This is a genomic window from Williamsia sterculiae (assembly GCF_900156495.1).
Classification (GTDB): Bacteria; Actinomycetota; Actinomycetes; order Mycobacteriales; family Mycobacteriaceae; genus Williamsia_B; species Williamsia_B sterculiae.
On the sequence record NZ_FTNT01000005.1, the window covers coordinates 179,490 to 269,125 of the forward strand.

The following is an 89,636-nucleotide window of genomic DNA, read 5'->3' on the forward strand; positions in this document are numbered from 1 at the left end:
CGACGGGTGGCCGGAACAGGCGAGTGAATGCGCGGGGCGACGATGCATGAGGCGTATCCGTGCTGGTCAATGCCGGTGATGGCAAGGGAATCAGAGTGGCCCGCTATGTTGGAGCCCCGAGACGTGACCTGACCGGACGTTCGCGGGCACCTGGAGTCGCGCGGCGGTCGGGTGAGACGGAGAGGTACCTGTGAGTTACGGCCCCGGTGGATCGAGTGGATCCGAACGGACCGACAGCGGTCGGCGGCGAGTGAGTGACGGACCGATGCGAGCGGTCGCCTGGGTGGTGGGCATCCTGGGTAGCCTGATCCCCGTCGGGGTGATCGTGATGGGCGCCATCTTCCTGTTCACCTACGCCAGCGCGTCGGTGCCCCGCCCCGACGACATCAAGCAGAACCAGGTGGCGACCATCGTCGACACCAAGGGTGGGGAGATCGCCCGGGTGGTTCCGCCCGAGGGCAACCGCACCCTGGTACCGATCGGCGACATCCCCAAGACGGTGCAGGACGCCGTCATCGCCGCCGAGGATCGCGAGTTCGCGAGCAACTCCGGGTTCTCCGTCTCCGGCCTGAGCCGCGCGGTGTGGGGCAAGGTCACCGGCAACGAGGACGCGGGTGGTGGCTCGACCATCACCCAGCAGTACGTGAAGAACGCGTTGGTGGGCGACGAACGCACCTACACGCGCAAGTTCAAGGAACTCGCGATCGCCACCAAGATGTCCAACGAGTGGTCCAAGGACGACATCATGGGCGCCTACCTGAACACCATCTACTTCGGTCGGGGTGCGTACGGGGTCGCGGCCGCGGCGCGAACCTATTTCAACAAGGACATCAAGGACATCAACACCGCGCAGGCCGCGGTGCTGGCCTCCTCCATCCGGTCGCCTTCGTACTACGACCCCGCCACCAATCTCGAGGCCGCGCAGGCCCGCTGGCACTACGTACTCGACGGCATGGTGAGCACCGGTGCGCTCACCGCCGCCGACGAGCAGAAACAGCGCTACCCCAAGGTCGCGGCGCCGACCGACAACCAGAGTGGTGCGTCGACCTCCGGCCCCAACGGCCTGATCAAACAGCAGGTTCTCGCCGAGCTGAACTCGCTCAACATCTCCGAGCAGCAGGTGCAGACCGAGGGACTGAAGATCACCACCACCATCGACCCCACGGTGCAGAAAGCGGTGGTCGGTGAGTCCAACGACAAGCTCGAGGGCGAGCCGAGCAAGCTGCGTACCGCGGCGGTGTCGGTGGAGCCCAAGACCGGTGCCATCCGCGGCTACTTCGGCGGCAACGACGGCAACGGTTACGACTACGCGCAGGCCGGACTGCAGACAGGGTCGTCGTTCAAGACCTTCGCCCTGGTCGCCGCACTCGAGCAGGGTGTGCCGCTGTCCAAGGTGTACAGCTCGGCGCCGTTCGACGCGCCCGGTGGGTTGACCGTGACCAACTCCGACGGCGAGAGCTGCGGTAGTTGCAACCTGGCCACCGCACTGAAGATGTCACTGAACACCGTGTACTACCGACTGATGACCGACCTCAACGGTCAGGCCCGCGCGGTCGCCGACGCGGCACATCAGGCAGGCATCCCGGAGAGCTTCGGCTCGGTGAAGAAGACGCTGCAGAACGCCGACGGCAACGTCGAGGGCGGCGTGGTCCTCGGGCAGTACCCCTCCCGCGTGCTGGACATGGCGTCTGCCTACGCCACGCTCGCGGCGTCGGGTGTCTACCACGCCCCGCATTTCGTGCAGAAGGTCGAGACCGCCGACGGCACGGTGCTCTATGAGCGCAAGGCCGACAAGGGTGAGCGACGGTTCGACGCCAAGGTCGCCGACAACGTGACCGCGGCGATGGAGCCGATCGCGGCCTACTCCAACGGACACGCGCTCGACGGCGGTTCGCGCCCGTCGGCCGCGAAGACCGGCACCACCCAGCTCGGTGACACCGGTTCCAACAAGGACGCCTGGATGGTCGGTTACACCCCGCAGCTGTCCACCGCGGTGTGGGTCGGTACCGACAACAGTTCCGCGCTGACCAACTACGCGGGCAACATCGTCTACGGTTCGGGTCTGCCGTCGCAGATCTGGCAGGCGATCATGGACGATGCGCTGGAGAACCAGTCGATCGAGGACTTCCCGGAACCCGGTGCCATCGGCGGTGTCGCCGGCGTCCCCTATGAGGCACCCGCCACCACCGAGGAAGAGCAGCAGACCACTCGCGACTACAGCACCCGCACGCCCACACAGCAGGCGCCGACCCGGACCCAGACGACGCAACCGCAGCTGACCCTCGCCCCCGGGTTCACCATCCCACTGCCCGGCGGCAATCAGGAGACCGGTGACGGCGACTCCGGCCAGGGCAACAGCGACAACAACGGCACCGGCAACACCGGCGGCACCGGAAACGGTGGTGTTCGAGGCAACTCCGGCACCGGCCGTGGCAACACCGGGAACTGACGACCGCCGGTGAGCAGTGATCCCGGTTCGGGGGACGTCGGCGGGTCGGACGACCCCGGAGTTCCCGATGACGGTGTGGGCGATCCCGAGGACGCCTCCCGTCGCGACCACGACGACGCGGTACGACCCGACGTCGAGTGGGCCGGTCGACCCGCTCCCGATCAGCGGCGCGACGACCGCCGGGAACTGCCGTCGTCGACCGACCCCGCCGTCCGGGAGGCGAGCACCGTCGTGGGTGGTCCGATCGGTGCGCACGCGGTGGTGGGGCGCAGCCGGCACGTCACACCGCTGCGGGTGATCTTCCTGCTGGCTCTGCTGTTCCTGGCGCTGGGCTGGTTCACCAAGGCCGGTTGTCTGCAGCAACACCGGGTCGACGGTGGTGGTCTGCAGCTCGACTGGAGCAACAACCGCCAGTTCATCGGGCTCTGTTACAACGACACCGTGCCGTTGTACGGGACCGAACTGCTCAGCAAGGGCGAGCTGCCGTACAAGGCGTCGTGGACCCAGCCGCTGGCGGGTGGCGGCCAACAGGTCCGGTACATGGAGTACCCGGTGGTCACCGGCATGTACATGTACGGGTCGATGGTCGTCGCGAAGGGTTGGGCGTTCGCGCACGACCACTGGGGTGTGCCGGGCGCGCTCGACGTGGTGCTGTTCTTCAATGTCGTCGCACTCGGTCTGGCCCTGTTCTGGCTGGTCACCATCTGGGCGACCACCCGCTTAGCGGGGGTGCGGGTGTGGTCGGTGGCGGTGGCCGCGGTCTCCCCGCTGGTCGCTGTGCACATCTTCACCAATTTCGACGCCATCGCGACGGCCATGCTCGCGCTGGGCATGGTGGCCTGGGCTCGACGTCACCCGGCGTGGGCCGGTCTCTTCATCGGGCTCGGGTTGTCGGCCAAGCTGTACCCGGTGCTGCTGCTGATCCCCTTGTTCGTGCTGTGTCTGCGGGCGGGACGGCTGCGGGACTTCCTGGTCACCGCGGCAGCCACCGTCGGCACCGCGGTGGTGGTGAACCTGCCGATCCTGCTGTTGTACCCGGCCGGCTGGCGTGAGTTCTTCCGGCTGAACTCCACCCGACACCCGGACGCCACGTCGCTGTTCCGGGTGATCGGCGAGGCCACCGGGTACGACTGGGGTGTGGTCACCGGCCAGGCTCCCACGCTGGTCAACACGGTGTCGCTGGCGGCCTTCGCGGTGGTCTGTGCGGGTGTGGTGGTCATCGGACTACGTGCACCCACCCGTCCGCGGCTGGCGCAGCTGCTGTTCCTCACGTTGGCCGGATTCCTGTTGGTGAACAAGGTGTGGAGCCCGCAGTACTCGCTGTGGCTGGTGCCCATCGCCGTGCTCGCGATCCCGCACACCCGTGTGCTCTGGGGCTGGATGGCCCTCGACGCCCTGGTGTGGGTGCCGTTGGTCGGGATCTTCATGGGTCCGGAGACACGGTGGCTGCCGGACGGTTGGGCCTATACCGCCCTCGCCGTCCGCGACCTGGTGGTGCTGGGACTGTGCGTGCTGGTGATCACCCAGATCTACCGGCCCGCCACCGATCTGGTGCGCAACCCGTCGTCAGGGGACGACGTCGACGATCCCATCGGTGGCGTGCTCGACCATGCACCCGACGTGATCGGCGGTCGCCGTCGGGACCACCGTGACCCGGAACGGCAGTCCGTACTCGCCGGCTGAGGTGTGGCGTCGGCGCCGGAATCGAACCGTCAGACCCCGCGGACCCGTTCGATGAGCCGGGCCTTCGCCACGGGCCAGTCGTCGTCGGTCATCGAGTACTGGGCGGTGGTGCGCCACCCGTCGTGCACGGTGCTGCGCTTCTGTTTGCGCAGCAGGCCCTCGAAGGTGGTGCCGAGTTTGGCGATCCCCGCCCGTGAGCGAGCGTTGAGCTCGTCGGTGTGCCACACCACCCGCACCGCTGCGCACCGTTCGAATGCGTGTTGTAGCAGTAACAGTTTCGCGTCGGGGTTCACCGTGGTGCCCAGGACGTGCACCGCGTAGAAGGTGTGCCCAATGGCCAGCGATCGGTCGGCGGCGCGGATGTCGTAGAAGCTTGTGCTGCCGACGATCGACCCGTCGGCGTTGTCGATGACGGCGAACGCGGTGCGATCCGGGGTGTCCAATGCGGTCTGGATCGTGGTCGTCGCCGACGCGGTGTCGGTGGGCACCCGGGTCCACCGGTACACCTCGGGGTCGTCGGCAACCGCGCCGAGCTCGGACGCGTCGTCGAGGGTCAGCGGACGCAACATCACCCGCGTGCCGATCAGCGTCGGCGCGCCCAACCAGTCGCTCATGCCGATATCGCCTCTCGGTCGGGGGCGGTGGGTCGCCTGCCCACCGAGGCCAGCGGTTCGCGCAACGGACTCCGCACGAACACGACGATGAGCATCGCGAGCAACGCGACCTGGATCCACACCCCCACGTTGACCCCGGTGATCACCCACCACTTCATGGGGGAGTGCGACACGTAGATACCGAACAGCCGGAAGATGGTGCTGTCCAGTATCAGGTCGCCGATCAGGTACGCCGCGATGACCGGCCACCGCACTCGCAGCAGGACGAAGAACGGCAGGATCCACAGGGTGTACTGCGGGGAGTGCACCTTGTGGAACAGGATGAACGCGGCCAGCATCGACGCACTCACACCGATCCACGGATACGCGCCGCCGGCACGGTGGACGCGGTAACCCAGGTAGACGGCCAGCGCGAACGCGGCCAGGATCATGATCGGCGACAACACCCCCACCGCGCTGTTGTACGCCGGGGTCTGGCCGCCGAAGAAGTGCCGCAGACCCCAGTACCAGATCGAGTTGGTGTCCACATCCGACTTGCGTTTGCCCTGAAAGCTCAGCGACGCCTTCCAGCCGTCGAAACCGGCCACCATGAACGGCACCTGGATCGCGACCACGGTGAGGGTGCCCACCGCGAGCACCGCGAATCCACCCCGCCAGTCGCGACGGGCTCGGTCGTGCAGCAGCACGTACACCGCCAGCGGCAGGATGAACAGCCCCGGATACAGCTTCAGGCAGAACCCGACGGCCAGGATCACACTGGTCAGCGACGCGGTGGGCAGCAACGGGATTCGCCGCTCCCCGGTGCGTGGACTGATCGACGACCCCCAGGCCATCACGGCGACGGCGAGTACCACGGTGAACGCGACCGGCAGTTCCCAGTTGTGGAACGAGTACAGGATCAGCGGAGGCGTTGCCGCCCACCACAGCACATGCCACCGGGCCACCACCGCCAGCAGCACGGTGATGGCCAGCCCGAAGGGCGCCAACAGGATCGCCGAGTGCAGCAGGAAGTCGCTGTCGGTGTGCGCCCCACTGGCGCCGAAATACATCAGCAGCCCGGAGAGCACCGGATACTCCACGACGCCGCCGAAGAGTTTGCCGTCTGCGCCGATCCCCCCGTGGATGTACGGGAACACGTGGTTGTTGATGTCGCGCCCGACCCACAGGTACATGATGTCGGAGTAACAGGGCATCCACTGGGTGCCGCCGTGACCCACCGGGAAGTGCGCGCTGCGGCCGAACCGGTCGAACGGTGGACCCCCGCACTCGGCCTTCCCGAGGTAGCTCACCACCATGGTGGCCAGCGTCGCGAGCAGGGACACCGGCAGCACCACCGCCAGTCGGGCCCGGCCGGCCGCGGCGCGCAGCCGTCGGCTGTCGGTGGTGGTGGACGGCGCGGACATGACCCACAGGTTAGGGCTTGAGTGTCCGGGTACCGCAGTCCGCCATGGCGGACCGGGCGTCGGTGCGACGATTTCGCTGGTCAGGGGTGGCTCGTGTACCTTTGAACGGTTGCCGACGCAGGCGACCCTCCTGCCACGGAACGTCCGTGGCCGATCCAGTCCACAGGAGGTGATGTGGTCTCATGCGTCATTACGAATTGATGGTCATCCTCGATCCGAATCTGGACGAGCGCACCGTCGCCCCATCGCTCGACACCTTTCTCAACGTGATCCGCCAGGACGGCGGCAAGGTTGCCGGTGTCGACATCTGGGGCAAGCGGCGTCTCGCCTACGAGATCCTCAAGCACAACGAGGGGATCTACGCGGTCATCGCACTCGATGCCGAGCCGAAGACGGTGACCGAGCTCGACCGTCAGCTGAAGCTGAACGAGTCGGTGCTGCGCACCAAGGTCCTCCGGAAGTGAACCGGACGGACTTCACCAACGTCTGAAGTATGTCGGTGCCGGATCATAGGGTCGAGACCGAACTCGTCCCACCCGGCACGCATCGACCACGAGTGCCCGACCACCGCTTGAGGGGAAACACATGGCAGGCGACACGATCATCACCGTCATCGGGAACCTGACCGCCGACCCGGAACTGCGTTTCACGCCGTCCGGTGCCGCGGTCGCGAACTTCACGGTGGCCTCCACCCCGCGCACCTTCGACCGTCAGACCAATGAATGGAAAGACGGTGAGGCGCTCTTCCTGCGCTGCAACATCTGGCGCGATGCCGCAGAGAACGTGGCGGAGAGCCTCACCAAGGGTGCCCGGGTGATCGTGTCCGGCCGGCTCAAGCAGCGCTCCTTCGAGACCCGTGAGGGCGAGAAGCGCACGGTCGTGGAACTCGAGGTCGACGAGATCGGCCCCTCGCTGCGGTACGCGACCGCGAAGGTCAACAAGGCCTCGCGCGGTGGCGGTGGCGGCGGATTCGGATCCTCCTCTTCCGGCGGCGGCGGTGGCAGCCGCGGCGGGAGCAGTGGATCCAGCCAGCAGAACGACGACCCGTGGGGCAGTGCCCCGGCGAGCGGTTCGTTCTCCGGCGGGGACGACGAACCACCTTTCTAGGCAACTCACGCGGTTGCCGATCCGAGAAACAGCGGAGCAAGAACACACATGGCTAAGAAGCAGAGCGGACGCAAGACCCGCGTCGAGAAGGTGACCAAGGCCAAGGCCTGTTCCTTCTGCAAAGAGAAGAACCTGACCATCGACTACAAGGACACTGCGCTGTTGCGTCGGTTCCTGTCGGACCGTGGCAAGATCCGATCGCGCCGCGTCACCGGCAACTGCGTGCAGCACCAGCGTGACGTCGCCGTGGCGGTCAAGAACTCACGTGAGGTGGCCTTGCTGCCCTTCACCTCGACGGCGCGCTGAGCGGAAGGACTGACATCATGAAACTCATCCTCACCGCAGAGATCGACAACCTCGGCGTCGCAGGCGACACCGTGGAGGTCAAGAACGGTTACGGCCGCAACTTCCTGCTGCCGCGGGGCTTGGCCATCCCGGCCACCCGCGGTGCGCAGAAGCAGGTCGAGACCATTCGCCGCACCCAGGAGGTGCGCGCGATCCGTGGACTCGAACACGCCAACGAGATCAAGCAGGCCCTCGAGGCGCTCACCGAGGTCTCCCTCGGTGTGAAGACCCACGATTCCGGCAAACTGTTCGGCTCGGTCAACGCCGGCGACGTCGCCGGTGCGATCAAGTCGGCGGGTGGCCCCGTGGTCGACAAGCGCAGCGTGGAGCTGCCGAAGGGGCACATCAAGTCGACGGGCACGTTCCCGGTCGTCGTGAAGCTGCACCCCGAGGTGTCGGCCGAGGTGGAGCTCACGGTCACCGCGGCAGGTTGAATCAACGGTCGCTGACGACCTGATGGACGCCGATGCCGGGCGGGACGACGTTCCCGCCCGGCATCGGCGTTCCGGTCTCCGGGGCGTTACCGCGACGGCACGATTCAGCCCGCGTTGACCGTCCGGGCCGCGGCGGTCGCCAGACGGTCCGCGATCTCGTTGTAGTGATCACCCGCGTGGCCTTTGACCCACCGCCACTCCACGTCGTGGCGCTCGCACGCTGCAACCAGTTCACGCCACAGTTCGGCGTTCTTCACGGGTTTGCGGTCCTTGGTCATCCATCCGTTGGACTGCCACCCGGTCACCCACTTGGTGATGCCGTTGCGGACATAGGTCGAATCGGTGTACAGGATCACCGTTGACGGTGCGGTCACCGCTTCCAACCCGCGGATGGCCGCGGTCAGTTCCATCCGGTTGTTGGTGGTGTTCGGCTCGGCACCGGAGATCTCCTTCTCGTGCCGCTTGTAGCGCAGTACCGCACCCCAACCGCCGGGCCCCGGGTTCCCGAGGCAGGCTCCGTCCGTGGAGATCTCGACGGGTGTGCGGTCATCGGCGGTGTCGGGCATGGTTCGCAGGATATCCGGAACGCACCACGACACCGGGCGCAGGTCGCACCCGGTGTCGTACCGCGGTCGCGGGTCACTCGGGTGCGCGGGCCAGCCCGGCACCCACGTCACCGGCCGGTAGGTCGAGCCGCTGGGCCTGACGCAGCAGCCGTGCCCACAGCTGTCGTCCCCGTTCACCGGTCTGCTGTGCCCACAGTGCCGCGATCCCGGCGACATGCGGCGTCGCCATCGACGTCCCGCTGATGGTGTTGTACTGCCGCGGGGCGGGCCAGCTGGAGTAGACGTTCACCCCGGGCGCGGTGATGTCGACCTGACCTCCGTCGAGTCGGCTGCTGCGCGCCGAGAACGGCGCCACCGTCATGTCCGAGGCGACCGCACCGACCGCGAGGATCGTCGTGGCGTTGGCCGGGCTCCCCACGAATCCGGGGTCGTCGGGCCGGTGGGCGTTGTTACCCGCGGCGGCGACGATGACGGTGCCCGCGTCCAGGGCGCGGCGACCGACCTCCTCGTAGGCCTGCAGCTGTTGGTCGATGTCGGCGCCCAACGACATCGAGATCACCGCGCAACCCTGCGAGATGGCCCATTCGATGCCGGCCAGGATCTGACTGTCGTTGCCGGACCCCCTGTTGCTCAGCACCTTCCCCACGAAGATGTCTACCGCGGGTGCCACACCGTAGCGCCGCGTGTCGGTGGGATGCCGTGGCCCGCTGGAGGTGCCGACGCAGTGGGTGCCGTGACCGTGCCCGTCCTGGGTGGATTCGCCGACGACGAACGACCGCGCGATGACGGTACGGCCGCCGAAGTCGGGGTGGTCCTGGTCGAATCCTGTGTCCAGCACCGCGATGCGGATGCCGCGACCGTCGGCCGACGAGGTGTCGGCGCCAGTGGCCTGCAGTCCCCAGGTCGAGTTGGCGGTGTCGGCGTAATGGCCCACCGGGGCCACCGCGGGTATGGGGAGGGCGCGCACCACACGTTCGGGTTCCACTGTGACCACCGCGGGATCGGCCACCAGGTCGGCGGTGTGCACCGCTGGCAGGGCCGCGACACCGACGCCGATGCGGCTGAACACGACCGCATCGGAGTTGGCCAGGGCGTCGGCGTCCATCGGGCCGATGCCGCCGGTGGACGCGACGCTATCGATACCGCTGATGGCGCGCAACGCCTCCTCACGTTGCTCGTCGGTGCTGCCGTCGGTGAAGGTGACGATCTGTCGCCCGGTGGTGTGCGGATCGGCGGCGGGGTTGTCGTTGCTCATCGTTCTCTCGTTTCAGGTTGTCGTAGTGGTTGGTCGGTGATGACGGCTGCGAATGATCAGGCGGGCCAGGTGTTCTGGCCGTAGGTGACGAGGTCCACCAGGCCGCGGCCGGCTGCGTACACCAGGCGGCGCGGGTCGAGGCCGTCGGTCTCCTCGCCGCTGAGCACTCCGGCGACCGCTGGTCCCTCGTTGGGGAGCCAGAGCGGGCCGCCCGACCAACCTGGCCCGAGGTCGGCACGTCGGGCGAATTCGACCTCCAGGCCGGGGTTGTCGTTGTCGATGTCGCGCACACCCATGTCGAGTTCCACCGCGGGTCGCTCGCCGTAGGAACCGGGGTAACCGGACGAGACGAAGCGGCGCGCGTAGTAGGCGTCGTCGTCACCGAACGACACCGAGCCCATCCAGCCGAGGGCCCGGCCGAGCGGTTGGTAGAGCTTGCAGATCACGTAGTCGTATCCGGTGACCGACCCGTTGGCGTTGTAACCGTGATAGGTCTGCACGAAGGAGCTGCCGAACGGACGGTTGCCGTTGCGATAGGCGGGGATGAACTCCATGCTCCAGTTGGCACTGCCCCACGGCGCCACATGACCGGCGGTCAGCAGCAGGTTGGGGCCCACCAGCACACCGCTGCCGCGCCGGTTGTTGCTGTTGAACACGATGCCGACGGTGCACATCGGATAGACCAGCGGGTTCGGCTCCTCGTGGACCAGCGGTTCGTAGAAGGTCTCGGTCCCGGACTCGGCGGTCTCCACCTCGAACGGGACGGCAGCGGCCGGGTCGGCGACCCTGGCCCACGGTGGGCACCAGCCCTCCGTGCTCGCGGCGGTGTCACCGGTGGTGATGGTCGCCGGGTCGAGGGCGACGCTCTCCTGTCCGGGGACGGTGTCGAGCAGAGCGCGGATGTCCGCGGGGATCGCGGTGGCGGGTACCCCGGTGACGGTGTCGGTCATGATGGCTCCTGGTGGCGTGTCGGGACCCCGATGTCGGGGTGAGGTCGAGACTCCGCCGGAGACGGGTGATGGGCGCGAGTAGCGACCTACCCGAATACCTGCTGGCCGACAGTCGTCGGACAGGTAGTCGTGGCGGAGTCGATGAGCTGGGAGGACACCTGACCCGATGCGGTGAATGTTCATCCAGTCAGCCGACAGCGTTGGTTGACACGCCGAACACGCCGAACGGAGGCGTGTCAGCGACACGCCGTGTGAGCGGAATTCCACACATCACCAACAGGTGAATTGGCGGATGACCTGGGCTGACGCGTGTGATCCGGGGCGACCTCCACAGTTTGCCCACAGGTGGTCAACACGATTACCCGGCCCGTCCACAATCTGTTCACACTTTCGTCCACAACCGCGTTTGATGACACGTCGGCAACGCCCTACTGTCACTCGGGTGTCTCGGGTCGGGTGAGGCGGTCAGCGGATCGCTGTCGGTGCCCTCCGGTACGAAGGTCGAGAGTTCCCGGTGATGTCCCCCCGCACGCGCGGAGGCCGAATGGTGCGAGGAGGGGTGAACGTTGGCCGTGGTCGACGATCGTGGGCATGCGCCCCGCGAAGAACCCCAGGAGGACTTCGGGCGGCAACCACCCCAGGACATGGCCGCCGAGATGTCGGTGCTGGGCGGCATGCTGTTGTCGAAGGACGCGATCGCCGACGTGCTCGAGAAGCTGCGGCCCGGTGACTTCTACCGGCCCGCGCATCAGGCCGTGTACGACGCCGTCCTGGACCTCTACGGCCGCGGTGAACCGGCCGACGCGGTCACCGTGTCCGCCGAACTCGACCGCATGGGTGAGTTGCGCCGGGTGGGTGGGGCGCCGTATCTGCACACCCTGATCTCAACGGTCCCCACCGCGGCCAACGCGGGCTACTACGCGGAGATCGTCGCCGAGAAGGCGATCCTGCGCAGGTTGGTGGAGGCGGGCACCCGCATCGTGCAGTTCGGTTACTCCGGATCCGACGGCCAGGACGTGGCCGAGGTGGTCGACCGGGCGCAGGCGGAGGTGTACGAGGTCACCGAGCGTCGCACCGCCGAGGACTACGTCCCGCTCGAGGAACTGTTGCAGCCGACTATGGACGAGATCGACTCCATCGCCTCGCGTGGCGGCCTGTCGCTCGGTGTGCCCACGGGTTTCGTCGATCTGGACAAGCTGACCAACGGGCTGCATCCCGGCCAGCTGATCATCGTCGCCGCCCGCCCGGGTGTCGGTAAGGCGTTGTCGTTGGACACCCCGCTACCCACTCCCGCCGGCTGGACGACGATGGGTTCGGTCCGCGTCGGCGATCGGTTGCTGGATGCGGATGGTCGACCGACCCGGGTGGTCGCGGCGACCGAAGTAATGACGGACAGGCCGTGTTTCGACGTCGAGTTCTCTGACGGTGCGGTGGTGCGCGCGGACGGCCGGCATCAGTGGGCGGTCGAGGTGGACGGGGACGTCGGCACGCTCGTCACCGAGGAGTTGCGTGAGGTGGCCGGGCGGGCGTCGATTGCCAACACCGCGCCGTTGGAGTTGCCCCGGCGCAACTTCGGCTACGGCCCGTACACCGTTGCAGCGCTGGCCGGTATGGCCTTCGATGACCCGGAGATCGCGATGCGAATCGACGCCGAGGGTCCGGTGGACGTGATGGCGTTGATGGCCGATCTCGGTGGCCGAATTCCGCATGAGTACCTGCGTGGGTCGATCGCACAACGGCGGTCGTTGTTGGCGGGCATCCTCGACGCCCGCGGCATCGTCGACGTCGACGGCACCATCATCGTGCCGGCGGCCACCCGACACATGACGTTCGTGATATCTGATCTGGTTGTCGGACTTGGGTATTCGTGCACGCGGTTGAACACTGGGTGGCTGCGGGTGGATGCCGACGACGACGTCTTCACCGTGCACCGCAAGGTGATCCGCCACAAGGAACTGCGTCGTCCGTCGGGCCGCCGGACGGTGATCGCGGTGCGTCCGGTGCGGAGTGTGCCGGTTCGTTGTGTGCAGGTGGACAATCCGCGGCATCTGTACCTGGCCGGCGAGGCGATGATCCCCACGCACAATTCCACGCTGGCGATGGACTTCCTGCGGTCGTGTTCCATCGGGAACCACATGACCGGTGCCATGTTCTCCTTGGAGATGAGCAAGACCGAGATCGTGATGCGACTGCTCAGTGCCGAGGCGAAGATCAAACTGGGCGACATGCGCTCGGGCAACATGAGCGATGACGACTGGACCCGGTTGGCTCGACGGATGGGAGAGATCTCCGACGCGCCCCTGTACATCGACGACTCGCCGAACCTGACGATGATGGAGATCCGGGCCAAGGCGCGACGACTCAAGCAGCGCAACGATCTCAAGCTCGTGGTGGTCGACTACCTCCAGCTCATGTCGTCGGGCAAGAAGGTCGAGTCGCGACAGCAGGAGGTCTCCGACTTCTCGCGGAGCATGAAGCTGCTCGCCAAGGAACTCGAGGTCCCGGTGGTCGCGATCAGCCAGCTGAACCGTGGTCCCGAGCAGCGCACAGACAAGCGCCCGCAGGTCTCTGACCTCCGCGAATCCGGCAGCCTGGAGCAGGATGCGGACATGGTCATCCTGTTGCACCGCCCCGACGCGTTCGAGCGTGACGACCCGCGTGCGGGCGAGGCTGACATCATCGTCGGCAAACACCGTAACGGTCCGACCGCGACAATCACTGTGGCACACCAGCTTCACTTGAGTAAGTTCGTGGACATGGCGCGCGGCTGACCAGGCTGCTGCTGTGTTTGCGTCAACCGGTATTTGGCAGTGGGCGACCGAGCCGGCGCCCCGTGCTCAGGCCGGTAGCGGCAGCAAGGGGGACGATCGACGATGCGTGGCGTCGAATCGCTCCTGCACCGAGCACGTGAGGGCTACCGTGAATCCGGGGTCACTCGACGATGAGGTGGTGTGGTCATGAGACAGACGAGCACGGGGCGTCGTGTCGGCGTCGCGGTCGGATCGGTGGCGTGCGTGGTGGCCGCGGTATGGGCGGCGACGCCGATGGCGCAAGCCGCTGACGGTGACAGTGTCGTCGCGAGGGGGAGCTTGCGCCTCGCCCCGAACTTCGGCGTGTTGAACATCGACGCCAAGGCGTCCACCACAGCAGGGAAGACAGAGGGGTCGTATACGGCCACTGTCACGGCCGGCACCGCACCATTACCACTGCAGGTGCGCGGTCCCATCACCTGTCTGGATGTCACCGGTGATACCGCGTCGTTCGTCTATCCCATCCAGGGATCCACCCCCGACGTCCTACCCGGTGCGCTACGCGGCGCGGTGGCCATCCAGATCACTCTCACCAAGGGTGGTCAGGGTCAACCCGACCGTGTGGGGGTGTTCGGACCCGTGCCGAGGCAGGCGCTGTCGACGTGTGCCCCGCGGCCCACGCAATTCGACTTCGTGGGAACGCTCGATATCCACGCCGGCTGAGGATTCACGCACAGCAAGAGCCCGAACCACCCCCGACCACGCGGGATGCCGGATCAATAGATGCTGATCTCGACCTGGTCGGCGTAGAAGGCGACATGGTCGGCGATGTCGGAGACCGAGTCGTGAGGCGCGTGGTACGTCCACACCGCGTTCGCTGCGCGGTCGCCTCCGTCGACGATCGAGTAATAGCTCGCGTCACCCTTGTACGGGCAGTACGTCGAGTGATCTGTGGGCTCGAGGAGCGCGGGATCAACGTCGTCGAGGGGTATGTACTGCACGGCCGGGATCGTGGCCTCGCGGAGCGTGAGCGCGCGATTGCTGTCGGCCACCACGCGGCCGTTTCGCGAGACCACCACTCGCGCATTGGTCGGGGCGATGTCTATCGGGTGGGACGCGTCAGGGATCAGCTTCTGTCGCTCGGTCATGAGGTGTCCAACGCGCCGTGGGCGGATGTGATTCCGCGTGACCTTCCGACGTGGTGACGCGAGCGGGCGTCCGACGTCAGCGAGAGTTCCCGGTGCCAACGGGACGCTTCCTCACCGAGGGAGCTGTAGATCCGGATCGGACCAACTCGCGATGGGCAGAAGCAACCTCGATCGCGTCTGCTCCGAGTGGTGGGCAATGGGCTCTATCTCGATCCGACTTGTCGCTGTTGACCGGACCACGGAACGAGGTCGACCATGAATGCATCCCGTGACTCCACTCGACCCCACGACTCAGTCTGATGGCCATTCCCGATTTCCTTGCCGAACTCCGCTTGTACGTGGGTTCAGAGCGTCTGTGGCTGACATCGGCGCACGCGGTCGTCACCTCCGACGACCAGCGACTGGCTCTCGTCAGGCGCGCCGACGATGGCGCGTGGAGTATCCCGGGGGGCATCGTTGAGCCGGGCGAACATCCGGCTGACACCGTGGTCCGGGAGTGTCGCGAAGAAATCGGGATAGCTGTGGAGCCGGTCTCCTTGGTGCTGGTCGATGTGTCTCCCACGTTCACCTACCCGAACGGCGACAAGGCGCATTACCTCGACTTGGTCTTCCGCGGGCGACATCGTGGTGGCGTCCTCCGTGTGATGGACGACGAGTCAACGGAAGTGGGTTGGTTCTCGCCTGACACATTGCCGGAACTCGATGGATATCAGCGCAGACAAATCGATACCGCGCTGTCTGGTGACGTCGCGGCGGCGTTCACGCTCAGCCGCCGGGACGAGGCGGCGACGTCTCATCCACCACCGCAGCCATAGCCCAGGAGATCTCACCGCAGGATGATGGGAATGGTGGACGCCGAGAAGTGCAGGTACGGCACAGACCACGTGTCGCGGTGTTCAGTGGTGACCGATCGCGACCACAGCCTGACTGATCACGACAAACGTGAGGAACAGCATTGACATCGAACGAACGCGCACTGGTCGCCACCCTGGCGGCCCTGGGTGCGCTGCCGGTTGCGTCCGGGCTGAGGGGCATCATGGCCGGACCCTCGGCCGTTCCCGGCGGGAGCACAGCGAATGCCAGCGTCGACAGCGAATACCGATTCGTGAACACCTTCTGGCTCGCCGCGGGCATGGGTCTGTGGTGGTCGCTGTTGGCACCTGCTGAACGGGCGACGACGACGCGATCGGTGCTGGCGTTGGCGGGGGCGGGTGGAGTTCCGCGATTGCTCTCGTGGCGCAGCACCGGGCGCCCGCACCCCGTTTTCCAGGCGGCCACCGTGCTCGAACTCGTGGGGATGCCCGCAACGCTGGCGTGGCACAACTCCGTGTTCCCCGTCGGAGGTCGCCGACTCCGCTCCCGATGACCACTGCGGGCGTGGGCGCATCACCATGAGCACCCGCGCATCGCCTCACGTCGTGTGGGGGACGCGACAAGGACGGCTGCGATATAGTTACATACACAAGTAACTATCTGGAGGCTGCCTGTGCCCGTCGCATACACGGCTATGACGAGACGACCGATCGCACCCAGCGCGGGGCCGCGGAGGTGACCCGCGTCGTGGTGGCGGCCCCACCGGTGCACGGGGAGACCGCGCCCGTGCTGCAGATGGGCGCCGAGCTGGTGACGCGCGGGCACGACGTGACCGCTCTGGTCGGCACCGCGTTCGCCGATGCTGCGCGGCACACCGGTGCGCACGTCGTCACCCTGACCGGCGCGGCCGACTTCGATGTCCGTGAGCTGGCCGCGAGGCCCGACAGAGTGGCGCTGAAACCCGGCCCGGTGCAGATGAACTGGGACTTCATTCACGGCTTCGCGGCAGGCATCGTCGAGCAGCACGAGGCGATACAACGGATGCTCGACGACGATCCGGATCTGGTCGTGCTGTCGAACCTCCTGTTCATGGGCTGTTGGCCGGTTGCGCTGGGTGCATCCGGTCACCGTCCTCGACGCTGGGTCGCCGTTGCCGCCAATCCTCTGCTGATAGGCGATTCCGCCACCACTGTCATGGGACCGGTGCCGGGTCTCGCCGGCGACGAACTGGCCCGGGCGAACAGCACGGCCAACGAGCAGTTCGAGGCGATGTTCACGCCGACCCGGGACGCCGTACAGCGCGCGGTGGGGCAGCTGGGAGCCACCGACCAGGTTCCAGGTCTGCCCGGAGCGTTCTACTCACTACCGGACGCGGTCGCCGCTCTCACAGTGCACGAGTTCGACTTTCCCCGGGTAGCGCCGCCCGACTCGCTGCACTACGCGGGGATTCTGCCCCCGCGCACCCCGACGGGTGCGATCACGCCGTCATGGTGGGCCGATCTCGACACCGACACGCCCGTCGTGGTGGTCACTCAGGGAACGGTCGCAAACGAGGATCTCAACGAACTCGTCGTGCCCACGTTGGCGTCCCTCGCCGAGGAAGAGGTCGTCGTCGTCGCGGCACTCGGACGCGATCCGGCGTCACTCGGCATCGATCCGCCGGCCAATGCTCGCGTGGCGGACTACCTTCCGTTCGACGAACTCCTTCCGCGGGCGAGCGTGTTGGTGACCAACGGCGGCTTCGGAGCGACTCAGCATGCGCTCGCCTGCGGTGTCCCTGTGGTCGTGGCGGGCGCGACCGAGGACAAGGCGATGGTCGCGGCGCACGTCGCTCACCATGCGGTGGGGATCGACCTGGGCACGCAGACACCGACCCGGGAGCAACTGGCCACGGCAGTCCGGGATGTGCTTCGCGACGGGTCGTATCACCGTGCTGCGCAACGACTCCGTGTCGCGTACTCCGATGCTGATGCCGCGGCCACGGTCGAGTCGCTCGTGCTGCCGCAGCCGTGAGTACGATTGCCCCGCTCGCGTCGCCTATCGTCGGGTCGGCGACGGTGCCGGCAGGCGCACCGCCGCATCTCATCGACAGGCGCCAGGATGGGTACATGACCGAGCCGTTGACCGCACAGCAGGAACAGGTGTGGCGGGCTCTCGCCCGGCTGATCGTGACCCTGCCGCGCGCCCTCAGCTCCGACCTGCACGACAGCGTCGGCTTGAGCCTGACGCAGTACACAGTGCTGATGTTCCTGTCGGAGGCCCCTGACCAGCGCCTGCGGATCAGTGAGCTGGCCGACAAGGTCGCGGTCTCCCAAGCTCAGACGTCACGGCTGGTCGACTCGATGACCCGAGGCGGCCTGATCAACCGACTTCAGTCGGACTTGGACCGGCGCAGCCGAATTGCCGAGTTGACCGATCGGGGTCGCGATCTGCTGGCGGAGGCATGGCCGGTACACCTGGCCAGCACCCGCCGACTGGTGGTGGACCATCTCGACCCTGCCGTCCTCGACGACTTCGGACGCGTCGTGGAGTCCATGGCCCAGGCATCCGAGGCCGCCGCGCGTGCCGCTGGATCCTGACGGATGTCGTGGGACGGAGCCGCGATCGTCGGGCTTTGTACGTACTAGTTGTTACACTGTCGGCATGGGTTCACGCGACCAACTGACCGACGCGATGGCGGAGCTGCTGTGGGAGCGGGGGTATGCCGCGACGAGTCCGCGCGACGTGATGGCGCGCGCGGGTGTAGGGCAGGGAAGCATGTACCACCACTTCGGCGGTAAGCACGACCTCGCGGTCGAGGCGCTGTCGGGGGTTGCCGAGGGCATGCTGGCCCAGGCGTCGCCCCTGGAGGGGGAGGGGTCGCCACTGGAGCGGATGAAGGCGTACCTGGCATCGCCTCGCCCGGGAACCCAGGGGTGCCGAGTCGGGCGAATGACCCAGGACCCGCAGGTCGTCACCGATCCCGGGTTGAGTGCGATCGTGGCCGGAGCGTTCAGCACGATGCTGCAACGGTGGGAGCAGGCGATCGCCGATGCGGTTGCCGTGGGCGAACTGCCATCGTCCACCGTTCCGGGTGAGCTGGCGAGGACTCTGGCCGCGGTCATCCAGGGCGGCTACGTCCTCGCCCGGGCCGAGAACGACCAGGCGCCCATGGACGCCGCGATCCGCGGCGCGCTCGCTCTGCTCGACGCCGCACAGACCGCGGCCCACGCCGACGCCACATCCTCCCGGAGTCAGGAGACAACCACATGACCGTTCGCATCGGCATCAACGGATTCGGTCGAATCGGCCGCAGTGTTTTGCGCGCCTGTCTGCGGGGCGATGCGGACGTGGAGGTGGTGGCGGTGAACGACATCGCCGATGCCGAGACACTCGCCGCACTGCTCGAATGGGACTCGATCTACGGACATCTCGATGACGTGCACGCCGACGATCGTGGGCTCGTGTGTGGCGAGAAACGTATTCGGGTCACCTCCGAACGTGAACCGAGGTCCATTCCGTGGGGTGACGCACAGGTGGACGTGGTGATCGAGTCGACGGGCCGTTTCGCCGACTCCGACAGCGCGCGAGGGCATCTCATCGCCGGCGCGCGGAAGGTCATCATCTCGGCTCCATCGGATGACACGGTGCCCGCCGTGGTTCTGGGTGTGAACGACGATGACGTCATCGACGGGGAGACCGCGGTGCTGTCCAACGGATCCTGCACCACCAATTGTCTCGCTCCGATGGTGAAGGTCCTGCACGATGCCTTCGGCGTCGAGTCGGGATTGATGACAACCGTGCACGCCTACACCAGCGACCAGCGTCTACACGATGCACCCCACAAGGATCTGCGGCGAGCGCGGGCGGCAGCGTTGTCCACCATCCCGACGTCGTCCGGTGCAGGCGGCACCATCGGCCGCATCATCCCCGAACTCGACGGCAAGCTCACCGCGGCCTCGCTCCGGGTTCCGGTGCCCGTGGGATCGATCACCGACCTCACCGCGACCCTGTCACGTCCGGTGACGGTGGACGACGTCAACGCGGCGTTCCGGGCCGCGGCGGAGTCCGGTCCGCTGTCGCCCTACGTCGCCTATTCCGAAGCGCCGCTGGTGTCCTCCGACATCGTGGGCAACCCGCACTCCGCGGTCTTCGATGCGCCGCTCACCCAGGTGGTCGACAACCAGGTGAAGGTGTTCGCCTGGTACGACAACGAATGGGGATTCTCCAACCGGCTCGTGGAACTGTCCGCGCGCATCGCCGGGTAGGAGAACAGATGACGCCCGGAGACGTTGCCGAGGTCCGCACGTTCATCGATGACGAACCGGTGTCCCGCGCGTCGGTCGACGGATGGGAACGTCGTCGAGTCCGCGCTGTGCTCACCAAGCTCGGTACGCGTCTCGGTCGGCGGGCCGTCGACGAACTCCTGGACGGCCGATCGGTGGACGAATTGCGCGGCGCTGATCTCGATGACCAGCGAGCCGCTCTCTCGGACATGAAGGCTCGACTCGGTCACGCCGGAACATATGCGTTGATCCGCAACGACCTGAAGGTCTCTGAGGCCATGACTCGGATGGCGCTGACGGTCAGCCGCGGACGCAGGACGTATGCGGTCGCACGTCTGCAGGCGCCCGACCGGTCGGCCCAGCAGTTCGCCGCGTGGTTCACCGAGCTGACCACTCTGGATCGCGAAGCGGAGATGATGCAGGCCTGCCCCGACCACTATCTGCTGCGGGGACTTGTCGACGGGCGGCAGGAAGTCGTCGAGACCACCGGCGGAGCGCCCACCGCTTCACGGTTCATCGTCGACTACAACCGAACCGACGACCTCACCGTGCCGGTCGATCCGGGCTACCCCGTTCAGGTGGCCGGCCAGGCTCTCCTCGACGACGGCACGTGTATCGGTGGTGTGCGACACCAGTTTCGCGACCACGACGGTGTGCTGGAGGCGCTGCTCACCGTGGAGTTCCCGAGAGCGGTGCCGGGCTGGATGGTCCGTCAGCACCAGTGGCACCTCGCGGTCGAGTTCGGCAACTGGATCAGGGCAGGCGCGCTCCCGGTCCGCAATCACGGCTGAGTGACCGACGGCACCGCAGCCGATCAGAGGACGAGGTGGGGAGTCGCCGAGGTGTTCACCACCCGCCGGTCCCACAGACACAGCCCGACGACCACCGCGGCGACGAGAGCCGCCAGCGTGAGCACGCTGACCCAGGAGCTCACGACGGCAAGGACGCCGACACCCACCAGGGCCACCAGATGGCCGACGGGGATCCTCCCTCGGACGATGCCCAGGTACAGGGCGTGCCCGGTGATGAACAATGCCGTGCCGCCGAGGATGGTCCACGTCGCGGCGGGCACTCCCTGTGCCGTCGGCTCGTGGAACACGAGTTCGTCGGCCGCCGCCGTGACGATGATCCCGGCGACGATGATCGGGTGGATCCAGTGGTAGGCGACGGTCGAGATGCGGCCGGGGTCATCGGTGGTCGCCGCGACCCGCGAGCCTTGTTCGCCTGCACGATCGAAGTACAGCCACCACAACGCCGCCGCACCGACGAAGGTCAGGCCGAAGGCACCCACCACCGAGAAGTCCAGATGCCCTTCGTCGAGGTCGGTGGCCAACGATGATCCGGTGATGACGATGGACTCACCCAGCGCGATCAGGACGAACGCCTGGCACCGTTCGGCGAAGTGATGCCCGTCGATCGTCACCCAGTCACCCTGACTGGTCGAGCGACCGAGGAACGGAACGTAGAAGCCGACCACACCACCCAGGAAGTCGATGACCACCGCCGCGGTCCACAACCCGATCCGCCACCACCCGTCGGCGAACCCGCCGATCACGGCGAGGCAGCCGGTCAGGGTGCACCACGTCAGGATCCGGATGTAGTTGGCCTGCAGCGCCTCGCCTCGCAGCAACGCCACCGCGACCGCGGCGCGGCCGATGTGCATCACCGCGTAGGCGATGCCGACGACGTGACCCCATTTGTCGAACGCGTGCGGTATCGCCGCGGCGACCACCAGGCTGCACATCATGGAACCGATGAGCATGAACCGCAGCGGGTCCCGATCGGGATCGAGCCAGTTGGTGATCCAGGTGGTGTACACCCATGCGGTCCACAGCATGGCCAACAGCAACGCCGACTGTCCGGCGGATCCCCAGGTGGGGTGCTCGTCGCCGAGCAGGTGATGTGACACCTGCGTCACGGCGAACACGAAGATCAGGTCGAAGAACAACTCGATGTTCGTGACGGACGATTCCGAGTCGCGAGTGCGAAGCCATCCCACCGTGAGTCCTCTTCAGTAGTAGCTGCGGTGTGCGATTCCGGGCTCTGACAGTATCCGGTGCCCCGGTGATCGCGGCCGAATCAGCGGGTGGTGTAACCGCCGTTCGCGAAGATGGTCTGGCCGGTGATCCACCACCCCGGGTCGGCGAGGAAGGCCACGATGGGGGCGATGTCCTCGATCTTGGTGAGCTGATCACCCATGGCCTGACTCTTGTGGAAGGCGACTCGTTCGTCGGTTTCCTGTCCGTAGAAGAACGGGGTGTCCATGGGACCGGGTGCGATGTTGTTCACGGAGATCCCGCGATCGGCGAACTCCTTCGCCGCGGCCCTGGTGAAGTGCTCCACGGGGGATTTGCCGCCCGCGTAGGTGGAGTACCCGTCGGTGAACGCGGCCAGCAATGCGGTCACGATGGTGATGATCTTCCCGCCGTCGCCGAGGTGGAGCCCCGCTTCTTTGATGAAGAAGTAGGCGGCCTTGGCGTTGATGGCCAACATCGAGTCGTACTCGTCCTCGGTGGTCTCGACGATCGGTTTGCGCAGTACCTTGCCGGCCGTGTTCACCGCGATGTCGAGTCCGCCGAGACCGTCGGTCGCGGCGTCGAAGACCTCGGTCACCGTCTGCGCCCTCGTGAGATCGCCCTGGATGCTCAGCGCGTTCACGCCCCGCTCGCGCACGGCGGCCACGGTCTCCGCGGCGGCATCGGCGGTGGCGTCGCTGTTGTAATGCACGGCGATGTTGGCACCCTGATCGGCGAGTGTGCGGCTGATGAGCGCACCGAGATTCTTGGCCCCTCCCGCAATGATGACGTTCTTACCCTGTAGCGACATGTGTTCGTCTCCTTCTCGCGTGAACTTCCGTGACCGACGGTATGCATGCCGATGACAAAGTGAAAGCAAGACTTTGCTGTCGAATGACAAGCATCGCTTGTGAAGCTGGTGCGGAGGGTTCAGGGTGGAGGAGTGACCGCACCGCTCAATCTGACGCGTCTGGCGCACTTCGTGGCCGTGGCCGACGCAGGTGGGATGACCCAGGCCGCCAGTGAACTGCTGCTCACCCAGCAGGCGGTGAGCAGCTCCATTCGACAGCTCGAGAGAGAACTGGGGGTGGATCTGTTCCACCGTTCGGGGCGCCGTCTGGAGTTGACACGGGCAGGACGCGAGCTCCGCGAGGGCTCGACGACGCTGTTGTCAGCGGCACGGAGACTGGTCGAGACGACCGTCGGCGCGAGCCGGAACGCGCCCCGTACCTACCGCGTGGGACATACGCCTGCGATCACCTCCGACGAGGTCTTCCTGCTGTTGGAACCCATCCGGGAGGCGATGAGCGACACGCCGATCGAGGTCCATGAGACGTTCCCCTCCGATCTGACCCTGAGCCTGCTCGACGCGCGTCTCGACCTCGGGTTGCGCAGGGGAGTGGTCCCGCCGACGCAGCTCGCCGGGACGGTGATCTCGCACGACACCTTGAATGCGGCCGTCGTGTCCGATCACCCGTTGGCGGGCCACGGATCGGTGCCCATGTCCGATCTCGCACGGTTCCCGCTGATGGTCTGGGCGCCGCCCGGGGCGTCCTTCTACACTGATCACCTGACGTCGGTGTGCCGCCGAGCGGGATTCGAACCGACGGTGCGCGTGAGTCGGACGCAGGGTACGACGCCGGCCACGGCGGTGGTCGGCTCGGACTGTTTCGCCTTCGTCACGCAGGCTCCGGGGACTGCACTGGGCGGTCGCGTCACCATCATGCCCATCGACGACGCCCCCAGTTCACCTGTCCAGGCGATCTGGCTCCCGCACACCGTGTCCCGGCCGCGTGAGGTGTTGATCGGAGAAGGGGCCGCGGACCTCGCATGACGGACTCGGGGATCCACCGCCGGCTCGCCGCCCTCCGGCGATGGTGACCGTCAGACGTACTCGCAGATGACCACCGGGATGTCGCGAGTGGTGCGCTTCTGATAGTTGGCATACCCCTTGTACGCCTGCACGATGCGCGGCCACAGGTCGGCCTTCTCTGCGGGGTCCGCCACCCGAGCGCGCACCGATCGACGCGTGCCGTCCATCACCAGTTCGGCATCGGGCCGTGCCACCAGGTTGTGATACCAGTCCGGGTGCCGGTCGTCACCGCCCTTCGACGCGACCAGCACGACGCGGTGGTCGTCGTGGACGGGCGAGGTGAGGTAGCACGACCGTGGCTTCCCGGATTTGCGGCCCACCGTGTGCAGCTCGACCACCGGCATTCCGTATGGCTTCGTCAGCAGTCGACGACCGCTCACTCGCAGAACCACCGCGTGCGCGGCGTTCATCAACTTCATGGAACTGTCCGTCACACGGTTCTGCACGCTCATGCGGTCCTCGCTTCTGGTCACCCGCTGCCGGCGGTGATCGTCGTTCCCGGGGCTGTGTACCGACGACGCTAACGGGGTATGTGAACACTGTCAACGTGGTCGAATCCACGTCGACCGCCGCCGTATGGCAACGATCGACGGGTCGAGGCATCGACGACCTGCACGCTTGAGCAGTGCTAGCGTATTCGCGATGTCGGTTAGCGAATCGAATGCTGCTGCGCCACGCGGGCCTCAGCGCGTCGAGGAGTTGTCGTACGGCCATGTTCTGGCCGTGATGTCGGCGATGGATGTCGCCGCGGTGCTGCATGGCCCCCGCGCCGTCGCAGAGTACGTCAACGACGACTTCGCGCGTCTCCTCGGCTACGAGAGCACGACCGCGGTGGTGGGCAAGCCCGTACACGAGATCGTCCATCTCGCATCGATGGCATCCCGCAACCGAGACGCCCGCATGCTCGTCGACGGCGAGGTACGCACCCTGCACGTACGTCGGACACTGGTACATCGGACGGGTCGACCGGTGTTCGCCTGGGTGGTCAAACGGCAGGTGTCGGTGGAGGGACGGCTGCTGACGTTGACCATGGTGACAGAGTCCGCGGATACGCCCGAGGCGCTCACCGGAGAGCGGGAGCGGTGGTTGTCGGAACACGACGAACTGACCGGTCTGCTCAACAGGCGTGGCTTGAGCAATTTCGTACGGTCCGGCGCCATGCAGTTTCCCGTGGCGGTGGTGGTCATCGACATCGATGGGCTCAAGTCTCTCAACGACCGATACGGTCACGCGGCCGGCGATGCCGCCATCTGTGCGTACGCGAGCCTGCTCACCGCCGCCGCGGTGCCACTGGGTGGTGCGGCGAGCCGATTCGGCGGCGATGAGTTCGTGGTGGTCCTGCCGACCGATGTCGCATCCCCGGAGTGGGTCGACTCGGACGTGTGTACCGCCGCCATGGAGATCGGGGGCGGTCGCGTGGAACTCTCGGCCACCGTCGGCCGTGCCGAAGCCCGCGACCTCGACGGTATCGACGAAGCCCGCGCAGTCGCCGATCTCCTCATGTACGAGGCGCGATCCGTACGCAACGTGACCCGCGAGTAGCGTCGATCACCCAGATGCCGACGGTGTCGCCGTGACTCCGACCGTGTCTCCGTCGGTCAAGGTCACCGGCTGTCCCCAGACCCGGATGATCTCGGGTGGGCCCACACCGACCAGACGGAACTCGGCGTCGGTGTGTCCGAGATCGGCGTGCACCCGACGTCCGCGCCACTGCACGGTGAAGCGCAGCCGATCCCAACTGGAGGGCAGAGCCGGCGCGAACCGGAGCTGACCGCCCGTCGCGAGCAGACCGCCGAACCCGTGGGTGGCGATCTGCCAGGTACCGCCGGCCGAGGCGATGTGCATTCCTTCCTCGGTGTTGCCCTGGTTGTTGTCGAGGTCGACGTACGCCGAGCGAGCAAAGTAACGTTCCGCCTTCTCCGGGTCACCCACCTGCAGACCGACGATGGCGTGAATCGACGGGCTCAACGATGACTTGTGTACCGTTCGTGGCTCGTAGAACTCGTAATTCGCTCGTCGGGTCGGCAGTGAGTACAGATCGGGCATCATGAACATCAACATGACCACGTCCGGTTGCTTGAGCAACGACGTGTCCTCACAGGTGAAGTGGTCACGGCCGACCGGATACCGCGGCATGTCGTTGTGGTCGAACTCGGTGATCGGGACCACCTGGAGATCGAAGTAGCCGTCGAACTGTTCGATCACGCCCGCATCCGGATCGACCGGCGCCACCAGCACCTGCGCTGTCCGTTCCCAACGCCGGACCTCGTCGGCGGTGACGCCGATCGTGTCGGCCAGCTCCACCTGACGGGCGGGGTCCAGGGTCACGATCTCCTTGTACGTCTTCACCGCTTGTTCCAGATGCCACCGGACCATGCGGTTGGTGAAGGCGTTGTTGTCGACGTGAGAATGGAATTCGTCCGGGCCCATCACCGTCAGCAGACTGACGTGATCGCCGCCTGGAGTGCAACGGTCCACCCAGAACCGCGCGGTCTCGAACAGGACCTGTGCCCCTTCGCCGTAGAGGTAGCCGGTCTCACCCGTGACCTCCGCGTAGCGCACGATCGCGTAGGCCACGTCGGCCGTCACGTGGAGTTCTTCGTCTCGGGTGTAGAAGCGGTTCTTTCCGTCCGGGGTGAACTGCGGGCATTCCTCGAGTCCGGTGTCCGCCGACTCCCACGGGTATCGGGCGCCGGTGGTGCCGTTCTCCGCAGACACCGCCCGAGCGCCCGGCAGCGTGTGGAACCGGTAGCCGAGGAGCGCACGCGCGGTCCGTGGTTGGGTCAACAGGAAGAAGGGCAACATCATGATCTCGGTGTCCCAGAAGACGTGCCCCCGGTATCCCTCTCCCGACAACGACTTCGCCCCGATGTTGACGGTCGCGTCGTCGGGGTTCGCCGCGATCAGCAGGTGGTAGATGGCGAAACGTAGTGCCAGTGCGGCCCGATCGTCACCGACGACCTCACAGTCGGAGGCCTCCCACAGCTCGGACCAGGCCGCCTCCGAGGCTGTCAGTGCGGCGGTGAACGACTCGACCCGTTCGACCGTCGTGACGGCCCGATTGCGCGGTCGACCGTCGGCATGCGGATCCCGACTGGTGGCGACCCCGATAATCTTGTCGACGGTGATCGAGCATTCGGCCGGGACGTGATCGAAGTCGACCTCGCAACCGATGTACTCGTGGTGCTGGTGCAACCGACGTCGGCTCGGTGGGGTGTCCTCGTCGATGCGTTGCGCGTAGGCGATGTCGACGGCCGAGTCGATGGTGTGGCACTCGATGTACCCGATGTCACCGACGAAGCCGTGATCGGTGGCCCGCAGATGGGTCGATCGAGCCCACTTGTCCCACTTGCGCCGGTGATCGAAGACGGTGCCGTCGGGATAGACGGGCAGCCCCTCCAGGTTGCGGCAGTGGGCGTCGACACCGGTACCGATCGTGACGGAGCCATCGTGGTCGAGGAGGGTGACGACGATCCGGAGTCCACAGAGGTCGCGATCGGTCATGCTCGCGAACCGCAGGGTCTGCAGGCGCACCCGGTGGCCTGTGGGCAGGACGAACACGGTGTCGCGATGCAACACCCCGGTACGCAGATCGAGCGAACGATGGTGCTCGACGGTCCGCAGGGAGTCGTGGTCGAGTCGATGGCCGCCGACGGACACCTCGGTGGTCAACCAGTCCGGGGCATTGACCAGGTCGGTCACCGGCGCGTCGTAGGCGTCGTAGACCCCGGCCAGGAATGTGCCGGGGAGCGCGCCGATGTGACGTTCCTCCATCGATCCCCTGGTGCCCAGACGACCGTTACCGACGGTGAACACCGTCTCGAAGTAGTTCGCCTGCCGTGGATCCCACTCGTTCTCGCTGACGGTCCAGGTGGATCGATCGGCCAGGACCCCGGTCACGACGCACTCACGTGGTCGAGACCGTAGGCACGCTGGATCTGCGAGTCGGTCTCGGGTAGCGAAAGGTAGACCGCGAGCTCTTTGCCCGCACAGCGTTGCGCACCCATCGCGTTGCCGTACCGCGCGGCCGTGACCAGATCTCGTGACTGTAGATACCCGAACGCCATTCCGGCGGCAAAGGAGTCGCCGCAGCCGGTGGTGTCGATGACGTCGTCGACCGGGATCCGCGGAACGATCTCCTCGCGCAGGCTGCCGTCCTCGTCGAGGAAGTACAACGCGCACCCCTCCTCGTCGAGGGTGATGCAGACCGCGGTGACGCCGCGCGTCAGACAATGCATGGCGAACTCACCGAGTTGTGCCGTGGGCAGCGGTGCACCGAGATCGTTCGGATCACCGCCCGGCGGCGGGAACCACGCACAGCCGGCTTCCTCGAGGTTCATCTTCATGATGTCGATGGTGGGCAGCCAGGCGTCGCGGTCGATCCAGAGGCGACTCACCCGATGACCCGCGGCCGTCAGGGCGACGGTCGGGCCGTGACAGTCCAGCAGGATGACACCGTCGCTGTTCTGGCGGATGTAGGCCAACGTCGGTTGAGCCACCTCGTAATCGGTGATGGGTACGCAGACGAAGGCGTCGGAGTCGAGCGCGAACTCCACATCGTCGGGAGAGATCGGGTGCATGAACCCGGTCTGTCGCTCATCGCGAAAGTTCTGATCCCGGAAGGTGAGTTCGACGACGTCACCGCGGTCGCTGTCGGCACGGATCCCGGTGAGGTCGACGTTGGGGAACGACGCCAGGTGTTCGCGGATGGGATCCAGGTCGGCCTGGCGGACGTGGACGATCGGGCGCACGCTGTCTCCGGGTCCGAGCAGGGACGCCAATGCGGCCACCGTGTAGAGCACGCACCCGTACTTGTCGAACACCTCGCCGCGGTGGGTGATCACGTGATCACGGGGGATCGGGCCGAGAACGGCGATCTTGCGCGCCGTGTTGCTGATGGTCATGTCAGATGCCTCTGGTTCTCAACGTCTCTCGGCGCTCACGCCGTGGTGTGCGGACGGGGTTCGATACCGGCTGCGGCGTCCATGTCCTCCAGCGACATGCCCTTGGTCTCGCGAACGAACCGGGCCACGAACAGCAGCGACAACACGGCGAACAGGGCGTACATGCCGTAGGCGAATCCCAACGAGAAGGACTTCAGGCTCGGGAAGCTGACCGTGATGGCCCAGTTGGCCGCCCACTGACCGGCCGCGGCGAGGGACAAGGCGGCTCCGCGGATACGGTTCGGGAAGATCTCACCGAGCAGCACCCAGACCACGGGACCCCAACTGAGGGCGAAGAACACCACGAACAGGTTGGCGGCGATGAGCGCGATCGGCCCCGCCGCCCCGGTCAGATGAGGCTCCATCACGCCATCGGCGTTCGGCTGCTGGGCCGCGGTGCCGAAGCAGATCGCCATCACCCCCAGGGTGACCGCCATACCCGCCGAACCGATGAGCAGCAGTGGCTTGCGACCGATCTTGTCGACCAGGGCGATCGCCACGAAGGTGGCCACGATGTTGACCAAGGAGGTGAACACACTGGTCTGGAACGCCTGGTTCTCCTTGAAGCCGACGGCTTCCCAGAGGATGTTCGAGTAGTAGAAGATCACGTTGATGCCGACCGCCTGCTGGAACACCGAGAGCAACAGGCCGACCCAGACGATCGGGTAGATGCCACCCCCGCCGGGCCGGGCGAGATCCTTCCACGATGGTTTGGTGTCGCCGGCGAGGCTGTCCTGGATTCGGGTGATGGTCAGTTCGAGGTTCTTCTCGCCGAACAACAGCGTCAGCACTCGTCGGGCCTCGGGCAGGCGTTGTGTGGCAACCAGGTACCGGGGTGATTCCGGGATGGTCGACGCCAGCAGCCCGTAGACGACAGCGGGGATGGCCATGGCGAGGAACATCCACCGCCAGGCGTCGAGTCCCAGGGCGAGTTTCTCGTTCGCACCACCGGCGATGTGGGCCAGCAGGTAGTCGACCAGTAGCGAGAGGAAGATACCGAGCACGATGGCGAGTTGCTGCAGCGATCCGAGACGACCACGCACCCGGGGCGGCGATGTCTCGGCGATGTAGGCGGGGGCGATCACCGAGGCCACACCGACGCCGATGCCGCCCACGACGCGGAACAGCACCAGCGTCCAGATCTCCGGGGCGAAGGCGGTACCGATGGCGCTGATGAAGAACAGGACCGCACCGATCTTCATCACCTTCAGGCGACCGATGCGGTCGGCGAGCCGGCCGGCGCTGAACGCGCCCGCCGCGGCGCCGAGCAACGCCGACGCGACCGCGAATCCGAGTGTGCTGTCGGCGACGTGGAAGTCGTCCTGGATGGAGGACACCGCGCCGTTGATGACCGCGCTGTCGTAGCCGAATAGCAGGCCACCCAGCGCGGCCACCGATGCGATCCGCACGACGCGGTTTCCGGAGACCTCCTCGTTGTCGCCGAAGACGGCCGGTTCGTCGATGAATCCTCCACCCTCACTCATGTGTTGCGCCCTTCGATGAGTCCAGGGCCGCCCATTGCCGCCACTGTGATGTGGATCACATTATGATCGGGACGCCGAAGCGACACAAGAAATCAACGACAAGGCGGAAACAACATTCAGGAGTTGAACACTCGGGGAGCTTCCCTCATGGCCATCGCCACGGTGCCCATGAGCTGCGTGCGCGGCCCGAGCCCCGCCGGCCGGATCTGCACCGCCTCACCCGCCGCGGGAACACCGCAGCGCGCGATCACCGCCTGCATCTGAGTCGTCATCTGAGCGGTGGCCTGCGCGAGTTCACCCCCGATGAGGATGAGCTGGGGATTGAGCAGGCTGCACAGGTCGGCGAGGCTGCGTCCCACCTGTTTACCCACATCGGCGAGAACGCGGGCGCAGGCGCGATCACCGTCGTCGGCCAGTCGCACGATCTCGGCGATCGGCAGGTCGTTGCCGACGATCGGGGCCAACAGCGAGGACACCTTACTTGCGGACACGAAAGTCTCGAGGCAACCACGGTTTCCGCAACGGCACACGTCGCCGTACTCGTCGATGGTCATGTGCCCGATCTCGCCCGCGGTACCCGAGACGCCGGAGTACAAGGTGGAGTTGATGATCAGTCCGGCGCCGACGCCATCCGACAGTTTGAGGTAGACGACGTCGGAGTACCCCGCACCGGCTCCCCACCACCACTCGGCCAGCGCCCCGAGATTGGCGTCGTTGTCGACGTGCACTCGCACCGGCAGATCGAGTGTCGAGGACGCCACCTCCTCGGCGTCGAGGCCGACCCAGCCGGGCAGGATGGTCGGTGAGCCCACCTTGCGGGTGGTCCGGTCGATCGGTGCAGGCAACCCCATCGCGGCGGAGATGATCTCCGATCTGTCCACCCCCGCGGCACGCAGCACCTTCTCCGTCAGTCGAGCGGTCTCGGCCATACCGTCGGCGGCCGAGACCTCCGGGTCCAGCGCGACACGTTCCTCGACGAAGAGGTCATGGTCGAGATCGGCCAGCACGACCGCCACATGGCGGTGACCGAGGTCGACACCGAGAACGAAACCCGCCCCCGGCGCCAGCCGGACCGTGCGGCGTCGACCGGCACCGTGCGAGACGACCACGTCGCCGGTGGTCTTCAGCTGCTGAACGATGTTCGACACCGTGGCCGGAGCGAGCCCGGTGCGTCGCGACAGTTGCGCCTGGGTCAGGTCACCGTATTCGCGAAGACCCTCCAACACGCGGCGGCGATTGAGATCGCGGAGTGCTCGGGGTGAACCAGGAGCAGCCTCGCTCTCGATACCGGCCATGGAACCCTCCGTTCGCGGACGACCACCGTGTCGCCCGTCGCGTCGCATCAAGTGTTGTATCGACGGGCCGGTCGAGTGGACGTTTCGCGAGATGTCGATTGATGGTCGACAGGAGCGACCCGACCGACGGTCAGCACTCGAGGCGGTCGGCGGTGCTGTCCGGTACACCCAGCGCGCGGCACCGGAAGCCGGTCCCGCGGGTGACGGCTTGCCACGCTTCACCGCTGTACCGGAACAGCGCCCGCTCCCCCTGATAGGCATCGCTGTCGGCGGTCACCGAGGCGATGGCCCAGTCACCGTCACAGTCGCGCACCCGGAAGGTGAAGGGCGGCGCGATCGCATCACCGAAGTGCGCCTCGTAGACGGCTTGCAGCGTGGCGTTGTCACCGGTGCCGCACGGTGCGGGGTCGGTCACCGTCGTGGTGGTGTCGGCGGGTGTGGTGGGGTCGGTGGTGCCACCAGTGGCCCCACCGCCGCCGAAGACCTCGGCAGGAACGTCGCGGTCGGCGACCACGGTGCCGTTCTTCAGGCTGTAGCGGACCACGACGGGCCCGCCGGTCGGATTGGCGGTGACGTCACCGTTGTCGAGCCACTTGTACTGCACCGCCACGCCGTTGGCGCCGGTGTCGACAACCGAGGTGAACGCGGTGTCGCGGTCGGTGGCGGGGCCCAGGTAGCCGTTGGCGCCGAAGAACAGCACCCGCTGAGGTGAGCTACCGGTTCCACCCGCGAGGTCGGCTACGACCCATGTCAGCTGCGGGCACGACCCGATCCGGCTGTCCAGGGAGTCGCCCGCGACGAATCCGTGGCCCTGGAAGGAGGGAAGTGACGCGAGCGCGTTCTGCACGACCGAGGACTGCGGATCCACACAGCGACCCCCACCCGACGCAGCCGCCGATCCCCCGCTCGATCCCGCGTCGTCGACGGGTTGACCGGTGACGCCGCTTCCCGATCCCGCGCTCCCGGTCGACGTGGTCGCCGGTCGGGTCACCGTGGAGGTGTCGGACGGAGAGGATCCGGTCTGATTCGCGCAACCGGCCATCAACCCGGTCACCAATACGATCCACGCGGCGTGCTTGCTGAATTTCATGGTCATCCATTCGGGTGGTGGCGAGGCGGTGTGCCCAGTCGCGTCACCCATCCCGTCGAGACACCGAACGCCGTCGTTAACCAGAAGCCGTTGCTGTGACCCGACTGTGAGAATGCTGTTATGCAGGCGAACCGTCATCGAGTCCGGTGTCGTCCACCCGGACGACACGAACACTCAACCGAGGGAGGCCGTGTGTTCGACGTCGAGTTCGACCCGTGCGGCGGCGAAACGAGTCACGTTGTACAGCAGCGGACTCCCAGAGGGCAGCGTGTTCAGCGCCCGGACCACGAGCACGATCGAACCGGTCGGCAGGTCGAGATCCCGCGCCTCCGCGGCGGTGGCCGCTCGGCCGGCGACGGTGGTGGAGGTCCGTACGTAGTCGTCGATCCCGATGGCTCGCAACGCGGCGGTGATCGACCCCTCGGGACCGAAGTGGTCGACCAGGCGCGGTACCCGTTCGGCATCGAACCAGGCGGTCGCACGCGCGAGCGGCAGTCCGTCGACGCGACGCACGTAATCGAGTCGGAGCGCCGGACGGTCGCCGAGGCGTAACCGGTCGACCACCTCGGCGGGCGGTGCGGACTCCTGCGCCGATTCGAGGAGGTGACCCGACGCCGAGCCCCCTCGCGGCCCCAGACTCTCGGTGAACCGTGTCCGGACACCGATCCGGTGGACCAGCACGGTGTGTTCGGCGACGAAGGTGCCGCTGCCGCGGCGTGGCACCACCAGTTCGTCTGCGGCCAGCGCGGCCACCGCGTGTCGGACGGTGTGGCGGTGGACATCGAACCGCTCCGCCAGCGCGGCCTCCGACGGCAGCTTCGAGCCGGCCGGAATCGATCCGCCGACGATCTCACCACGCAACTCGTCGGCGATGAGGCGCCAGGCCGAATGCCCGCTCGGCGACCTGTTCTGGTTGCCCATGACGCAGAACCCTACCGGGGGTGAACGTCTCTCCGGCCGCGTCACATCGTTCACCTGGTGTCGAACTGTTGGTCACGGATTGGTCCTCGTGGGGGATGGGCAACTCTGCTAGCGTCGAGTTGTCTAAATAACTGTACAACTTCTGGAGGACATGGTGACCGCCTCGACGCCCACCGATCCCGTGGTCCCACCCGACGTCGCGGCGCGGCAACAGTGGATGCGCACCCTCGCGGAGGCAGGATCCGCCGAACTGATCGGTGCCTGGGAGCGATGGGAACCCAAACCCGAGGTGCGTCACATCCGTGGACCCGAAGCCGGTCTGGTCATGGTCCGCGGCCGGGCAGATGCCGGTGGGGTGCGTTTCAACCTCGGTGAGGCCACGGTCACCCGGGCCACGGTCCGGCTGCACGGGGCACCGGTCGGATCCGACGTGATCGGCAGCTCCTACGTCCTCGGAACCGATCTCGACCACGCTGAGCTCGCGGCGATCTTCGACGGGATGCTCGCCGACCCCGTTGTGCGTGAACGAGTTCTCGACGAGGTGGTGACGCCGCTGGAGCGTCGACAGCGGCAGCACGACGAGAGCAGACAAGCGGAGGCCCGCAGCACTCTCGTCGACTTCTTCACCGTCGCCAGGGAGCACGAATGATCACCCGCGGTGGTGCCGACGCACACACGGCGCCCGGTTTCGCCGATCCCACCCGGGACGCTCAGCAGGTGTTCCGGGCGGTGCTCGACGCGATGGCCCATCCCGCGCGCCCGTATCCGGTATCAGCACACACCCTTGCCCCGGAACCGTTGGGGGACACGATGGGTGCAGTCGCCCTGACCCTGCTCGACGAGGAGACCCGGGTGTGGTTGGGCGGCCCGCTGGCCGGCGAACCCGCGGTCGCGGCCTGGTTGGCTTTCCACACGGGCGCGCGCCGACGCGATGATCCGGACGAGGGGGCGTTCGTCCTGACCACCCCCGCCGGGATCCCCGACCTCGATGCGCTCGCACAGGGAACCGAGGAGGCCCCGCACACATCGGCCACGGTCGTGCTCGATGTGCGCGGGTGCACGGGCGCGGTGCGTCTCCGAGCGACCGGACCCGGCATCGACGGCGCCGTCGAGATGGACGCCCCCTGGGCCGATGACACCTTGGTCGGCCGGTGGCGGGCGAACACCCACCTGTTCCCCCGCGGGGTCGACATCGTGGTGGTCGACGACGGCGGTGTGCTCGGGCTACCGCGCACCACCACGCTGACCGCCATCGACGCCGAGGGGTACTGACATGTACGTCGCCGTGAAAGGCGGGGAGAGGGCGATCGCCAACGCCCACGCGCTGCTCGCCAAGCAGGGACGGGGAGACACCGATGCGGCCGCCATCACCGCGGATCAGGTGTTCGGCCAGATGGGTGTGCTGGTGTCGCGGGTGATGACCGAAGGTTCCCTCTACGACCCGGTGCTCGCCGCGCGAGCGCTACTACAGGCGCAGGGTGACGTCCTCGAGGCGGTGACACTGATGCGGTCCTACCGCACGACGCTGCCGCGCTTCGGATACACCGAACCGGTCGACACCGCGGATCTGCCGCCGCAGCGCCGGATCTCGGCCACGTTCAAGGACCTGCCGGGTGGACAGCAGCTCGGGGCCACCTTCGACTACACCCACCGGTTGTTCTTCGACGCCGGCACCGACGGCCCCGATCCGCGCACGGCGTCGTCCGACGAATCGACCGCCATGCCCCGGGTCGCGGACCTGCTCGGTGCCTCCGCGTTGATCGAGCCGGATGCCCGACCCGGGCAGGACGCCGCCGAACCCGGAGACCTCACCCGTGAACCGGCGGAGTTCCCGATGGACCGCGCGCAGCGGTTGCAGGCTCTCGCCCGGGGTGACGAGGGATTCCTGCTCGGACTGGCGTATTCGAGCCAGCGAGGCTTCGGGTCCACCCACCCCTTCGCGGGTGAGATCCGGGTGGGTGAGGTGGAGGTGGAGCTCGACGCACCCGAACTCGGATTCACCGTACCGCTGGGCCGGATCGAGGTCACCGAGTGCCAGATGGTGAACCAGTTCACCGGGAGCTCCACCGCCCCGGCGCAGTTCACCCGCGGATACGGTCTGGCTTTCGGGCGTAGCGAACGCAAGGCGATGTCGATGTCGGTGGTGGACCGCGCGCTGCGATCCGCGGAGTTCGACGAAAGGGTCGTGTCCCCGGTACAGGACGAGGAATTCGTCGTCGGTCACAGCGACAACGTGCAGGCGACAGGGTTCATCGAACATCTCAAACTGCCGCACTATGTGGACTTCCAGGCCGAGCTGGTGTTGGTTCGGCGGCTCAACCGTGAATTCGCCGAACGGCGGCAAGCGGTGGATCGTGACGACCCCGATGGGGAGGTTCCGGCGTGAGTGTGAACGGGATCGAGTACAACATCGGGTACCTCGATGAGCAGACGAAGCGGATGATCCGCCGGGCGCTTCTCAAAGCCGTTGCCATTCCTGGCTTTCAGGTGCCGTTCGCGAGTCGTGAGGTGCCCATGCCGCGCGGTTGGGGTACCGGCGGGGTGCAGGTGACGGCGGCGATCATCGGTGAGTCCGATGTCCTCAAGGTCATCGATCAGGGTGCCGACGACACCACCAACGCCGTCTCGATCCGGTCGTTCTTCGCGTCGGTGGCCCATGCGGAGACCACCACCCGGACCGATGCGGCCACCATCATCCAGACGCGTCACCGCATCCCGGAGACCCCACTGTCCGACGGACAGACCATCGTCTACCAGGTGCCGTTGCCGGAGCCACTGGTCTCGCTCGAGCCACGGTCCACCGAGACCCGACGTCTGCATGCACTCGAGGAGTACGGCCTGATGTACGTCAAGCTCTACGAGGACATCGCCCGGTTCGGCCACATCGCCAAGACCTACGATTATCCGGTCATGGTCGGCGGGCGCTATCTCATGGCACCGTCACCGATCCCCAGCTTCGACAATCCGAAGATGCACATGAGCCCGGCGCTGCAGTTGTTCGGCGCCGGCCGCGAGAAGCGCATATACGCGGTGCCACCGTTCACCAGCGTGGAGAGCCTGGGATTCGAGGACTTCCCCTTCGAGCCGCAGTATTTTGACGAGCCCTGCTCGATCTGCGGATCCACGGGCAGTTATCTCGACGAGATCGTCACCGACGATGCGGGCTGCACCGTGTTCATCTGCTCTGACACCGATCACTGCGACCGTGCGGTCAGCGCGCAGGGCACAGCCCGATCCGACGAACCCGAGGAGGGTGCCCGGTGAACCACGTCGAACCGTTGCTCAGGGTCCGCGACGCCGGACATCGCTACGGTGACCGTTTCGGTTGTCGCGGTGTTGATTTCGATCTGTGGCCGGGTGAGGTGATCGCCGTGGTCGGGGAGTCCGGATCCGGGAAGTCGACTCTGCTGGGGACACTCGCGCAGCGGTTGGACCTGTCCGAGGGTTCCATCCGATACGGCAGGACCGACGGTGAGTCGGTCGACCTCGGACACCTCGGAGAGAGCGCGGTCCGGCGTCTGTGGCGCAGCGAGTGGGGTTTCGTGCACCAGGACCCGGCCGACGGGCTGCGGATGCATGTCAGCGCCGGTGGGAACGTCGGCGAGCCGCTGATGGCCGACGGATGGCGTCACTACGGACGCATACGGGAGGTCGCGGCGCACTGGTTGCAGCGCGTCGAGATCCCGGTCGACCGTATCGACGATCATCCGACGACGTTCTCCGGCGGTATGCGGCAACGGTTGCAGATCGCACGTAACCTGGTGATCTCGCCGCGCCTGGTGTTCATGGACGAGCCGACGAGCGGTCTCGACGTGTCGGTACAGGCCAGGTTGCTCGATCTGATCCGCGGGCTGGTCTCGGAATTCGGTTTGTCGGTGGTGATCGTCACCCATGACCTGGCGGTCGCCCGGTTGATCTCGCACCGGACCCTCGTGATGAAGGACGGCAGGGTCATCGAATCCGGTCTCACGGATCGTGTGCTGGACGACCCGCATGCCGCGTACACCCAGTTGCTCGTCTCCTCGATCTTGCAAGGATGAACCGCCGATGACCGTTCCCACCTCCCCCGTGCTGAGCGTCTCGGGGGTCGACAAGTCGTTCACCATGCATCTGCAAGGGGGTCAACGACTCACCGTGCTGCGGGACCTGGCGCTGGCTGTGGCGCCCGGTGAATGCGTGGTGCTCGCAGGCGCATCCGGAGTGGGCAAGAGCACGATCCTCAAACTGGTCTACGGCAACTATGCCGCCGACCGCGGACGGATCGTGGTGCGGATGGCCGGCACCGACGTCGACCTGGTCGACGCGGACCCGCGCGTGGTGTTGGCCGCTCGCCGCGACGTGATGGGGTACGTCAGCCAGTTCCTGCGCTGTGTCCCACGCGTGCCGACCATCGACGTGGTGGCCGAGCCGCTGATCGTGCGGGGGGTGAAGGCAGAGGAGGCAACACAGCGCGCGGCGGACATGCTCACCCGGCTGTCCATCCCGTCCCGACTGTGGTCGCTGCCACCGGCGACCTTCTCGGGCGGTGAGCAACAGCGGGTCAACATCGCCCGAGGCTTCCTCCCGGAGTTGCCCCTGTTGCTTCTCGACGAGCCGACGGCGTCGCTCGATGCCCGCAACCGGGAAGCGGTGGCCGAGTTGATCGCCGAGAAGCGCGCCAAACGGGTGGGCATGCTGGGCATCTTCCACGACGCGGACATCCGCGATGCCGTGGCCGACCGTCTGGTCGACGTGGAAGCCTTCGCGCCGCAGCCGGGGGTCGCGGCATGACCGGTCGCGTCGCGATCTACGCGGCACCGGGGGTGCGTGACGGCGACCCCGACGCGACGCGACTACGGGCACGGGCCGAATCGTGGCTGGGACGATCGGTGGACGGGGGCAGCCCGGATCCCGTATTGCCATCGGGATGGACCCGTGGCGACGTCGACGAGATCACCGTGGATGCCCGTAGATACGGATTCCACGGCACACTGAAGCCCCCCTTCCGCCCGGCCGCGGGCACGACGCTCGCCGAACTCGAGCGGGAGATCGAGCGGTTCGCGGCGGGGAGGGATGCGGTGACCGTCCCCGAGCTCACCTGCATCCGTCTCGGACGCTTCTTCGCTCTGGTGCCCGGCGCGGACGCCCCGGACCTGCATCGATTGGCCGATGAGGTGGTGACCCGATTCGACCGATTCCGGTCACCCGCCACCGACACCGAGATCGCCCGACGCCGACCCGACACCCTCTCGCCGCGGCAGCGCGAGCTGCTGGCGACCTGGGGCTACCCGTACGTGTTGGACGAGTTCCGTTTCCACCTGACGCTGACCGATCGCATCCCACCCGAGCGGCAGCGCGCGGTGGGCGAGACCCTCGAGGGGTGGTTCGCCGACTCGATCGGACGAACCATTCCCGTCGACGCGCTGGCCTTGTTCACCGAGGCAGCACCGGGGGCGCCGTTCCGCCTGCACTCCGTGCACCCGCTGCGACCCGCCAACCACCGTGCCGCAGGCACCGAAGACGACCGTGCCGCAGGCACCGACACCGAAGGAATCCGATGAGTTCCGAGACCGTGCTCACCCATGCCCGGATCGTCACCGACGACGAGGTCGTCACGGGCTCGATCCTGATCCGTGACGGACGCATCGCCGACATCAGCAACAATCAGCTCGCATGGGGTGAGGACGTCGGCGGGGATCTGTTACTACCCGGCCTGGTCGAATTGCACACCGACCACCTGGAATCCCACGCACGCCCACGCCCCGGGACCAACTGGGATCCGGTGCCCGCCGTGCTCTCCCACGACGTGCAGCTCGTCGGCTCCGGGGTGACCAGTGTGTTCGACGCCATCCGGATAGGGGTACTCGAAGGGCGCGACGACGCCACCGCGCAGGCCCGCTCACTGGCCGACGCCATCGAACACGTCTGCGCGCACGGCATCGCCCGCGCCGACCATTTCGTCCACCTGCGCTGTGAGGTGGCCGCACCCGGGACCGTCGCCGAATTCGAGGCTTTCGATGACGTCAGGTCGGTGCGGCTGGCGTCGTTGATGGACCACACCCCGGGACAACGGCAGTATGCCGACGTCGAAGCCTTCCGTCGATACATGGTGGGTAAGGGCCGGGTCACCAACGACGAGTTCGAGCCGCTGATCATCACCCTCAAAGAGGTCGCCGCCCAGTACTCCGTGCCGAACAGCAAGGCCATCGCCGCGCTCGCCGCCGATCGGGGCATCACGCTGGCCGCACACGACGACGCCACCGACGAGCACGTCGCCGAATCCGTGGCGCTGGGTGTACGCATCTCGGAGTTCCCCACCACCGTGGTGGCGGCCCGTGCGGCCAGGGCGGCCGACCAGCTCATCGTGATGGGTGCGCCGAACATCGTACGCGGCGGGAGTCAGTCGGGGAACGTCGCCGCGACCGAACTCCTCTCGTCGGACCTTCTGGACATCCTCTCGTCGGACTACGTGCCCGCGAGCCCGCTGCAGGCGATCGTGCAACTCCACGCCGACGGGATCCTCTCCCTGATCGACGGTGTGAAGCTCGTCAGTGGCAACCCGGCCCGCGCGGTCGGGCTGGACGATCGCGGATCGATTACCCGCGGCAAGCGCGCGGATCTGGTTCGGGTGCAGGTCCATTCGCTGTCCGCGAACGAGCGTCATCCGCAGGGTCGGGCGGTCCCGGTGGTGCGCGCCGTGTACCGCGAGGGTGCCCGCGTCTCATGACAGACCGCATCGGCCCGGGGTACTTCGTCGCGGTGACCGGGGCGAGCGGGGTCGGTAAGGACGCTCTGCTGGACGCGGCGCGGTGGCGGTGTCCCTCCGCCGTGGTGTTCCCACAGCGGACGATCACCCGGCCGACGGGTCCCGGCGAGGATTACCGATCGGTTGATGAGGCCGAGTTCGTCACCGCTCGTGCGCGGGGCGAATTCGCCGTCAGCTGGCAAGCACACGGACTGCACTACGGCATACCTGCGTCCATCGACCAACCGGTTCGCGCCGGAGGTGTGGTGGTGGCCAACGTGTCCCGCGGTGCCATCGATGATCTGCGGGACCGGTACGAGAACGTCGTCGAGGTGCGGATCACCGTCTCGGAGGAGACCCGGGAACGTCGGCTGCGGGAACGACGGAGGGAATCCGCCGACGACGTGGCCGGTCGCCTGGCGCGCACCGATCCCGGCCTGGGTCGACAGGTGGATCATCAGATTCACAACGACGGAGTCGTCGAGGCGGGAGCGGCACAACTGGTGGACATCGTCACCCGTCGCGTCAGAGCAGCGGAGGTCGGCTCCCCGCGGTCAGCGGAAGACGTGACGTAACCAGGTGGCGACACCCTCGAGGACCAGCACGGTGGCGATCACCATGAACACCAGCGTGGTCACCTGACCGTGCAGCGTCAACACGGTGGACGCGTTGGTCAGGTAGTACCCGATGCCGCTACCACCGACGATGCCCAGCAGGGTGGCCGCGCGGATGTTGGTGTCGACGAGGTACAGCGTGTTGCTGATGACCGGCGGGAGACCGCGCGGCCAGGTGGCGGCCAGATAGCGTTGTGAGCGCGTGGCGCCGACGGCGGTGAGTGCCCGCTCCGGGCCGTGGGGGAGCTCCTCCAGCGAATCGGCGATCAGCTTGCCCAACAGGCCGATTCCGCCGAACGCCAACGCCACTACCCCGGCTTGGTTACCCAACCCGGTCACCATGATCAGGAAGATGGCCAACACCAGTTCCGGCACGCCACGGAAGACCACGAGAAGCACCCGCAAAGCGTTGCGGACCTTGCCGTTGGGGGCGACGTTGCGTGCCGCGAGCGATCCGCAGACGAGCGCGAGCACAAGAGAGATGAGTGCGGCCGCGAAGGCGACTTTGACGGTCACCAACAGCGCCGTGCCGAATTCACCGGCGGTGTGGCTCCCGAAGTTCGGCGGCCAGAAGCTCTGCAGGGTGGGGATGACGTATTTCCAGCTGATCTGCGAGAAGTCGACGTCGGCCATCCAATAACTGGCGATGAGGATCACCACCGCGATGATCACCCAACCCAGGTTGCCTACCCGGTCCCGGGTCCAGGGGCGGGTGAGCATCGAGTCCGGTGAGACCGCCGGGACGTCACCGCGGTCGCGTTGCGGTACCGGTCGATTGCGGGTCGCCGCGCGCACCACTCGGTCGCCGATTCCCTTACCGGTCGGGGTGACGCCGAGGAGGTTGCGACGGATGGTCGACGACACGACCTCCAACACGACGCAGAGGACGAAGATCACACCGGCGATCCCGAGTCCGCGACCGTAACCGGTGGGGAAGTCGGCGAAGGCGTTGCGCATCGCGTATCCGAGGCCGCCGACCCCCGCGTACCCCAGGATGGCGGAGCCGCGCAGGTTGATGTCGAAGCGGTGGAGCATCGTCGCGATCCACGAGGGCAGCACCTGTGGGAAGACCGCGGACCAGAACTCCTGCGCCTTGCCCGCACCCGTCGCGCGCACCGCGAGTTGCGGACCGTGGTCGATCTGTTCGATGGCGTCGGCGAACAGTTTCGAGATCATCCCGATCGAGTGGATGCCGATGGCGAACACGCCCGGCAGCGGACTGCCCAGGGCGAAAGTGAGGGAGAACGCCAGCGCGAGTACGACGTCCGGCACCGCACGGGTGACCACGGCGATGGTCCGACCGACAACCTGTAACCAGCGGGCCGGACTGGTGTTGGCCGCGGTGACGTAGGCGACCGGCACCGAGATGATCGTGGCGAGAGCGGTGCCCAGTACGACTATGCCCAGGGTGAGTCCGATCAGGTATGCGAGGTCGGCGGGACCCGGCACACTGATGGGGTCCATGAGGCGGAAGACCTTGGTCGCGTTCTCCACCGACGACAGCAGGTTGTCAACCGTGAACCCCAGGGTGGCGATCGAGTACGCACCGAAAGCGATCATGGCCGCGATGACGACCGTCCCGCAGATTCTGGCGATGTCCACCGGACGGTGTGGAATCGGACCCCGGGGACCGTCGACCGCTGTCGATCGAGTGTCGACGTCGGTGGCGGTCACGAGTGTGGTGATCCGCGAAGGATGTCGACGACGGCCGAGTCGGTGACGTCGATCGACCCGAGTTCGGTCTCTATCGCGGTGAGTTCGGCGGTGGAGGATGCGACCCGTCCGTAGATCTCCATCACCTGGGACTTGTCGAGATCGACCGTCGAGGTGTTGAGGACCACCTCACCGTGACGGAGTCCGATCACCCGGTCCGACCACGTCAACGCGAGGTCGACCTGATGCAGACTGCAGATGACGGTGAGGCCCTCGTCGGCGGCGATCTCCCGGATCAAGCGCATCACCTGGTCACTGGAATCCGGGTCCAGGCTGGCAACGGGCTCGTCGGCGAGCAGGATCTCCGGGTTCTGCATCAACGCCCGGGCGATCGCGACCCGCTGCTGCTGGCCGCCGGACAACTGGTCGGCACGGTTGTACGCCTTCTCCAACAGGCCGACGCGTTCGAGATGGCCGAGCGCGGTCAGCCGCGACGACCGTGGATATGACCACAGGCCCAGACGCGGACCGCGCAGGGTCGACAGGGTTCCCGTCAGGACATTCTCCAGCACGGTGAGCGACCCGACGAGTTCGAACTGTTGGAAGATGATGCCGACTCGACGGCGCAGCGCACGTAAAGCTTTGGGGCGCAGCGTGGTGACGTTCTCGCCCAGCACGGTGATCGCACCGGAGGTGGGTCTCTCCAGGCCGTTGAGGTGGCGTAGCAGGGTGGACTTCCCGGATCCGGACCGGCCGAGCAACGCGACGACCTCCCCCGGTTGCACGGTGACGCTCACCTCGCGCAACGCGCGCATACGGCCGAAGTCCTTGGTGACGTCCGTGGTGGAGATGACGGGTGTGGAGGTGTTCGGGGTGGTCGTCGCGCTGGTCACGGGTGAGCCCTTCGGTGGTCTACTTGGCGCACTTGGCGGCGGCGATGGTCGAGCAGAGGTCGTTGATGCCCTGGTAGTACGACTCGTCCTCCTTCTGCACCCCGAAGTAGTTCTCCGTGAAGCCGTCGCTGATCGGTACACCGGAGCCCTTGATGGCATCGAGCGTGGCACCCTGCAGCGCGGTGGAGAGTTTCTGTTGCACGGCGTCGGCCAGGTTTGCCGAGATGGTCAGCGGTGACCCCGGTACGTACTCCTTGCCGATCGCGGTGAGCTCGCCCTTCGCGACGGCGGGGGTGACCACGGTGTCCTCGGCGAAGCCGACGTCGCACTGCTTGCTGGCGACGGACTGTGCCGACTTGTCGTGGGCGCCTGCGAAGTACGGCGTGAAGTCGCTGAACTGCGGGTCACCGTTGGCGTCGGTGCCGGTGCTGTCGACGTTGAGTCCGGCCTTCTTCAACTGGTAGAGCCCGTACAGGAAACCGGATGTCGAACTGGGGTCGACGAAGCAGACTTTCTTGCCCTTGGCGCCGGACAGGGACGTGATGGTCGATCCCTTCGGCACGATGGCCTCCGAGTAGTAGCCAGGGTCCTTGACCTCCGGCGACGTCAACGTGGCGGCGACCGGTGTGAGCTCGGCCCCCTTGTTCTTTGCCTTCACGTACTGCAGCGCACCGGAACTCATCAGGTCGACCTTGCCGGCGACCGCTGCCGCGATGAGGGCGGTGTAATCGGCTGTGGGGTAGTACTCCACCTTGTATCCGGTGGTCTTGGCGATGTAGTCCTCGAGCGGTTTGATGTTCGAATCGGATCCGGCCTTGTCGGGGACGGCGCCGAAGACCAGGGTCCCCTCAGCCTTTGCCCACTTTCCCTGTGACGGTGACCCGGACGCGGAGGAATCGCTGGAACACCCCGTCACGGTCATGGCCGCCGCCAGGGCGGCAGCGGCGAGCACTCCGGGAACGGTCTTTCGTAGCGAGAGCATGGTGGGGCCTTCCGGGCAGCGGTGTGTGCGGCGGGCGCGCCATCTCGGGCGCCGGTGACATGAGAACGCTAGGGAGCCAAAGTGGAATGACCACCGTCGATGGATGGCCGGGGGGTTAATTGGTCTGTAAATCTAGACAACTTCACAGCTTGGCTAACGATGTGACCAAACCTGCCGGTGGACGTGGCGGCCGGGTGTCATCCGTGGGGTGTCTGGATCCGAAGCTGGTCGACCACCAGTCGAACGGTCGCCTCGTTCGGCGAGATGTCGATCACGGCAAAGGTGTTGGTGGCGGCGAGGGTGCAGAGGCCGTGGATGGAGACCCAGGCGGCGAGAGCGGCCTCGGTGGAACCGGTGACCCCGACCAGCGCCGTGAACCAGTCGCGGGTGACCTCGCGGAGGTTGCCACCGGCATCGGCGAGAAGGTCATGGCGGAAGATCAGTGCGAACATGTGCGGACGGTCGCGGGAGAACCGCCAGTAGGCGACGGCAGCATCGGACAGGCTCTGTTCCAGCGCCGATCGCAGGCGCTCGTTCAGGTCGTCGATGCCCACGCGGGCGACGGCGGCCTGCAGCGAGTTCAGGGTGGGAAAGTATCGCCGAGGGGCGCCGTGGGAGACGCCGGTGGCTGCCGCGACCGCCCGAATTCCCAGGGCGCCCAATCCGTCACGATCAACGATCTGGACACCCGCGTCGACGAGACTGTCGCGGGTGTCGGTCATGTTGACAGAGCCTACTCGGGGGAGGCAGCGTGCGTAGACACTGTCTACTTGCGTCGGAAGGTCGCGCCCATGTGGTACCTGCTGTTCAAGCACGTGCTGATCGGACCGCCGCTACGTCGATGGGTTCAGGTCTCGCGATCCGGGGCGCAGCTCCCCACCGGTCCGGTGATCCTTGCGAGCAATCACCTCGCCGAGATCGATTCGTTGATCGTGCCGTTGGTCGTCTCGCGTCGGGTCACGTTCTTGGCGAAGTCCGAGTACTTCACCGGGCGGGGCATACGCGGACATTGTGTGCGTTGGTTCTTCACGGCGGTCGGACAGATTCCGGTCGACCGGTGCGGTGGCGACGACGGACCGTTGGACGCCGCGTGCGCGGTGTTGCGCGGGGGCGGGGTGTGGGCCGTGTACCCGGAGGGGACGCGTTCGCCCGATGGGCGCATGCACCGCGGACACACCGGAGTCATGCGCGTCGCGGCACGGTGCCCGGACGCAGCGCTGATCCCGATTGCGGTGATGGGTACGGATGAGCTGAACCCTCCGCAGGGCAGGCGGATTCGTCGTGGGCGCTGTCGGGTGGTCATCGGTGAGCCCGTCGCGGCGCAGCGGTGGATCGCGGAGTCGGGGATCCGCGGTGCCACCGACCGGCTCATGACAGCCATCGCGGAGCTGTCCGGCCAGGAGCGCGCCGATGGGTACGCGAGGTGACGGCTCACCCGATGCACGGTGAGATGATTCAGTGGGTCAAGGCCGCCGCGAGCTGGTCGTCGGTCAGCTGACGATCCGCGTACACGAGCCGTATTGCGGACGGATCTGCCACCGCCGGGTCGGGGCCGCGGTGCTGATGTCTCATTCCGAGCTTTTCGGCGACCCGTTGGGACGCGGCATTGTGTTCCAGGAGGTAGGCCACGACGGGCAGATCCCCACGTAGTTCGCGAGCACGGGACATTGCGGCTCGCGACACTGCGGTCGCGTACCCGTTGCCCTGCGCTTCGGGAGCGAAACGGTACCCCAGGTTCCAGTACGTGCCGATCTTCATGTCACAACCACACTGACCCAGCATCGCACCCTCGGGAGAGCGGACGATCCAGGGTCCCAGTCCATCCCGCGCCCACGCCGCGATCCAGGACCGCAGCATCGTTTCCGTGGTCTTTGTGTCGGCGTGGCGCCACGTTGGAAGGTGTGTCCACACGCGAGCGTCGCGATAGATCGCGTGTAGCTCGGTCAGATCGGCCGGCTTGGGTCGATCAAGACGGATACCCGGTTCAGAAGGCGTCGAATCTGTCGGCATCCGCCCACGGTGTCATGTGCGTGCGCGCCCGTCGAGACTCAGGCGACCAGGGGTTGGTCGTGGGGTGGTTTGTCGAGGGGGATGAGGTGGAGGTCGTGTTCCCAGCGTCGGCCTTCGGTGGCGTCGGCACGTGTGAGTGTCATTTGGTTCTGGAGTGTGTCGCGGAATCGTTGGGCGGTGCGGGCCTGACCGGATTCCGACATCAAGCGTTGGCGATTGGCTGACGCGCGGGCAGCGATGGTGCGGTCCTGGCGCAGGACGGGGTTCGGCATCGGGGGTTGGTTGGTGCCGCGTTGTTTCCAGCCGATGCGGCCGACCCAGTGGGGTGGTCCGGTGTCGGGGGTGATGATCTCGGTGATCCACCCGTGTTCGCTGTCGTTGATCTGGGCGTGGTCGGCGTCGCACGCCAACGCCAGCACGGTCACATCGGTGAGCCCACCGTTTTTCCATTCGGTGACGTGGTGGACGGCGACGCGGGTGGCGGGTTGATCACACCCGGGTCGGGTGCACCCCCGTTGGGAGGCGATCAACGCCATCCGCTGATCGGCCGACGCCAGGCGTCGTTGCCGACCAAAGAACAGGGGCCGGTCTGCATCGTCCAGCAGGGCGAGGAACGGGCGGCTGGTCCCGGCCAACGCGAGTGCGTCGCGGACGGGCAGGGTGCCGCCGGAGGCGGTGGTCGCTATCCCGGTTTCGGCTTCGAGTTCTTCCAGTGTCATGGTGACGATGACTTGCGCGGGTAGCCCTCGGTGCTGACCGAGCACCCCGGACTCGGTGATGGTCCTGAGCATCAGGGTGAACGCGTCATGGTTGCGTTGCGCCGCAGTGCGGGTGTCACGTTTCGCCGCCGCGGCGAGAACATCGGCGTGGACCTTGTCCGCATCACCAACCGGCGACTCCGGGTCGTCGGGGTTGTTCATGCCCGGTCGGGCCCATTTCTCTGCGAGCACATCCCACAACGCCCTGGTCACCGGATCCAACTCACCACGGATGCCGGACATGTGGTCCACACCCTGACGCCCCAGGGTCAGACTCCGCCGCCGCTTCCGGTCGCGGTCGTCGTCATCCACCCCGTCGGGATCGAGGTAGGCCAGCAAACGTTGCACCGCTTTGGTCAACTGATCCGGATCCAACATCGCCGCCAACTCACCCAGTTGTTGTTCGGCGGCTTCCCACACCGACCGGTCGTCCCGGACCGCGGACGGGAACTTGGCGATCACCGACCGCATCACCCGCAGATGCGCCGCCCCGACCACCCCGTCGCGTACCAGCGTGGCCATGGTCGGTGCGTACGGGGGCAGGGTCTCCCCGGTCAACCCCACCAACGGGGCACAAAGCTCAGTGTTCGCAACGCGCGCCGCTGCTTCGGAACCACTCAACCCCAACACCTCACGCAAGAACCCGTGACGCCGCAACCCTCGTTTCGCCGGTAGCCCCCGCTCCAACATCTGCGTGGTCAACGCCACCTGCACCGCCTCATCCCGGCGGGTCTGCCGCTGCAACCGCCGCGCCGCAGCCACCACCTGAACGTCATCCACCTCCACAAACGACGAATCGACCAACCTGTCGGACAGCGCTTCCCGCACCGTGAGCAACTCGTCGGTGTCAAAATCCCCCAATGCAGCCAACACCGACGACAAGTCGCGTGTGCGACCCGCGCCGGGGTCGGAGGCCAGGGTGGGGAACATACGTTCTATGGTACTCGCAAAAAGATTGTGCCGCAATCGTTCAAGTCGCGAGATCGCGTGGTCTTGTAGTGACGGCACGGCCAATATTTTGCTCTGTGAATTGGTCAGCAATTCCTGGTCGGATATCGCCGGAGGTCGTCCCGCGACTTCACCCCGGGGTCATCGTTTGATAAACGCGTCATCGGTGACCACGTACAGACCCGCACAGGTCGGTACCATCGGACACCGCACACCGTTGGACGTACACAGTGAGGGGTCGACAGTCATGCCGTACAGCCCGATCGATGCCGCCATCGAACAATTGGTCGCCGGAAATCCCTGGGTGATCGAGATCGCCAACTTCTTCGTCAGCGGACTTCCCTGATCGGAGTCCGTCGGCGCCGAGAACCGTTCACGACGACCCCGTCCACCGGATGGGGTCGTCGTGTCCTCGTCTCGGGCAGAAATCGTGGGACGGGGTAGTAACGTCACGGAATGACGTTCCTGGACGGTCTGACGACACCCGGCAGATTGCCGATGTCGCTGGCGTTCCTCGCCTTTCTCCTGACCTTTCTCATCACCCGCACCATCACGCGCATGATCCGGGCGGGAAAGGGCCCTTTCCACGACAACGTGGTCGGTGGCGTACACATCCATCACGCCATCCCGGGGATCATCCTGACCATCACCGGCGCGTTCGGCTCCGTGGCCGTGGTCGGCCGCGCACCCGGTGCCGAGGTCTTCGCGGTGATGATCGGCATCGGATCGTCACTTGTCCTGGACGAGTTCGCGATGCTCCTACATCTGAGCGACGTCTACTGGACCAAGCAGGGACAACTGTCGGTACAGGTGGTTCTGCTGACGGTGGCCCTCTTGGGTCTGGTACTGCTCGGAGTCGACCCGCTGAGTACCGCACCCGGCATCTGGGACGGTCACATCGCGATCTTCGCGGTGCTGCCGATCCACATCGTGCTGCTGCTCGTATGTGTGCAGAAGGGGAAGTACTCCACTGCCGCCATCGGAGCCTTCATCCCACCGGTGAGCTGGTACGGCGCCCTGCGACTCGCTCGTCCCGGATCACGCTGGGCGCGACGCTTCTACCGAGACCGCCGGTTGGAGCGAGCGCGACGACACGATGAGGCCTTCAACCGGCAATTCGGTCGGTGGCGCCTCACCCTCGAGGATCTGGTCGCCGGCCGGCCGACACAGCCCGACCTCCCGGCCGGGCAGTCCACGGGCGCGACGACCGGGTCCTCACCGGTGACCACGCCGTCACCGTCCGACGACCCCGCGTAGTCTCGCGGCCATGTCGTCGTCCGCTGCCGTCACTGACCCGCCCACCGCTGCGGTCGCCGCCGCTGGACTGGTCGGCGGGTACGCCACCGCCCGGTACACCGGACGTCGTGAACTGGGTGGCGTGGTGTTGGCGGCCGCAGGCGCATGGTGTGCTTCGCGGTGGTATCCCGCCTCCGGCCCGGTGGTCGCGGGCGCGTTGCTGGCCGAATACGTGCTCGCCTTCGGTGCCTCCCACCCGCTGGCGAAGAAGATCGGCGCCTGGCCCGCGGTGTTCACGGTCGCCGCGGCCACTGCTGCCATCGCGTACGCGGTGTCCGACCGGACCTGATCCGCGCACGCCCGGGCCGTGTGATCGCGATCGACGTCAATCGGTCACCCGCCACACGTTCTCGGTGACGAGTTCGGACAGGGGTCGTCGGCGTGCCCACTGCTCGATCTCCAGGACCGGTCGGTCGGGGAACGCGGGTACCGGGCCCAGACACAGCACCGCGACAGGTTCCGCGCCCTCGGGCATGTCGAGCAGGACGGCCAGGCGTACCGGATCGAAGATCGACACCCACCCCATGCCCAATCCCTCGGCGCGGGCTGCGATCCACATGTTCTCGATGGCGCACGCCACCGAGGCCAGGTCCATCTGGGGCATGGTCCGCCGACCGAAGACGAAGCGTTCACGGTTCTCGCACAGCGCCACCACCAGCAGCTCGGCGCAGTCGAGGACGCCGTCGACCTTCAACGACAAGAACTCGTCCTCGCGTTCGCCGAGGGCTGCTCCGGTGCGTCGTCGTTCGTCGTCGACGAGCCCATGGATCGAGTGCCGCAGCGTCGGATCGGTGATGCGGATGAATCGCCATGGTTGCGAGAGCCCGACATTGGGCGCGGCGTGGGCCGCGGCGAGCAGCCGACGCAGGGTCTCCTCGGGCACCACCGCGTCGCGCACGAAGGAGCGCATGTCGCGCCGCTCCTCGATGACCCGGTAGACCGCCCGACGCTCCGACGGACCGAATGCGTGGTCGCTCACGCAGGCGTGAGCCGGAAGATGGGGAATCGCCGCCCCTGCGCGCTCTTGGTGTACTCGACGAAGCCCTGGGATTTGTCGGTGAACTTCTTCCAGTTGCCGTCCCACTCCTCGTCGGGGATCTCGGAGACCTCCATCGACACCGTGCGGACCTCGTCAGCACCGGGGACCTCCACATCGATGCGGGGGTTCGCCCGCAGGTTGTGAACCCACGCCGGATTCCTCGGAGAACCGGCCGCCGAACCGATCACCAACCAGCCACCGCTGTCGGGAATGCCCAACACCGGGTTGATGCGGGTCTCACCGCTCTTCGCGCCGATGGAGTGCAGCAGAACCAGGTTGTCGCCGAACCCCGCCGTGGTCACGGTGCCGTTGTTCGACCGGAACTCGTTGATGACGGTGTCGTTGAAGTCACTCATGCCCCGATTGTGCCGTCCTGGCGGCCTCGGAAGCCAGCAGCGGCGAGATGACATCGGTCGGGTCAGGCGAGTCGGGGGAGCCGCGGAGCCTCGTGCACCACGCGCCCGGGACGCAACGACTCGCCGTGACTGATGACCTGTGCGAGCAACGCGCACCGTGGGTCGGACGGCGTGCGGGGGATGACCTTGCGGTCTTCGTCCAGAGCCTGCAGCAGCGACGCGGCGTCGTCGAGAAACGTGTCGGAGGCCTCCGGCCAGAGCGACGCCGCGAGTCGGCGGATCTCGGGCGCGGGGGTGGTGGCGTGCGACGTGGTCCACCGCACCACCGCGGGCACCCCGGAGGGCGGGTTCATCGCTTCGGTCCCCCTCGCCATCGGCTCGATCCCACGGAGCCGCCGCTGCGACTCCTTCGCCCCGCAGACGACTGTAGCGCCGAGAGACGAGGAATGCGTTCGCCATGCCACGTGAGGTCAACGATGAGACCATCGAGCCGTGACAGAACTCACGGAGTCTCGCGGTGACAGGGAGAAGCACGAAGACGTGGTCCCCCACGTGGTGGTCCTCTTCGGTGCGACCGGCGATCTGGCACGCCGCAAGCTGTTGCCAGGTATGTTCCACCTGTCGATTTCCAAACTCGCCCCCGACATCAGAGTCGTCGGCACCTCGCTCGACGACATCGATACCGAGCAATTCCGGACGATCGCCAAGAAGGCGTGTCAGGAGTTCTCCAGCCGAAACCCTTCCGAGGCGGCGATCGACGAGTTCGTCGAGACCCTCACCTACGTCCAGACCGAACAGGGGCCCGACGCGCTCCGCGAGGCCGTGGTCGCCGCCTCCGACAGCCTGGGCGGGCACGCGCGGCTGTTGCACTATCTGAGTGTGCCGCCCAAGGCGGCGATGGCGGTCCTGAAGTCGCTGCACGAGGCCGACCTGGTCAAACGGTCCCGGGTGATCATGGAGAAGCCCTTCGGTACCGATCTCGAATCCGCCCGCGAACTGAACGCCTCCATCCACCGTTGGTTCAACGAGGACCAGATCTATCGGATCGACCACTTCCTGGGGAAGGAGTCCGCGCAGAACATCCTCGCCTTCCGCTTCGCCAACGGTCTCTTCGAGCCGATCTGGAACCGCAATTTCATCAACTACGTGCAGATCGATGTGCCGGAGAAGCTCACGCTCGAGGGCCGCGCGCAGTTCTACGAATCCACCGGCGCCTTCCGCGACATGGTGGTCACCCACCTGTTCCAGATCTTGGCGTTCGTCGCGATGGAGCCGCCCACGGCGCTGGCACCGGACCCGATCAGCGAGGAGAAGAACAAGGTCTTCCGCTCCATGAAGCCGCTGGACCCGCATCAGGTGGTGCGTGGGCAGTACATCGGTTACCGCGACGAGCCCGGGGTCGCCGCGGAGTCGCAGACCGAGACCTTCATCGCGTTGGAGTGTGGCATCGACAACTGGCGCTGGGCCGGCGTGCCGTTCTACCTCCGCACCGGCAAGAATCTGGAAGAGGGTCAGCGGATCATCTCGATCGCCTTCCGTGAGCCACCGAAGAGCATGTTCCCACCGGGCTCGGACGTCGGGCAGCACGGGCCCGACCACCTGACCTTCGACCTGGCCGACGTGTTCAAGGTGTCGTTGTCGTTCTACGGCAAGCGGCCGGGGCCCGGGATGAAGCTGGACAAGTTGAGCCTGCAGTTCGGGATGAGCGAGCACGAGCACGCCGGTATGGTCCTCGAGGCCTACGAACGGCTGATCCTCGACGCGATGCGCGGCGATCGCACGCTTTTCACCACCTCGGATGGCATCGAACGGTTGTGGGAGGTGTCGGCGCCGCTGCTGGACGATCCACCCCCGGTACGGCCGTACAGCCGGGGATCGTGGGGTCCGAATTCCATTCATCAGCTGATCGCCCCGCACGCCTGGCGGCTGCCCTTCGAGCGCAGCTGGCGCGAGAAGGAGAAGTAGGGGGAGCCCGCGGTCCGGTGGTATGCGCGTCACCACGTCGGTCGGTATGGCCGCCCGTAGTGTCGACTCCGTGGTGGACACGACGCATCGGCCGGTGACGATCTTCGGTCCCGACTTCCCGTTCGCCTACGACGAGTGGTTGGCCCATCCGTCCGGCATCGGGACCGTCCCCGCATCCGCGTACGGCACCGAAGTCGCGGTCATCGGCGCGGGGATGGCGGGAATGACCGCGGCCTACGAATTGATGCGCATGGGCCTACGCCCCGTGGTCTATGAACCGGACCGGATCGGTGGCCGGCTCAGGTCGGAACCGTTCGTGCCCGGCGAACCGGAGGTCGCTGAGCTGGGCGGCATGCGCTTCCCGGCCTCGTCGAGCACGTTCTTCCGGTACGTCGACCAGTTCGGTCTGCGCACCCGGCCGTTCCCGAACCCGCTCACAGCCGCCGCGGGCAGCACTGTGCTCGACCTCAACGGCGAGACGCTGTACGCGGAAACACTCGATGATCTGCCGCCGATCTACCGACAGATATCCGACGCCTGGGATTCCGCGCTGGACCGCATCGCGGGGTTCGGTGCCCTGCAGGACGCGATTCGTCACCGGGACGTCGGCGAACTGAAGAACCGGTGGAACCAGTTGGTCACCGAATGGGACGACCGCAGCTTCTACGACTTCCTGGCGACCTCGAAAGAGTTCGGGGAACTGACGTTTCGGCACCGTGAACTATTCGGACAGGTCGGTTTCGGCACCGGTGGCTGGGATTCGGATTTCGGCAACTCCATGCTGGAGATCCTGCGGGTGGTGCTCACCAACTGTGACACCGACCAGCACCTGATCGTCGGAGGCTGTGAACAGGTGCCCCGGAGTCTGTGGACCGACACCCCGGCTCGCATCACGCATTGGCCTGTCGGTACCAGTCTGATGTCGCTGCACCATGGCGCGACCAAGGCCGGTGTCGCGGCCATCCGGCGCATCGACGACGATCGCATCGAGGTGGTCGATCGCTACGGTGACAGCCGCGAGTTCCGTGCGGTCATCGCCACGTGCCAGGCGTGGTTGTTGACCACCGAGATCGACTGCGACGAATCGTTGTTCTCGCAGGAGCTCTGGATGGCGCTGGACCGTACGCGATACATGCAGTCGTCCAAGACCTTCGTCATGGTCGACCGGCCGTTCTGGCGCGACCGCGATCCCGACACCGGACACGAGACCCTGAGCATGACATTGACGGACCGACTCACCCGGGGCACGTATCTGTTCGACAACGGGCCCAACCGTCCGGGGGTGATCTGCCTGAGCTACAGCTGGATGAGCGACTCGCTCAAGATGTTGCCGCACTCGGTGGACCGCCGGGTGGACCTCGCCCTCGCGGCGCTGCGGAAGATCTATCCGGACGTCGACATCGCAGGTCATATCGTGGGGAAGCCGATCACGGTCTCGTGGGAGGACGACCCACACTTCCTGGGTGCGTTCAAAGGTGCGCTGCCAGGACACTATCGGTACAACACTCGCATGTACGGGCACTTTGTACAGGACTCACTGCCACCCGCGGAGCGGGGGATCTTCATCGCCGGTGACGATGTGTCGTTCATGCCCGCCTGGGTGGAAGGGGCCGTGCAGACCGGACTGAACGCCGTCTGGGGAGTGATGCGCCATGTCGGTGGCGCCACCCATCCCGACAACCCAGGCCCCGGCGACCGCTATCCGGACATCGGCCCCCTCGACATCGGATTGTGAGCATGCCGATGGATGCGATGCAGCAGCTCCGGATCGCGCTGTGGCAGTGCCAACCGCGCACCGATGACGTCCCGCGCGCGATCGCGGACCTCGCCGACCGGGCGAGCGTCGCAGCGGCCGAGGGTGCCCGCCTGCTGATCTGTCCGGAGATGTATCTGTCCGGCTACCACATCGACTCAGCGACGGCTCGTCGCCTGGCCCAGCCGGCCGACGGTGAGTGGGCGCGGCAAATCGGTGCCGTCGCCCGGGATACGAACATCGCGCTGCTGTACGGATTCCCGGAGCTCGCCGGGGACGGGACGGTGTACAACGCCGTGCGGTTGGTCGGCAACAACGGCGTCACGGTGGCGGTGCACCGCAAGACCCACCTGTTCGGTGAGATCGACAGGGCGGCGGTCACCGCATCCGACCGGCGCCCCACGGTGTTCCACTTCGAGGGGTGGCGATTGGCGCTGCTGATCTGTTACGAGGTGGAGTTCCCGGAGGTGGTGCGTCGGCTGGCGGTCGCAGGCGCCGACCTCGTCTGTGTACCGACGGCCAACATGCCGGACTATGACGCGGTCCAGCGGGTGTTGATCCCCGCGAGGGCGTTCGAGAACCAGGTGTACGTCGCCTATGCGAACTTCTGCGGCACCGAGCGAGGACTGGACTACGGCGGCCTGAGCCTGATCGCCGGGCCGTCGGGTGCGACGGTGGTGGAGGCGGGCACCGCCGAAGGCATGATCGTCGGCGACCTGGACAAGGCGGCGCTGCGGCGATCGCGACACATGAATCCCTATCTCGCCGAACGGCGCCCGGAACTCTACGACTGAGTTCCGCTCACGGTTGACTGTTCAGGCGAGCGACGACCTGGTCGATTCCGTACGGGATGCTGATGATCGAATTGAAGGCCAACGCCGCACCGATCGGCGGTTCGGCCTCGAAGGGCAGGAAAGTCGCGCAGTTGGTCCGGGCCACCTTCAGGGTCCGGAACAGAGTGTTCTCCCGGACCTGTTGCTCCGTCTGGTCACCGGTGTCGATCAGGAAGATCACGCGATCGGCGTCGATGGTGTCGAGTCGCTCGGTGCTGACGTTCTTGACGTCGCCCCCGGGATTGAACGCACGCACCGCGGGGAAGACGGTGAAGCCGAGTCCCTCGGTGAACTGCAACTTGGGGTCACCCGCCCCGAAGACCGCCCACTCGTCGACCTTGGCCGGTTCGACCACTGCGACCGTCTGTCCCTTCCACTGCGGATGCGCGTCCCGTGCGGTGGTGAACTCTGCCTGCACGGCGGCGATCGCCCTGTCGGCCTGCGCCCGCCGACCGAGGGCATCACCGGCCAACTGGGTGATCACCGTCCACGGTGCGGCGAAGTCCGCGTGTCCTACGGGTTGCGCCACCGTGGCGGCGATGCCGGACAGCTTGTCGTAGTCGGCCTTCGTCATCCCCGAGTACATGCCGAGGATCAGGTCGGGTTCGAGCGAGGCGATCTTGCCGAAGTTGTACGTGTCGCGCTCGCCGACAATGGTCGGCTGCTGACCAGCCCAGATCGATGCCTCCCATGGCCACTTGCCGTACGGCCGCTCGCCGAAGAAGTCGACGACTCCGACAGGTTTGACGCCGAGACCCAGTACCGGTTCCTGATCGGTGTACCCCAGCGTGACCACGCGCCGCGGATTCGCGGGGACCTCGGTGCTGCCGTACTTGTGGGTGACCCTTGCCGGTGCCACCGATGACGAGGCGGGTGACGAGGAGTCGGCGCGGCCGCAACCGGCCACACCCAGCGCCCCGAGGCTTCCGAGCCCGGCCAGCAGGAAGTGTCGACGGGTCAGGCCGGGGAGGTGAGGCACGGGAGAACTCCGATCACGTGTGGGTCAGGTATGGCTAACCATAGTCATGAGGGCGGTGTGCGTCCTCGACTCGGGGATCCCACAAAAATCACGACGACACCACCCGCGACGAGTTGTTACCGTCACCCGGTGACCATCGAATGTTGACCCACCTGCTGCGGTCGTACCTGGGGCGTCACCGTCGGCAGCTGGCCGCGGTGATCGTTCTGCAGTTCGTTGCCACGTTGGCCATGTTGTTCCTGCCAACTCTGAACGCGGACATCATCGACCGCGGGGTGGCCCGCGGTGACACACACCGCATCCTCACCACGGGCGGCTGGATGCTGGCGGTGAGCGTGGTTCAGGTGGTCTGCACCATCGCGTCGCTGTACTTCGGTTCCCGGGCGGCGATGGGGACGGGCCGCGACATCCGACACGATCTGCTGCACCGAGTCGACTCGTTCTCGGCGCGCGAGGTCGGAACCTTCGGCGCCGCATCGCTGATCACCCGCACCACCAACGACGTGCAGCAGGTGCAGATGCTGGGTGTGATGGCGGCGACCATCCTGGTGGCCGCACCGATCATGTGTATCGGCGGGGTGGTGATGGGTGTCTATGTCGGCGCGGGTCTGGCCTGGGTGCTGGTGATCGCGGTACCCGTCCTCGCCGGGACGATGGCGCTGATCATCGCGCGGATGATCCCGGGATTCCGCGCGATGCAGGTACGCATCGACACGGTGAACCGCATCATGCGCGAGCAGATCACCGGTATCCGCGTGGTCCGCGCCTTTGTCCGAGAGCGCTACGAGCGCAGTCGCTTCGCCGCTGCGAACGACGACCTCACCGCCGCGTCGCTGCGGGTGGGTCGAATGGTCGCGCTGATGTTCCCGGCGGTCATGTTGATCAGCAACCTGACCATCGCCGCCATCGTCTGGTTCGGCGGACACCGGATCGACCAGGGAAATCTGGAGATCGGCGTTCTCACGGCGATGATCTCCTACGTCATGCAGATCCTGATGGCGGTGATGATGGCGTCGTTCCTGGCCATGATGGCGCCGCGGGCCAGCGTGTGCGCCGAGCGCATCTGTCAGGTGCTCGACACCGAGACCTCGGTGGGCGCGCCGGAACAACCCAGGAGTTTCGTCAGCGATCCGGGCACCGTCGAGCTACGGGCGGCGGAGTTCCGGTATCCGGGTGCTGATCGGCCGGTGCTCTGCGACGTCACCTTCGACACCCGACCTGGGACCACCACCGCGATCGTCGGCTCCACGGGCGCGGGGAAGACCACGCTGCTCAGCCTGATCCCACGATTGATCGACACCACCTCGGGATCGGTGCTGGTGGGGGGCACCGACGTCCGCGACCTCGATCCCGACGACCTGCGCGGGGTGATCGGGCTGGTCCCGCAGAAGCCGTACCTGTTCTCCGGCACCATCGCGACCAACATGCGCTTCGGTCGTTCGGATGCGACCGATGACGACATCTGGGCCGCATTGACCATCGCCCAGGCGGCCGACTTCGTCCGGGCGATGCCAGACGGTCTGAACACCGCGGTGTCGCAGGGCGGGACCACCGTCTCCGGTGGACAGCGGCAGCGGCTCGCCATCGCCCGCGCGTTGATCAGACGACCGAAGGTGTATCTGTTCGACGACTCGTTCTCCGCGCTCGACCTCGGCACCGACGCCCGGTTGCGGGCGGCGTTGCGACCCGCCACCCGAGACGCCTGCGTGATCATCGTCGCTCAGCGCATCTCGACCATCGTCGACGCCGACCAGATCGTGGTGCTGGATCAGGGTCGGGTGGTCGACGTGGGCACCCACGAGGAACTGCTCGACACCTGTCCCACCTACACCGAGATCGCCCGGTCGCAGCTCTCGGCGGAGGTGCCGTCATGACCCGACCCGGCGCGATTCCGGGCGGACCGGACCAGAAGCCGAAGGACTTCGGACCCGCGCTGCGCAGACTGTTGGCCATTCTCGGTCGCCGACGATGGGTGCTCGGCGGGGTGCTGCTCTCGGCGGTGGGGTCGGTGGTGCTCAATGCGCTGGCCCCGCGGATCCTGGGGCACGCCACCGATCTGATCTTCGCCGGCGTCATCGGCTCCCGGCTGCCCGCGGGCATCAGCCGAGCCGACGCCGCGGCAGGGTTACGAGCGCGTGGGGACAGCACCTACGCCGATCTGGTGGGGTCGATGACGCATCTGACCCCGGGTCGAGGTGTGGACTTCGCCGCGGTCGGCAATGTGCTGATGACGGTGGTGCTGCTGTATGCGGGGTCGTCGGCGTTGGCCTGGTTGATGGGTTTCCTCCTCAACACGCTGACCCAGCGCACGGTGCAGTCGCTGCGCACCGACGTGGAGGCGAAGGTGCACCGTCTGCCGCTCAGCTACTTCGACGGTTCGCAGCGCGGTGACCTGCTGTCGCGGGTCACCAACGACCTCGACAACGTGTCGCAGAGCATGCAGCAGACGGTCAACCAGTTCCTCAACTCGGTGCTCATGGTGATCGCCATTCTCGCCGTGATGCTGTGGATATCGCCGCTTCTGTCGTTGGTGGCGGTGGCCACCGTACCGCTGGCGTTCCTGGCGACCGCATTCATCGCCAAACGGTCCAAGCCGCACTTCATCTCCCAGTGGTCGTCCACCGGCTCGCTGAATGCTCAGGTGGAGGAGGCGTTCACCGGACACGAGTTGATCAAGGTGTACGGCCGCAGAGACGAAGTGGAGGCGCGGTTTGACGAACGCAACGCCGCACTCTTCGAATCCAGTTGGCGCGCACAGTTCATCTCCGGCACCATCATGCCGTTCATCATGTTCCTCGGGAACCTGAACTACGTGGCCGTCGCGGTGGTCGGTGGTCTGCGGGTGGCGTCGGGGTCGCTGACCCTCGGTGAGGTGCAGGCGTTCATCCAGTACTCCAGGCAGTTCACCCAGCCGCTCACCCAGCTCGGTTCGATGTTCAACCTGATGCAGAGCGGGGTCGCCTCCGCGGAGCGCATCTTCGACATCCTCGACGCCGAGGAGGAGGTTCCCGATCCCGCCGATGCGGCGAGTCCGGCAGAAGACCACGGTCGCATCGTGTTCGACGACGTCTCCTTCCGCTATCTTCCCGATAGGCCGCTGATCGACAGCCTCTCGCTCGTCGCCGAACCCGGCCACATGGTCGCGATCGTCGGACCGACCGGCGCAGGCAAGACCACGTTGGTGAACCTGATCATGCGGTTCTACGACGTGGACGCCGGTGTCATCGCGCTCGACGGCGTGGACACGGGACGGATGACCCGTGACGACCTGCGTGAGCGCACCGGGATGGTGCTGCAGGACTCATGGCTGTTCGGCGGGACGATCCGCGAGAACATCGCCTACGGCGATCCGGACGCCTCCGAGGACGAGGTGATCGAGGCGGCCCGGGTGAGCCACGTCGATCATTTCGTGCGGATCCTGCCCGACGGATACGACACGGTGATCGACGACGAGGGCGGCGGGGTCAGCGCAGGCGAGAAACAGCTCATCACCATCGCCCGCGCGTTCCTGGCCAAACCGACCATCCTCATCCTCGATGAGGCCACCAGCTCGGTGGACACCCGAACCGAGTTGTTGATCCAACAGGCGATGGCGAACCTGCGCACCGATCGGACCAGTTTCGTGATCGCGCATCGGCTCTCGACCGTCCGCGACGCCGACACCATCCTGGTGATGGAGGAGGGTCGCATCGTCGAGCAGGGTTCTCACGACGAACTGCTCACTGCTCGAGGTGCATATCACCGCCTGTACAACAGCCAGTTCGCCGGCGCGGTGGGCGGCTCCGACTGAGCTATCCTGCCGGGATGGACTGGGCGCTGCGGTCGTGTGGTTGGCACGGACATGAGACGTACAACCCGGACGAGGACGATCTACGGCAGCGGCTGCGGGTGGAGACGGTCGCGGGGGAAGCATGGCGTTGTCTTCGGTGTGACGACTTCGTTCCCGGTCCCCCGCGCCGGTCCGGGCCCACCGCCGACGCCCCCGAGGTCCCCCGCGGACGGATGCTGCGTGACCGGGTGATCATGCGGATCCTGGCCGTGGAACGACTGTTCCGTGCGGTGTTCCTGGCCCTGGCGTCCGTCGCGGTGTTTCGGTTCAGCGGCGACCGGAGCAAGGTGCACGACGCCTTCGACAACGAACTGCCCTTGCTGCGCCCGCTGGCCTCGCAGATCGGCTGGAACATCGACGATTCGAAGTTGGTCCGTCTGATGGAGCGGTCGTTCACCCTGTCGCACACGGCGTTGATCTGGATCGGCGTGGCGATCGCCGCGCTCGCGGTGTCCCAGGTGGTCGAAGCGGTGGGTTTGTGGTCGATGCAACGGTGGGGTGAGTACTTCGCGGTGGTGGTCACCAGCTTGTTCCTGCCGCTGGAGGTGTACGAACTCAGCGAGAAGGTGACCGCGCTGAAGGTGGTGCTGCTCGCAGTGAACATCGCCGCTGTGGTGTGGCTGATCTGGAGCAAGCACTTGTTCGGCGTGCGCGGTGGTGGCGCGGCCTATCGGGCGGAACACCACGCAGAGAGTCGGCTGACCGTGGAACGAGCCGCCGTCTCGTCCTGATCGTGCGCCGCTCTCAGCCGATGATGGCCCAACTGTGCGGAGGCAGAACCAGATCATCGTCACGGGGTACGTCGTCGGAAGCGAGGGTGACCTCGGCAGCAGCGACACCGCATCCGTGCGGGTCGTCGCCGACGTTGAGGTAGAGGGTGATCTCGGTGTCGTCGCTGCGGCTGATCAACCGCATGGTGGTGTTGGTGACATCGACGGTCTCGGTCGTCGCTCGGTGCAGCCACGGGTGACGGCGGCGGAATCCGATGAGCTGCTGCAGCTCTCGGTAGGTGTCCCAGCCGTAAGGGGCCAACTCGTCGGGTGACGACGGGAATGCGGGCCGGACGGCGTCGTCGCCACCGAGCCGCTCGGTCTTCTCACCGCGGAAACGTTGCTCGTCCCCGTAGTAGACGCTCGGCAGGCCCGCCAGGCAGAAGAGCAGCGCGTAAGCGATGGCGACGTCGCGGTCGTCGGTGAGGACGGAAGCCAGCCGCGTCACGTCGTGGTTGCCGACGAAGGTCTGCGGTACGAATGCACGGGTGAACTCGTCGTGCCGGGAAATCGCCCACGACAGCTCGAAGAGGTTCTGATCGTTGAGCGAGCTCCACGTCGCCTTCCACAGCTCGTACTGGGTCACCGAGTCGACTCCCGATGCCTCCACGAAGGCGGCGTAGTCGCCGTGGATGACCTCGCCGAAGACGTAGGCGTCGGGGAATTCTCGGCGGACCGGTTCGAGCACCGAGCGCCAGAAGTGGTCGGGGACCAGATAGGCGGCATCGAGACGCCAGCCGTCGGCCCCCCTGCCCAACCAGTGCATCATCACCGTCGACACGTGCCCGATCACCGCCGGGTTCTGATGGTTCAGCGCGATGAGATCGGTGTGCCCCTCGAAGGTGCGGAAGGCGGGACCGCCGGATCGCCCTTCTCGAGCCGGATCCTGTTCGACGAACCACCCGCGGGCATCGGGGTCGGTCTGTGCACGCGCGAACAACTCCGACTGGTCCGAGACGTGGTTGAACACCCCGTCGAGGATGATGTGCAGCCCGCGGTCGCGGCAGGCGCCGACCAGCTCGTCGAAGGCGGCGTCACCGCCGAGGCGGGGGTCGACGTGGAAATGATCGATGGTGTCGTAACCATGGGTCGCGGAGGTGAAGATCGGGCCGAGCAGTAGTCCGGAGACGCCCAGTTCGGCGGCGTAGTCAAGCCAACCGATCAGGGCCCGCAGGTCGCCGACGGCACCATCACGGTCACCGCGGATGTCCACTCCGGTGAACCCCAGCGGGTAGATTTGCCACCAGATCGCGTGGTCGATCCATTCCCGGCCCATCAATCCATCCTGCCGTAGGCGGGTCCGTGGAGTCGAGTACCCCGCCGCCGACGTCGGAGCTGTGGCCACCGGACGCGTTACCGACTGTTGCCCGACGCATGGGGTTGCACCATAGACGATGTCAGAGCCGTGGCGGCAGCCCTCGTTCAGCTTCATTGCGGAGCAACCGTCGCGCGTTGGCCGCGGTGACGTCCACCCAGCTCCGGCCGCTCGGGCCGGTGTGCGTCCGCATCTGGACGAGGTGATCGTCCACCAGCGGCGAAGGGGTCCAGCAGGAGTCGCTCCCGTACAGGATGTGACGTTCGCCGACGATCTCGACGAGATGGCGTAGCGCGCGTGGAAACGGGGTTCCGGCAGTGTCGAACCAGAGCCGCCCCATCGCGTCTCTCCAGTCGTCTCCGGTTGGTCCGGGTGCAGCGAAACCGTCGAGGAACAACGAAATTCGGTCATGCAATGCGGGCAGCACCGCGCCTGAATGGGGAACGATGACACGCAGGCCGGGATGTCGGGTGAGCACCCCGGACAGGACCAGATCGGCGACTGATCTCGTGCTGTCGAACATGAACTCCAGCATGGGACGTGGCCGACCCAGTCCCGTCTGATCCGCGGCCGGGGGTGATGTGGGATGTATGAGAACCAGGGCATCACGTGCCTCGATTGCCGCCCACAATGGTTCAAGGGCCTGGTCGCCGAGGTACTGACCATGCGCGTTGGACTCCACGATGACGCCGAGTGCACCGGAAAGACCCAGGGCACGGTCGGCCTCCGAGACCGCTGCGTCGACGTCGGGCAGAGGAATGGAGGCCAGGAAGCCGAGGCGCTGAGGATGCGACCGACAATGGTGAGAGGCGATGTCGTTGACCAGCCGGGCCAGGTCCGCGGCGGCATCGTCGTCACCGAAGTGCACACCGGGCGACGAGATGGACAGTAGCGCGAAACCGACGTCGCGTCTGTCCATGTCGGCGACGTGCGTGTCCAGTGACCAATCCGGCCATCCCGGCATACCGTCGGGCCGGCTGATGCCTGCGCCGGTCGCGGCGGCCACGTACTCGTCGGTGAGAAAATGCGCATGGACGTCGACGAGCTGATGGTCGGCGTCAGGCGACACGTTCGCCTGCGATCCATACGCCGACGATGTGCCTCGTCATGGTGATGTCTGCACTCGGATCACCGTCGATGAGGACCAGGTCGGCCCGTCGTCCGGCCTTGATCTCGCCTCGGTCTTCGAGCCCGAAGTGGCGGGCAGGCAGGGCGGTGGCCGAGGCGATTGCGTCGAGCGGTGTCCACTCCGCGTCGGTCAGCAGTTCCAGTTCGTGGTGCAGTGATGTGCCGAGTGGTATCGCGAAGGGTACGCCTGACGACTCCACCGCGTCGGTGCCGGCGAGGATGGGGACACCTGCCTCTCGCAGCGCACGTACCGATGCACGAGAGCGGTCGTAACCCGCAGCATCGTCACTCAGGATCTCCGACACACCGAGGGTGGGGATGGCAACCCGTCCGGTGTCGGCCAGACACCGGGTGATCGTCGGGTCGACAGCCTGGTCGCGTGGCACGTGGGTGACGACGTCCGCACCACATTCGACCGCCAGTCGGAACGCCCCGATATTGGCGGCGTGGGCAACCACCCGCCGACCTGCTCGATGTGCGGCAGTGACGACCGCGGCGGCGACCGCGGGTGATGGGCCGCCACCTCCGGGCGCTTCCAGGACCACCTTGATGAAATCGGAGCCGTCGTCGAGGCGTCGCGTCACCTGCTCGGGTACCTGGTCGACGTCGGTGACGATGGCGTGGTCGGCCGTCACGAAATGCGAGTGCGGGCCATCCGGACCAATGAAAGGTACACCTGCACTGATGATTTGCGTGGTTCGAGGGCGGCCGCGAAGCGAGTTGGTGAACTCGGGCGGCCAGGAGGCCATGTCGAACGCGGTGGTGACACCGTGCGTGGCGAGTCTGTGCAAATCCTCCGGACGGCTGAGATGTAGGTGCGCGTCGATGAGGCCGGGAAGTAACGTGCCTCCAGCAGCATCGATGGTCTCCGTGGCCGTCGTCGACGAGCTGTCGTCATCGTGTCCGTCGCCGACGCGGTCGATGAGCCCGTGAGCAACCGTCAACGTGCTCGGTCGGGTGAGCTTGTTGTTGATGAAGAGTCGGGCATTGACTATGCGCAAGGTGATCGACCGCTCTGTCAGACGGGGAGTGTGGACGTGGTGAAGGTGACGCTGTTCAGTTCGGCCATCAGTTCGGAGTCGAGCACGATCGCTCCGACGTCCACGTTCTCTCGTAGATGCTTAGGGTCGGCGGTGCCGGGGATCAGCAACGTGTTGGGCGAGTTCGCCAGTTGCCACGCCAACCCGATCTGCTGTGGCGTTCGACCCAGTCGCTCGGCCACGGTCCGCACGGTGGGATCGTCCATCACTCTGGGAAGGTTCGCATAACCGCCCCCTCCGAGCGGGAAGTATGGCGTCCACGCGATCTGATGCCGTTCGCAGAGGTCCAACAGGGGTTGGGAGCTGCGCTCCAGCACATTGTAGATGTTCTGAACGCCTGCTATGTCGGCCGACAGCGAGCTCGTCAACTGCGCACAGGTGACGTGACTGAGTCCGATGGCGCGGATGTGTCCGGTGTCGCGGAGTCGAACGAGTTCGCTCAATTGGTCATCGAGGTCGACGATCTGATCGGAGGCGGCGATGACACCGGGGGCGTAGTCCATCCGGCGCAGGTAGACCAGGTCGAGGTGATCGACGCCGAGGCTGGTCAGGTTGGCCTCTACCGCTTCACGCAGTTGCCGTGGGTGTTGCGCAGCCTCGGGCGCCGGTGATGATGTCGGGGGCCGTGCACCCACCTTCGTAGCGATGAACACTGGCGACTGCTGCGTGACGAATGCGTCTCGCAACAGCGAGTTGGCGAGACCGTCGCCGTAGAACTGAGCGGTGTCGAAGTGTCGGACGCCGAGGTCGAAGGCGTGCCTCAGCAACGCCACTGCGCTCTGCCGCTCGTGCTCGGACCTCACGTGACGTGCCAATCGGCCGAGCCCATAACCGATCCTGGGAAGCGCTCGGTCATCAAGGGTGAACCGGCTGAAGGGCGATGAGCGGTACGCCATGACCATCACTCCTACTCGTCGCTCTCGTTGTGCCGATCGCTTGACCGCCGGTCAGCGGTGGAACGGGTCGGCCGGTGGGAAACGCAGCGTGCGCAACGGGGTTCCCACCTTCCAGAACAGCAGTCCGACGAGTCCACGGGGGTAGAACTGGGTTCTGGTGGACAGCCAGGTGCCGTGCGACTCGGAAGTTGCTGAGACCAGACGGTATTCGATGAACGCCGTCCCCGGTGCGACGCGGTCGGAACGCAACCGTAGGCGATGCGGCGGATCGGATTCCACCACCTCCCAGCTGCCCGGCTCGTGGAGTAGTCGGGCCCACACCGTGTCCGGGTCGTCGGCGAGTTGCTCGGTGCGCATCCGCTCGAAGGTGGTCTCACCCGCCCACTCGGGATCGGTCGGCAACGGTTCGTAGGCGGGTACGTCGGCCGACGCATTCGACCAGTCGTCGGTGTCGTCGCCGTCGCGCACCCGCTGCAGCGTCTGCGCCAACGCATCCCGGTATGACGTCAACCCCCCGTCGGGACGGTCGATGATGGTGTCGATGTCGCGATCGCGGCACACCGCATCGCATTCCAGCGACTCGATCAACGGTCCGGCGATACCGCCGCGAATGGGGGTCACGGTCCGCACCCACCGGCTCGCGACGGTGGGTGTCAGCCACGGCAGAACGATCATCCGGCGCCGGGGGAGTCCGGCCACCTCGGCGTACGTGTGCATCATGTCGCCGTATTCGAGAACGTCGGGGCCGCCGATATCCCACGTCCGGTTCTCGGATACCGGTGCGGTGGCCGCCTCGACCAGGTAATGCAGAGCGTCGGCGACCGCGATCGGCTGAATCTCGTTGTGCACCCATCGTGGAGTGGTCATCACCGGGAGCCGTTCGGTGAGATGGCGGATCAGTTCGAATGAGGCCGAACCGGATCCGATGAGCACCCCGGCCTGCAGCGCGATCGTCTCGACCCCGGATCCGAGCAGGATGTCGCCGACCTCGGCCCGCGACGCCAGGTGTTCGGACAGGTCGGCGCCCTCGGGGTGCAATCCGCCGAGGTACACCAGGCGGGACACCCCGGCCTCACGCGCGGCGGTGGCGACGTTGTGGGCGGATTGCCTCTCCTCCTCGGCGAAGTCGGCGGCACCGCTCATCGAGTGCACCAGGTGATACACGACGTCGACGTCGGCGAAAGCGGCACGCAGCGAGTCGCGATCACTCAGATCGCCCTTCGCCACCTCGGCGCGGTCATCGGCGAGCCAGGGTGCCTCGTCCAGCTTCGACGGGGTGCGGGCCAGGGCTCGCACCCGGTGCCCGCGGGCCAGCAGTCGCGGGGCGAGTCGGCCGCCGACGTATCCGGTGGCACCGGTGACCAGACAGCGGCGAGAAGTCGTCATCGGTTCAGCCTACGCACGCGGGCGGGCGGCTCAGCGCGCCCAGAGCCACGCGGCCAGCCCGAAACCCGCCAATGCCACCCCGATCCGCAACGGACGTTCGGGAAGGTGGGCGACCACGGGAGGGCCGGTGCGACCGCCGAGCAGGCATCCGACCGCCATCGCGGCCGCGGCGGGCCAGTCGACAGGTCCGGTCAGGGCGAACCAGACCGCGGCCACCAGATTGGCCACCCCCAGCATCAACGACTTCAGAATCGAGGCCCGCCAGAGGGGTTCGGCGGTGCACATCAGCGTCGCGGCCAGGAACACCACACCGGCGCCGGCGCCGAAATACCCGCCGTAGACCGCGATCAGCAGCAACGCGATCGCATAGATCCCGGGGAACTCCCGGCCACCGGCCAACCGACGCAGGGTCGGTTGGGCCAGCAGGGCCAGACACGCCAGCACGATGAGGGCGGGAACCGCGGCGGCGAAGCTGTCCGGAGAGGTGTTGAGCAGCAGTGCCGCGCCGATGGCACCACCGACCGCGGACAGCAGCACCCACCACCAGAGACGCCGACCATGGTGCAGCACCGACTTGCCCGCACCCGCGGTGCTGCCGATGCCGACCGCCACCAGCGACACCGTGTTGGTGACGTTCGCCGCGACCGGTGGCAGCCCGACGGCGAGCAGAGCCGGATAGGAGACGAGTGAGGCCAGTCCGGTGACGTAACCGATCAACCCGGCGAAGTACCCGGCGACGACCAGCAGGACGGCCTCGACGACGGTGTGCAGCGGAGGTTCAGCCCTCGTCGACGACGTGGACCGCCGCCTCCTCGGCGCTCGCCGCTCCACCGTCGATACCGGCGTCATCGGCGAGTTGTTCGTGCTCGAGGTGTCGCTGCCCCTCCTCGGGGTCGATCAACCGTCCAGCCCGGGTGCCACCGACCTCGTCGTTCTCGGGGAATTCGGGATCGCTGTCGGCCTCGTCGGACCGCCAGTCCTCGCCGGACGAACCGGGCTCGTCGTCCAGGTCGAAGGAGACCTGCGCCGCGGGGTCCGGTTCCTCCTCGGCCAGGTACTGGTCGATGGTCTCGCCCTGGCGTTGCTCCTCGGCGGTCAATCCGTACTGCGAGGTCGCGCTGGGCGCGCGGTCCGGCGGTGTATACCCCTCGTCGAGGAAGTCGTCGACACCGCGATCGATCAGGGTGTCCTCTTCGGTGAGCTGATCGTCCTGGTCGAGCGAGTACTCGCCGTCGGAACCCTCGGGTGTGCTCTCGATGTCGTCTTTCATGTCCTCAAAGGTGCCACGTCCATCAACCGCCGACCACATCGATCCGCGTGGCTCCGTCGCGACGGGGATCGGTGGCCGCCTCCACCGTGGCGTCGGGATGCAGCAGTGCGGCGATCACCCCGCCGTAATACATCGTCGGGTACGCCTCCCGCATCACCTGTTCATCCGCGCGACCGGCGTGGTGCACGTGCAGCCGGGGGTGGTCGATGGCAGCCTGCACCGTCATGCCCCCGTTGACGAATCCGGCGATGACCTGTGCGAGCGCGGTCGCGATCCGGTCCGCGCCCGGCGACCCGATGGCCAGCATCGCGCCGATGTCCCGCCGCGGGCCGCCCACTCGTCCATCACCTGCCTTCCGGCCGACCGTCGGGGCCATGTTGGACAGCAACCGCCGACCCGGCACGAGTCCGTGCAGTCCGTGGGGGTTCAACTCCTGCTCGCCGAGGCAGTTGTTCAGCCAGATGCCGGTGTCCCGGGCGATGAGTCCGGACCCGTAGCCCGACGACATCGTCAACGAACACGCGGTGCCGTCGGTGTCGACGGTGGACACCTGGACCGTGGAGCCGGAGCCGGGGAACAGGCCACCGCCTCCGGCCAGCAGAGCCAGGTAGTCGGTCGCCGCCCGGTGAAGATCCCCGGCGGGCTCCAGCATGTCGCGCCGGTATCCGAGCACCGACCGTTGCACGTCCACCAGACGATCCACATCGGCAACGTCCCAGCGACCGTCGCGCGGGCGGTCGCCGAGCAGCGCGAGCATGGCCGCCACTCCGACCCCACCGACAGATGGTGGCGGGTTGGTACCCAGGGTCCAATCACCCGACGAGACCGTCAGCGACGGTCTGACCACCGGGCGGTACGCGGCGAGGTCGTCGACACCGAGCAGCCCGCCGCGGGCGACGATGTCGTCGGCGACGGCGATACCGAGGTCTCCTGTGTACATCTCGTCGGGACCACGGGTGCCGATCCGACGCAGGCTGTCGGCCAGTTCCGGGATGCGGATCGGCGTGTCGTCCGGACCGGACAGCAGTCGTCGGCTCGCGTCGTCGACGCCGTAGATCACGTCGCGGACATATCCGAGATAGAACCGCGAGGCGGAGCCGAGGGAGAAGCCGTCGGTGGCGACGTCGATGGCCGGCTCGAACAGCGCCTCCCAGGCAGCCGCCCCCCAGCGCCGGTGGGCCTCACCGAACGCCGCGACGGCGCCGTGGGTGGCCACCGAACCGGGGCCGACGGTGATCTGGAGGCCACCGCCGTATTCGGTGTCCACGTCGGTGGTGCCGGTGCCGAACCGATGTCGATGCGACCTGCCGGGCATGTCGACCCAGCCGTCGATGCTCATCGGGGGTGCACCGTCGGCGGTCTGCACCGTGATGAAGGCGCCCGCACTCGGCGAGACGATGCCGATCTCGTTGACCATGGTCACCGCGGCGGCGGCCAGCGCGGCATCGACGGCGTTGCCACCGGAACGGACGACTGCCGCACCGGCGTCGGCCGCGGCGTCCGTCGGTGCACCGATGGCGACTCGCCGGCGCCCGGTCACCGGCCGCCGAACTCGAATCGCGCGGTGACCGGATCGTCGACCGCGGACTGGATCCGCGCCCGCATCTCGTCGGACATCGGCGGCAGGGCATCGAGCGGGAACCACCGTGCGTCGACGCTCTCGTCGTCGGATACGACCGGTTCACCGGAGCGCCACGTCATCCGGAAGCACAGGTCGAGGTACTGGCTGACGTCGCCGTTGGGGTAGGTCACCACCTCGGTGACGTGCACCCACACCAGCTTCTCCGGGGTCGCGTGCACACCGGCCTCCTCGAGGACCTCGCGACCGGCCGAGTCGGCGGGTTCCTCACCGGGGTCGATGATGCCGGTGACGGGGGTCCACTCCCGGTTGTCGGCGCGTTGCACCAGCAGCACCTCGCCGTCGCGCAGGACCACCGCGGTCACGCCGGACAACCACAACGGGTCGTGACCGATCTTGCTGCGCAGCGACAGGACGAAGTCAGGAGTGGGCACGAGTGCCGATTGTATGCCGGGTCACCGGTTGACGGAGGATCGTGCGCAGCCGGTCCGGGCGGGCCCGGCGCGGGTCGCCGAGGTAGATCTCGTGATGGGTACCGGTCAGGGCCAGACCCTCGCCAGGGATGAACTCGTCGTGCATCGCGCGTAGCACCGGCCCCTCGTCGTCGTAGGGGCCCACATGCAGCGTCTGCACACACAGTCCCTCGTCGAGGGACTGCACCCGCAGTCGGTCCAGCGCTGGCGCGCCGCCCTTACCCGCAACCGTGGCGCGGGCTCGTTCGACGTCGGCGTCGGTGAGCCACTGCGGGACCAGGCTGAGCAGCGTCCACGTCCAGCGGGACTTGTCGCGGGAGTCGGTGAACGTGTCCATGTCGTCGGACCACCACAAACCCTCGAGCGGCGGGACGACGTAGTCGTGGCCGAGTTCGCGCCTGCTCGCGAACTTCAACGTGTAGGCGACGGGATAGATGGTGCTCACCGCCTCCTGGTAGGCGCGTGCGGTGTTCGGGTCACCATGGCCATCGACCATCAGGTAGCGCATCGGCGGCACGGTGAGCACGACGAACACACCGCGACGGGCTCGGTAGCTGTCGATCTCTTCGGTGAGCGCGGTCTTGCCGCTGGGGCCCACGGTCATGTCGGCGTCCCGGAGAACGTGCGACGGTAGGCCGACGGCGACATCCCGATGCCGCGGCGCAGATGATGGCGCAGGCTGTCGGCGCTGCCGAGTCCCGACGACTCGGCCACGGCGTCGATGGACAGGTCACCGGATTCCAGGAGTTCGCGGGCGCGGTCGAGGCGGCGGTTACGCACCCACGTGCCGGGTGCCTCGCCGGTCTCGGCGCGGAACCGTCGGTTGAACGTACGGGCGCTCATCCGCGCGTGAGCGGCGAGCTGCGCCACCGATAGTGGTTCGGTCAGATTGCCCAGCGCCCACTGGCGGGTGGCGGTGGTGGTCTGGTCGGCCGCCTCGGGAACCGCGCGGTCAATGAACTGCGCCTGGCCGCCCTCTCGCCACGGCGGCACCACGCACATCCGGGCCACGTGGTTGGCCACCGCGGTGCCGTGGTCGCGCCGGACGATGTGCAGGCACAGGTCGATACCGGCGGCGAGACCGGCCGAGGTGAGCACGTCGCCCTCGTCGATGAACAGCACCGACTCGTCGAGGTCGACATTCGGGTATAGCCCGCGGAAGTCGTCGGCGTAGGCCCAGTGGGTGGTCGCGCGCAGACCGTCCAGGCGGCCGGACGCGGCGAGGACGAAGGCGCCGGTGCAGATCGAGACCATCCGGGTGGTCGGGCGGATGGTGTCGAAGACCGCGGCCAGGTCGGGTCCGAGTACCCCGTCGCGGCGGCTGGGCACGTGGCGGGTGCCGGGGATGATCACGGTGTCCGCCGTGGCCACCAGATCCGGTCCACCCTGCGCGACGAGTCGATAGCCGTTGGTCGTGGTCACCGGCGAATCGTCCAGGGCGCAGGTCAGCACCTCGTAGAGCGGCGCGCCGTCGGCTGAGGTGGCTTCCCCGAAGATCATCGACGGGATCGTCGCATCGAAGCCGATGGTGTCGGGCAGCAGCACGACGACCACCCGGTGCGACGTGTTGGGCATGGCACGATCTTCACACATTATGGCAATCGTGCCAATGGTGCGCGTGGCGTCGATCTCCGATGCTGGTGACATGACCACGCTGAACCGTTCTGCGGGCCGACGAGCACCGGATGATCGTCCCGGAGCGGCGTGGCGCCCGCACTGGGCCTGGATCGTCTCCGCCGTCGCCTTCGTCGCCATCCTGGGTGCGGCGGGGTTCCGCGCGGTGCCCAGCGTGATGATGGATCCGCTGCACATGGAGTTCGGGTGGTCGCACGCGACCGTCGGCGCGGCGATGTCGGTGAACATGACGCTCTACGGGGTCACCGCTCCGTTCTCCGCGGCGTTGATGGATCGCTTCGGTGTCCGGCCGGTGCTGGCTACCGCGTTGCTGTTGATCGCAGCGGGTACCGGACTGGGCACTCTGATGACCGCGAGTTGGCAGCTGATCCTGCTGTGGGGCGTGCTGGTCGGGGTGGGGACCGGTGCGATCTCCATGGGGTTCGTGGCGACCGTCTCGACGCGGTGGTTCGTCGAGAAGCGAGGGTTGGTCACCGGTGTGCTGACCGCGGCCAGCGCGACGGGACAGCTCATCTTCCTGCCCGTCATCGCAGCGGTGACCGATGCGCACGGTTGGCGGTGGGCCTCGGTCATCGTCACGCTGGCCGCGTTGTCGGTGGTGCCGCTGGTGGCGTTGTTCATCCGCGACCACCCGCGTGACGTCGGGGTCGCCCCGTTCGGTGCGGCGGCGGTCACCGACGCCCCACCCGCCCCGGTGAGCACCTTCGCGGGCGCCTTCGGCGGCCTGGTGCGCGGCAGTCGGGTGCCCGCGTTCTGGTTGCTCGCGGGCAGCTTCGCCATCTGCGGGATGACCACCAACGGCCTGATCGGTACACACTTCATCCCCGCCGCCCACGACCACGGGATGCCGACCACGGTCGCTGCCGGACTGCTGGCCACGATCGGCGTCTTCGACGTCGCAGGCACGGTGTTCTCCGGATGGCTGACCGATCGGATCCGCCCGCAGGTCCTGTTGGTGGTCTACTACCTGGGGCGGGGCGTCTCCCTGGTCTTGCTGCCGATGCTGCTGTCGCCACACGCGAACCCCAGCACGTGGGTGTTCATCGTCTTCTACGGCTTGGACTGGGTGGCCACCGTGCCGCCGACGATCGCTGTGTGCAGGCAGTACGTGGGAGCCGCGACCCCGGTGGTGTTCGGGTGGATCTTCGCCGCCCATCAGCTGGGGGCGGCGATCGCGGCCTTCGGCGCCGGATACGTACGCGACGCGCAAGGCAGCTACACGGTGGCGTTCTACGCGGCGGCCGGGTTGTGCGTGGTGGCCGCGGTGTTCTGTGCGGCCATCCGTTCCCCACGACCCAACCGGGAAGTCGTCGCGGGGACCGCGTCGGCCGACTGACCCGAACGCGAACACTGCCGGTGCGGTATAAAGCCTGAGGGGACTGGACGAGAATTGCTGTGGGGGGCAGGACCCGTGCCGCGTGCGGGGGTGCGTAGCGGTTCACCGGGTGTTCATACCGGAATTCTGACGGTTTGTTATGCACCTGTTACTCTCCGTTGGGTCGGTCGAACGTGTGGAAAGCTGAGGACAGTTCATGGCGCTACGTACCCGGATGCCGCGGAGAGCCGCGGGGTTCAGGAATCGACTGGCGGTGGGTGCTCTGGCCCTGCTCGCCGTCGTCTCCGGTGGAGTGATCACCGGCACCGGATCGGCCTCGGCCGCACAGAATGTGGTGCAGGTCTACTCGGCCGCGATGGGTCGCAACATCCCGGTCTGGATCAGCCACGCACGGACGAACAACGCCGCGACGCTGTACCTGCTGGACGGTCTGCGGGCCCCCAACAACAACAACGGCTGGTTGATCAACACCGACGTCCGGTCGTTCTTCGCCAACAAGAACGTGAACGTGGCGATGCCGTTCGGTGGCGCCGGCTCGTTCTACTCCGACTGGGAGCAGCGTGACCCGGTGCTGGGCAAGGTGAAGTGGGAGACCTTCCTGACCAGGGAACTCCCGGCCTACATGCGCGGCCAGGGCAGCGACGGTCGACGCAACGCCATCGCCGGACTGTCGATGAGCGGTACCTCGGCATTGAACCTGACCGCCCACCACCCCGGCTTCTACCAGGCGGCGGCGTCGTACAGCGGTTACCCGATCATCGCGGCTCCCGGGTTCGCGCAGGGCATTCAGGTGGCGGTCGCCCAGGTCGGCGGAAACCCGGCGAACATGTGGGGTCCGTGGCCCGCGGGCGAGTGGGTTCGCAACGACCCGTCGCTGAACGTCGGAGCGCTGCGCGGCAAGTCCGTCTACCTCTCTGCCGGTGCGGGACTGCCCGGCGGCGGTGACGACGCGATCAACCCGGCCAGCCCGAGGTTCAATCCGACGCTGTTCGCCCAGCTGGTCCCGCTGGAGACCGCTGCAGGCATCAGTACCCGGCTGTTCGTGCCGATCGCCCAGGCGGCCGGCGTCCGGTTGACCACGCAGCTCAGCCCGGTGGGCGACCACTGGTGGCCGTACTGGCAGCGTGGACTGCATCAGTCGTGGTCCACCACCATCGCTCCGGCGCTGGGAACCAGCTGACCTCGAGCGAGCAGAACACACAGGCCCGGCGGACGATGAGTTCGCCGGGCCTGTTGCTGTCCGGGCTCGTTGCTGTCGGGGCGTGTGCTCAGGCGCCGTCAGCGGTGCCCTGTGACCCACCGACGGCGTGGTCGTGCAGGTCTCTGGGACCGTGCTGAGCGGCCTCGTACGCCGCCTCTTGTCGTTGGAGTTCGTCGGTTCGGCCGATCGCGGTCTCACCCTGATGTGGGAATGTCATGGGAGTTCCTTCGGGCTGGTGCTGCCCATCGATTGAACAACCGGTCACACCCGGGTGGCCTGAATTCGCCGGAATCAGTGGGACGAGCGATGAGTATTCGGACGCGCCAGGGTCTGTACGGATAGCGACGACAACCCGAGAGGAGCGCGACGAATGACCGTGCAGCACGTATTGGCGGTGGTACCCGTGAGCGATCTCGAGAACGCCCGCGAGTGGTACTCCCGGCTCTTCGACCGCGACCCCGACAACAACCCGATGCCGACCCTCGTCGAATGGCAGGTCCTCGCGGGGGCCTGGGTCCAGGTCTTCGTCGACCCCGAGCGGGCGGGATACGCGCAGGTCAATCTGGCCGTCGACGATCTCGACGCGGCGGTGGCCGACGTGGCTGGACGGGGTGTCGAGGTGGGGGAGACGGCTGATGCGAACAAGGGTGTGCGACTGGCACCCATCGCCGATCCGGATGGCAATGTCATCACCCTGATCGGGGGATTCCGGCCGGTCTACGACGAGGGGCGCTGAGTCGATCAGGGGGTGTTGCGTTGGCGTCCCTCATGGGGAAACAGGCGGCGGCGGATGACGAGCCACCAGGCGCCGACGACCACGAACAGGACGATGGCCAGGACCGTCAACCAGCCGGTACCCGTCCACAGGCCGAAGAACAGCGCGATGGCCGCGACGACGGTCGCGATGTATCCGATGGCCACGCCGGGCCCGAAGCGGTAGGTGTCCATGTTGCGTCTCCGCACTGTGCGCGACCACGGGAGTCGTGGCCGAGAAGTGGCTCACCCGAGATGGTATGCCGTACCGGCCCATCTCATGTCCGGAAGTCGCAGCGCGGCGCGTCCTGGTCGACGAGGGCCGACGAGAACCGCCGACGGCTGATCCGGTAGACCTCGATCATGGCCGACGACTTCCTGATGCGCATCCACAGCCCCGAATTCCGGTCCATGTCCGAACGGGTGCTGCGGGTGACCGCGCTGACCTCTCGGCTGAACGTCCTCCCCTTCGAGGACGACACCGCCAAGGCCGCGCTGTTCGGTCAGATCCTGGGTCGGCCACTGCCTGACGGCGTCACCATCTACCCGCCCTTCTACACGGACCACGGGCTCAACCTGGACCTGAGCGAGCGCGTCTTCGTCAACCAGGGCTGCACGTTCCTCGACTATGCGGGCATCCGGATCGGGAAGCGGACGATGATCGCCCCCAAGGCGACCTTCATCACCGTCGGGCACCCCGTGGACACGGCCGATCGCAAGGTGTGGCTGACCGGCGGGCCCATCGACATCGGCGAGAACGTGTGGATCGGGGCGGGAGCGACGATCCTGCCCGGTGTCACCATCGGGGCCGACGCCGTGGTCGCCGCGGGTGCGGTGGTCACCGACGACGTTCCCGCCCAGAGCCTGGTCACCGGATCCAAGGCGGTGGTCCGGCGTCGTTGGTGATCAGACCAACCCGGACTCGCCAGCAACCTCCGCGATCGCCTGATCCAGCATCGCCACACCGTCGTCGATGTCGGCGTCGGTGCTGGTCAGCGGGGGAGCGATGCGGAATATGCCACCCATCCCCTGCAGCTGGACCACGTTCATGTGCAGCCCCAGGTCGAGGCAGCGGGTCGTCACCGCGCCACCCAGTCGGTCGAGTGTCGTCGGGTCGGCAGCCGCATCGTCGGGAATCACCAATTCCACGCCCTGGAGCAGGCCACGCCCACGCACGTCACCCACCACCCCGTGCCGGCCCTGCAGTGCGCGCAGACCGGTGCGCAACCGCTCGCCGAGCTCGACGGCGCGGGTGTCGAGCCCGTCGCGTATCAGTACGTCCAGCACCGTGTTGCCCACCGCCGACACCAGTGGATCGGAGACATGTGTGGTGAAGAACAGGAACCCGGCGTCGTTGGCGGCCTCTTCGATGGCTGCAGTGGTGACCACCGCGGCCAGCGGCAGTCCGGCACCGAGCGTCTTCGACAGGGTGATGATGTCGGGGACCACGCCGTCGCGTTCGAAGGCGTACCAGTCACCGGTACGGCATAGACCCGTCTGGGCCTCGTCGAGAATCAGCAGCATCCCGCGCTCGTGACACTTGTCGCGGAGTGCGGCGAGGTAGCCGACCGGCAGGTCGACCACACCACCCGACGAGAGGATCGGTTCGACGATGCAGGCGGCCAGCGAACCGGTGGACTGGGCGTCGACGAGTGCGAACCCGTGGTCCAGCTGCCGCCGCCAGTCGAACTCTCCGTCCGCGGTGCGGAAGTCGGGGCGGAAGGAGTCAGGGGTGGGCAGCACCAGATTGCCCGGCGCGGTGGGACCATAGCCCCGTCGGCCCGCGCTGTAGGTCGCAGCTGCGGCGGCGTGTGTCATCCCGTGCCATGAGCGGGAGAACGACACCACCTCGTATCGTCCGGTCACCAGTTTGGCCATGCGGATCGCGGCCTCGTTGGACTCCGCGCCGGTGGTCAACAAGAGCGTCTTCTCCAGCGGTGCGGGCAGCGTGTCGGCGAGTCGACGGGCCAGCTCGACCACCGGTCGCGAGAGCATCCCGCTGAACGTGTGGTCGAGGGTGGCGATCTGTGACGAGACGGTGGCCACGATGTCGGGATGCGAGTGGCCGAGAATCGAACTCATCTGACCCGAGGTGAAATCGAGTAGCTCGCGACCACTGTCTGTTCGGAGGCGACTGCCCTTCGCCGACACGATGATCTCAGGCGAGAAACGCGGTCCGTACCGAACCATGTGCCGATCGACGTCCGACCAGAACGGCGCCGTCTCTGCCGTCAGCGATCGCCCGGATGCCGTGGTCTCCGAAGTTGTGCTCATCGGTCGACGGTAGGACGGGTGTGGTCGATCGGCGAGTCGACGGGGACTCGACCTACACCCCATCCCCTCGGCCACCCACCCGACGACCAACCCCTGGCCGCCTGAGTGACGGCGCGATCAGTGACTGGCGTCGAGTTCGCGGCGCTGAGCGATCACGAGCAACTCATCCCGGGCGACACCCGCGGGGAGGTTGGAGACGTGGGCATACAGGCGACGGAGGTCTCGCGCGTGGCGGCGGCCGGCACGGTACTGAGTGAACGACATGGGTCTTTCCTTGAACTTCGTACTGGTGATTCCGTTCCATCGTGTGTGTTACGACTGTGTTAATCAACCTCGTGAGCTGTGACTTTGCTGACGGCCGATGCCGACGACCACGTCGGATCGCGAAAAAGGTGGCGCTGCCCTCGACAAGCCGGTTGAGTTGATGAGGTCCGTAGCATCGAGGACGAACCAGCATCTCCGTCGTGCCGCGCACGGCGCTCGAAGCGAATCGAAGGTTGCATGCACACCGATCTGCATTTCAGCAGCCGGCCCGCCGCCGCGGCATACCTCGAGAAGGTGTGCTTCAAGCTCGGCCCACCGCGGCTCGTCGGTGCGGAGGTCGAGTGGTTCACCCATTCCCGCACGGGCGCCCGCCCCGACCTCGCGACTCTGGCCGCGGCCCTCGGCCCGCACGCGCCCACCTCGATCGCCCCCGCCTCGCCCCATCTACCGCTTCCGGATGGAAGCGTCGTATCCGTCGAACCCGGCGGGCAGGTAGAGCTCTCCAGTGCTCCCCGCCCCGCTCACTCCTCCCTCATCGACGCGGTGACCGCCGACGAACGCCACCTCGCCACTGTGCTCGCCACCCACGGACTGCGGATGTCCGGAGGCGGAGCAGACAGTGGTCGGCCACCGCTACGAATCCTGCCCACCCGGCGCTACGAGCTGATGGAGCGGCGGTTCACCCGATTCGGCCCCTTCGGCCTGCAGATGATGGCGAACACCACTGCCGTACAGGTATGTCTGGATGCCGGCGCCGACCCCGCCGAGGTGAACCGGCGGTGGCACACCCTGCACGTCATCGGTCCCGCCCTGGTTGCCGCATATGCGAATTCGCCGCGATTGCACGGAGACGACGACGTGTGGATGTCGCAACGGATGCGATGTTGGTTCAATCTCGACCCGCACCGCACCGGCATACCCACCGTCACCGACCCGACCACCCGCTATCCGGAATGGGCCCTCGACGCACCGTTGCTGGGCATCGGCACGCCCGAGGGCCTCGTCGAACCACCCGCCGACGCCACTCTGGGCGACTGGGTGGAAGGTCACCTCGACGAGGTCGTCGACCGTCGCCCCACCACCGCCGATCTCCACCACCACCTGACCACGCTGTTCCCGATGGTGCGACCCCAGGGCCATCTGGAGGTGCGCTACCTCGACGGACAACCCGACGGTCGCTGGCACGTCCCGGTTGCCGTCATCGCCACCCTGCTGCACGACCCGGACACCGCAGCCGAGGCGACCGCGGTGGCCTCGGTCGGCGCCGACCTCTGGTACGACGCCGCGCACTGCGGTCTGGAGTCGGAACAGTTGCGCGACATCGCGACACAGCTGCTGACCCTGGCCGCCGACACAGCAACCGGTGACGAGTCCACGTTGTTCGGGGCGGAGGCCCGCCGGTGCGCCGACGGCCTGCCCCCGAGCGCATCCACGCCGATCAGAACGGAGTTCGCAGGATGAGCATCACCGATGACCGCGCCGGCCGGCAGGCCGCCGACGACGTCGAGCACCTCAGGGACCGGGTCGCGCGAACCCTGCAGCGGGCCCGGACGCGCACCGAGCTGCTCACCGACTCCGTCGACGATGCCGACCTCGTCGCGCAGCACTCGTCGATCATGAGCCCGCTGGTCTGGGACCTCGCGCACATCGGAAACCAGGAAGAACTCTGGCTGGTCCGTGACGTCGGGGGTCGCGAATCGGTGCGCGCCGACATCGACGAGATGTACGACGCCTTCAAGACGCCGCGCAAGAACCGGCCCGCGCTGCCGCTGCTCGATCCGACGCAGGCACGTGCCTACGTCCGATCCGTGCGCGACGAGGCCCTCGACGTGCTCTCCAACACCCGATTCGCCGGAAATCGTCTGGTGGAGGGCGGTTTCGCGTTCGGCATGGTCGCCCAGCACGAACAGCAGCACGACGAGACCATGCTGGCCACCCATCAACTGCGGGTCGGTGCGCCGGTTCTGCACGCCCCGCCGACACCGCGGCCGGCCACCTCGCTGCGTCCGGGAGCCGAGACCGTCGTCGCGGCGGGGACATTCGAGATGGGCACCTCGGTGGACCCGTGGGCCCTGGACAACGAACGTCCCGCCCACACCGTGGACGTGCCCGCCTTCGCGATCGACACGTTCCCCGTGACCAACGGCCAATATCTCGACTTCATCGCCGACGGTGGCTATGACCGCCGCGAACTGTGGTCCGAGCGGGGGTGGCAGCACCGCGTGGAGGCGGGGTTGACCGCACCGCAATTCTGGTACTCAGACGGTGACGGATGGGGTCACGACGTGTTCGGGCAGCGTGGTCCGGTGGACCCCGACCGACCGGTCGTGCACGTCAGCTGGTTCGAGGCCGACGCCTGCGCTCGATGGCTCGGCAAACGCCTGCCCACCGAGGCCGAGTGGGAGAAGGCGGCGCGCTGGGATCCGACGTCGGGCTCGTCGCGCACCTACCCCTGGGGTGACGAGCACCCGGAGGCCGGTGTCCACGACCGCCGCGCCAACCTCGGCCAGACGCACCTCGAGCCCGCCGCGATCGGTGCCTACCCCGACGGTGCGTCGGCGACCGGTGTGCAGCAGATGATCGGCGACGTCTGGGAGTGGACGTCGTCGGACTTCCACTCCTACCCCGGATTCCGGTTCTTCCCCTATGCCGAATACTCGGAGGTGTTCCACGGCGGCGACTACAAGGTCCTCCGCGGCGGATCCTTCGGCACCGACCCGGTGGCCGTCCGCGGCACGTTCCGTAACTGGGACCACCCCATCCGGCGGCAGATCTTCGCGGGCTTCCGCTGTGCCCGCGACGTGGTGGCCGGATGACGGGACGCCATGTGTAGGCATCTCGCCTATCTCGGACCGGCACGAACGATCTCCGACGTGCTGACCACGGGATCGCACTCGCTGCTGGAACAGTCGTGGGCGCCGAACGACATGCGATGCGACGCGGTGATGAATGCCGACGGGTACGGTGCCACCTGGTGGTCGCGATCCGGTACCCGCAGTCACCGGTCGCAGCAACCCATCTGGAACGACCCGGCGGTCAGCGAGGTGCTCACCGAGGTGTCGTCGACCGCGGTGGTCGCCGCCATCCGTTCGGCGACCATCGGTATGCCGATCACGCATACCGCGAATGCCCCGTTCAGCGACGGCACCTGGGCTTTCAGCCACAACGGGGTGGTCCGAGACTGGCCGGAATCGTTGGCCGCACTGGGCGAATCGGTCCCGGCAGTCGACTGGATGCGGACGCCCGCGGCCACCGACTCGGCGTCGTTGTGGGTCTTGTTGCAGCACGCCTTGCGTACCCGCCCGCCCGACGTCGCACTCCGCGAACTCACCGAGGAGGTGCTGGCCGCCGCCCCGGGATCACGGCTGAACCTGCTGCTCAGCGACGGCACCACGGTGTGGGCCACCGCAGTCCACCATTCGCTGTCCGTCCGTGTCGACGACACCTCGGTGTGGGTGGCCTCGGAACCTCTGGGTGCTGCCACCCCCGGGAACACCACCGAAGGGCAGTGGCGGTCAGTCCCCGACGGATCGTTTGTCACCGCCACCATAGGCGAGCCCGTCGTCCTCTCTGCCGTCGGCGAACCCGCCCCCGTTTACACACAGGAGTAGCTGTTGTCCGCACCGTCGCTCGACATCCGAATCACCGACGCCGACATCGAGGACTCGTTGCGCGCCGACGTCCTCACCGGACTGTCGTCGAGTCCGAAGACGCTACCGCCCAAGTGGTTCTACGACGCGCGCGGTAGTGAACTGTTCACCGACATCACGGCACTGGCGGAGTACTACCCCACCAGGACCGAACGGTCGCTGCTGGAGCGGCACGCCGGTGACATCGCCGCCGCGGCCGACGCCGAGACCATCGTCGAACTGGGTTCGGGCTCGTCGGAGAAGACCCGGGTGTTGTTGCGCGCCGCTGTCGACCAGGGTGCGTTGAACACCTACGTCCCGCAGGACGTCTCGGAAAGCGCGCTCGCGCAGGCGGTCACCGAACTCCAGACGGAGTTCCCGACACTCCGGGTACACGGCATCGTCAGCGACTTCACCCACGCCATCCCCGCGCTCCCGCACTCGGGCCGACGGATGATCGCCTTCCTCGGCGGCACCCTGGGCAATCTGAACCCGGTCGAGCGCGCGGAGTTCCTCGGGGCCCTGGCGGGGTCGCTGGACGACGGCGGCACCCTGCTGCTCGGCGTCGGGCTGGTCACCGACGTCGACGTCATGGAAGCGGCCTACGACGATGCCGACGGGGTCACCGCGGCGTTCGACAAGAACGTGCTGACCGTGCTCAACGGTCGTCTCGGCGCGAACTTCGACCTCGACGATTTCGAGCATGTGGCGGTGTGGAACCCCGAGGATGAGTGGATCGAGATGCGGTTACGCGCGCGCCGCGATCTCACCGTGCGTGTCGACGACCTCGATATCGACGTGCCGTTCAGCGCCGGGGAGAGCATCCGTACCGAGATCTCCGCCAAGTTCCGCCGCGACGGCATCACCACCGAACTCGCCACCGCGGGATTCCGGGTGGCCGACTTCTGGACGGACCCGCGGGAACGCTTCGGTCTGATCCTGGCCGCTCGCGATCAGCGCTCCCACTGAGGTGTTTCGGTCACAGGGTGCAGAGCGGCCGGATGCCGATGACCCCACCGGGAACCGAGGTGGGTGAGGTGAGGAACAGGCAGTCGGAGTACCCGCGGGACCGGATCACCGATCGGATGGTCCGCCACTGCGCGGCGCTGACGGTGGCCGATCGCGACAGCACGAAGCCCGACACCCGGATCGGGTCGCCGACCAACGCCCACGAGTAGTCCGGCGCGATGTACGTGACGATGTAGTTGGGCGGGCCTGTCTTCGAATCCTGGAACGGGACACCGGGGAAGCTGACGTGCAGCTGTGCACCGGTGCGGGTGTCCACGACCCGGGCGTTGCCGTCGATCCCGCTGCGGGTGCCGTTGTAGCGGGTGCAGCGGTTCCGCACGCTGATGTCGGTCTTGTCGACCAGTCCGTAGGTGGCGACGGTGTCGCGTGCGCACTCGAGGTTGAACGGCTGCGGCACGGCGGCCACCTGATTCCACGCACCCAGGTAGCGTTGTGCGTCGAGTTTCGGGATCGGTTGTAGGAACTGATATCCCGGCGCGCCGGTCGCGGTCGCAGTGGACACCCCCAGGGCGGTGAGCAGCCCCAACAGCACGACGGTAGCGATGCGGCGCATCAGCCGACCCACACGGTCTTGAGGTTGCAGAACTCGTGCATCCCATGACGCGTCAGTTCGCGACCGTGACCGCTGTCCTTGACCCCGCCGAAGGCCAACTCCGGGTACGAGGTGGTCATCCCGTTGACGAACACCTGCCCCGCCTCGAAATCATCGATACACCGCTCGATCTCATCCGGATCTGTGGTCCACACATTGGATCCGAGTCCGAAGCGGGTGACGTTCGCCAACCGCACCGCCTCGTCGAGGTCGGCGGCCTTGTAGACCGCGGCCACGGGGCCGAACACCTCCTCGGCGTACAGGTCCATCTCCTCGGTGATGCCCGCGATCACCGTGGGCGGGTAGAACCAGCCCGGTCCGTCGGGCACCGTGCCGCCCAACAGCACCTCGGCTCCCTTGGCCACGGCATCGTCCACCAGGTCGATGACGTCCTGACGCCCCTGTTCGGTGGCCAGCGGGCCCACGGCGGTCGACTCGTCGGTGGGGTCGCCGACCTTCTGTTCCCCCATCCGGGCGACGAACTTCGCGATGAAGTCGTCGTACACGTCCTGGTGCACGATGAAGCGCTTCGCCGCGATGCACGACTGACCGTTGTTCTGGCACCGCGCGGTGGTGGCGGTCTGCGCCGCCTTCTCGAGATCGGCGGACGGCAACACCACGAACGGGTCCGAACCGCCGAGTTCCAACACCACCTTCTTCAGCGCCTCCCCCGCGGTGCGGCCGACGGCGCGTCCGGCGCCCTCGCTGCCGGTCAGGGTGGCTGCGGCGACCCGACTGTCCTGCAGGATCGCCTCGATCTGCGAGGAGGAGACCAGCAGGGTCTGGAAGGCGCCCTTCGGCAACCCCGCACGCGTGAACAGGTCCTCGAGGTAGAGCGCGGTACGGGGCACGTTGGACGCATGCTTGAGCAGGCCGACATTGCCCGCCATCAACGATGGCGCGGCGAAGCGGATGACCTGCCAGAGAGGGAAGTTCCAGGGCATGACCGCCAACACCACTCCGAGCGGCTGGTAGCGATGGAAAGCGCGCGACGCACCGACGGCCCCGGCGTCGGCGGCCTCGTCGGCCAGGAAGTCGGCACCGTGGTCGGCATAGAAGCGGAGACCCTTGGCGCATTTGGCGATCTCGGCCTTGGACGCCGACAGTGTCTTGCCCATCTCGGCGGTCATGGTCCCGGCGAGGGTGTCGACCTCGGCGTCGAGGATGTCCGCGGCGGAGCGCAAGCCGTGCGCGCGTTGGGCGACATCTGTGCCGCGGTACTCGACGGCCACGCGTGCGGCGGTCGCGAGGCGTGATTCCACCTCGGCATCGGTCAATGCGTCGAACTCCTCGAGCAGTTCACCGGTGGCGGGGTTGATGGAGGCGATGGCCATGATCTTCTCACTCCTCTGTGTGATCAGACGGCTGTGAACACCTGCGGGTTCGACTCGTGCTGATTCGATCCCGGACGTGTCCAGTATGCACGCACCTCGACGTGCCGATCCGAACTCTGCGAGCTCCCCTTGCACCGCAAGGCCGGTGGTGCACGCGCCATGTGTACTAGGGTGGCGACAACCGTTGAATGATCGGAGCAACGTCGTGGCCTCATCGCGCGAGTACGCAGCGCATGCGCTCGTCGAGGTGTTCGATGTGCCGGCCGCGGTTTACGATCACGACGATGTCTTCGTCGCCACCAATGGTGCGTTCTCGTTGAATCTCGGTTATCTGCCAACGGATCTCGACGGCGTCGCGGTGGAATCGGTCATGCACCCGGAGTCCGTCATCGAGCGCAGGCGTGACCTCACGCGGCTCGCTGGCGGCACCAAGGGCTCGCTGCGAGCGGAGCGCAAACTCGTGTGCGCCGATGGGTCGGTCGTCGAATTGACGATCTTGAAGACACGCGTCACGGTGGAAAATGAACCGATGCTGTTGGTCTGCGTGGAGGATTCACATCCGCTGACCGGAGACATCCCCGAGGACGAATGGTGGGAGAGCACCCACGATCCACTCTGTGGGTTGCTCAATCGGCAGGGCATCTACGAACGCATCGAATCGCACGACAGCTTCCTCTTCCCAGCCAGCCTGTCCTCCATCGAACTCACGAATTTCGAGGGTATCGCCGCGCGTCACGGTCGGCAGGTGCTCGAGGAGTACGTCATTCGGTTCTCCGAGATCCTGCGCGGCATCGCCCGGATGCATTACGGGATCTGCGCGCGATGGTCCGTCGATCAGTTCGTGTTGATGGTCCCGATGGACGAACAGTGGGATGCCAATCTGGCGGTGGCCACGTTACGGGAGCGCTCGCTGAAGACGTCGTCGGGTGCGATGCCACCGGCCATCGCCGTCGGTGGGGGCCGAGCCGAGAATCCCGATCAGTTCGCGGAGGCGCTGTCGTTGGCGGAGAAGCTGATGCACAGTGCTCGGCAACGGGCCGCACGGTCCGGCGACAACGACTTCGACTGACCGGGCCGCGCGGTAGGACGCGTCGGCACTGGACTGCACAAGGTTTTCGACTTAGAGTCGAAAATTAATTCCCCGCGGGGACCCTCATCAGCAGGAGTATGTCGTGGCCGCACGCACAACAGGATGGTCCGCGGACCTCGTGGTGGTCGGGGCCGGGGTGGGTGGCCTGACCACCGCGGTCGCCGCGGCCGAACTCGGCCTACGGGTTGTGGTGGTGTCCAAGGCGCCGAGGGTGCCTCGGGAACCCGGGACGGCGACCCATTACGCGCAGGGCGGTATCGCGGTGGTGGGACCGGGTGACTCGATCGATGCGCACCTCGCCGACACCGTGGCCGCCGGTGCCGGACTCACCGATCCGGTTGCGGCACGGTCGATCCTCGCCGAAGGGCCCGCCGCGGTGGCCGAGCTGATCGGCTGGGGCGCCCGCTTCGATCTCGACCGCCGGGGTCGGTTGTCGCGGACCCGGGAGGGAGGTCACGGTGTCCGCCGGATCGTCCACGCCGGCGGTGATGCCACCGGTGCGGCCGTGCAACGCACCCTCACCGAGGCGGTGACGCGGTGGACGACAGTCGGATCGGAGTCGTCGGGTTCGGTGCGGGTGATGTTCTCCACCACGGTCACCGGCGTACTGCGTGCCGACGACGGCGCCGTGGTCGGTGTCACCGTGATCGATCACGCGGGAGCCGTGGCCACGGTGGCCGCCCCGACCACCGTGTTGGCCACGGGAGGGTCGGGCCACCTGTTCGCGGCGACCACCAACCCGGCGGGCGCCACCGGAGACGGTGTTGCGCTGGCATTGCACGCCGGTGCCGAGGTCGCCGACCTGGAGTTCGTCCAGTTCCATCCGACGATGCTGTGGACACCCGCTGGGCGGCGGGGTAGGCGCGCCCTGGTCAGCGAGGCCGTCCGTGGCGAGGGTGGGCGACTGGTCGACGCCCACGGCCGCGCGGTGACCGCCGACGTCCCCGGTGGTGACCTCGCACCGCGCGACGTGGTGGCCCGTGCGGTGGATACGGCCATGCGCCGTACCGGTAGCGACCACGTCTTCCTCGACGTCGGCGCGATCAGCGGGTTCGAGGAGCGTTTCCCCACCGTCTCGGCGGGTGTTCGGGCGGCCGGACTCGATCTCGCCGGGGGGCGTATCCCGGTGCAACCGGGCGCGCATTACCAGTGCGGCGGGGTGGTGGTCGACGAAGGCTGTCGGACCGCGGTGTCCGGACTCCTCGCGGTCGGCGAGGTGGCGCGGACCGGCCTGCACGGTGCCAATCGACTGGCGTCCAACAGTCTGTTGGAGGGGTTGGTGACCGGGTTACGGGCGGCACGAACCGCAGCCGATCGCGCCGGTGGCCGCACCGCGGTCGCGGCGGGCGATCTGATGGAATCCGCTCCACGACTCGACCGCCGTGCGCTGCAGGATGCGATGAGCGAGGCCGCCGGATTGCGCCGCACCGGCGTCGAACTGGACGCGCTCGCCGGGGCGTTGTCCGAGGTGGAGTCGCGCCCGTTGCGCACCCCGGGCGACCACGAGGACGCGGCGCTGCTGTCGACCGCTCGCGTGGTGGTCGCCGCCGCACTGGCCCGGACGGCCTCACTGGGCGGGCACCACCGCGCCGACGGGCGCGGCGACCCGGACCTGCGGTCGACCGCGGTGCGGTTACGCGACGGTGATCCGCACATCGTTCCGCTACGCAGACCGGCATCCGGCTGCGTGGCGGCACGTACGGTGGGGTGACCGGCCGTTCATCCCAGGAGGCGAACATGACCTTTCCGCACGAGAACGAGGAATCATCCGTCGACGACTCGGCGGAACTGGCCGAGGAGGAGCGCGTCTACGAGGCCGCCGAGGACGCCAATCCCGATGACGACTATCACGGCAATCGCGACCACGCGGTCGGCGGCGGGCAGGGAACGGCCGACGGTCAGTGAGCGAAGACCGCATCGAGGTCGACCGCCACATCGTCGCACCACCCGACGAGATCTTCGCCGTGCTGACCGACCCGCAGGGTCACGTCGCGATCGACGGCTCGGGCATGCTGATGTCCGCCGACGGCCGTCGGGTGGCCACCGCGGGTGACTCGTTCGTGGTGCACATGGACCGCGAGGCGCTCGGCGATCTCCCGATGGGCCTCTACGACGTGGACGTCACCATCTTGACGCTGGAACCCGACCGGGAGATCTCCTGGACCGTGGTGGGCACGGTGCGCCCGCCCATCGGCCACGTGTACGGCTACCGGCTCGAACCCGAGGGCGACGGCACCCGGGTCACGTCGTTCTACGACTGGTCCGACATCCGTGAGGACTGGCGAGACAAGGGTGTGTTCCCCGTGGTCCGACCGGAGTCGTTGTCGGCGACGTTGGGGATCCTGGCCCGGACGGTCGCCCGCGGTTATCCGCTGGCCACGGCACGCTGATCCGGGCGAGTACACCGACTGTTCATCCGACGAGGCGGCTGCTCCGCTTGACGTGTCCCGCAGGTGCGGGTGGAATTCCGGCGGTGTCCGAAGAACCGTCGCGACCCGATCCCACGCTGACCCGGCGACATTTCCTGCAGGCGTCCGGTGTCGCCGCCGCGGGCGTCCCCGCCACCGTCGCCGCCGCCTCGTCGGTCACCGACGTCCTGGCCCACGCCGACCCGGGTACCGGTGCGTTCCGGCACGGCATCGCCTCGGGTGACCCCACCCCGGATGCGGTGATCATCTGGACGCGCGTCACCCCCACCCCACAGGCGACCCCCGGCTCGGGTGTCGGGCCCGACGTCGCGGTGCGGTGGGTGGTGACAACCGATCCCGAGCTGCGGTCCGTCGTACGCAGCGGCACCGTCCTCGCCACCGTCGCCGCGGACCACACCGTGAAGGCCGATGTGGCCGGTCTCGCCCCGGCCACCACCTATCACTACGGGTTCTCGCTGCCCGACGGTCGTCGGTCGGCCACCGGCACCACCCGTACGGCGCCGGCCGCCACCGCCGACGTCGCCCGGCTGCGTTTCGGGGTGGCGTCCTGCGCGAACTGGGAATCGGGCTATTTCGCGGCCTACCGCCATCTCGCGGCCCGCCGCGACCTCGACGCGGTCATCTTCCTCGGTGACTACATCTACGAGTACAGGACCGGTGGATACACCGGTAAGTACGGCGTGATCCGGCCCTACGAGCCGCGTAACGAGCTGGTCTCCCTGCGGGACTACCGGACCCGGCACGGGCAGTACAAGGCCGATCCCGATCTGCAGGCCGCGCACCTGCGGGTTCCGTGGATCTGCACCTGGGACGATCACGAGTTCGCCAACGACGCGTGGGACACCGGTGCGGAGAATCATCAGCCGGCCACCGAGGGCAGTTGGCAGAGCAGGCGGGACGCCGCCCAGCGCGCCTATTACGAGTGGATGCCGGTCCGGCCGGCCGGGACCCCGAACAACCGACACATCTACCGGCGCCTGCGTTTCGGGAGGCTGCTCGAGCTATCGATGCTCGATCTGCGCACCTACCGGTCGCAGCAGGCCACGTCCACCAACGGCGCCCGGGTCGACGCTCCCGATCGCACCATCACCGGCGCCGACCAGATGGCCTGGCTCACCGGTGGCCTGGTCACCTCCACCGCGCAGTGGAAGGTCGTCGGCAATCCGGTGATGATCACCCCGACGCTGCTCCCACCGCTGGAACCCCGGACCACGGCCGCGTTGACGCAGATGTTGGGCCTGCCGCGGGGCGGGGTCACCTACAACGCCGACCAATGGGACGGTTACACCGCCGACCGCGATCGGTTGGTGGGTGCGCTGCGCGATCATCGGGTGCGTGACACGGTCTTCATCACCGGTGACATCCATTCGTCGTGGTCGTGCGACGTCCCGGTCGACGCGGCGAACTACCCCGGCGCGGGCACCGTGGCCACCGAGCTGGTGGTCACCTCGGTGACCGCGGCGAACATCGACGATCTGACCAAGACCCCGGAGGGGACCGCGGGAGCCGTCGCGGGCGACGCGCTGTCGGCGTTGAACCACCACGTCAAGTACGTCGACCTCGATCGCCACGGGTACGGGGTGTTCGAGGTGACCCCGGCAGGGGTACAGATGGATCACTGGCACCTGGTGGCCAAGGAGGATCCGCGCTCGGGTATTCGTCTGGATGCCTCCTGGCGGGTCGACACCGGTACCCAGCGCGTGCGCCCGGCGCGACCACTGGTCTGAACGGATCTTTCTCGCCCGGCTCAGCTCTGGGGCTGTTGGGGCTTAGGATCGAGGAAACCGACCGTATCCCGGCCCAGCCGCGACCGCAGTGAGTCGGCGTGACCTGGCGTGATCGGGCGTGATGAGGAGGATTCGTGACAGCTGTTGAGCAGCCGGTGTCGGTGGTGCCGGAGCGGCCGTTTCCGGCGCGGTCGGGGGCCAAGGGTTCGTTTGTGTACAAGATGGTCACGACGACGGATCACAAGACGTTGGGGATCATGTATTTGGTCGCGTGTTTTGTGTTCTTTTTGATCGGTGGGTTGATGGCCTTGTTGATGCGTGCGGAGTTGGCGCATCCGGGGATGCAGTTTTTGTCGACGGAGCAGTTCAATCAGTTGTTCACCATGCATGGCACGGTGATGTTGTTGATGTATGCGACGCCGATCGTGATCGGGTTCGCGAATGTGGTGTT

General features: G+C 67.0%; 92 protein-coding genes (1 of these 92 only partly in view). 50 read left to right on the top strand and 42 right to left on the bottom strand.

Features of this window, described 5'->3' with window-relative positions:
- The 3 genes from BW971_RS10330 to BW971_RS10340 form a co-directional block, all read left to right on the top strand.
- Positions 1–27: the end of a DUF5318 family protein gene (locus BW971_RS10330; RefSeq protein ID WP_076479212.1), read on the top strand. Its footprint begins 378 nt before the window's first position; only the last 27 of its 405 coding nucleotides appear in the window; its start codon lies off the left edge, out of view; its stop codon occupies positions 25–27.
- 238 nt (positions 28–265) lie between these two features.
- A complete protein-coding gene (locus BW971_RS10335; RefSeq protein WP_076479405.1) occupies positions 266–2,449 on the top strand; it encodes a transglycosylase domain-containing protein in 2,184 nt (727 codons plus the stop codon).
- A 9-nt stretch (positions 2,450–2,458) separates the two neighbouring features.
- On the top strand, positions 2,459–4,132 hold the full coding sequence (locus BW971_RS10340) for a glycosyltransferase family 87 protein (RefSeq protein WP_234974340.1): 1,674 nt from the start codon (positions 2,459–2,461) through the stop codon (positions 4,130–4,132).
- A gap of 29 nt (positions 4,133–4,161) precedes the next feature.
- Here the strand turns inward: BW971_RS10340 and BW971_RS10345 are convergent, their stop codons facing one another.
- Positions 4,162–4,746 carry a GNAT family N-acetyltransferase gene (locus tag BW971_RS10345; RefSeq protein WP_076479214.1) on the bottom strand — a complete coding sequence of 195 codons (585 nt, stop codon included), beginning with the start codon at positions 4,744–4,746 and terminating at the stop codon, positions 4,162–4,164.
- Positions 4,743–6,149, bottom strand: a complete 1,407-nt coding sequence (locus tag BW971_RS10350) for a hypothetical protein (RefSeq protein ID WP_076479216.1) — start codon at positions 6,147–6,149, stop codon at positions 4,743–4,745. The genes BW971_RS10345 and BW971_RS10350 overlap by 4 nt, the downstream gene beginning before the upstream one ends.
- A 182-nt stretch (positions 6,150–6,331) precedes the next feature.
- Between BW971_RS10350 and rpsF the strand changes: the two genes are divergently transcribed.
- From rpsF to rplI, 4 genes are all read left to right on the top strand, one after another.
- On the top strand, positions 6,332–6,613 hold the full coding sequence (rpsF, locus tag BW971_RS10355; RefSeq protein ID WP_076479218.1) for a 30S ribosomal protein S6: 282 nt from the start codon (positions 6,332–6,334) through the stop codon (positions 6,611–6,613).
- Between the two features lie 121 nt (positions 6,614–6,734).
- The gene (locus BW971_RS10360) at positions 6,735–7,256 is read left to right on the top strand and encodes a single-stranded DNA-binding protein (RefSeq protein ID WP_076479220.1); all 522 of its coding nucleotides are present in this window, start codon (positions 6,735–6,737) and stop codon (positions 7,254–7,256) included.
- Positions 7,257–7,304: 48 nt separating this feature from the next.
- Positions 7,305–7,562 (top strand): 30S ribosomal protein S18, encoded by a 258-nt coding sequence (gene rpsR / locus BW971_RS10365; RefSeq protein ID WP_076479222.1) that lies wholly within the window; start codon positions 7,305–7,307, stop codon positions 7,560–7,562.
- Positions 7,563–7,579: 17 nt separating this feature from the next.
- On the top strand, positions 7,580–8,035 hold the full coding sequence (gene rplI, locus BW971_RS10370) for a 50S ribosomal protein L9 (RefSeq protein WP_076479224.1): 456 nt from the start codon (positions 7,580–7,582) through the stop codon (positions 8,033–8,035).
- Positions 8,036–8,139: 104 nt separating this feature from the next.
- Here the strand turns inward: rplI and rnhA are convergent, their stop codons facing one another.
- The 3 genes from rnhA to BW971_RS10385 all read right to left on the bottom strand — a co-directional run bounded on the left by rnhA (position 8,140) and on the right by BW971_RS10385 (position 10,806).
- On the bottom strand, positions 8,140–8,601 hold the full coding sequence (gene rnhA / locus BW971_RS10375; protein WP_076479408.1) for a ribonuclease HI: 462 nt from the start codon (positions 8,599–8,601) through the stop codon (positions 8,140–8,142).
- Positions 8,602–8,674: 73 nt separating this feature from the next.
- Positions 8,675–9,856 (bottom strand): S8 family serine peptidase, encoded by a 1,182-nt coding sequence (locus BW971_RS10380; protein ID WP_076479225.1) that lies wholly within the window; start codon positions 9,854–9,856, stop codon positions 8,675–8,677.
- Between the two features lie 56 nt (positions 9,857–9,912).
- Positions 9,913–10,806 (bottom strand): trypsin-like serine peptidase, encoded by an 894-nt coding sequence (locus BW971_RS10385; RefSeq protein ID WP_076479227.1) that lies wholly within the window; start codon positions 10,804–10,806, stop codon positions 9,913–9,915.
- 566 nt (positions 10,807–11,372) lie between these two features.
- On the opposite strand from BW971_RS10385, the gene dnaB reads away from it, so the two are divergent.
- Positions 11,373–13,577: a replicative DNA helicase gene (dnaB, locus tag BW971_RS10390; protein WP_076479229.1), complete on the top strand. Its 2,205-nt coding sequence runs from the start codon at positions 11,373–11,375 to the stop codon at positions 13,575–13,577.
- 186 nt (positions 13,578–13,763) lie between these two features.
- Positions 13,764–14,279 (top strand): hypothetical protein, encoded by a 516-nt coding sequence (locus BW971_RS10395; RefSeq protein ID WP_076479231.1) that lies wholly within the window; start codon positions 13,764–13,766, stop codon positions 14,277–14,279.
- Between the two features lie 53 nt (positions 14,280–14,332).
- Here BW971_RS10395 and BW971_RS10400 read toward each other — a convergent pair whose 3' ends face one another.
- On the bottom strand, positions 14,333–14,704 hold the full coding sequence (locus BW971_RS10400; protein WP_076479233.1) for a DUF427 domain-containing protein: 372 nt from the start codon (positions 14,702–14,704) through the stop codon (positions 14,333–14,335).
- A gap of 299 nt (positions 14,705–15,003) precedes the next feature.
- Between BW971_RS10400 and BW971_RS10405 the strand changes: the two genes are divergently transcribed.
- The 7 genes from BW971_RS10405 to BW971_RS10435 all read left to right on the top strand — a co-directional run bounded on the left by BW971_RS10405 (position 15,004) and on the right by BW971_RS10435 (position 20,573).
- Entirely contained in the window at positions 15,004–15,519 is a 516-nt protein-coding gene (locus BW971_RS10405) for an NUDIX hydrolase (RefSeq protein WP_076479235.1), read from the top strand.
- Between the two features lie 140 nt (positions 15,520–15,659).
- Positions 15,660–16,070, top strand: coding sequence for a DUF4345 domain-containing protein (locus BW971_RS10410; protein ID WP_083709673.1), 411 nt, complete (start codon positions 15,660–15,662; stop codon positions 16,068–16,070).
- 182 nt (positions 16,071–16,252) lie between these two features.
- Entirely contained in the window at positions 16,253–17,530 is a 1,278-nt protein-coding gene (locus tag BW971_RS10415) for a nucleotide disphospho-sugar-binding domain-containing protein (protein ID WP_076479237.1), read from the top strand.
- Positions 17,531–17,625: 95 nt separating this feature from the next.
- The gene (locus tag BW971_RS10420; protein ID WP_076479239.1) at positions 17,626–18,096 is read left to right on the top strand and encodes a MarR family winged helix-turn-helix transcriptional regulator; all 471 of its coding nucleotides are present in this window, start codon (positions 17,626–17,628) and stop codon (positions 18,094–18,096) included.
- 64 nt (positions 18,097–18,160) lie between these two features.
- The gene (locus BW971_RS10425) at positions 18,161–18,769 is read left to right on the top strand and encodes a TetR/AcrR family transcriptional regulator (RefSeq protein ID WP_076479241.1); all 609 of its coding nucleotides are present in this window, start codon (positions 18,161–18,163) and stop codon (positions 18,767–18,769) included.
- Entirely contained in the window at positions 18,766–19,764 is a 999-nt protein-coding gene (gene gap, locus BW971_RS10430) for a type I glyceraldehyde-3-phosphate dehydrogenase (protein ID WP_076479242.1), read from the top strand. The genes BW971_RS10425 and gap overlap by 4 nt, the downstream gene beginning before the upstream one ends.
- A gap of 8 nt (positions 19,765–19,772) precedes the next feature.
- A complete protein-coding gene (locus tag BW971_RS10435; protein WP_076479244.1) occupies positions 19,773–20,573 on the top strand; it encodes a hypothetical protein in 801 nt (266 codons plus the stop codon).
- Between the two features lie 23 nt (positions 20,574–20,596).
- Here BW971_RS10435 and BW971_RS10440 read toward each other — a convergent pair whose 3' ends face one another.
- Together BW971_RS10440 and BW971_RS10445 are read right to left on the bottom strand one after the other, a co-directional pair.
- A complete protein-coding gene (locus BW971_RS10440; RefSeq protein ID WP_076479246.1) occupies positions 20,597–21,781 on the bottom strand; it encodes a low temperature requirement protein A in 1,185 nt (394 codons plus the stop codon).
- An 80-nt stretch (positions 21,782–21,861) separates the two neighbouring features.
- Positions 21,862–22,608 carry an SDR family oxidoreductase gene (locus BW971_RS10445; RefSeq protein WP_076479248.1) on the bottom strand — a complete coding sequence of 249 codons (747 nt, stop codon included), beginning with the start codon at positions 22,606–22,608 and terminating at the stop codon, positions 21,862–21,864.
- A 132-nt stretch (positions 22,609–22,740) separates the two neighbouring features.
- Between BW971_RS10445 and BW971_RS10450 the strand changes: the two genes are divergently transcribed.
- Complete coding sequence (locus tag BW971_RS10450) at positions 22,741–23,631, top strand: LysR family transcriptional regulator (protein ID WP_083709676.1); 891 nt, start codon at positions 22,741–22,743, stop codon at positions 23,629–23,631.
- 50 nt (positions 23,632–23,681) lie between these two features.
- Here BW971_RS10450 and BW971_RS10455 read toward each other — a convergent pair whose 3' ends face one another.
- Complete coding sequence (locus BW971_RS10455; protein WP_076479250.1) at positions 23,682–24,122, bottom strand: nitroreductase/quinone reductase family protein; 441 nt, start codon at positions 24,120–24,122, stop codon at positions 23,682–23,684.
- 190 nt (positions 24,123–24,312) lie between these two features.
- Between BW971_RS10455 and BW971_RS10460 the strand changes: the two genes are divergently transcribed.
- Positions 24,313–25,212, top strand: a complete 900-nt coding sequence (locus BW971_RS10460) for a GGDEF domain-containing protein (RefSeq protein WP_159441850.1) — start codon at positions 24,313–24,315, stop codon at positions 25,210–25,212.
- Between the two features lie 6 nt (positions 25,213–25,218).
- On the opposite strand, the gene BW971_RS10465 is transcribed toward BW971_RS10460, so the two are convergent.
- The 6 genes from BW971_RS10465 to phnF all read right to left on the bottom strand — a co-directional run bounded on the left by BW971_RS10465 (position 25,219) and on the right by phnF (position 33,403).
- On the bottom strand, positions 25,219–27,570 hold the full coding sequence (locus BW971_RS10465; RefSeq protein WP_076479254.1) for a glycoside hydrolase family 65 protein: 2,352 nt from the start codon (positions 27,568–27,570) through the stop codon (positions 25,219–25,221).
- Complete coding sequence (locus tag BW971_RS10470) at positions 27,567–28,574, bottom strand: carbohydrate kinase family protein (protein WP_076479256.1); 1,008 nt, start codon at positions 28,572–28,574, stop codon at positions 27,567–27,569. The genes BW971_RS10465 and BW971_RS10470 overlap by 4 nt, the downstream gene beginning before the upstream one ends.
- A gap of 35 nt (positions 28,575–28,609) precedes the next feature.
- Complete coding sequence (locus BW971_RS10475; protein WP_076479258.1) at positions 28,610–30,097, bottom strand: sugar porter family MFS transporter; 1,488 nt, start codon at positions 30,095–30,097, stop codon at positions 28,610–28,612.
- 116 nt (positions 30,098–30,213) lie between these two features.
- Positions 30,214–31,392, bottom strand: coding sequence for an ROK family transcriptional regulator (locus BW971_RS10480; protein WP_076479261.1), 1,179 nt, complete (start codon positions 31,390–31,392; stop codon positions 30,214–30,216).
- Positions 31,393–31,522: 130 nt separating this feature from the next.
- Positions 31,523–32,482 carry an LppP/LprE family lipoprotein gene (locus BW971_RS10485; RefSeq protein WP_143690299.1) on the bottom strand — a complete coding sequence of 320 codons (960 nt, stop codon included), beginning with the start codon at positions 32,480–32,482 and terminating at the stop codon, positions 31,523–31,525.
- Between the two features lie 174 nt (positions 32,483–32,656).
- A complete protein-coding gene (gene phnF / locus BW971_RS10490) occupies positions 32,657–33,403 on the bottom strand; it encodes a phosphonate metabolism transcriptional regulator PhnF (RefSeq protein ID WP_076479265.1) in 747 nt (248 codons plus the stop codon).
- 151 nt (positions 33,404–33,554) lie between these two features.
- Between phnF and phnG the strand changes: the two genes are divergently transcribed.
- The 9 genes from phnG to phnN are packed head-to-tail and all read left to right on the top strand — an operon-like array spanning position 33,555 to position 40,702.
- Positions 33,555–34,052 carry a phosphonate C-P lyase system protein PhnG gene (phnG, locus tag BW971_RS10495; protein WP_076479267.1) on the top strand — a complete coding sequence of 166 codons (498 nt, stop codon included), beginning with the start codon at positions 33,555–33,557 and terminating at the stop codon, positions 34,050–34,052.
- Entirely contained in the window at positions 34,049–34,675 is a 627-nt protein-coding gene (gene phnH, locus BW971_RS10500; RefSeq protein ID WP_076479269.1) for a phosphonate C-P lyase system protein PhnH, read from the top strand. The genes phnG and phnH overlap by 4 nt, the downstream gene beginning before the upstream one ends.
- Before the next feature lies 1 nt (position 34,676).
- Positions 34,677–35,789 (top strand): carbon-phosphorus lyase complex subunit, encoded by a 1,113-nt coding sequence (locus tag BW971_RS10505; protein ID WP_076479271.1) that lies wholly within the window; start codon positions 34,677–34,679, stop codon positions 35,787–35,789.
- Positions 35,786–36,667: an alpha-D-ribose 1-methylphosphonate 5-phosphate C-P-lyase PhnJ gene (locus BW971_RS10510; protein ID WP_076479273.1), complete on the top strand. Its 882-nt coding sequence runs from the start codon at positions 35,786–35,788 to the stop codon at positions 36,665–36,667. The genes BW971_RS10505 and BW971_RS10510 overlap by 4 nt, the downstream gene beginning before the upstream one ends.
- Positions 36,664–37,443, top strand: coding sequence for a phosphonate C-P lyase system protein PhnK (phnK, locus tag BW971_RS10515; RefSeq protein ID WP_076479275.1), 780 nt, complete (start codon positions 36,664–36,666; stop codon positions 37,441–37,443). The genes BW971_RS10510 and phnK overlap by 4 nt, the downstream gene beginning before the upstream one ends.
- Before the next feature lie 7 nt (positions 37,444–37,450).
- Positions 37,451–38,173, top strand: coding sequence for a phosphonate C-P lyase system protein PhnL (gene phnL, locus BW971_RS10520; RefSeq protein ID WP_076479277.1), 723 nt, complete (start codon positions 37,451–37,453; stop codon positions 38,171–38,173).
- Positions 38,170–38,943: a DUF1045 domain-containing protein gene (locus tag BW971_RS10525; protein ID WP_076479279.1), complete on the top strand. Its 774-nt coding sequence runs from the start codon at positions 38,170–38,172 to the stop codon at positions 38,941–38,943. Before phnL ends, BW971_RS10525 begins: the two co-directional genes overlap by 4 nt.
- Complete coding sequence (locus tag BW971_RS10530) at positions 38,940–40,109, top strand: alpha-D-ribose 1-methylphosphonate 5-triphosphate diphosphatase (protein WP_076479281.1); 1,170 nt, start codon at positions 38,940–38,942, stop codon at positions 40,107–40,109. Before BW971_RS10525 ends, BW971_RS10530 begins: the two co-directional genes overlap by 4 nt.
- Entirely contained in the window at positions 40,106–40,702 is a 597-nt protein-coding gene (gene phnN, locus BW971_RS10535) for a phosphonate metabolism protein/1,5-bisphosphokinase (PRPP-forming) PhnN (protein ID WP_076479283.1), read from the top strand. Before BW971_RS10530 ends, phnN begins: the two co-directional genes overlap by 4 nt.
- On the opposite strand, the gene BW971_RS10540 is transcribed toward phnN, so the two are convergent.
- The 4 genes from BW971_RS10540 to BW971_RS10555 all read right to left on the bottom strand — a co-directional run bounded on the left by BW971_RS10540 (position 40,682) and on the right by BW971_RS10555 (position 44,991).
- Positions 40,682–42,343, bottom strand: coding sequence for a PhnE/PtxC family ABC transporter permease (locus tag BW971_RS10540; RefSeq protein ID WP_234974341.1), 1,662 nt, complete (start codon positions 42,341–42,343; stop codon positions 40,682–40,684). The genes phnN and BW971_RS10540 overlap by 21 nt on opposite strands.
- 68 nt (positions 42,344–42,411) lie before the next feature.
- Complete coding sequence (phnC, locus tag BW971_RS10545; RefSeq protein WP_234974342.1) at positions 42,412–43,287, bottom strand: phosphonate ABC transporter ATP-binding protein; 876 nt, start codon at positions 43,285–43,287, stop codon at positions 42,412–42,414.
- A 19-nt stretch (positions 43,288–43,306) separates the two neighbouring features.
- Entirely contained in the window at positions 43,307–44,269 is a 963-nt protein-coding gene (locus BW971_RS10550; RefSeq protein ID WP_076479287.1) for a phosphate/phosphite/phosphonate ABC transporter substrate-binding protein, read from the bottom strand.
- A 197-nt stretch (positions 44,270–44,466) separates the two neighbouring features.
- Positions 44,467–44,991 carry a TetR/AcrR family transcriptional regulator gene (locus BW971_RS10555; protein WP_076479289.1) on the bottom strand — a complete coding sequence of 175 codons (525 nt, stop codon included), beginning with the start codon at positions 44,989–44,991 and terminating at the stop codon, positions 44,467–44,469.
- A gap of 69 nt (positions 44,992–45,060) precedes the next feature.
- Here BW971_RS10555 and BW971_RS10560 point away from each other — a divergent pair, with 69 nt between their 5' ends.
- The gene (locus BW971_RS10560; protein ID WP_076479291.1) at positions 45,061–45,696 is read left to right on the top strand and encodes a lysophospholipid acyltransferase family protein; all 636 of its coding nucleotides are present in this window, start codon (positions 45,061–45,063) and stop codon (positions 45,694–45,696) included.
- Positions 45,697–45,724: 28 nt separating this feature from the next.
- Here BW971_RS10560 and BW971_RS10565 read toward each other — a convergent pair whose 3' ends face one another.
- Both BW971_RS10565 and BW971_RS10570 read right to left on the bottom strand, forming a co-directional pair.
- A complete protein-coding gene (locus tag BW971_RS10565) occupies positions 45,725–46,279 on the bottom strand; it encodes a GNAT family N-acetyltransferase (protein WP_076479293.1) in 555 nt (184 codons plus the stop codon).
- Between the two features lie 38 nt (positions 46,280–46,317).
- Positions 46,318–47,967 (bottom strand): HNH endonuclease signature motif containing protein, encoded by a 1,650-nt coding sequence (locus BW971_RS10570; RefSeq protein WP_076479295.1) that lies wholly within the window; start codon positions 47,965–47,967, stop codon positions 46,318–46,320.
- A 474-nt stretch (positions 47,968–48,441) separates the two neighbouring features.
- Here BW971_RS10570 and BW971_RS10580 point away from each other — a divergent pair, with 474 nt between their 5' ends.
- Both BW971_RS10580 and BW971_RS10585 read left to right on the top strand, forming a co-directional pair.
- Positions 48,442–49,242 carry a hypothetical protein gene (locus BW971_RS10580; protein WP_076479299.1) on the top strand — a complete coding sequence of 267 codons (801 nt, stop codon included), beginning with the start codon at positions 48,442–48,444 and terminating at the stop codon, positions 49,240–49,242.
- Between the two features lie 10 nt (positions 49,243–49,252).
- Complete coding sequence (locus BW971_RS10585) at positions 49,253–49,570, top strand: hypothetical protein (RefSeq protein ID WP_076479301.1); 318 nt, start codon at positions 49,253–49,255, stop codon at positions 49,568–49,570.
- 36 nt (positions 49,571–49,606) lie between these two features.
- Here BW971_RS10585 and bluB read toward each other — a convergent pair whose 3' ends face one another.
- From bluB to BW971_RS10600, 3 genes are all read right to left on the bottom strand, one after another.
- Complete coding sequence (gene bluB / locus BW971_RS10590; protein ID WP_083709687.1) at positions 49,607–50,260, bottom strand: 5,6-dimethylbenzimidazole synthase; 654 nt, start codon at positions 50,258–50,260, stop codon at positions 49,607–49,609.
- Positions 50,257–50,676: a nitroreductase/quinone reductase family protein gene (locus BW971_RS10595; protein WP_076479303.1), complete on the bottom strand. Its 420-nt coding sequence runs from the start codon at positions 50,674–50,676 to the stop codon at positions 50,257–50,259. Before BW971_RS10595 ends, bluB begins: the two co-directional genes overlap by 4 nt.
- 62 nt (positions 50,677–50,738) lie before the next feature.
- Complete coding sequence (locus tag BW971_RS10600; protein ID WP_076479305.1) at positions 50,739–51,029, bottom strand: hypothetical protein; 291 nt, start codon at positions 51,027–51,029, stop codon at positions 50,739–50,741.
- Between the two features lie 139 nt (positions 51,030–51,168).
- Between BW971_RS10600 and zwf the strand changes: the two genes are divergently transcribed.
- The 3 genes from zwf to BW971_RS10615 are packed head-to-tail and all read left to right on the top strand — an operon-like array spanning position 51,169 to position 55,188.
- Positions 51,169–52,641 (top strand): glucose-6-phosphate dehydrogenase, encoded by a 1,473-nt coding sequence (gene zwf, locus BW971_RS10605; RefSeq protein WP_076479307.1) that lies wholly within the window; start codon positions 51,169–51,171, stop codon positions 52,639–52,641.
- A gap of 46 nt (positions 52,642–52,687) precedes the next feature.
- Complete coding sequence (locus BW971_RS10610) at positions 52,688–54,376, top strand: flavin monoamine oxidase family protein (RefSeq protein ID WP_076479417.1); 1,689 nt, start codon at positions 52,688–52,690, stop codon at positions 54,374–54,376.
- Between the two features lie 2 nt (positions 54,377–54,378).
- Positions 54,379–55,188, top strand: coding sequence for a carbon-nitrogen hydrolase family protein (locus tag BW971_RS10615; RefSeq protein WP_234974343.1), 810 nt, complete (start codon positions 54,379–54,381; stop codon positions 55,186–55,188).
- Between the two features lie 7 nt (positions 55,189–55,195).
- Here the strand turns inward: BW971_RS10615 and BW971_RS10620 are convergent, their stop codons facing one another.
- Positions 55,196–56,206 carry an iron-siderophore ABC transporter substrate-binding protein gene (locus BW971_RS10620; protein WP_083709690.1) on the bottom strand — a complete coding sequence of 337 codons (1,011 nt, stop codon included), beginning with the start codon at positions 56,204–56,206 and terminating at the stop codon, positions 55,196–55,198.
- Between the two features lie 140 nt (positions 56,207–56,346).
- Here BW971_RS10620 and BW971_RS10625 point away from each other — a divergent pair, with 140 nt between their 5' ends.
- Genes BW971_RS10625 through BW971_RS10635 form a run of 3 tightly spaced genes read left to right on the top strand, consistent with a single transcriptional unit; the run spans position 56,347 to position 60,766 of the window.
- On the top strand, positions 56,347–58,080 hold the full coding sequence (locus tag BW971_RS10625) for an ABC transporter ATP-binding protein (RefSeq protein WP_076479309.1): 1,734 nt from the start codon (positions 56,347–56,349) through the stop codon (positions 58,078–58,080).
- Entirely contained in the window at positions 58,077–59,996 is a 1,920-nt protein-coding gene (locus tag BW971_RS10630) for an ABC transporter ATP-binding protein (RefSeq protein ID WP_076479311.1), read from the top strand. The genes BW971_RS10625 and BW971_RS10630 overlap by 4 nt, the downstream gene beginning before the upstream one ends.
- A gap of 14 nt (positions 59,997–60,010) precedes the next feature.
- Positions 60,011–60,766 carry a DUF2127 domain-containing protein gene (locus BW971_RS10635; RefSeq protein WP_076479313.1) on the top strand — a complete coding sequence of 252 codons (756 nt, stop codon included), beginning with the start codon at positions 60,011–60,013 and terminating at the stop codon, positions 60,764–60,766.
- 13 nt (positions 60,767–60,779) lie between these two features.
- Here BW971_RS10635 and BW971_RS10640 read toward each other — a convergent pair whose 3' ends face one another.
- From BW971_RS10640 to BW971_RS10690, 11 genes are all read right to left on the bottom strand, one after another.
- A complete protein-coding gene (locus BW971_RS10640) occupies positions 60,780–62,081 on the bottom strand; it encodes an alpha-amylase family glycosyl hydrolase (RefSeq protein ID WP_076479315.1) in 1,302 nt (433 codons plus the stop codon).
- A gap of 121 nt (positions 62,082–62,202) precedes the next feature.
- Complete coding sequence (locus BW971_RS10645; protein WP_076479317.1) at positions 62,203–63,189, bottom strand: amidohydrolase family protein; 987 nt, start codon at positions 63,187–63,189, stop codon at positions 62,203–62,205.
- Positions 63,179–64,249 carry an amidohydrolase family protein gene (locus BW971_RS10650; RefSeq protein ID WP_200799407.1) on the bottom strand — a complete coding sequence of 357 codons (1,071 nt, stop codon included), beginning with the start codon at positions 64,247–64,249 and terminating at the stop codon, positions 63,179–63,181. Before BW971_RS10650 ends, BW971_RS10645 begins: the two co-directional genes overlap by 11 nt.
- A 17-nt stretch (positions 64,250–64,266) precedes the next feature.
- On the bottom strand, positions 64,267–65,190 hold the full coding sequence (locus BW971_RS10655; protein ID WP_327201114.1) for an aldo/keto reductase: 924 nt from the start codon (positions 65,188–65,190) through the stop codon (positions 64,267–64,269).
- A 45-nt stretch (positions 65,191–65,235) separates the two neighbouring features.
- Positions 65,236–66,570, bottom strand: a complete 1,335-nt coding sequence (locus tag BW971_RS10660) for an NAD(P)H-binding protein (RefSeq protein ID WP_076479321.1) — start codon at positions 66,568–66,570, stop codon at positions 65,236–65,238.
- A 30-nt stretch (positions 66,571–66,600) separates the two neighbouring features.
- Positions 66,601–67,419, bottom strand: coding sequence for a sulfite exporter TauE/SafE family protein (locus BW971_RS10665; RefSeq protein ID WP_083709695.1), 819 nt, complete (start codon positions 67,417–67,419; stop codon positions 66,601–66,603).
- Positions 67,349–67,840: a DUF5709 domain-containing protein gene (locus BW971_RS10670; RefSeq protein ID WP_076479322.1), complete on the bottom strand. Its 492-nt coding sequence runs from the start codon at positions 67,838–67,840 to the stop codon at positions 67,349–67,351. The genes BW971_RS10665 and BW971_RS10670 overlap by 71 nt, the downstream gene beginning before the upstream one ends.
- Positions 67,841–67,862: 22 nt before the next feature.
- Positions 67,863–69,380, bottom strand: a complete 1,518-nt coding sequence (locus BW971_RS10675) for a gamma-glutamyltransferase (RefSeq protein WP_076479324.1) — start codon at positions 69,378–69,380, stop codon at positions 67,863–67,865.
- The gene (locus tag BW971_RS10680) at positions 69,377–69,853 is read right to left on the bottom strand and encodes an NUDIX hydrolase (protein WP_076479326.1); all 477 of its coding nucleotides are present in this window, start codon (positions 69,851–69,853) and stop codon (positions 69,377–69,379) included. Before BW971_RS10680 ends, BW971_RS10675 begins: the two co-directional genes overlap by 4 nt.
- Complete coding sequence (locus BW971_RS10685) at positions 69,840–70,496, bottom strand: GyrI-like domain-containing protein (RefSeq protein ID WP_076479328.1); 657 nt, start codon at positions 70,494–70,496, stop codon at positions 69,840–69,842. Before BW971_RS10685 ends, BW971_RS10680 begins: the two co-directional genes overlap by 14 nt.
- Positions 70,493–71,467 carry a GlxA family transcriptional regulator gene (locus BW971_RS10690; protein ID WP_234974346.1) on the bottom strand — a complete coding sequence of 325 codons (975 nt, stop codon included), beginning with the start codon at positions 71,465–71,467 and terminating at the stop codon, positions 70,493–70,495. The genes BW971_RS10685 and BW971_RS10690 overlap by 4 nt, the downstream gene beginning before the upstream one ends.
- A 70-nt stretch (positions 71,468–71,537) precedes the next feature.
- On the opposite strand from BW971_RS10690, the gene BW971_RS10695 reads away from it, so the two are divergent.
- Together BW971_RS10695 and BW971_RS10700 are read left to right on the top strand one after the other, a co-directional pair.
- Positions 71,538–72,863, top strand: coding sequence for an MFS transporter (locus tag BW971_RS10695; protein WP_076479427.1), 1,326 nt, complete (start codon positions 71,538–71,540; stop codon positions 72,861–72,863).
- Between the two features lie 196 nt (positions 72,864–73,059).
- On the top strand, positions 73,060–74,043 hold the full coding sequence (locus BW971_RS10700; RefSeq protein ID WP_407701212.1) for an alpha/beta hydrolase: 984 nt from the start codon (positions 73,060–73,062) through the stop codon (positions 74,041–74,043).
- An 88-nt stretch (positions 74,044–74,131) separates the two neighbouring features.
- Here the strand turns inward: BW971_RS10700 and BW971_RS21680 are convergent, their stop codons facing one another.
- Positions 74,132–74,281, bottom strand: coding sequence for a hypothetical protein (locus BW971_RS21680; protein WP_200799408.1), 150 nt, complete (start codon positions 74,279–74,281; stop codon positions 74,132–74,134).
- Between the two features lie 153 nt (positions 74,282–74,434).
- On the opposite strand from BW971_RS21680, the gene BW971_RS10705 reads away from it, so the two are divergent.
- Positions 74,435–74,800 carry a VOC family protein gene (locus tag BW971_RS10705; RefSeq protein WP_076479334.1) on the top strand — a complete coding sequence of 122 codons (366 nt, stop codon included), beginning with the start codon at positions 74,435–74,437 and terminating at the stop codon, positions 74,798–74,800.
- Positions 74,801–74,805: 5 nt separating this feature from the next.
- Here the strand turns inward: BW971_RS10705 and BW971_RS10710 are convergent, their stop codons facing one another.
- Entirely contained in the window at positions 74,806–75,012 is a 207-nt protein-coding gene (locus tag BW971_RS10710) for a hypothetical protein (RefSeq protein ID WP_076479336.1), read from the bottom strand.
- 168 nt (positions 75,013–75,180) lie between these two features.
- On the opposite strand from BW971_RS10710, the gene BW971_RS10715 reads away from it, so the two are divergent.
- Positions 75,181–75,723 carry a DapH/DapD/GlmU-related protein gene (locus tag BW971_RS10715; RefSeq protein ID WP_076479338.1) on the top strand — a complete coding sequence of 181 codons (543 nt, stop codon included), beginning with the start codon at positions 75,181–75,183 and terminating at the stop codon, positions 75,721–75,723.
- Here the strand turns inward: BW971_RS10715 and BW971_RS10720 are convergent, their stop codons facing one another.
- Together BW971_RS10720 and BW971_RS21685 are read right to left on the bottom strand one after the other, a co-directional pair.
- Entirely contained in the window at positions 75,724–77,007 is a 1,284-nt protein-coding gene (locus BW971_RS10720; protein WP_076479429.1) for an aspartate aminotransferase family protein, read from the bottom strand.
- Between the two features lie 201 nt (positions 77,008–77,208).
- Positions 77,209–77,355 carry a hypothetical protein gene (locus BW971_RS21685; protein ID WP_200799409.1) on the bottom strand — a complete coding sequence of 49 codons (147 nt, stop codon included), beginning with the start codon at positions 77,353–77,355 and terminating at the stop codon, positions 77,209–77,211.
- A 237-nt stretch (positions 77,356–77,592) separates the two neighbouring features.
- Between BW971_RS21685 and egtA the strand changes: the two genes are divergently transcribed.
- Genes egtA through egtD form a run of 4 tightly spaced genes read left to right on the top strand, consistent with a single transcriptional unit; the run spans position 77,593 to position 81,953 of the window.
- Positions 77,593–78,816: an ergothioneine biosynthesis glutamate--cysteine ligase EgtA gene (gene egtA / locus BW971_RS10725; RefSeq protein WP_076479340.1), complete on the top strand. Its 1,224-nt coding sequence runs from the start codon at positions 77,593–77,595 to the stop codon at positions 78,814–78,816.
- Positions 78,813–80,171: an ergothioneine biosynthesis protein EgtB gene (gene egtB / locus BW971_RS10730; RefSeq protein ID WP_076479342.1), complete on the top strand. Its 1,359-nt coding sequence runs from the start codon at positions 78,813–78,815 to the stop codon at positions 80,169–80,171. Before egtA ends, egtB begins: the two co-directional genes overlap by 4 nt.
- A gap of 9 nt (positions 80,172–80,180) precedes the next feature.
- The gene (egtC, locus tag BW971_RS10735; protein WP_076479344.1) at positions 80,181–80,966 is read left to right on the top strand and encodes an ergothioneine biosynthesis protein EgtC; all 786 of its coding nucleotides are present in this window, start codon (positions 80,181–80,183) and stop codon (positions 80,964–80,966) included.
- 3 nt (positions 80,967–80,969) lie between these two features.
- Positions 80,970–81,953 carry an L-histidine N(alpha)-methyltransferase gene (gene egtD / locus BW971_RS10740; protein WP_076479346.1) on the top strand — a complete coding sequence of 328 codons (984 nt, stop codon included), beginning with the start codon at positions 80,970–80,972 and terminating at the stop codon, positions 81,951–81,953.
- Between the two features lie 10 nt (positions 81,954–81,963).
- Here the strand turns inward: egtD and BW971_RS10745 are convergent, their stop codons facing one another.
- Together BW971_RS10745 and BW971_RS10750 are read right to left on the bottom strand one after the other, a co-directional pair.
- Positions 81,964–82,566: a lipocalin family protein gene (locus BW971_RS10745; RefSeq protein WP_076479431.1), complete on the bottom strand. Its 603-nt coding sequence runs from the start codon at positions 82,564–82,566 to the stop codon at positions 81,964–81,966.
- Complete coding sequence (locus BW971_RS10750) at positions 82,566–83,939, bottom strand: NADP-dependent succinic semialdehyde dehydrogenase (protein WP_076479348.1); 1,374 nt, start codon at positions 83,937–83,939, stop codon at positions 82,566–82,568. Before BW971_RS10750 ends, BW971_RS10745 begins: the two co-directional genes overlap by 1 nt.
- A gap of 205 nt (positions 83,940–84,144) precedes the next feature.
- Between BW971_RS10750 and BW971_RS10755 the strand changes: the two genes are divergently transcribed.
- The 6 genes from BW971_RS10755 to BW971_RS10780 form a co-directional block, all read left to right on the top strand.
- Positions 84,145–85,008, top strand: coding sequence for a sensor domain-containing diguanylate cyclase (locus tag BW971_RS10755; protein WP_076479350.1), 864 nt, complete (start codon positions 84,145–84,147; stop codon positions 85,006–85,008).
- A 103-nt stretch (positions 85,009–85,111) separates the two neighbouring features.
- A complete protein-coding gene (gene nadB, locus BW971_RS10760; protein ID WP_076479352.1) occupies positions 85,112–86,740 on the top strand; it encodes an L-aspartate oxidase in 1,629 nt (542 codons plus the stop codon).
- Positions 86,741–86,766: 26 nt separating this feature from the next.
- Entirely contained in the window at positions 86,767–86,934 is a 168-nt protein-coding gene (locus BW971_RS21690) for a hypothetical protein (RefSeq protein WP_200799410.1), read from the top strand.
- On the top strand, positions 86,931–87,419 hold the full coding sequence (locus BW971_RS10770; protein ID WP_076479356.1) for an SRPBCC family protein: 489 nt from the start codon (positions 86,931–86,933) through the stop codon (positions 87,417–87,419). Before BW971_RS21690 ends, BW971_RS10770 begins: the two co-directional genes overlap by 4 nt.
- 83 nt (positions 87,420–87,502) lie before the next feature.
- Positions 87,503–89,185: an alkaline phosphatase D family protein gene (locus BW971_RS10775; RefSeq protein WP_083709701.1), complete on the top strand. Its 1,683-nt coding sequence runs from the start codon at positions 87,503–87,505 to the stop codon at positions 89,183–89,185.
- Between the two features lie 134 nt (positions 89,186–89,319).
- The coding region (locus BW971_RS10780; protein ID WP_200799411.1) for a cbb3-type cytochrome c oxidase subunit I at positions 89,320–89,636 on the top strand (317 nt) is incomplete at its 3' end.

What these genes read in the sequence shown, in the direction of transcription:
- BW971_RS10690 (WP_234974346.1), bottom strand. Translation starts at nt 71,467, where the DNA reads ATGCCCAACACGTCGCACCGGGTGGTCGTCGTGCTGCTGCCCGACACC.
- BW971_RS10455 (WP_076479250.1), bottom strand. Translation starts at nt 24,122, where the DNA reads ATGAGCGTGCAGAACCGTGTGACGGACAGTTCCATGAAGTTGATGAAC.
- BW971_RS10715 (WP_076479338.1), top strand. Translation starts at nt 75,181, where the DNA reads ATGGCCGACGACTTCCTGATGCGCATCCACAGCCCCGAATTCCGGTCC.
- BW971_RS21690 (WP_200799410.1), top strand. Translation starts at nt 86,767, where the DNA reads ATGACCTTTCCGCACGAGAACGAGGAATCATCCGTCGACGACTCGGCG.
- BW971_RS10610 (WP_076479417.1), top strand. Translation starts at nt 52,688, where the DNA reads ATGGCCGCCCGTAGTGTCGACTCCGTGGTGGACACGACGCATCGGCCG.
- BW971_RS10380 (WP_076479225.1), bottom strand. Translation starts at nt 9,856, where the DNA reads ATGAGCAACGACAACCCCGCCGCCGATCCGCACACCACCGGGCGACAG.
- BW971_RS10570 (WP_076479295.1), bottom strand. Translation starts at nt 47,967, where the DNA reads ATGTTCCCCACCCTGGCCTCCGACCCCGGCGCGGGTCGCACACGCGAC.
- BW971_RS10560 (WP_076479291.1), top strand. Translation starts at nt 45,061, where the DNA reads ATGTGGTACCTGCTGTTCAAGCACGTGCTGATCGGACCGCCGCTACGT.
- rnhA (WP_076479408.1), bottom strand. Translation starts at nt 8,601, where the DNA reads ATGCCCGACACCGCCGATGACCGCACACCCGTCGAGATCTCCACGGAC.
- BW971_RS10700 (WP_407701212.1), top strand. Translation starts at nt 73,060, where the DNA reads ATGGCGCTACGTACCCGGATGCCGCGGAGAGCCGCGGGGTTCAGGAAT.
- BW971_RS10705 (WP_076479334.1), top strand. Translation starts at nt 74,435, where the DNA reads ATGACCGTGCAGCACGTATTGGCGGTGGTACCCGTGAGCGATCTCGAG.
- BW971_RS10385 (WP_076479227.1), bottom strand. Translation starts at nt 10,806, where the DNA reads ATGACCGACACCGTCACCGGGGTACCCGCCACCGCGATCCCCGCGGAC.
- BW971_RS21685 (WP_200799409.1), bottom strand. Translation starts at nt 77,355, where the DNA reads ATGTCGTTCACTCAGTACCGTGCCGGCCGCCGCCACGCGCGAGACCTC.
- BW971_RS10360 (WP_076479220.1), top strand. Translation starts at nt 6,735, where the DNA reads ATGGCAGGCGACACGATCATCACCGTCATCGGGAACCTGACCGCCGAC.
- phnH (WP_076479269.1), top strand. Translation starts at nt 34,049, where the DNA reads ATGATCACCCGCGGTGGTGCCGACGCACACACGGCGCCCGGTTTCGCC.
- BW971_RS10665 (WP_083709695.1), bottom strand. Translation starts at nt 67,419, where the DNA reads ATGACGCCGGTATCGACGGTGGAGCGGCGAGCGCCGAGGAGGCGGCGG.
- rpsR (WP_076479222.1), top strand. Translation starts at nt 7,305, where the DNA reads ATGGCTAAGAAGCAGAGCGGACGCAAGACCCGCGTCGAGAAGGTGACC.
- BW971_RS10350 (WP_076479216.1), bottom strand. Translation starts at nt 6,149, where the DNA reads ATGTCCGCGCCGTCCACCACCACCGACAGCCGACGGCTGCGCGCCGCG.
- BW971_RS21680 (WP_200799408.1), bottom strand. Translation starts at nt 74,281, where the DNA reads ATGACATTCCCACATCAGGGTGAGACCGCGATCGGCCGAACCGACGAA.
- BW971_RS10470 (WP_076479256.1), bottom strand. Translation starts at nt 28,574, where the DNA reads ATGACCATCAGCAACACGGCGCGCAAGATCGCCGTTCTCGGCCCGATC.
- BW971_RS10750 (WP_076479348.1), bottom strand. Translation starts at nt 83,939, where the DNA reads ATGGCCATCGCCTCCATCAACCCCGCCACCGGTGAACTGCTCGAGGAG.
- BW971_RS10550 (WP_076479287.1), bottom strand. Translation starts at nt 44,269, where the DNA reads ATGCTCTCGCTACGAAAGACCGTTCCCGGAGTGCTCGCCGCTGCCGCC.
- BW971_RS10635 (WP_076479313.1), top strand. Translation starts at nt 60,011, where the DNA reads ATGGACTGGGCGCTGCGGTCGTGTGGTTGGCACGGACATGAGACGTAC.
- BW971_RS10655 (WP_327201114.1), bottom strand. Translation starts at nt 65,190, where the DNA reads ATGGTCATGGCGTACCGCTCATCGCCCTTCAGCCGGTTCACCCTTGAT.
- BW971_RS10400 (WP_076479233.1), bottom strand. Translation starts at nt 14,704, where the DNA reads ATGACCGAGCGACAGAAGCTGATCCCTGACGCGTCCCACCCGATAGAC.
- BW971_RS10505 (WP_076479271.1), top strand. Translation starts at nt 34,677, where the DNA reads ATGTACGTCGCCGTGAAAGGCGGGGAGAGGGCGATCGCCAACGCCCAC.
- rpsF (WP_076479218.1), top strand. Translation starts at nt 6,332, where the DNA reads ATGCGTCATTACGAATTGATGGTCATCCTCGATCCGAATCTGGACGAG.
- BW971_RS10720 (WP_076479429.1), bottom strand. Translation starts at nt 77,007, where the DNA reads ATGGTTCGGTACGGACCGCGTTTCTCGCCTGAGATCATCGTGTCGGCG.
- egtA (WP_076479340.1), top strand. Translation starts at nt 77,593, where the DNA reads ATGCACACCGATCTGCATTTCAGCAGCCGGCCCGCCGCCGCGGCATAC.
- BW971_RS10445 (WP_076479248.1), bottom strand. Translation starts at nt 22,608, where the DNA reads ATGTCGCTACAGGGTAAGAACGTCATCATTGCGGGAGGGGCCAAGAAT.
- BW971_RS10475 (WP_076479258.1), bottom strand. Translation starts at nt 30,097, where the DNA reads ATGAGTGAGGGTGGAGGATTCATCGACGAACCGGCCGTCTTCGGCGAC.
- BW971_RS10615 (WP_234974343.1), top strand. Translation starts at nt 54,379, where the DNA reads ATGCCGATGGATGCGATGCAGCAGCTCCGGATCGCGCTGTGGCAGTGC.
- BW971_RS10580 (WP_076479299.1), top strand. Translation starts at nt 48,442, where the DNA reads ATGACGTTCCTGGACGGTCTGACGACACCCGGCAGATTGCCGATGTCG.
- egtC (WP_076479344.1), top strand. Translation starts at nt 80,181, where the DNA reads ATGTGTAGGCATCTCGCCTATCTCGGACCGGCACGAACGATCTCCGAC.
- BW971_RS10485 (WP_143690299.1), bottom strand. Translation starts at nt 32,482, where the DNA reads ATGAAATTCAGCAAGCACGCCGCGTGGATCGTATTGGTGACCGGGTTG.
- BW971_RS10435 (WP_076479244.1), top strand. Translation starts at nt 19,773, where the DNA reads ATGACGCCCGGAGACGTTGCCGAGGTCCGCACGTTCATCGATGACGAA.
- BW971_RS10460 (WP_159441850.1), top strand. Translation starts at nt 24,313, where the DNA reads ATGTCGGTTAGCGAATCGAATGCTGCTGCGCCACGCGGGCCTCAGCGC.
- BW971_RS10425 (WP_076479241.1), top strand. Translation starts at nt 18,161, where the DNA reads ATGGGTTCACGCGACCAACTGACCGACGCGATGGCGGAGCTGCTGTGG.
- rplI (WP_076479224.1), top strand. Translation starts at nt 7,580, where the DNA reads ATGAAACTCATCCTCACCGCAGAGATCGACAACCTCGGCGTCGCAGGC.
- BW971_RS10565 (WP_076479293.1), bottom strand. Translation starts at nt 46,279, where the DNA reads ATGCCGACAGATTCGACGCCTTCTGAACCGGGTATCCGTCTTGATCGA.
- BW971_RS10405 (WP_076479235.1), top strand. Translation starts at nt 15,004, where the DNA reads ATGGCCATTCCCGATTTCCTTGCCGAACTCCGCTTGTACGTGGGTTCA.
- BW971_RS10345 (WP_076479214.1), bottom strand. Translation starts at nt 4,746, where the DNA reads ATGAGCGACTGGTTGGGCGCGCCGACGCTGATCGGCACGCGGGTGATG.
- BW971_RS10335 (WP_076479405.1), top strand. Translation starts at nt 266, where the DNA reads ATGCGAGCGGTCGCCTGGGTGGTGGGCATCCTGGGTAGCCTGATCCCC.
- BW971_RS10745 (WP_076479431.1), bottom strand. Translation starts at nt 82,566, where the DNA reads ATGCGCCGCATCGCTACCGTCGTGCTGTTGGGGCTGCTCACCGCCCTG.
- phnN (WP_076479283.1), top strand. Translation starts at nt 40,106, where the DNA reads ATGACAGACCGCATCGGCCCGGGGTACTTCGTCGCGGTGACCGGGGCG.
- BW971_RS10585 (WP_076479301.1), top strand. Translation starts at nt 49,253, where the DNA reads ATGTCGTCGTCCGCTGCCGTCACTGACCCGCCCACCGCTGCGGTCGCC.
- BW971_RS10555 (WP_076479289.1), bottom strand. Translation starts at nt 44,991, where the DNA reads ATGACCGACACCCGCGACAGTCTCGTCGACGCGGGTGTCCAGATCGTT.
- BW971_RS10710 (WP_076479336.1), bottom strand. Translation starts at nt 75,012, where the DNA reads ATGGACACCTACCGCTTCGGGCCCGGCGTGGCCATCGGATACATCGCG.
- BW971_RS10600 (WP_076479305.1), bottom strand. Translation starts at nt 51,029, where the DNA reads ATGAACCCGCCCTCCGGGGTGCCCGCGGTGGTGCGGTGGACCACGTCG.
- BW971_RS10395 (WP_076479231.1), top strand. Translation starts at nt 13,764, where the DNA reads ATGAGACAGACGAGCACGGGGCGTCGTGTCGGCGTCGCGGTCGGATCG.
- BW971_RS10480 (WP_076479261.1), bottom strand. Translation starts at nt 31,392, where the DNA reads ATGGCCGGTATCGAGAGCGAGGCTGCTCCTGGTTCACCCCGAGCACTC.
- BW971_RS10660 (WP_076479321.1), bottom strand. Translation starts at nt 66,570, where the DNA reads ATGACGACTTCTCGCCGCTGTCTGGTCACCGGTGCCACCGGATACGTC.
- BW971_RS10595 (WP_076479303.1), bottom strand. Translation starts at nt 50,676, where the DNA reads ATGAGTGACTTCAACGACACCGTCATCAACGAGTTCCGGTCGAACAAC.
- BW971_RS10525 (WP_076479279.1), top strand. Translation starts at nt 38,170, where the DNA reads ATGACCGGTCGCGTCGCGATCTACGCGGCACCGGGGGTGCGTGACGGC.
- BW971_RS10530 (WP_076479281.1), top strand. Translation starts at nt 38,940, where the DNA reads ATGAGTTCCGAGACCGTGCTCACCCATGCCCGGATCGTCACCGACGAC.
- phnF (WP_076479265.1), bottom strand. Translation starts at nt 33,403, where the DNA reads ATGGGCAACCAGAACAGGTCGCCGAGCGGGCATTCGGCCTGGCGCCTC.
- BW971_RS10695 (WP_076479427.1), top strand. Translation starts at nt 71,538, where the DNA reads ATGACCACGCTGAACCGTTCTGCGGGCCGACGAGCACCGGATGATCGT.
- gap (WP_076479242.1), top strand. Translation starts at nt 18,766, where the DNA reads ATGACCGTTCGCATCGGCATCAACGGATTCGGTCGAATCGGCCGCAGT.
- BW971_RS10630 (WP_076479311.1), top strand. Translation starts at nt 58,077, where the DNA reads ATGACCCGACCCGGCGCGATTCCGGGCGGACCGGACCAGAAGCCGAAG.
- BW971_RS10670 (WP_076479322.1), bottom strand. Translation starts at nt 67,840, where the DNA reads ATGAAAGACGACATCGAGAGCACACCCGAGGGTTCCGACGGCGAGTAC.
- phnG (WP_076479267.1), top strand. Translation starts at nt 33,555, where the DNA reads ATGGTGACCGCCTCGACGCCCACCGATCCCGTGGTCCCACCCGACGTC.
- BW971_RS10420 (WP_076479239.1), top strand. Translation starts at nt 17,626, where the DNA reads ATGACCGAGCCGTTGACCGCACAGCAGGAACAGGTGTGGCGGGCTCTC.
- BW971_RS10685 (WP_076479328.1), bottom strand. Translation starts at nt 70,496, where the DNA reads ATGACCGTGGGCCCCAGCGGCAAGACCGCGCTCACCGAAGAGATCGAC.
- BW971_RS10625 (WP_076479309.1), top strand. Translation starts at nt 56,347, where the DNA reads ATGTTGACCCACCTGCTGCGGTCGTACCTGGGGCGTCACCGTCGGCAG.
- egtB (WP_076479342.1), top strand. Translation starts at nt 78,813, where the DNA reads ATGAGCATCACCGATGACCGCGCCGGCCGGCAGGCCGCCGACGACGTC.
- phnL (WP_076479277.1), top strand. Translation starts at nt 37,451, where the DNA reads ATGACCGTTCCCACCTCCCCCGTGCTGAGCGTCTCGGGGGTCGACAAG.
- BW971_RS10640 (WP_076479315.1), bottom strand. Translation starts at nt 62,081, where the DNA reads ATGGGCCGGGAATGGATCGACCACGCGATCTGGTGGCAAATCTACCCG.